At 70.3% G+C, this 115343-nt stretch carries 88 protein-coding genes, 2 pseudogenes and 1 riboswitch (2 of these 91 cut by a window edge); of the genes and pseudogenes, 59 read left to right on the top strand and 31 right to left on the bottom strand.

Features of this window, described 5'->3' with window-relative positions; all coding sequences use genetic code 11:
• A protein-coding gene (locus OG266_RS13115; RefSeq protein WP_266475078.1) for a GNAT family N-acetyltransferase crosses the window boundary here: on the bottom strand, nt 1-59 show its start. Its footprint begins 574 nt before the window's first position; only the first 59 of its 633 coding nucleotides appear in the window; the start codon lies at nt 57-59; the stop codon falls past the left edge of the window.
• Nucleotides 60-116: 57 nt separating this feature from the next.
• Here OG266_RS13115 and OG266_RS13110 point away from each other — a divergent pair.
• Both OG266_RS13110 and OG266_RS13105 read left to right on the top strand, forming a co-directional pair.
• Nucleotides 117-1063: pseudogene (locus tag OG266_RS13110) on the top strand (MerR family transcriptional regulator).
• 49 nt (nt 1064-1112) lie between these two features.
• Entirely contained in the window at nt 1113-1325 is a 213-nt protein-coding gene (locus tag OG266_RS13105; protein ID WP_371552769.1) for an EF-hand domain-containing protein, read from the top strand.
• A gap of 48 nt (nt 1326-1373) precedes the next feature.
• On the opposite strand, the gene OG266_RS13100 is transcribed toward OG266_RS13105, so the two are convergent.
• Nucleotides 1374-2318, bottom strand: coding sequence for an AraC family transcriptional regulator (locus OG266_RS13100; protein ID WP_371545720.1), 945 nt, complete (start codon nt 2316-2318; stop codon nt 1374-1376).
• Between the two features lie 99 nt (nt 2319-2417).
• Between OG266_RS13100 and OG266_RS13095 the strand changes: the two genes are divergently transcribed.
• The 4 genes and pseudogenes from OG266_RS13095 to OG266_RS13080 all read left to right on the top strand — a co-directional run bounded on the left by OG266_RS13095 (nt 2418) and on the right by OG266_RS13080 (nt 10647).
• On the top strand, nt 2418-3413 hold the full coding sequence (locus tag OG266_RS13095; protein WP_371545719.1) for a zinc-dependent alcohol dehydrogenase family protein: 996 nt from the start codon (nt 2418-2420) through the stop codon (nt 3411-3413).
• Nucleotides 3414-3511: 98 nt separating this feature from the next.
• A pseudogene (locus OG266_RS13090) lies at nt 3512-4173 on the top strand (NADPH-dependent F420 reductase).
• A 176-nt stretch (nt 4174-4349) separates the two neighbouring features.
• On the top strand, nt 4350-5420 hold the full coding sequence (locus OG266_RS13085; protein ID WP_371545718.1) for a hypothetical protein: 1071 nt from the start codon (nt 4350-4352) through the stop codon (nt 5418-5420).
• A 40-nt stretch (nt 5421-5460) separates the two neighbouring features.
• Nucleotides 5461-10647: an NB-ARC domain-containing protein gene (locus OG266_RS13080; protein WP_371545716.1), complete on the top strand. Its 5187-nt coding sequence runs from the start codon at nt 5461-5463 to the stop codon at nt 10645-10647.
• 48 nt (nt 10648-10695) lie between these two features.
• Here the strand turns inward: OG266_RS13080 and OG266_RS13075 are convergent, their stop codons facing one another.
• Nucleotides 10696-11253 (bottom strand): glycoside hydrolase family 25 protein, encoded by a 558-nt coding sequence (locus tag OG266_RS13075; protein WP_266474846.1) that lies wholly within the window; start codon nt 11251-11253, stop codon nt 10696-10698.
• 218 nt (nt 11254-11471) lie between these two features.
• Between OG266_RS13075 and OG266_RS13070 the strand changes: the two genes are divergently transcribed.
• Entirely contained in the window at nt 11472-11924 is a 453-nt protein-coding gene (locus OG266_RS13070) for a hypothetical protein (protein WP_329545369.1), read from the top strand.
• Between the two features lie 10 nt (nt 11925-11934).
• Entirely contained in the window at nt 11935-14085 is a 2151-nt protein-coding gene (locus OG266_RS13065; RefSeq protein WP_371545713.1) for a CHAT domain-containing protein, read from the top strand.
• On the opposite strand, the gene OG266_RS13060 is transcribed toward OG266_RS13065, so the two are convergent.
• The 14 genes from OG266_RS13060 to gcvT all read right to left on the bottom strand — a co-directional run bounded on the left by OG266_RS13060 (nt 14057) and on the right by gcvT (nt 36840).
• Nucleotides 14057-14545: a tetratricopeptide repeat protein gene (locus OG266_RS13060; RefSeq protein ID WP_371545711.1), complete on the bottom strand. Its 489-nt coding sequence runs from the start codon at nt 14543-14545 to the stop codon at nt 14057-14059. The two genes, OG266_RS13065 and OG266_RS13060, sit on opposite strands and share 29 nt — an antisense overlap.
• The gene (locus OG266_RS13055) at nt 14542-17187 is read right to left on the bottom strand and encodes an Hsp70 family protein (protein ID WP_371545709.1); all 2646 of its coding nucleotides are present in this window, start codon (nt 17185-17187) and stop codon (nt 14542-14544) included. The genes OG266_RS13060 and OG266_RS13055 overlap by 4 nt, the downstream gene beginning before the upstream one ends.
• The gene (locus OG266_RS13050) at nt 17184-17681 is read right to left on the bottom strand and encodes a hypothetical protein (protein ID WP_371545706.1); all 498 of its coding nucleotides are present in this window, start codon (nt 17679-17681) and stop codon (nt 17184-17186) included. The genes OG266_RS13055 and OG266_RS13050 overlap by 4 nt, the downstream gene beginning before the upstream one ends.
• A 241-nt stretch (nt 17682-17922) precedes the next feature.
• Nucleotides 17923-18366 (bottom strand): hypothetical protein, encoded by a 444-nt coding sequence (locus OG266_RS13045; protein WP_371545703.1) that lies wholly within the window; start codon nt 18364-18366, stop codon nt 17923-17925.
• 16 nt (nt 18367-18382) lie between these two features.
• Nucleotides 18383-22726, bottom strand: a complete 4344-nt coding sequence (locus OG266_RS13040) for a hypothetical protein (RefSeq protein ID WP_371545701.1) — start codon at nt 22724-22726, stop codon at nt 18383-18385.
• Nucleotides 22727-22736: 10 nt separating this feature from the next.
• Nucleotides 22737-24026 (bottom strand): serine/threonine-protein kinase, encoded by a 1290-nt coding sequence (locus tag OG266_RS13035; RefSeq protein WP_371545698.1) that lies wholly within the window; start codon nt 24024-24026, stop codon nt 22737-22739.
• Nucleotides 24019-26862: an AAA family ATPase gene (locus OG266_RS13030; protein WP_371545696.1), complete on the bottom strand. Its 2844-nt coding sequence runs from the start codon at nt 26860-26862 to the stop codon at nt 24019-24021. The genes OG266_RS13035 and OG266_RS13030 overlap by 8 nt, the downstream gene beginning before the upstream one ends.
• 224 nt (nt 26863-27086) lie before the next feature.
• Nucleotides 27087-28298 carry a transglycosylase family protein gene (locus tag OG266_RS13025; protein WP_371545693.1) on the bottom strand — a complete coding sequence of 404 codons (1212 nt, stop codon included), beginning with the start codon at nt 28296-28298 and terminating at the stop codon, nt 27087-27089.
• A gap of 156 nt (nt 28299-28454) precedes the next feature.
• A complete protein-coding gene (locus OG266_RS13020; protein ID WP_371545691.1) occupies nt 28455-29906 on the bottom strand; it encodes a hypothetical protein in 1452 nt (483 codons plus the stop codon).
• Nucleotides 29907-29970: 64 nt separating this feature from the next.
• On the bottom strand, nt 29971-32034 hold the full coding sequence (locus OG266_RS13015) for a DUF1906 domain-containing protein (protein ID WP_371545688.1): 2064 nt from the start codon (nt 32032-32034) through the stop codon (nt 29971-29973).
• A gap of 380 nt (nt 32035-32414) precedes the next feature.
• Nucleotides 32415-33782 carry an L-serine ammonia-lyase gene (locus tag OG266_RS13010; protein WP_371545684.1) on the bottom strand — a complete coding sequence of 456 codons (1368 nt, stop codon included), beginning with the start codon at nt 33780-33782 and terminating at the stop codon, nt 32415-32417.
• A 148-nt stretch (nt 33783-33930) separates the two neighbouring features.
• Nucleotides 33931-35205, bottom strand: coding sequence for a serine hydroxymethyltransferase (gene glyA, locus OG266_RS13005; RefSeq protein WP_371545681.1), 1275 nt, complete (start codon nt 35203-35205; stop codon nt 33931-33933).
• 15 nt (nt 35206-35220) lie between these two features.
• Nucleotides 35221-35598 (bottom strand): glycine cleavage system protein GcvH, encoded by a 378-nt coding sequence (gcvH, locus tag OG266_RS13000; protein WP_326720536.1) that lies wholly within the window; start codon nt 35596-35598, stop codon nt 35221-35223.
• A 123-nt stretch (nt 35599-35721) separates the two neighbouring features.
• Nucleotides 35722-36840, bottom strand: a complete 1119-nt coding sequence (gene gcvT / locus OG266_RS12995; protein WP_371545678.1) for a glycine cleavage system aminomethyltransferase GcvT — start codon at nt 36838-36840, stop codon at nt 35722-35724.
• Nucleotides 36841-36987: 147 nt separating this feature from the next.
• Nucleotides 36988-37089: riboswitch (glycine riboswitch) on the bottom strand.
• Between the two features lie 168 nt (nt 37090-37257).
• Between gcvT and OG266_RS12990 the strand changes: the two genes are divergently transcribed.
• From OG266_RS12990 to OG266_RS12935, 12 genes are all read left to right on the top strand, one after another.
• Entirely contained in the window at nt 37258-37932 is a 675-nt protein-coding gene (locus OG266_RS12990) for an AAA family ATPase (protein ID WP_266475074.1), read from the top strand.
• Nucleotides 37933-38070: 138 nt separating this feature from the next.
• On the top strand, nt 38071-38874 hold the full coding sequence (locus tag OG266_RS12985; protein ID WP_371545675.1) for an enhanced serine sensitivity protein SseB: 804 nt from the start codon (nt 38071-38073) through the stop codon (nt 38872-38874).
• 186 nt (nt 38875-39060) lie between these two features.
• Complete coding sequence (locus OG266_RS12980; protein ID WP_266474820.1) at nt 39061-39861, top strand: enhanced serine sensitivity protein SseB C-terminal domain-containing protein; 801 nt, start codon at nt 39061-39063, stop codon at nt 39859-39861.
• Between the two features lie 449 nt (nt 39862-40310).
• Nucleotides 40311-41309 (top strand): ABC transporter permease, encoded by a 999-nt coding sequence (locus OG266_RS12975; RefSeq protein WP_266474819.1) that lies wholly within the window; start codon nt 40311-40313, stop codon nt 41307-41309.
• Nucleotides 41310-41364: 55 nt separating this feature from the next.
• On the top strand, nt 41365-43116 hold the full coding sequence (locus OG266_RS12970; protein WP_266474816.1) for an ABC transporter substrate-binding protein: 1752 nt from the start codon (nt 41365-41367) through the stop codon (nt 43114-43116).
• A gap of 69 nt (nt 43117-43185) precedes the next feature.
• Nucleotides 43186-44193: an ABC transporter permease gene (locus tag OG266_RS12965; protein WP_266474814.1), complete on the top strand. Its 1008-nt coding sequence runs from the start codon at nt 43186-43188 to the stop codon at nt 44191-44193.
• Entirely contained in the window at nt 44190-45287 is a 1098-nt protein-coding gene (locus tag OG266_RS12960; protein ID WP_266474812.1) for an ABC transporter ATP-binding protein, read from the top strand. Before OG266_RS12965 ends, OG266_RS12960 begins: the two co-directional genes overlap by 4 nt.
• Nucleotides 45284-46570, top strand: coding sequence for an ABC transporter ATP-binding protein (locus OG266_RS12955; RefSeq protein ID WP_371545671.1), 1287 nt, complete (start codon nt 45284-45286; stop codon nt 46568-46570). Before OG266_RS12960 ends, OG266_RS12955 begins: the two co-directional genes overlap by 4 nt.
• Nucleotides 46571-46649: 79 nt before the next feature.
• Nucleotides 46650-47315 carry a trimeric intracellular cation channel family protein gene (locus OG266_RS12950; protein WP_266474810.1) on the top strand — a complete coding sequence of 222 codons (666 nt, stop codon included), beginning with the start codon at nt 46650-46652 and terminating at the stop codon, nt 47313-47315.
• A gap of 74 nt (nt 47316-47389) precedes the next feature.
• Nucleotides 47390-48250, top strand: a complete 861-nt coding sequence (locus OG266_RS12945; protein ID WP_329545354.1) for a thioesterase family protein — start codon at nt 47390-47392, stop codon at nt 48248-48250.
• A gap of 71 nt (nt 48251-48321) precedes the next feature.
• A complete protein-coding gene (locus OG266_RS12940) occupies nt 48322-49305 on the top strand; it encodes a helix-turn-helix transcriptional regulator (RefSeq protein WP_371552767.1) in 984 nt (327 codons plus the stop codon).
• Between the two features lie 125 nt (nt 49306-49430).
• Nucleotides 49431-49784, top strand: coding sequence for a hypothetical protein (locus OG266_RS12935; RefSeq protein ID WP_329545352.1), 354 nt, complete (start codon nt 49431-49433; stop codon nt 49782-49784).
• A 74-nt stretch (nt 49785-49858) separates the two neighbouring features.
• Here the strand turns inward: OG266_RS12935 and OG266_RS12930 are convergent, their stop codons facing one another.
• A complete protein-coding gene (locus OG266_RS12930; protein WP_371545668.1) occupies nt 49859-50485 on the bottom strand; it encodes a TetR family transcriptional regulator in 627 nt (208 codons plus the stop codon).
• Nucleotides 50486-50671: 186 nt separating this feature from the next.
• Between OG266_RS12930 and OG266_RS12925 the strand changes: the two genes are divergently transcribed.
• The 3 genes from OG266_RS12925 (at nt 50672) to OG266_RS12915 (ending at nt 52470) form a co-directional block, all read left to right on the top strand.
• Nucleotides 50672-50839, top strand: coding sequence for a hypothetical protein (locus OG266_RS12925; protein WP_326720523.1), 168 nt, complete (start codon nt 50672-50674; stop codon nt 50837-50839).
• A 47-nt stretch (nt 50840-50886) separates the two neighbouring features.
• The gene (locus OG266_RS12920) at nt 50887-51207 is read left to right on the top strand and encodes a DUF4190 domain-containing protein (protein ID WP_371545666.1); all 321 of its coding nucleotides are present in this window, start codon (nt 50887-50889) and stop codon (nt 51205-51207) included.
• 93 nt (nt 51208-51300) lie between these two features.
• Nucleotides 51301-52470 carry a cysteine desulfurase family protein gene (locus OG266_RS12915; RefSeq protein WP_371545664.1) on the top strand — a complete coding sequence of 390 codons (1170 nt, stop codon included), beginning with the start codon at nt 51301-51303 and terminating at the stop codon, nt 52468-52470.
• Between the two features lie 20 nt (nt 52471-52490).
• Here OG266_RS12915 and OG266_RS12910 read toward each other — a convergent pair whose 3' ends face one another.
• Nucleotides 52491-53216 (bottom strand): N-acetylmuramoyl-L-alanine amidase, encoded by a 726-nt coding sequence (locus OG266_RS12910; RefSeq protein ID WP_371545661.1) that lies wholly within the window; start codon nt 53214-53216, stop codon nt 52491-52493.
• A gap of 60 nt (nt 53217-53276) precedes the next feature.
• On the opposite strand from OG266_RS12910, the gene mnmA reads away from it, so the two are divergent.
• Entirely contained in the window at nt 53277-54404 is a 1128-nt protein-coding gene (gene mnmA / locus OG266_RS12905) for a tRNA 2-thiouridine(34) synthase MnmA (protein WP_371545659.1), read from the top strand.
• A gap of 13 nt (nt 54405-54417) precedes the next feature.
• On the opposite strand, the gene OG266_RS12900 is transcribed toward mnmA, so the two are convergent.
• Nucleotides 54418-54741, bottom strand: a complete 324-nt coding sequence (locus tag OG266_RS12900) for a DUF427 domain-containing protein (protein ID WP_371545656.1) — start codon at nt 54739-54741, stop codon at nt 54418-54420.
• A 50-nt stretch (nt 54742-54791) separates the two neighbouring features.
• On the opposite strand from OG266_RS12900, the gene OG266_RS12895 reads away from it, so the two are divergent.
• The 15 genes from OG266_RS12895 (at nt 54792) to OG266_RS12825 (ending at nt 73360) form a co-directional block, all read left to right on the top strand.
• Complete coding sequence (locus OG266_RS12895; RefSeq protein WP_266474793.1) at nt 54792-55331, top strand: TIGR00730 family Rossman fold protein; 540 nt, start codon at nt 54792-54794, stop codon at nt 55329-55331.
• A gap of 16 nt (nt 55332-55347) precedes the next feature.
• On the top strand, nt 55348-56037 hold the full coding sequence (locus OG266_RS12890) for an SDR family oxidoreductase (RefSeq protein ID WP_326720517.1): 690 nt from the start codon (nt 55348-55350) through the stop codon (nt 56035-56037).
• Between the two features lie 31 nt (nt 56038-56068).
• Nucleotides 56069-57076: a methionine synthase gene (locus tag OG266_RS12885; protein WP_371545653.1), complete on the top strand. Its 1008-nt coding sequence runs from the start codon at nt 56069-56071 to the stop codon at nt 57074-57076.
• A gap of 15 nt (nt 57077-57091) precedes the next feature.
• On the top strand, nt 57092-59296 hold the full coding sequence (ligA, locus tag OG266_RS12880) for an NAD-dependent DNA ligase LigA (protein WP_371545651.1): 2205 nt from the start codon (nt 57092-57094) through the stop codon (nt 59294-59296).
• 261 nt (nt 59297-59557) lie between these two features.
• Nucleotides 59558-61780 carry a putative bifunctional diguanylate cyclase/phosphodiesterase gene (locus OG266_RS12875; protein ID WP_371545650.1) on the top strand — a complete coding sequence of 741 codons (2223 nt, stop codon included), beginning with the start codon at nt 59558-59560 and terminating at the stop codon, nt 61778-61780.
• Nucleotides 61781-62155: 375 nt separating this feature from the next.
• Nucleotides 62156-62452, top strand: a complete 297-nt coding sequence (gene gatC, locus OG266_RS12870) for an Asp-tRNA(Asn)/Glu-tRNA(Gln) amidotransferase subunit GatC (RefSeq protein ID WP_015036350.1) — start codon at nt 62156-62158, stop codon at nt 62450-62452.
• Nucleotides 62453-62457: 5 nt separating this feature from the next.
• The gene (gatA, locus tag OG266_RS12865) at nt 62458-63963 is read left to right on the top strand and encodes an Asp-tRNA(Asn)/Glu-tRNA(Gln) amidotransferase subunit GatA (RefSeq protein WP_371545644.1); all 1506 of its coding nucleotides are present in this window, start codon (nt 62458-62460) and stop codon (nt 63961-63963) included.
• A complete protein-coding gene (locus OG266_RS12860) occupies nt 63960-64202 on the top strand; it encodes a hypothetical protein (RefSeq protein ID WP_266474783.1) in 243 nt (80 codons plus the stop codon). The genes gatA and OG266_RS12860 overlap by 4 nt, the downstream gene beginning before the upstream one ends.
• 16 nt (nt 64203-64218) lie before the next feature.
• A complete protein-coding gene (gene gatB, locus OG266_RS12855; protein WP_329545343.1) occupies nt 64219-65736 on the top strand; it encodes an Asp-tRNA(Asn)/Glu-tRNA(Gln) amidotransferase subunit GatB in 1518 nt (505 codons plus the stop codon).
• Between the two features lie 281 nt (nt 65737-66017).
• A complete protein-coding gene (locus OG266_RS12850) occupies nt 66018-68261 on the top strand; it encodes an MMPL family transporter (protein WP_371545641.1) in 2244 nt (747 codons plus the stop codon).
• Nucleotides 68239-68805, top strand: coding sequence for a GNAT family N-acetyltransferase (locus OG266_RS12845; RefSeq protein WP_371545638.1), 567 nt, complete (start codon nt 68239-68241; stop codon nt 68803-68805). Before OG266_RS12850 ends, OG266_RS12845 begins: the two co-directional genes overlap by 23 nt.
• Before the next feature lie 64 nt (nt 68806-68869).
• Nucleotides 68870-69472 (top strand): hypothetical protein, encoded by a 603-nt coding sequence (locus OG266_RS12840; protein WP_371545635.1) that lies wholly within the window; start codon nt 68870-68872, stop codon nt 69470-69472.
• Nucleotides 69473-69675: 203 nt separating this feature from the next.
• Nucleotides 69676-69873, top strand: a complete 198-nt coding sequence (locus OG266_RS12835; RefSeq protein ID WP_329545340.1) for a hypothetical protein — start codon at nt 69676-69678, stop codon at nt 69871-69873.
• Between the two features lie 104 nt (nt 69874-69977).
• Entirely contained in the window at nt 69978-73031 is a 3054-nt protein-coding gene (locus OG266_RS12830; protein ID WP_371552765.1) for an AAA family ATPase, read from the top strand.
• Nucleotides 73032-73069: 38 nt separating this feature from the next.
• Nucleotides 73070-73360: a DUF6191 domain-containing protein gene (locus tag OG266_RS12825; RefSeq protein ID WP_371545632.1), complete on the top strand. Its 291-nt coding sequence runs from the start codon at nt 73070-73072 to the stop codon at nt 73358-73360.
• Nucleotides 73361-73411: 51 nt separating this feature from the next.
• Here OG266_RS12825 and OG266_RS12820 read toward each other — a convergent pair whose 3' ends face one another.
• Complete coding sequence (locus OG266_RS12820; protein ID WP_371545629.1) at nt 73412-74596, bottom strand: sorbosone dehydrogenase family protein; 1185 nt, start codon at nt 74594-74596, stop codon at nt 73412-73414.
• A 150-nt stretch (nt 74597-74746) separates the two neighbouring features.
• Nucleotides 74747-75754: an aldo/keto reductase gene (locus OG266_RS12815; RefSeq protein WP_371545626.1), complete on the bottom strand. Its 1008-nt coding sequence runs from the start codon at nt 75752-75754 to the stop codon at nt 74747-74749.
• A gap of 75 nt (nt 75755-75829) precedes the next feature.
• Here OG266_RS12815 and OG266_RS12810 point away from each other — a divergent pair, with 75 nt between their 5' ends.
• From OG266_RS12810 to serA, 6 genes are all read left to right on the top strand, one after another.
• Nucleotides 75830-76771, top strand: a complete 942-nt coding sequence (locus OG266_RS12810) for a 2-hydroxyacid dehydrogenase (protein ID WP_371545623.1) — start codon at nt 75830-75832, stop codon at nt 76769-76771.
• 454 nt (nt 76772-77225) lie between these two features.
• Complete coding sequence (locus tag OG266_RS12805) at nt 77226-80189, top strand: putative bifunctional diguanylate cyclase/phosphodiesterase (protein ID WP_371545621.1); 2964 nt, start codon at nt 77226-77228, stop codon at nt 80187-80189.
• A 228-nt stretch (nt 80190-80417) separates the two neighbouring features.
• Nucleotides 80418-82274, top strand: coding sequence for an acetolactate synthase large subunit (locus OG266_RS12800; protein ID WP_326720501.1), 1857 nt, complete (start codon nt 80418-80420; stop codon nt 82272-82274).
• 20 nt (nt 82275-82294) lie between these two features.
• On the top strand, nt 82295-82822 hold the full coding sequence (ilvN, locus tag OG266_RS12795; protein ID WP_266474764.1) for an acetolactate synthase small subunit: 528 nt from the start codon (nt 82295-82297) through the stop codon (nt 82820-82822).
• A 115-nt stretch (nt 82823-82937) separates the two neighbouring features.
• Nucleotides 82938-83939 carry a ketol-acid reductoisomerase gene (gene ilvC / locus OG266_RS12790; RefSeq protein ID WP_266474762.1) on the top strand — a complete coding sequence of 334 codons (1002 nt, stop codon included), beginning with the start codon at nt 82938-82940 and terminating at the stop codon, nt 83937-83939.
• A 313-nt stretch (nt 83940-84252) separates the two neighbouring features.
• Nucleotides 84253-85851, top strand: coding sequence for a phosphoglycerate dehydrogenase (gene serA, locus OG266_RS12785; protein ID WP_266474761.1), 1599 nt, complete (start codon nt 84253-84255; stop codon nt 85849-85851).
• A gap of 69 nt (nt 85852-85920) precedes the next feature.
• Here serA and OG266_RS12780 read toward each other — a convergent pair whose 3' ends face one another.
• A complete protein-coding gene (locus tag OG266_RS12780; protein ID WP_371545616.1) occupies nt 85921-88896 on the bottom strand; it encodes an AAA family ATPase in 2976 nt (991 codons plus the stop codon).
• A gap of 332 nt (nt 88897-89228) precedes the next feature.
• Nucleotides 89229-90785, bottom strand: a complete 1557-nt coding sequence (locus tag OG266_RS12775) for an MFS transporter (RefSeq protein WP_371545614.1) — start codon at nt 90783-90785, stop codon at nt 89229-89231.
• A gap of 97 nt (nt 90786-90882) precedes the next feature.
• Here OG266_RS12775 and OG266_RS12770 point away from each other — a divergent pair, with 97 nt between their 5' ends.
• Nucleotides 90883-91473, top strand: coding sequence for a TetR/AcrR family transcriptional regulator (locus OG266_RS12770; protein WP_266474759.1), 591 nt, complete (start codon nt 90883-90885; stop codon nt 91471-91473).
• A gap of 15 nt (nt 91474-91488) precedes the next feature.
• On the opposite strand, the gene OG266_RS12765 is transcribed toward OG266_RS12770, so the two are convergent.
• Both OG266_RS12765 and OG266_RS12760 read right to left on the bottom strand, forming a co-directional pair.
• Complete coding sequence (locus OG266_RS12765; RefSeq protein ID WP_371545612.1) at nt 91489-92451, bottom strand: aldo/keto reductase; 963 nt, start codon at nt 92449-92451, stop codon at nt 91489-91491.
• A gap of 59 nt (nt 92452-92510) precedes the next feature.
• Complete coding sequence (locus OG266_RS12760) at nt 92511-92834, bottom strand: L-rhamnose mutarotase (RefSeq protein ID WP_371545610.1); 324 nt, start codon at nt 92832-92834, stop codon at nt 92511-92513.
• A gap of 253 nt (nt 92835-93087) precedes the next feature.
• Between OG266_RS12760 and OG266_RS12755 the strand changes: the two genes are divergently transcribed.
• The 6 genes from OG266_RS12755 (at nt 93088) to OG266_RS12730 (ending at nt 101915) form a co-directional block, all read left to right on the top strand.
• On the top strand, nt 93088-93936 hold the full coding sequence (locus OG266_RS12755) for a FadR/GntR family transcriptional regulator (protein WP_371545607.1): 849 nt from the start codon (nt 93088-93090) through the stop codon (nt 93934-93936).
• Between the two features lie 114 nt (nt 93937-94050).
• A complete protein-coding gene (locus OG266_RS12750) occupies nt 94051-97422 on the top strand; it encodes a discoidin domain-containing protein (RefSeq protein WP_371545605.1) in 3372 nt (1123 codons plus the stop codon).
• Between the two features lie 51 nt (nt 97423-97473).
• Nucleotides 97474-98571: an enolase C-terminal domain-like protein gene (locus tag OG266_RS12745; RefSeq protein WP_266474754.1), complete on the top strand. Its 1098-nt coding sequence runs from the start codon at nt 97474-97476 to the stop codon at nt 98569-98571.
• 94 nt (nt 98572-98665) lie between these two features.
• Nucleotides 98666-100042, top strand: a complete 1377-nt coding sequence (locus OG266_RS12740; protein ID WP_371545601.1) for an ABC transporter substrate-binding protein — start codon at nt 98666-98668, stop codon at nt 100040-100042.
• Complete coding sequence (locus OG266_RS12735; protein ID WP_266474751.1) at nt 100039-100971, top strand: carbohydrate ABC transporter permease; 933 nt, start codon at nt 100039-100041, stop codon at nt 100969-100971. The genes OG266_RS12740 and OG266_RS12735 overlap by 4 nt, the downstream gene beginning before the upstream one ends.
• Nucleotides 100968-101915, top strand: coding sequence for a carbohydrate ABC transporter permease (locus OG266_RS12730; RefSeq protein WP_371545598.1), 948 nt, complete (start codon nt 100968-100970; stop codon nt 101913-101915). The genes OG266_RS12735 and OG266_RS12730 overlap by 4 nt, the downstream gene beginning before the upstream one ends.
• Before the next feature lie 34 nt (nt 101916-101949).
• Here OG266_RS12730 and OG266_RS12725 read toward each other — a convergent pair whose 3' ends face one another.
• On the bottom strand, nt 101950-102480 hold the full coding sequence (locus tag OG266_RS12725) for a hypothetical protein (RefSeq protein WP_329545324.1): 531 nt from the start codon (nt 102478-102480) through the stop codon (nt 101950-101952).
• Nucleotides 102481-102556: 76 nt separating this feature from the next.
• Nucleotides 102557-103756 carry a PucR family transcriptional regulator gene (locus OG266_RS12720; RefSeq protein WP_371545595.1) on the bottom strand — a complete coding sequence of 400 codons (1200 nt, stop codon included), beginning with the start codon at nt 103754-103756 and terminating at the stop codon, nt 102557-102559.
• Nucleotides 103757-103920: 164 nt separating this feature from the next.
• Here OG266_RS12720 and OG266_RS12715 point away from each other — a divergent pair, with 164 nt between their 5' ends.
• From OG266_RS12715 to OG266_RS12705, 3 genes are all read left to right on the top strand, one after another.
• The gene (locus OG266_RS12715; protein ID WP_371545592.1) at nt 103921-104847 is read left to right on the top strand and encodes a proline dehydrogenase family protein; all 927 of its coding nucleotides are present in this window, start codon (nt 103921-103923) and stop codon (nt 104845-104847) included.
• A gap of 30 nt (nt 104848-104877) precedes the next feature.
• Entirely contained in the window at nt 104878-106509 is a 1632-nt protein-coding gene (gene pruA / locus OG266_RS12710; RefSeq protein ID WP_371545589.1) for an L-glutamate gamma-semialdehyde dehydrogenase, read from the top strand.
• A gap of 90 nt (nt 106510-106599) precedes the next feature.
• Nucleotides 106600-107136 (top strand): GNAT family N-acetyltransferase, encoded by a 537-nt coding sequence (locus tag OG266_RS12705; RefSeq protein ID WP_371545586.1) that lies wholly within the window; start codon nt 106600-106602, stop codon nt 107134-107136.
• A gap of 7 nt (nt 107137-107143) precedes the next feature.
• On the opposite strand, the gene OG266_RS12700 is transcribed toward OG266_RS12705, so the two are convergent.
• Entirely contained in the window at nt 107144-108139 is a 996-nt protein-coding gene (locus OG266_RS12700; RefSeq protein WP_371545583.1) for an NADP-dependent oxidoreductase, read from the bottom strand.
• A gap of 101 nt (nt 108140-108240) precedes the next feature.
• Here OG266_RS12700 and OG266_RS12695 point away from each other — a divergent pair, with 101 nt between their 5' ends.
• Nucleotides 108241-109140: a LysR family transcriptional regulator gene (locus OG266_RS12695; RefSeq protein ID WP_371545579.1), complete on the top strand. Its 900-nt coding sequence runs from the start codon at nt 108241-108243 to the stop codon at nt 109138-109140.
• Between the two features lie 273 nt (nt 109141-109413).
• The gene (locus OG266_RS12690) at nt 109414-109557 is read left to right on the top strand and encodes a hypothetical protein (RefSeq protein WP_266474720.1); all 144 of its coding nucleotides are present in this window, start codon (nt 109414-109416) and stop codon (nt 109555-109557) included.
• Between the two features lie 128 nt (nt 109558-109685).
• Here OG266_RS12690 and OG266_RS12685 read toward each other — a convergent pair whose 3' ends face one another.
• Complete coding sequence (locus OG266_RS12685) at nt 109686-111245, bottom strand: purple acid phosphatase family protein (protein WP_371552763.1); 1560 nt, start codon at nt 111243-111245, stop codon at nt 109686-109688.
• A 165-nt stretch (nt 111246-111410) separates the two neighbouring features.
• Here OG266_RS12685 and OG266_RS12680 point away from each other — a divergent pair, with 165 nt between their 5' ends.
• Together OG266_RS12680 and OG266_RS12675 are read left to right on the top strand one after the other, a co-directional pair.
• A complete protein-coding gene (locus OG266_RS12680; protein WP_266474718.1) occupies nt 111411-112454 on the top strand; it encodes a 3-isopropylmalate dehydrogenase in 1044 nt (347 codons plus the stop codon).
• Nucleotides 112455-112718: 264 nt separating this feature from the next.
• Nucleotides 112719-113807 carry a branched-chain amino acid aminotransferase gene (locus OG266_RS12675; RefSeq protein ID WP_371545576.1) on the top strand — a complete coding sequence of 363 codons (1089 nt, stop codon included), beginning with the start codon at nt 112719-112721 and terminating at the stop codon, nt 113805-113807.
• A gap of 144 nt (nt 113808-113951) precedes the next feature.
• Here the strand turns inward: OG266_RS12675 and OG266_RS12670 are convergent, their stop codons facing one another.
• Nucleotides 113952-115343: the 3' portion of a cytosine permease gene (locus tag OG266_RS12670; protein WP_371545573.1), read on the bottom strand. 42 nt of this gene lie beyond the right edge of the window; only the last 1392 of its 1434 coding nucleotides appear in the window; its start codon lies beyond the right edge, outside the window; it ends in the stop codon at nt 113952-113954.

The following is a 115343-nucleotide window of genomic DNA, read 5'->3' as shown; positions in this document are numbered from 1 at the left end:
TCCGCAGGCGGGAGGACACCGCGCCCCGCAGCTTCGAGAATGTCCCGAAGAGTCTCCACCACCGTGCTCCCGCGCTCCTTGAGTCTCCACCCACTGGAAGGCCCACACTCGCAGACATGATCGACGACGGCACCGAACTTTTCACCATCGGAGAGCTGGCCAGGGCCACCGGACTGACCGTGCGCACCATCCGGTACTGGTCGGACGAGGGCGTCCTCACCCCGGTGACCCGCTCCGCCGGCGGCTACCGCCTCTACGACGCCGAGTCCGTCGCCCGCCTGGAACTGATCCACACCCTGCGCGAGCTGGGCCTCGGCCTGGACGACGTACGCAAGGTGCTGGCGGGCGAGACGACGGTCGCGGAGGTCGCGGCGGCGCACGTGGCGGCGCTGGACGCGCAGATCCTCCCCCAGTGCCTTAAGGGCCTGGGAGGTGCCCCCAGCTGAAGGTGACCCGTGCGGTGCTGTCGACCGTGGCGCGACGCGGTTCGACCGCAGAGGAGATGACACTCATGAACAAGCTGGCGCGGCTGTCGGCAGCCGAGCGGAAGCGGATCATGGAGGAGTTCGTGGACGAGCTGTTCCACGGGCTCGACTATGTGGACCCGGGCATCGAGGAGCGGATGCGTTCCATCTCGGTGGGCCTGCCGGACGATCCGACCCCCGAGCAGGTGGACGCCTGGGTGGAGCTGGCCGAGATGGTCCAGGACCCGGAGTTCCGGGCGCAGATGCGGAACGTCTTCGACTTCAACTCGGCGGACTACAACCGCGGTGCCGCCGCCGGGCGGGCCACGTGGTTCCCCATGCGCCTGCTCCAGCTGGGGGCGGACGCCCGCAAGCGGGGAATCGCCCCCGAGTCGCCGGAGGCGGAGGCGATCGTGCGGGAGGTACTGGGGGGCGGCGACCTGACCGTCGTACTCGAACGCATGGAGTCGGCGTCCAACGACCGGCTCGCCCGGTACCGGGAGTTGCTGTCCACGCTGAAGGGCGGGAGCCCTGCCGGCGCGCACCGTGAGGAGTTCGCCTGGGTGGTCGCCGCACTGCGTGCTCGGGTGGCCGGTTAATCTGACCTCCGTATACATGGCAGGAATGCACTACGAAGGGGCGGATCCGGTGGCGGACATCGAGGAAGCACGCAAGGCGTTCGAGCGGATCGACACGGACGGGGACGGGTTCATCACGCCCGCCGAGTTCAAGACCGCCCTCGCCCAGGGCGGGGACTGGAACGTCACCGAGTCGGTCGCGGAGGCCCTGATCGCCAACCGCGACCTCAACGGTGACAAGCTCCTGGCGTTCGACGAGTTCTGGGCCCACCTCAGCAAGTGAGCCGAGCGGAGAGGGGCGCCCACCGGTGATCCGGTGGGCGCCCCTCGGTCATGGGGTGTGCGTGGTGCCCTGGGAGGTCCCCTTGCGGTACTGCCCCGGCGCCACCCCGTACTCCCTCTTGAAGGCCTTGGCGAAGGCGAACTCCGAGGTGTAGCCGGTGCGTTGGGCTATCAGGCGGAGCGGCATGTCGTCGGCTCGAAGGAGGCGGCCCGCGGTGGTCATGCGCCACCAGGTGAGGTAGGTGAGCGGGGGCTCGCCCACCAGGGTGGCGAAGCGGCGTGCGAAGGCGGCGCGGGAGAGGCCGCCGCGGGTGCCGAGCTCCTCGACCGTCCAGGGGTGGGACGGGTCGCCGTGAATGGCACGCAGGGCCCCCGCGACACCGGGGTCGGCGAGGGCCGCGGACCAGCCCGTCGGATGACCCTGCCCATGGCGCTCGCGCTGCCACCAGGCGCGCAGGATGTACAGCAGCAGCGTGTCGAGGAGCGACGTCACGATGGTGTCGGAGCCCGGCTGCGGCTCCTCCAGCTCCACGCCGAGAAGCTCGACCGCCGCCCGCAGCGAGCGGTGCGCGCCGACCCGGGCAGGGAGGTGGACCACCTCGGGCAGCTCCGTGAGCAGGGGGTGGGCGCGGGCCCGGTCCAACCAGTACGCGCCGCACAGCAGCACCGTGGGCGTTGCCTTCGACGACCCCTGTACGGGCGGGAGTTCGGGCCAGGTGGTGCCCGGATCCAGTCGTACCTCCTCCAGAGGTACGTCGACGGCGCTGGCCAGCGCGTGCCCGCGGCCGTGGGCGAGGAACACCACGTCACCCGGGCCCAGCGCCACCGGGTCGCCGTCCGAGGGGATCAGCCACGCCGACCCCTGGAGCACCACGTGGAAACCCGCCCCGGCCGAGGCCTCGAAACGTATGCCCCAGGGCGCGTACTTGTCCTGGCGCGCGGAGTGCGGGCGCCCGGTGCGCATCGCCGCGATGGCGTCGCTGAGTACGTCCATGCCCGTACGGTAGCGCGGTCTTCCGGGCGAGACGTTCGGACATGAAAGGGAGACCGGCAGGCATGGATCGTCGACCGGCCGCCTCATAGCGTCGCCCGTATGACATCAACCACCGCACGTACGGTGCTCTTTCACGAACTCGGCGGCCCGGACGTCCTGAAGACCGAGGACGTCGAGATTCCCGCGCCGGGCCCCGGTCAAGTCCGCGTGCACGTCGAGGCGTTGGGCCTCAATCGTGCCGAGGCCCTTTTCCGTGCAGGGACCTACTACTACCAGCCGACCCTTCCCGCCTCCCGCAACGGCTACGAGGCGGCGGGCACGGTCGAGTCGGTCGGCGAAGGGGTGACCGCCTTCGCCCCCGGCGACCTCGTGATGGCGGCGGGCAACTTCGAACTGAGCGCTCACGGGGTCTACGGCGAACTGGTGCTGCTGGACGAGAGTTCCGTCGTACCCCGGCCCGCCGGCGTCGACGCGGTCACCGCGGCGGCCTCCTGGGTCACGTACTCGACCTCGTACGGCGCCCTGGTCCGGACTGCCGGCATGGCGCCCGGCGACCAGGTGCTGATCACGGGCGCGTCCAGCGGAGTCGGCACCGCGGCCCTCCAGGTGGCCCGCCGCTCCGGCGCGGTCCCGATCGCCACCACCCGCACCGAGGCCAAGCGGCAGCGCCTCCTCGACCTGGGCGCGGAGCACGTCATCGTCACCGAGCAGGAGGACGTGGTGAAGGAGGCCAAGCGGCTGACCGGCGGGCGGGGCGTCGACATCGTCTTCGACGCGATCGGCGGCCCCGGCTTCCGCGCGCTGGGCGACGCCGCCGTACCGGGCGGCACGCTGGTCCTCTACGGCTTTCTCGACCGGCGCCCCGCCGAGCTGTCCTGGAACTGGCCCCTGACCGTCCACGGCTACGCCAACCCGGACGTCACCAGGAGCGCCGAGGGCCGCCACCGCGCCTCGCACTACCTCAACTCGGGCCTGACCGACGGCACCCTGCGTCCGGTCGTCGCCGAGGTCTTCGACGGCCTCGACCGCATCGGGGACGCCCACCGCCTGATGGAGAGGAACACGCACACCGGCAAGATCGTGGTGAGGCCCTGACGCGAGCCACCCGTCCGCCGTACGCGAGCGGAATAGCGGTTCCGGATCCGGGGTTGATGATCCACATCAGGAGCATCAACCCCAGAGGGGTCTGTCTCATGAAGATCGGCATCATCGGCGCGGGCAACATCGGCGGCAACCTCACCCGGCGCCTCACCGCCCTCGGCCACGACGTCTCCGTGGCGAACTCGCGCGGCCCGGAGACCCTCGCCGCCCTGGTCGAGGAGACCGGGGCGACACCCGCCAAGGTCGAGGACGCAGCGCGCGGCGCGGAGGTCGTCGTGGTCACGGTCCCCCTGAAGGCGGTGCCGAACCTGCCCTCCGGGCTGCTCGACGAGGCGGCGGACGGGGCCGTCGTCATCGACACAGGCAACTACTACCCCCAGCAGCGCGACGGCAGGATCGCCGCCATCGAGGACGACGGCCTCACCGAGAGCCGCTGGACCGCCCAGCAGATCGGCCACACCGTCATCAAGGCCTTCAACGGCACCTACGCCCAGGACATCCTGGACCGCCCCCGACCGGAGGGCGCCCCCGACGCGTCGCCCTCCCGGTCGCCGGCGACGACGAGGCCGCCAAGCGCGTCGTCCGCGCCCTCATCGACGAACTCGGCTTCGACACCGTGGACGCCGGCGGCCTCGACGACTCCTGGCGCCAGCAGCCCGGCACCCCCGTGTACGGCCTCGCGGAGGGCACCGCCGCGGTGACGAAGGCACTCGCCGAGGCGCCTCGGGAGCGCCCGGCAGACCACCGCGCCTGATTCCTGACTCCGCCTGAGCGCCCGCCGGACATGCGGCTCGTTCGCCGCGGGCCGGTGGCGGCTGGTCACGCCCACGCGGCGGAGCCGCATATGTCACAGCCCCGCGCCCCTGGCCCGAGCCCGGTTCAGTGGCGGAACCCGGGGCGCGGGACGCCCGCGCGTGCCAAAGTGGCGGCGTGGGACAAAAGTTGGGAATCACCGAGCCTGCGCCGGACATCGCGGTTTTCACCGCGCTCCCTGTCGAGAGGCAGGCGCTGCTGGACGCGCTGGGGCCCTCTGTCCGGTACCGCTGGCAGGGACAGGACCTGAACGTCTGCGACGTCGACGGGACCCGCGTTCTGGTTCTTCCGCCGTCGGGCATGGGAAACGTCGGCATCGCCGCGCTCGCGACGCGGGCCATCGGTGTGTGGAATCCCGCCCAGCTCCTGCTGGTGGGCATCGCCGGAGGTGTCCGCGGGGCCGGTGACGACCTTCGTCTGGGTGACGTGCTGGTCCCGGATCAGGTCGTCGGCTACGAACTCTCGAAGCTGACCGTCGAGGGGCCGAAGCCGCGGTACGAGACCTACCGGCCCGACTACGGGCTCCTGTCGATGGCCGGATCGGTGGAGCCCGCGGAATGGCTCCTTTCCGGGACCGCGCCTGCCGGCGTCGACCCGCTGCCGACGACGAGCAGGGGGCCCAAGGCTCACTTCGGTCCGGTCCTCAGCGGCGAGAAGGTCATCGCGGACGACCACACCGTCGACGGGCTGCGGACGGCGTGGCCCAAGGCCCTGGGGGTCGAGATGGAGAGCCTCGGCGTCGCCCTCGCCGCCTACCGTGGCGGGCCGGGGTTCCTCATGGTGAAGGCGGTCTGCGACTTCGCCGACAGCGAGAAGAACGACGACTGGCACGACTACGCCGCTGCTGCCGCCGCCCGCTTCTCGGTCGCCGTGCTGCGCCGCTACGCGGGGGAGCACGGCGCGACAGCGGGTGCGGAACGTCCACAAGCCGTTCCCCTGGACGCGCCGGACAGCTTTCCCGGTGCGGTGAAGGTGCAGTTCTGCCGAGGGCTCGTGGACGACTGGGAGGAACTCGCCGACTACTTCGGGATCCCGCTCCACACGAAGCGCCGCTTCCAGACCGGCAACGAGCCGCGTGGAGTCTGGGAATGGCTGGAGGTACGGCACAAGCTGCCCCTTCTGCCGCAGGCCCTCCAGGAGGTCCACCCCGACCTCCCGAAATTCTTCGGTCCGGGAGCGCACACATGAGCCGCGTTGGCCGACGCCCCGTCCTTGGCAGGTGAACCAGGTGCCGGAGAATGACGGCGACCTCGGGTGGGCCAAGGTCCAGTTCTGCCGTCGGTTGGGGGAGGACTGGCATGACCTCGCCGATCTGCTGGGCATCCCCTCGTACACCCAGGACGGTTTTCCCCAGGGCGAGAAGGCGAGGCGGATCTGGGCGTGGCTGGAGGACACGGGCCGGCTCGGCGAACTGCCGGAGAAACTGACACGCATCGGGCGCGCGGACCTCGCCGGCCTTCTGCACGGCCACGCCCAGCTACTCACGAACACCCCCTCGCCCAGCCCGTACACGAACGTTCCAGGACTGCCCTCCCACTATGTGGAGCGCACCGATGTGATCACCGCGCTGGAGGCCTCGCTACTCGCCTCCACGCCTGCGTCCGGTGCCCGCATCGTCACCCTCACCGGCATGGCGGGGGTGGGGAAGTCGGTGACCGCACGTGCCGTCGCCAGGACACCGGGCGTCGTCGGCCACTTCATCGACGGGGTGGTCTGGCTCGACCTGGGGAAGAAGCCCGACATCCAGACCCGCCAGAACGAGCTCATCGAGGCGCTCGGCGGCAAGGTCGGCGTCTCGGCGGACCAGCAGCAGGCCAACGCCCGCATCAACTACCTGTTGCGCGACAAGTCCCTGCTCCTGGTGCTCGACGACGTATGGACACCGGAGGACCTCAGGGCGTTCGAGATCCATCACCCCACCGTCACCGTCCTGGTGACCACCCGCGACCGCGAACTGCTGCAGACGGATGTCGAGGAACAGACGCTGGACGTCCTGGAGGAGTCGGCGGCGCTCGCCCTCTTCTCGCGGCATCTGGGCGTCGAGGTGCAGGAGTTGACGGCGGACGAGCTCGGCATCGTGCGCGAGTGTGCGGGACTGCCGCTGGCCCTGGCTGTGGCCGGCGGCTTCATCAGGGGGCGGAACCGGTGGCGGGCCCCGAGCCTCCTGGAGCGGCTGCGGGACGGCGAGCTGGAGTTCGGCGCACGGTTGCGTGACTATCCGTATCCCAGCCTGCTCAAGGCGCTGGACGCCAGCACCAAGGAACTGAGCCCCGACGAACTCGACTGCTACCTGAGCCTCGCGGTGTTCAAGCACGCCGGCACCGTGCCCTGCGCGGCGCTGTCACAGTTCTGGAGCACGAGGAACCTCAGCGAGTACGAGGTTCAGGACATGCTCGTGCTTCTGGACCGCAGATCGCTGCTGACGCTGGACGCGGACAGCGAACGTGTGACCGTGCACGCCCTCCTGTACGACTACATCGCCCTGAGCATCGAGCCGGCCGACCTGCGCGACAGGCACCGCGCCCTGGCGGACAGCTACCTCGGCCTCTGGGGCGGGCTCGACAACAACCTCTCCGGGCTGCGGCCCGCACCGGATCTGGACCAGGGGCAGCGCTACGGCATCGCTCACCTCGTATTCCATCTGAAGGAGGGGGGCCGCGCCGACGAGATGCACCGTCTGCTCGCGCTCGATGCCGCGCGCGGTGCGGCCGATGACGGCGGCGCCAACGTCTGGTACACGGTGCGCAGCACGATGCACCAGGACAAGGGCTACCTCAAGGACGTCCGGGAGGCCTGGGACGCCGCCGCCGAGAGCCGTGCGACGCGTCAGGACGCCGCACAGGGGGAGTCGGCGGCGCTCTGCCTGCAGTACGCGCTCATCACCGCTTCGCTGAGCAGCATCGCCGCCAAATTCTCGCCGTGGCTGCTGTTCCGGCTCGCGAGCACCGGTGCCTGGCCCGTCGACCGGTCCATGCACCAGGCCCTGAGAATCCCCGACGCGACGAGCAGGGCCGAGGCCCTCACCCTCCTGCTGCCGCACCTGGCCGAGGCGGACGTCGACAGCGTGATCACCGAGGTGCTCACCGGGCTTCCGAACATCAACAAGGCCCGGTGGGCCCCGCTGCTCGGCACGCTCGCCGACCGGCTGACTCCCGAACACATCCGGACGGTGCTGGACGCGCTTCCGAAGATCAGACCGTCCGCCAACATCTTCGCCGATGTGGTGCAGGCACTTCTCCCGGCGCTCACCGAGCCGTTGGCGCGGCAAGCCCTCCAGTCCGGCACCTCCGTCCCGTTCGGACCCTACCGAGCCAGGGCACGAGCCGCCCTCGCGCAGTTTCTGCCCGCCGGCGAACGCCGGGCCGTCCTGCTCGACGCCCTGTGCGACACCGCGTACGGAGGGCTTCCGGCAGCGCCGCTCAGAAATGAGGTCAGGGCCAAGATCACCGAAGCACTCCCCGGGAACATGGACGACGAGGAGATCCTCGACGTCCTGCGCCGCCGGTCCCCCGACGTGCGGCCCACCCTGCGGATCGCCCTGGCCTGTGCCGTGCTGCCCCTGCTCGGAGAGGCCAGTCACCGGGTCGTACGGGACGACGCACTTGCCCTGGCCACCGACCTGCACATGCCCTTCGAACGCTCCCTGAGCCTGTCGGCGCTCGCCGCCGCGACCGGGGGAGCCGACCGGGACACTCTGGTCGGGACCGCCCGCCAAGCGGCCCTCGACGTGCCCAAACCGGAGTTCAAGGCCTACGCGTTGGCCGCCGCCGCGATCACCGGCCGCGACTCCGCGGCTTTCCGTGAGGCCCTGGAGGCATCGATCGCGTCCGCGCGGCGGGCGGGAGACGTGCAGCCCCGAGCGTTCCGTCTCCTGTGCCCGCACCTTCCGGACGAACTGCTCGACCGGGCGGTCGACGCGGCGTGGTTGGTGAGATACCAGGCGGGAACGGCTGTCTGGGCACTTCTGCACAGGCTCGGGGAGGAGCAGCTCCGTCGGTTCCTGCGTCACGCCCGCAGAGTTCCCTGGGTGACTCCCTCGATTCCGTACCTCTTGCCGCTGGTCTACCCCTTCCTCCCCGCGGCCCTGATGCCCGAGGCGCTGTCGGTCGTCGAGTCCAGCGAGTCCTCGGCGGACCGGTGCAAGATGCTCCAGAGGATCGCCCCGCACATGGACGCGGCAACCGCGCAGGCGGCGCTGGAGCTGGTGCGCGAGGCGGAGGACCGGTCCCAGCGCTACCGCGCCGTCGCCGCGCTGGCCGCCCGAGTTCCTCCCGCCGACCGGCACCGGCTGATGGAGGAGACCGTCGCCGACATCCTGGCCGCCGGCACGGAGAAGGAGCTGACGGCGCGGATCGACGCCGTCAGCGAACACCTGGACAAGGACCAGCTGTTGGCGGTCACCGCCCTGAGCGGAACACTCGCCGACGTACACCTGGCCCTGTCCTCGCTCACCACCCTCATGCCGTTCGGGATCGCCGGACGGCGTGCGTCCCTCCTCGCGTCGGCGACCGAACTGGTACCTCGAATCAGCAGTCCTGCCCTGCGTATCCGATGCCTCGTGGACCTCTCCTTCGTGCTGCCGCCCACGCAGCGTGACCCTCTGCTGTCCGATGCCCTGACGGCTCTCGAGCAGGTCCGGTCGTCCGGCGAGCGGCTCGCGCTCGTTCTCACCATCGTGTCCGCGACCTCACCCACCACCAGACCGCGGGCGCTGAGTTCCGCGCTGACCGCGCTCGCCTCGGTGGGGGAGCCGCGACTGCGCGCCGAGGCCGCGGCCGCGCTGCTCGCACTCATCCGGCGCACGCCGGGTCCGGAACCGACGGAGACGATCGCGGCCCTGGAGACACACGCCGAGGTGAACGCGACCGCGGCCCCGGACCCGGAGCGCTCCGCCGCGGCGCTGCTCAAGATCACGGGTTCGCCCAAGCGGAAGCTGGCGTTCGCCATGGCGGCGACCGACGAGGAACGCAGGGCCGGGGCGCTGGCCGACGTCGCCGCCGCGCTGTCCCCGGCGCTCGTTCCGGAAGCGGCGGCAGGAGCCCGCCATCTCGAGGACCGCGCGCTGCGGGCGCAGACGCTGCACGCGATGGCCGACAGCGTGCGGGGGCCGCAGCGCAACGCGCTGCTGGCCGAGGCGTACGAGAACCGTCTGTCGCTCCAGGACCGCAGCTCGCACATCCGCGTCGCGGCGAACTTCCTGCCGCTCGCACCCGCCCGTGTACAACTGCCGACCAGCTACTCCCTGCTGCAGAGCGCCGAGGCCCTCGAGGACGCCCTGGGAAAGTGCCGGGCCGTCACCGCCCTCGCGAACGTGGTGCCGCCGCCGTTGACCGGATTCGTCCTGCACACGGCCCGTCGGATCGCCGTCACCTCCATGCGGGTGCACGCGGTCGCCGCGGTCTGCCCGCGGCTGCCGTCCCGGGTGGCGAGCCGCGCCGCCGTCGAGACGGTGACCGCCGCCGCGGAGCGGGAGGACCCCCTGACAGCGGCTCAGGCGCTGGCGAAGCTGTCCTTCGTCCTGGAGGAGGCCGAACGCGGCCGTATCGGCCGCCGGATTCTCGACGCCGCCCTGGGACTCGAGAGCGACAGGCTCAAGGTGGCGTCCTGCGCCCAACTGGCTGAGGTGGATTCGCCGTCCTTGGCGGAATCGCTGGTCAAGGAGGCCAAGAAGTTCGATCATGCGAGCAGGGCCCTGGTTCTGGCCCGGCTCAGAGGCCAAGTCGGCCCCGTGGAACGGGCGTTCGCCCTGGCGCACGTCAAAGACATCGCCAACCCGAGGGAACGGGCGCTCGCGGTCAGACGCCTGATTCCCGACACGCAGGACGTTGACCACGTCCTGGAGATCATCGAAGGGCTCAGCGAACAGCATCACCTTCAGGGTGTACTGCTGGCTGAACTGGCGCCGGGCCGTGCCCCCGCGGTACAGGCCAGGATCATGGATGCGGCGATGCGGATCGTCCGGCCCGGGCCGAGAGTGACCACGGTCATGGCGGTGGCGCCGCTCCTGCACGACGAGGCCGAACTGCTGGAGTTGCAGGGCCGTCTCCTGGTCACCTGCAAGGGGATCAAGAAGCGCGCGGAACGTACCCTCTCACTTGCGGCGCTGGCCGCCCACGCACGACCCGAGGGTCGGGCCGAGCTGCTCGCCGAGGTGCTGGTCGAGTGTCTGACGCTCGACAACGCGCGCAATCGGGCCGACCACGTCGTGCAGGCCGGCCGGACGCTGGCGGACCTGCCGGACGAGGACAGAACCGTGCTGCTGGACAGCGCCCTGCGGAGGGCAACCGACAAGGGCCGCTCGGCAATTGTGTCCTGCCTGCCTCTGCTGGTCCCCTTGATGCTGTCCGAAGGCGGGGACGCCACCGTGCCGCGCAGCGCACGGGCGGTGGCTGACGCCTTCCGGTGGTGGGCGTAGCCCCGCGGCGGCTCCGGTCGGAACCGGCCACCTCGTCGCGTGGGTCGGTCAGGCGCCCTCGGCCCACGAACGCAACGCGGCCTTGGTGGCGAAGTCCCCCACGTTCTTGTCCAGGGGCTCGTCCGTGTACTGGTGGAAGCGCCACTTGGCCTTGATGCGGGGCTTGCCCGCCGTGACGTAGTCGGCGATCCACAGGCCGTCCCCTGCGTACGAGGTGGTGTCGACGTTGAGCCAGTAGTTCCGGTTCGTGTAGAGCACGACCCGGTGGTCCGGCCGGAGTTCCTTCACCTTGCGGATGAAGCGGTCCTTCTCCGCGTTGCTCGCATGGGTGCCGTCGCCGGTCGTCTCCCAGTCGACGGCGAGCAAGTCGCCTGCTTTCTCAGGGGCCTTGCCGACGAAGTACTCGGCCTGGGCCGTGATGTTGCCGGGCCACAGGAAGTGGTAGAAGCCGACGACGCATCCGCTGTCGCGGGCCGTCTTCACCTGGGCGGTGAGCTTGGGATTGATGTACGAACGGCCCTCCGTCGCCTTGATGAAGACGAAGGAGACGCCGTCCGTGTCGTAGGCGGACGACTGGTAGGCGCTGACGTCGATGCCTCGCAGCATGAGGGGGGCCTCCGGGCTGTGGGGGAGTGGAGGGGCTGATCTTCAGCCTTCCCCATGGGCGGGCCCTCATCCCTGCTCGCGCCGGTTTGCGGAAGGGCCGGTTCCGCGACGGAACCCCGAGTCGGGTTCGGGCTCCCCGCACGGGACGCATGTGGCCGAAGAACTCCCGTGCAACGACCATGCGCCATAGGGTTGTAGGCAGAAGATGGAGGTCGTACGTGGTGGAGCGGAAGCCCGACGGACGGTTCGCATGCGAACTGGTCATCAACGGGGATGTGCGAGCGGATGCGCCCGCCGCTCTGGGCCGGAAACTGTTCGAGGAGGGGGCGGCCTCGGAGGTTGTCCCGGTCTACGTCGCACAGCCCGCTCCCGGACGGCGCGCGGGCGATCTCGTCGAGGTGGCCACCCTCGTGGTGACCTCGGCCGGAACCCTGGTCGCGGTCATCGACACGATCCGGGGCTGGCTGACCGGGCAGCGCAACTCCCCCTCAGGGAGCGCCACTTCAGGAAGCGCATCCTCGGGGAACGGCACGGGCGCGGCGGGCGGAACCGGTGGCGTCACCTCGATCACGGTGATCATGGGGGACGACCGGGTGGAGATCATCCAGCCTTCCACCGCCGCCGAGGAGCGGCTCGTCGAGGCCTTCGTGCGGCGGCACAGCCCGTCATGAGCGAGCCGTCATGATCGAGCCGGCCACGCTGAACGTCCGGGTCACCGCACAGGGCATGACCGCTCGCTACGAATACGACCTGCGGGTCGGCAGCACCGTCGGCGAGAGTCCTCCACTCGAAATGGAGTACACGGTCGAGGTCGACCCGGAACTGGTGAAGGGCTGCCGCGCCCGGATCGACGCGGCCCTGACCAAGGCGGCCGACGCTCAATCGGTCCCGGAACCCGGTCTGGTCAAGGAGTTGGCCAGGTGGGGCAAGCTGCTCTACGACCAGCTGTTCCCTCGGGTGCAGGGCAACGCGGCCGAGCTGGTGACCCGGCTGCACGCGTCGACCGGCCCCGTCCTGGTGCGTACGAACGAGCAGGAGGTCCCGTGGGAACTGCTGCACGACGGCAGGGACTTCCTCGGCCTCAGGCACGACCTCGGTCGCCGGATGGTGGGCAAACGCCCCGTCGTCGGCGGGCGCAGCATCAGTCGGGTGGGCCGCGCGCTCATCGTGGGCGACACCATCGGCGATCTTCCCTCCGCCCGCGAGGAGGTCGCGAAGGTCGCGGCGTGGCTGGGCGGCCGTGGTATCGAGTGCAAGGTGCTCCTTGGACACGAGGCCACCGTGCTCGACGTCGTCACCGAACTGGCCTCGGACGAGACGCCGTACGACCTCTTCCACTTCTGCGGTCATGTGGCGACCGGCGACGGCACGACCGGGCTGATGATGCACGGTCGTCAACTGCTCGGCGCGGTCGCCCTGCAGACCCTCTCGTCGTGCGGTGCGCCACCGGTGGCCTTCATCAACGGCTGCGCCTCCGCCGGTGGCGGCGAAGTGGCCAGCATGTGCATGTCCTTCATGTCCCTGGGCGCGAAGACGGTCGTCGGCACCCGCACCGAGGTGGCCGACGAGGGCGCCTGGCAGTTCGCCGCCGAGTTCTACGGACGGCTGCTCGCGGGCGAGCCGGCCGGTGCCGGGGTCCGGGCGGCCCGCGCCGCGCTCCGTGAACGGCCGGACGCCGCCTGGGCGTCCTTCATCCTGTACGGCGACCCGGCCGTGGGCATCACCAAGGACGAGACGACGGAGAGCCCCCAACTCCCCGAACCGCACGACGAAGACATGATGATCGCTCTCGCCCCCGACGCGCGGCAGCTGATGCAGCGGGTGTACGAGTCCGCCGCCGACCGCGGCGGGGTCGCCTCCGTCGATCTGCTGCAAGGGCTGCTCGGCGAGGAGGACATCCGGCAGCGGATCGAGGGCAGCATCGGGGCGGACGCGATGGAAGCCCTCGACCAGGTGATCGACCAGGTCCTGAGGCCCCCCTCGCGTGCGGACGGCGACTCCGCTGCGGACGGCGACTCCGGTACGGACGGCGACGGTTCCAGTACGGGTACGGGACTCGGCGGGGTCCTCTCCGACACCGTCAACCGCGTGTTCACGGAAGCGGCCACCCGCGTCGCCGCCGACGGCAGGAGCACCATCACCACGGCCGACATCACCGCGGCCTTCGTCGCCGTGGGCGGCGGCGTCTCCGCCCGGCTGCTGGAACTGTGCGGGGTTCCGCTCGCCCGGCTGCTGCCGGACGAGAGCTCCCTCGACCCGAGCTCCCTCGACCCGAGCTCCCTCGATCCGAGCTCCCTCGATCCGAGCTCCCTAGACCCGAGCTCCCTCGACCCGATCACCCCCGTTCAGGACACCTTGGAGGACGACTCCCCGGCCCTGCCCCGTGACCCAGCGCCGCTGAACGGCGACGAGCGGCTGCCGATGGACGACTTGAGCCGCAGCGCCGTGGGTATCGTGCGGCTCGCGAACCTGCTGGCCGACGGACGCGGCGAGGTGATCAGCACCTACACGCTCCTGCTCGCCTTCGGCGCGATGGGTAGCGAGGTGCTGCGCCGCGGTATGCACGAGCAGGGGGCGACCGGGGAGCGAGCCTTCCGGCAGCTCTCCGGAATGCTCACCCCCCGGCGCCGTGATCTGTCCCCCCGTGTCCACGACGTACTGGACCAGGCCCGCCGACGCAGCGCCGCCGGGCGTACGTCCTCCGGTCGCGTCGGCGAGGCCGCCATCCTCCTCGCCCTTCTGGAGGACGAGGAGTCGTCGGCGCGTGAGCTGATGCGGAAACTCGGGATCGACCCCGAACAGCTCATCCAGGCCCTGGGGCGGGCTCACTGACTTCGCCGGGCCCGCTGATCCCACTCGGTTCGGCGGGCTCTGCGGACTGTGAGGGCACTGCGGGCAATGCGGGCTCTGAGGACTCCGCGGGCTTTGCGGGCTCCGAGGGTTCTGCGAGCTGCGCCAGCCCCCAAGTCGCCTTCGGGTCGCCCGGTCTGCGGCCAAGGACCTCCGTCCACTGACGGTGTGCCTCGGAGCGGTCACCGAGCCGCAGGCCGGCCAGGGCCAGCGCGTTGCGCGCCTCGGTGTCGCCGGGGCACCAGTGCACCACCGCGGCGAAACAGTCCCGTGCGGCCGCGAGGCGGCCCTCACGTGCCGCGGCGAGCCCCTGGTTGAACAGGTACGCGGGATAGGTGTGCAGGCGCGCGTAGCCGGACAGCGGCGTACGGCAGCCCGCGCAGACCTCCGCCCCGTACGCGTTCTCCTCGCGGCACAGGACCACCGGGCAGCGGACGCTCATCGCCGCGGCCCTCGGTTGAGTGCCTCGGGGAGCACACCGCCGCCCGGTTCGTTGCGCGAACCGGGCGTGATGATGCTCTTCACCTGGATCAGGCGCTGGCGTTCCTGCGCGGCCTCCTGCTGGACCCGGTTCGGGTCCTGGGCGATGAGGGACTGCAGGCCGGCGAGCCGCTGCCCGATGTCCTCGACGTCCTGCCGGTGCTGGGCCGTGGCGGTGCGGGAGGCCTGGACCAGCCTGCGCACCTCGGCGAGCATCTCCAGGGCGCTCTGCAGCCGGGACGCGGCCACATCGGCCGGGGCGACCGGCTCGTTCTCCTGCTGGTGCCGGTACGCCACCGTCCGGAGGTGGTCGAAGATGTGCTGCAGCTGGGTGATGACCTCCGAGTACGACCGCTGGTCACCGGCGCTCAGTGCCCGCTCGCCCTGCTCCCGCTGGACCTCGACGGCCGCGGCGATCTCCCGTTCGTCGTGCGGGGCTTCGGTCTTTGCGCTGATCGTGGCCACGTACCGGTTGAGCTGGCCGCAGTCCTTCACGAGTTCCTCGAAGTCCGCCCTGGGCGGCTGCAGGGCCCCGTCCTCCGGCTTGCCGACGGAGTCGGCGATCGCCTGCATCTGCTCGAACTCGTGACCTGCGACCGCCTTTTCGCCGCGTGCGAGGGCGTCGGTGAAGGCCGTGTGCGCCATCTCCATCTTGGCCTTCTTCACGCTCTTCTCGCCCGCCGGCAGGAACTCGACGCCCTGCTCGAAGGCGCGCATCAGGTCGGCGACCTGCTCCTCGCTGGGCAGTTCGGCCTCCGGCGGCACCTCGACGAGTGCCTCGAAGGGGTGGTCGCCGATGGAGCCGCGCACGGTGATGAGCGAGTGCACGTCCATCTCCACGTCGACGTCGATGACCGTGCCCCTGGGGGTGGAGGACGGCACCGGCACGGTGATGACCTGGATCTGGCGGGCCTGCTGGTACAGCCGGAACTCCACCGTGTCGGTGTCACCGGGGTGGCTGAAGTCGTAGCGCTCCTTGAACGGCAGCGACCGCAGTGCGGGGATCAGCTCCTCGCGCTCCGTACGCCCCTCGCGGGACACCTCCAGCAGGATCGGCTTGGCGTTGATCGCCGCGCGGACCGGGTTGCCCACCGGCTTGGCCCCGGCTTCCCGGTCGTGGACGACCGCGCGTCCGACCGTCGCCAGCAACTCCCCGTCGGCGTCCAGCACTTCGATGGTGAGCAGGCTCTGCGCGTCCGGCTGTACGGGAATGCGGGTGAACGCGAAGCTGCCGCCCGGCTTGAGCTGTGCCTCGTCCTCGTACTCCTCGGTGCTGAGCCGCACCGAGCCGCCGGTGAGATCGAGATCGGGGTCGAGCGCCTCGACCGTTCCGCCGACCACGGTGCGGTCCGCGGCCGTGACCACGGTGCCGCGGAAGCCCACCCGGACCGTCCGCTCCTCGTTCAGGATGTCCAGGCCGCCCACCGCCGAGGCACGCACGGCGGCGCCCAGCGCGACGACCGTGTCCACCTGCTCGTACACCGGCTCGGTGCACTTGGCCCGGGGGCCGTCGGGGGCGGGGGACCCGGGGGCGGGCGAGCAGAGCCGGCTGCGCACCATCTCCCGGACGAGCGGCAGGTGGGTGGACCCGCCGGCCAGGATGATCTGGTCCACGTCGGCCAGGGTGACCCCGGCCTCCCTGGTCGCCTGGTCGAGCGCCTCGTCGCAGTACTGGAAGGTGCGCTCCAGCAGGGGCCGGGCGATCTTCTCCAGCTGGGCGCGCTCCATCACGGTGTCGATGACGACCCGCTGCCCCTCCTTGTCGGTCAGCCCACCGGAGTCGCGGAGCATGAACTCCTCGCTGTTCGACAAGCCCTTCTTCACGGACTCCGCGAGGGACTTCAGCCGCCGGAACCGCAGCCGGTCCTCCGCGTCGTTCTCCAGGTCCAGGTCCATCGCCCAGTCGTCGCCCTGGATCAGCTGCTGGAGGTGGCGGGCGAGCGCTGTGTCGATGTCGTCCCCGCCGAGCATCGTGTTGCCGCTGATGCCGAGCACCCTGAAGTCGGCCGCCTTGCAGCGCACCACGCTCACGTCGAAGGTGCCGCCGCCGAGGTCGTAGACCAGGAAGGTGCCGTCCCGGGTGCCTGTCCGCCAGCAGTAGTAGCTCGCGGCGGCCGTCGGCTCGTGCAGCAGGTCCACCACCCGCAGACCGGCGGCCTCCGCCGCCTTGCGGGTGGCGTCGATCTGCGGCTGGTCGAAGTACGCGGGTACGGTCACGACGGCCCGGTCCACCACCCAGGTCACGTCCGGGGTGTCGAACTCCGCGACGTCCTCCTCGATCTGCCGCTTCATCTCCCGCAGGATCTCGGCCGAGATCTCGACGGGGGTGCGCTCCTCGCCCGCCAAGGTCACCGTCCTGCGGGATCCCATGAGGCGTTTGACGGAGGTGATCGGCTCCGGCTCGCTGCCCACCCTCGCGAACGCCTTGCGCCCGACGACCAGTTCGCCGTTGCCCGGGTTGCGCCACACGCAGCTCGGCGTCGTGCGGGCGTTCATGCCGCCCTTGTGGATCACGATGTCGGTGTCGGTCGGATTCATCACCGCCACCGCGCTGTTGGTGGTCCCCAGGTCGATCCCGACGGCCTTGCTCACGTACTGCGTCATGCGTCGTTCTCCGTTCCGGCGCTCAACGGGGCGCCCATGATCACTTGTCCGAGCCGTACGACCGTGCCGCGGTCGAGGACGATCGGCTCCAGGGTCTCCGCCACCACCTCGGCGGTGAACTCGGGCCCGTAGCGCCATCCGGCGATGTCGACCTCGTCCGCGACCGACTCGTAGGGCTTGCCGGTGGGGTCCTGGGTGGTGATGTCCATCGCGTGCAGCGGTTCGAGCACCTGTTTTCTGGCCACGTGCAGACGGCGGCCCAGTGACTTGGCGCCCGAAGCCTCCAGCGGGCCGGCCGCCTCACGCAGCAGACCGTCCAACCGGGCGACGTGGACGGCGAGTTCGGTGAGGATCTTGCGCGCCGCCGCCGACTCCTTCTGCACCCTGTTGCGCTCGCTCTGCAGGTCGGCCCAGTACCGCTGGAGCAGGGCGGCCATCTCACGGCCCGGACTGACGGGGTCCGGCTGCTCGGGCCCGCCAAGACCTTCCGGCAACGGGCGCTCCTCGAACGCGTCCCAGTCGGAGACGGTCGCGGACTGGACGGTCCCGTCCCCGGTCCCGTCCCCGGCCTCAGCGGAGAGCGGGTCAGCGGCAGCCGGGTCAGCGGAAGTCGAGTCAGCGGCAGCCGGGTCAGCGGAAGTCGAGTCAGCCGTGGTCGGGTCGGCCGAAGTCGGGTCAGCCGAAGTCGAGTCTGCCGAAGTCGAGTCAGCCGAAGCCGAGTCGACAGGAGTGGAATCAGCCGAAGAGGACATCACGTACCTCCAGCGGCGACCGCTCAAGACGCAGCGGCACCGGCGCGTTGTCCAGGGCGGGCCGGATGTCGACGGTGGGCGGGGTCAGCATCCCGTCCAGCAGCCGCCGGGCCACGGCGGCGAGGTCGAAGTCAGTCGCCTGCGGCGCCTCCGCCCGCCCTCCCGCCGCGTCGAACGCGGCGGGAGGGCGCCCGTACTGCCTGGCGAAGTCCTCCCACCGCTCGCCGCGGTAGTCCGCACCCGGTGCCTCAAGGAGTACATGCAGCTCCCGGGTCTCCGGGAGGCCCATCAACTCGTCCTTGGCCCACTCGGCGAGCTCACCCGCGTCCTGCGCCCCGGTCACGGCGAGTTCCCGGAAGCGCTCTGCCACCTCCTCGTCGCTCGCCGACACGGGAAGTCCGAGGACATGGAAGGGATTGGGCTTCATAGGTCTCCTTTCACGGTCAAGTGCGGTAGCGGTCGTAGAGGGTGCGGGCCGCGTCGGAGGAAGGGTCGAGGCTCATGGCCCGGGTGGCACACGCGAGGGCTTCGGGGCGATTTCCGGAACCGAAGTGACTCAGGCCCTGGTAGACGAGGGCCACCGAACGGTTCTGGTCGTTGTCGGCCACTTCGTACGCCTGCTTCGCCGCGGCCAACGCCGCCGGATAGCGCGCCGCGTCGATGAGCTGTCTGACCGATGCCAGGGCGTCCTCGAACCTTGTGCGGGCGAGCAGTTGGGGAGCGCTGGCGTTGCCGGGATCCCACTTCAGCGCCGTCTCGTACGCCACGACGGCGGTGCGGTTGTTCTGCGCGACGTACAGTCCCCAGTCCACGAAATGCGCGCCGAGCGCGCTGTTGGCCGGGAGATACCCCTGGCCCGGGGTGCAGAGCGGGGCGAGCGCGTCGGCGAACTTGCGCGCTCTGCCGACCACCTTCCGCATTTCCTCGGTCTCGCGCATTTGGTAGAGGCAGGTCTGCAGCCCGTTGTACCAGTCGAGCCCGGTCTGCAGCAGACGGGGCAGTGGAACGCCGAGACCGATCAGCGGTTCCAGCCTGCGGATGCCGGATTCGTAGTCCTTGTCGATCCCCTCGGACAGTCGCGCGATGGCGGCCGGGTCCCTGACCGCCTTCTCCGCGGTCTGGATGACCTCGGCGCACCAGTCGTCGGTGACCGAACCGGCGAGGGCGGAGATCTCGGCCCAGCGCCCCGCGTCGACCGCCACGGTCCACGGGATGCCGTAGCCCCGCAGGAGCTCGCGGACGGCGGACTCGCCCTGACGGGCGGCGTCCAGCACCTTCAGATGCAGCCGGGCGGTGTCCCGCTCACCCGCCTGGAGGGCCTCGGCACCGAGCTTGCGGTGCATGCCGAACAGCTCCTGGCACACGGTGCCGCGCAGCCGGGTCTCCGCCTCGGGCCCGACGGGCGCCTCGCCGTGCTGCTCCCAGAATCCTTCCGAGGCCAGCAGAAGGGTCCACAGCACGGTCGCACGGGCGAGGTACCGGCCCGCTCGCGCAGTGGGTGCGGGCGCACCGAGTGCCATCCCCCGGTACAGCAGGGCCAGGGTGTGGTGGAGCCCGACGTCGTACTCCAGGGTGTGCAGGCAGTCCGCCCAGCTCTGTTCGACCCGGCCGGCCGCGTCGGCCCCCAGGGCGCGGTGCAGCCCGGGGTGGGCCTCGACGGCTGCCTCCAGGGCCGCGTAACGGCCGGGGCGCTCCCAGGGGACCTGCTCCTGCTCGGCTTCGGGGAAGAGGTGGCCAAGGAGGCGGCCGATGTGGACGTCGAGTTCCAGGCCGCGCGCGAGCGATTCGGCTCCGCCGCGGGACGGGACGCGTTTCAGCTTGGGGCCCGCCGCCGGTTGCAGGTCGGCGGCCTGGCGCAGCAGCTTCGCGCTCCGCAGCGGATCCTCCGCGTTGCGGGCGGTCACGGCCTTGTAGCAGAGCAGCCGGGCGTACTGCGCGGGCACGGGGCCGGAGTCGCGCTCCTCCGGGTCCGCCTCGTAGTACGCGAGCATCCACTGCTCCTCCGCCAGTTCGTACTCCCCGATGGCGGTCGCGCAGCCCGCCAGGATCACCGGGTCGAATCCGGACCCGCCATTGCTGATCAGCCGCTTGACGAGGACGGCCAGCGGGTGGCCCCGGCCGGAACGGGGTTTGGCACCACCGGACTTGCCCGACTTGCCGCTGCCGCCGGGCTTGCCGGTGGTGGCCGAAAGGAGCGCGGGCAGCAGCTTGTTGATGTCGGTGACGGTGGCCAGATCGCAGTCGGCCGCGGCTGCGGAGAGCAGGCCCAGGCACCGGTTCGGATCGCTCTCGACGAGCCCCGCCGCATGGATGACCCGGAGCAGGGCGGCCCGCTCCCCGGCCCCGTCGGGCGGGGGCGTCGCGGGCGGACGGCCGTCCAGCACGTCGGCGAGCAGGGCGCACACGGCGCTGTCCGCGGGTGCGGCCCTCAACTGCCGTACGGCGGCGGCCCGGTCGCCCCGCGAGAGGTCACCGGCGGCGGAGGCCAGCGCCAGCACCGGCGGCACGGTGCCCGACGGTCGCGCTGCCTCGACCGGTGGACGTCCGGCGGCCGGCAGGGCCATCGCGGCGGCCGTGATCCGACCGGCCAGCGCCTGCACTTCGGGCGAGGCGTGCCGGTCCGCCAGATCCCGCACCAGCAGGGCGAGGGCGTTCCGGCGGCCGGGGTCCTGACTGAGCATGCCCGCACGGGTGAGCGCGGCGGCCAGCGCGGTCACGGCCGGCGGGTGCGGCTCGTCGGCCTCCTCGACCAGGGCCATCAGCCGCCCGAACAGCCCCAGGCCGGCGGCTTCCGGGTGCTCGGCCAGCAGCGCCAGGCCCAGGACCCATTCCGCCCAGGGGTGTTGCCGTACGGAGGGCGGCGTCCCGTCGTCCGGCGCAGGGGCGGTCCCGTAAGCGACCGTCCGGGCGGCCAGCAGCAGTTCGGCCGCGTCCGGGGGCAGGGCGTCCGGCCCGGCGGCGAGGGCTCTGCCGAGATCCCTGGCCGCCCGCCGCGCGTGGTACGGGGCGTCGTCGGGGTCCAGGGTCGAACCCTCCCCGGCCAGTTGGTGCAGCCAGACCGCGCCCAACACGTATGGCACCTGCGGCAGCTGACGGTCCTTCAACTGCTCCAGCAGGTCCGCGATCGCCTCGTCCGCCCCGCCCCCGGCCGCCTCGGCCCACGCCCTCAGCAGCTCCGCCTTCGCGCCGGTCCGCCCGGCGAGCAGCCGGTACGCCCGGGCCGGACGCCGCTCCTCCAGGTGGTGCGCCGCCAACACCAGCGCCGCCCGCTCGTGCCCGAGCGCCAGGGCCGCTTCGAGCAGCCGCCGTCCCTCCTGCGGCTCCTCGCGCAGCGCCAGCAGCCCCGACCACAACAGCCGGTCGGCCCGCGGCAGCCGCCGGTACAGCGGCTCCCTCAGCAGCTCCGCCATGTCCGCCGTCCCCGCCGCCCGGCCGTACGCCTCGCCCAGTGCCGTACGCAACGCCTCCAGCCGCTCCGGTGGGCCACCGCCACCCTCGGGCATCCCGAGCGCGGTCCGGTCCGGGGTGCCGGGCGGCCGGCCGCCTCCCCCCAGCTCGCCGCGGACCTCGGCGATCCGCTCGTAGCCGGGCGGGACGGCCGCTGCCGCGTGCGCCGCGTCGGTGCTGGGCACCGCGTCCGGCTCGGCGTCCAGCAGCAGGCAGGCGAGAGCCCAGTCGTCCGGGCCCTGGGTCATCGCGCCGGTGAGCGCCCGGAGCCCGGCGCGGTCGCCGGACAGCAGCTGCGCCCAGGCGGCGTGGTAACGCCACTGCGGGAGGGAGGAGTCGCCCGACGCCAGGGGTACGAGGAGATCGCGGGCCCGCGTGGCGTCACCGTCCAGCAGATGCAGGCGGCCGAGGGCGTAGGCGAGCCAGGGGCCCGCCTCGCGGGTCAGGTCGAGTGCGACAAGGCGGCCTGCGGACGGGGGAGGTGTGTCGGTGTCGGAGTCGAACCAGGCCAGCACGAGGCAGAGTTCGGCCGTCGCGGCGACGTTGGGGGCGGATTTGTGGGCGGTGGTCAACGCCCACTCCGGGATGCTCGCGGCCCGACCGTCGCGTACGTACGCGAGCAGGAGTCCGAGGAGGGCGGTCTCGTCGCGGGGGTCCGCCGCGCAGGCGGCGAGGAAGCAGTCCCGGGCCGTGTCGAGTTCCGCGGTGACCAGCAACCGGTAGAGCCCGGCCGCGCGGTCGGCCCCCGGCAGCCCGGCCGCCGCCAGCGCGAACGCCTGCCGCAGCTGTGCCGGGTCCGAGGAGAAGTCCACCCGCAGCACATCGGTGGCGAGCTCGACGACCGCCGGGGGCCGCGGACCCGACCGGCCCAGCAGGTCCGCGTAGACCTTGAGGCGGGCGTCGTCACGCTCGCCGGAGCGGGCCAGGTCGTCCGCCAGTGAGGCCCTGGCCTGGTCCTGGACCGACTCCGCCCAGTACAGCCGGGTCAGCAGTTCGTTGGCCTGCCGGCCCTCGCCGCGCCCGGAGCGCGCCGTGGCCAGCGGCCGGACCGCCTGGTCGAGCGGGAGGGCACCGGCCTCCGCGACGAGCCCGCCGATCCTCTCCAGCGCTTCGAAGTCGGGCTCGGTGAGCAACGGCCGGAACGGCTGACCGACGACGGACCGTAAGAACTCGGTCCACATCTCGGCCGCCGCGTCGGGGCGCTTCTCCAGCCGCACGCGGACTTCGCGCAGCCGCTCCAGGGCGCTGTGCGGGTCGGGGTCTTCGAGCGCCGCCTTCCACTGCCTGCGCAGCCGCCCCGAAGGACTGAGGAGGTCGCCGAAGGATGATGGCGGACTCATGCCGCTGTGCTCACCCCCTGTCCCTCTCGCGCCGCAGGAGATCCTCGAAGTGCGTTGCCTGATAGACGTTCCCGGCCCGCCGGTAGGCGTCCGCCGCACGCGACAGCAGGGCGCAGCGTTCCTTCCGGGTCCGCAGCACGGCGCTGTTGCGCACCAGCTGCCAGGCTTCGGCGAGCCGCCGCGCGGAGTCGGCAGGGTCGCCCTGTGCGTCGAGCAGGCGGGCGAGTTCGTTCAGCAGGGCCAGCCTGACCGCGGGCGGGAGCTTCTCCGAGGGGGAGTCCAGGCAGGTGCGCAGGGTGTGGCACGCGGCGGCCGGATCGCCGTCGGCGGCCTGCTTGCGGGCCTGCTCGAGGGCGCTTTCGCCGGGCGGCGGGCGATGGGCACCGGCCTCGGCCACGGCCAGCGCGTCCAGGAGCTCCGCCGCGCTGCGGAAGCGCCTCGCGGGGTCGAACTCCAGGCAGCGCAGGACGACGGCGTCGGTCTCACGCGTCACGGTGTTGTTGAGCCGGGACGGCGGGGCCACCGCGCGGCCCACCTTCTTCTGCTGGTACAGCCAGTCGCCGTGCAGCGTGTCGGGCATGCCGGGCGGCGGTATGAGGTGCTCGTAGGGGAGCCGGCCGGTCAGCCCCTCGTACATCAGCACCCCGAGCGAGTACAGGTCGGAGGCGGGCACGCTCTGGCCCTGGGAGGTCTCGGGAGCCATGTACGTGAGCGTGCCGGCGACTCCGGGGACGGTTCCGGACTCCAGCAGCCTGGCGGCGAGGCCGAAGTCGATCAGCCGTACGGTCAGGTCCGAGCCCAGCAGGACATTGTCCGGCTTGAGGTCCCGGTGCAGCAACGGCTGGTCCAGGGCGTGCAGTCCACGCAGCGCCACACAGATCTGCCGCGCCCAGTTGAACAGCAGCTTGGCGGGGACCGTCTTCAGGGTCGCGAACTGGGCGGCGAGCGTGGTGCCCTGGACGAACTCCATCACCAGGAACGCCCGGCCGCCTGCGTCGTGGGCCAGCCCCCCGTCGTACACATGGACGAGGTGGCGACGCGCCTCGGAATCGGTCATCCCGTCCATCGCCTCGGCCAGCCGCAGGATGTCGGCGAACTTCTCCTGGGCGTCCTCCTCGGTCATCCCCGCGTCCCGGGAGATCTTGCAGGCGACCCGCCGGACGGGGCGGCCGAGGATGCGCTGCTCGCTGAGGAAGACCGCGCCGAAGGCACCGCCGCCGATCCATTTGGTGAGCAGATAGCGGTCGTTGATCACCCGGCCCTCGAACGACCGAAGGTCGGTCCCGGCTCCGTCACTCATGGCCTGGTCCCGCCTCCGCCGCCGGGGTGAAGCGGACGTCCGTCCGTGCTCCGCCGCCGGGTCCGACGGGGCGGAAGTCGAGTTCGATGCGGGCGCACTGCCTGAACTCCTCCTCCCGGCGCTCCTGTTCGAGGAGGATGGGATTCTCGATCAGGTCCGAAAGGATCTTCGCGATGATGCGGCCGCCCTCCTTGCCGCCCGACTTCTCGTTCATCAGATGCCCGCGATCGGCGGCATAGAGGATCAACGATTCGGGGACGATGAGTTCCTTCTCCCGTTTGTCCAGCCAGAATTCGCGCTGCCGGCCGACGAGTTTGCGGCAGATGCCGGTCATCGCGTCCAGGTCCAGCGGGCGGAACACGATGATCCGGCGGATACGCGCCACGAACTCGGGAGTGAAGACAGGGCCGCCCCGCACGTGGTTCCCGATCTGCGGCAATGCTTCCTTCACGCCGGCGACGATCTCCTCGTCGGACCGGCCCTCCCGGGTCATCCGGGAAATGATCTCCTGGCCCGCGTTGCTGGTGAGGATGAAGATCGCCCGGTCGCCATGGGCCTTGACGCCTCGCTGGTCGACGATCCAGCCCTCGTCGAAGAGGTTGAGGAAGGGCCGCCAGACCTCGGGGTGCGCCTTCTCCGCCTCGTCGAGCAGGAAGACGCAGTACGGGTCCGCGTTCAGCTCGTTGATGAGACGGCCGCCGCGCTCGAAGCCGATGTATCCCGGCGGGGAGCCGATGATGCCCGACACGCTGTGCGGCTCGGAGAAGTTCTCCATGGGGTAGGTCTGCAGGCGCTTGGACGAGGAGTAGAAACTCGCGACGGTCTTCGCCAGTTCCGTCTTGCCCGTGCCGGTCAGCCCGGCGAAGAGCATCACCGAGGCGGGCCCGCTGCTCGCCCCGGCCAGGCCCGACTTGATGCGCCGCAGCTCGCTCGCGACGACCTCGACCGCTTCCTGCTGGCCGAAGACCGAGCCGCCCAGCGCCTGTTCGTAGTCGGTCCGCTCACCGCCCGTGCCTGCGATCTGCCCGGCGGGCACGCCCGACACCTCCGCGATGACCCGCACCACGTCCTCGGTGTCCACCACGGCCCGGGTGTCGCCGAGTTGCGTACGGCGGTAGTCCAGGTCCTCGCAGGCCCGGCGGAGCACCTTGACGGCGGCGAGCGGCAGCCGCTGGTTGAGGATGTAGTCCCCGGACATCACCACCGCCCGGTCGACGGCACGGTCCTCCACCTCGGTCCTGAACTCCGCCTCCAGCGCGTCCGCCGCCTGACGGACCATGTCCCGCGCGGAGGCACGGTCCGGCTCGGTCATGTCGATACGGGTGGTGAGTTCCCGCAGGGCGTGGTCGGTGGCCAGCAGATCGTCGTACTCCTGGCCGGACAGCACCCCGATGAGGTGGATCCGGCGCTCCTTCAGCGCGCTGCGCAGGGCCGGTACGTGATCGGTGCCGCCGGGGCCGCGGAGCATGGCCCCGAGCCCGTCCAGGCACACGATGAGATCGGTGCGCCCGGCCACGTGGGCGATGATCCTGGCGAGTTTGGCGCCGCTCTCGATGTCCGGTACGTCACGGCAGTCGACGTGCAGCAGGCGCTTGCGGCGCAGGAAGAGCAGCTCTCCGGCCGCCGCGCGCCTGGCCAGTTCGCGCACCAGGGTGGTGGTGCCGACCCCGGTGGGCCCGGTGATCAGCACATGGTTGTCGGTCGTACGGTGCAGGGCCCGGCCCAGCGCGTCGAAGTAGCGCTCCAGATGCCGGGCGGGTGTGATCCCCTGGGTCCGCGCCAGCCAGGTGAGGTCCTCGGCGGGGGGTAATTCCGGCGGTAGGCGGAAGGAGACCTCGCGTGGTCCCGTGGTGCGTGCCTCCCTGACGGCCTGGGCGAGCAGCTCGCGCATGCGGGCGAGGTCCACCCGGAGTGGCTCGGCCTCGAACACCGACGCCAGCCTCGGCGGTGGATCCTCCAGCAAGGCGTCGAGCAGATGCGGTGTGTCGACCAGCTCGGCGCCCCAGACCACGGCTGCCCGCTGGGCCCGGCGGAGCAGGGCGAGCAGTGGCTCGCCCAGGCCGTCACGGTGCAGCGGCGGCGCGTCCTTGCCGTGCTGTGACAGCCGGAAGGCGCCGCTGAGCATTTCCGCGACCTTTGCCAGGCCCAGTTGGGGCGGGATCTGGAGCCGGACGAGCCGCTCGGTGAGCCCCTCCGTCTCGCCGAGCAGGGCGAGGAAGCAGTGCGGTGGCAGCAGGCGGTCGTACCCCAGCTCACCCGCGCGCTCCGCCGCCTGCTCCAGAACCGCCCAGGCGTCCGCCGAGAACTCCTCGGAGCGCAGCCGCCCGGTGTCGTCGAGGAGGGCGGGAGGCGGCTCGGTGCTGACGCGCACCTGGTCCCGCAGGGTCCGCGCGGCGGCCGCGGTGTCGAGAATCCGCAGGAACTGCCGGTCACCGGGGTCGGGATGGTCCAGCACGGAGGCGATGAGCAGTTCGAGGCAGACCGGGCGAAGCCGGTCCTCGTCCTGGGCGAACTCCGCGGCGAAGCCGTCGAGGGCGGTCAGCGTCTCCGGTGTGAACCGCTCACGCCGTCCGTCGAAGTCGAAGTCCTGCCCGTCCTGGCTCCCCGGGTTGTACACCGCGATGGTTTCCAGCAGATGCCGCGGCTGGGCGCCTTCGGCGAGCGTGAGCGCGAGGACCGACAGAACCCCCTGGTCGCCGGAGTCGATCGCGGCGTAGAGGATGTCACTCGGCCGAACTGTCCCCGAGCAGCGCTGAGTTGCCGCCGAGAGAATGTCGATCGCTCGTTCGTCCAGAAGTGTGTGCGGAGTGAAGATCCCCTCCGAAAACAGCGACAAAACGACGGCACCCCCGTACCCGTTTCCGGCACACCATGGTCGCGGACAATACCGGAGCCGACGGCGCTTTCCCCATTGCCCTCATAATTTCACAGGGGTACGACACCGCCTGCCGTCAATGGCCACATCGACAAGATCCACAGGTGCCCGACAGGGCTCGCCCCACGGTCCCGCTCCGCAGCCCGCGGGGCACCGCTGTCGCACGGGTGCCCCGCGGTGCCGTGTCAGGCGTTGGTGCCGACGTGCAGGGTGCCGTCGGGTGTCGAAGTGGCGTAAGTGCCGAAGATGGCGCCGTTGTTGTCGACGAGGCTGCTGACGCTCCAGTTGCCGGTGGTGCCCTTGCGGACCCGGTCCCAGACGTCGCCGTTGACGACGGCTTCGACGTGGAGGTCGCCGTTGGGCAGACCGGCGGAGGAGATCTGCGTGACGGCTCCGCCCGCGTCGATCCGGCTGCTGCCGCCCCAGGTGCCGTTGGCGGCGCGGGTGCGGTCCCACACCTCGCCGTTGACGAGGGCCTGCACATGCAGTGTGCCGTTGGGCAGGGCGCCGGCCGCGACGTCCTTGATGGCGCCGCCTGCGTCGATGCGCGAACTGGCGCTCCAGGTGCCGTTGGTGGCCCGCGTACGGTCCCAGATCTCGCCGTTCACCAGGGCCTGTACGTGCAGGGTGCCGTCGGGCAGTGCGGCCGAGGCGACATCGGTGACCGCTCCGCCTGCGTCGATGCGGGAACTGGCGCTCCAGGTGCCGTTGGTGGCGCGAGTACGGTCCCAGATCTCGCCGTTGACGAGGGCCTGTACGTGCAGGGTGCCGTCGGGCAGTGCGGCCGAGGCGACATCGGTGACGGCGCCGCCCGCGTCGATCCTGGTGGCGTTGCCCCAGGTGCCGTTGGTGGCACGGGTACGGTCCCAGATCTCGCCGCCGACCAGGGTCTGGACGTGCACCGTGCCGCTCGGCAGCCCGGCCGCCGCGACCTGATTAATGGCCTGATTGTCGTCTATCAGCGTCGCGTTCGTGGCCCAGGGGCCGCCGTCCGGACGGGACCGGTCCCACACGCGGCCCTGCGGGACGGTGACCGGCGGATAGGGGTCCGCGTGGTCGCTGCCGAGCCCGGCCTGCGGCCCGCACGCCGGCCAGGCGCCCTCGCCCTGCCCGGCGAGCACCTTCTCGCCGATCAGGATCTGCTCCTTCTTGGTGGCCTGGTTCGGATAGACCGCGTAGGTGTCGCCGCCGTACGCGTTCCAGGTGCTGAGGCTGAACTGCAGCCCGCCGTAGTAGCCGTTGCCGGTGTCGATGCTCCAGTCGCCGCCGCTCTCGCACTCGGCGACCTTGTCCCAGGTCGCGACCGAAGCGGCCTGTGCCGGACTCGGCAGCGCAGTGGTCAGGGCCAGGGCGGCCGCGGACACCAGGAGGGCGGCGGTGAGTCTGCGGATGTACAAGAAGGCCTCCGGGGAGATGAAGGGAAAAAGGGCAGGCGAAACCCCGGTGCCCGGACGGTGCCGGGCACCGGGGTGGTGGTTCGGACGACCTGCGGATGCTTCAAGCCCGCCGTGAATGGCTCAGGCGCCTTGCCGCACCCGGGAGTTGACGAACCGTCAGGCGTTGGTGCCGACGTGGAGGGTGCCGTTCGGCGTGGCGGTCGCGTAGGTGCCGAAGATGGCGCCGTTGTTGTCGACCAGGCTGCTGACGCTCCAGTTGCCGGTGGTGCCCTTGCGGACCCGGTCCCAGACGTCGCCGTTGACGACGGCCTCGACGTGGATGTCACCGTTGGGCAGACCCGCGGCGGAGAGCTGCTTCACGGCGCCGCCCGCGTCGATCTTCGTGCTGGCTCCCCAGGTGCCGGCCTCGGAGCGCGCGCGGTCCCAGATCTCACCGTTCACCAGCGCCAGCACGTGCAGAGTGCCGTCCGGCCCCGCGGCCGAGGAGAGGTCCGTGATGGCACCGCCCGCGTCGATGCGGGAACTGCCGCCCCAGGTACCGGCGGCGGAGCGGGTGCGGTTCCAGATCTCGCCGTTCACGACCGCCTGCACGTGCAGCGTCCCGTCGGCCAGCGCGCTGGACGCGATGTCCGTGATGGCGCCGCCCGCGTCGATCTTCGTGGAGTTGCTCCAGGTGCCGTTGGTGGCCCGCGTACGGTCCCAGATCTCGCCGTTCACCAGGGCCTGCACATGCAGGGTGCCGTCGGGCAGCGCGGCGGCCGCGACATCGCTGATGTTGCCGTTGGCGTCGATCCTCGCCGAGTTGCCCCAGGTGCCCGAGGCGGACCGGGCACGGTCCCAGATCTCACCGTTGACCAGCGCCTGGACGTGCGTCGTGCCGTTGGGGAGACCGGCCGCGGAGACGGCGTTGACGGCGCCGCCCGCGTCGATCAGGGTGGCCGTGGAGTCCCACGGGCCGCCGTCAGGACGCGAACGGTCCCAGACCCGCCCGGCGGGACGGCTCGTCTCACCGACGATGCTCTTCAGTCGCGCGGGCTTGAAGGTCCCGTATCCCGCGAAGTACGGGTAGGGGATCGGACGGTAGTGGACGCCGGAACTGGTGAACTCGTAGCCCATGTACTGCGTGTGGGAGGAGTCCGTCCACGACGAGAAGATGGCCACATGGCCGCTGTTGCCGGTGTCGTCGTTGAGCAGGACATCACCCGCGAGCAGGCTTTCCTTGGTGCTCCACTCCGCCACGCCCTCCGGGATGAACGTGTTGGTGGTGAGCGACGAGCCCAGGTTCCAGGCCATCGAGACATAGCCGGAGCAGTCGGTGCGCCAACCCTGGTAGTAGCCGCCCTGGTTGTAGTCCAGGCCTATCCCGACCCACGACTTGGCCCGGCTGATGACCTCGGTACGGGTGATGGCCGGGGAGGCCACGGCCGCGGCCATCGCGCCGGACGTGCTGCCGGCCGCGGGCGTGACCGGGCCCTGCCCGCTGCTGCCGTGGTCGGAGTCCGCGGCGGCGGAAACGCCTGCCGCGCCGGCGGTCTGGACGGTGCCCAGGAGGCAGGCCGTCACGACGGCCAAGCCGACGGCGGCGAGTCTGCCGCGGGTTTTGAGCATGCTGAAGGACACAGTTCTCCTACGGGTGTCGGTGAACGAAGTGAGGTGAAGTGACGGACGCCGGTCAGGCGTTGGTGCCGACGTGGAGAGTGCCGTCGGGTGTGGCTGTGGCATAGGTGCCGAAGATGGCGCCGTTGTCGTCCACCAGGCTGCTGACGCTCCAGTTGCCGGTGGTGCCCTTGCGGACCCGGTCCCAGACGTCGCCGTTGACGACGGCCTCGACGTGGAGGTCGCCGTTGGGCAGACCGGCGGAGGAGATCTGCGTGACGGCCCCGCCCGCGTCGATCTTCGTACTGTTGCCCCACGTGCCGCCCTCGGAGCGGGTGCGGTCCCAGACCTCGCCGTTGACGAGCGCCTGCACATGCAGGGACCCGTCGGGCAGCGCGGCCGACGCGAGGTCCTTGATGCCGCCATTGCCGTCGATCATGGAGCTGGCGCCCCAGGTGCCCGTGGCGGAGCGGGTGCGGTCCCAGATCTCGCCGTTCACCAGGGCCTGTACGTGCAGGGTCCCATCGGGCAGCGCGGCCGAGGCGACGTCCGTGACGGCTCCGCCCGCGTCGATCTTCGTGCTGTTGCCCCACGTGCCGTTGGCGGCCCGCGTACGGTCCCAGATCTCGCCGTTCACGACGGCCTGCACATGCAGGGTCCCGTCGGGCAGCGCGGCGCCGGCGACGTCGGTGATGGCGCCCTGGCCGTCGATCATGGAGCTGGCGCCCCAGGTGCCGGTGGCGGAGCGGGTGCGGTCCCAGATCTCGCCGTTGACCAGGGCCTGGACGTGCATCGTGCCGTTGGGGAGACCGGCCGCGGCGACCGCGTTGACGGCTCCGCCCTCGTCGATCAGGTCCGCGGTCCCGTCCCACGGGCCGCCGTCCGGACGCGAACGGTCCCACACCCGCCCGTGCGGAGTGGCGGTGTCCGTGGAGATCTGGACGTCCAGGTAGTCCTGGTCGATGTTGATCGTCGTACCGCCCCAGGTCTCGTTGTGGCCGCCCGAGTACTGGTGGATCCGCTGGTGGTTGCTCCAGCGGGAGCTGGGCACGACCGGATCGGCGGTGTCCGCGACCCCGTTCCACAGTGCGTCGAAGATGACGTCCGGCATTGTGTAGCCGCTGTAGTTGTCGACCAGGTCCTTGATGCCGGAACTGCTGCTGCTGTAGATCCCGGAGTGGTAACCCCGGGCGTGGAGCTGCTCGGTCCAGGCCGACTCGAAGGACAGCACCCTGGAGGTGTACGACGAGGAGTACGCCTCCATGTCGTAGTACAGCGTTGACCCGGGCCCGAATCCGAGCGCGGTCGCGTTGCTGATGGCGTCGTTCGCGGCGCTGATGCCCTGACTCGCGGGCGAGGTGATGCCGGAGGCCTGCGTGCCGACGTAGATCGGCACGAACCGCCAGCCGTCGTCGGCCTGTTGCTGCACCCAGCTCGCCGTCAGGTTCGGCTGACTGCAGGCACGCTGCGAGCCGCCGATGTAGATGCCGACCGCGCTGTACGGCGAACTCGCCTGCCAGCTGCTCATGGCCCCGGACGAGGGAGCGGCACAGGTGTCGAAGCCCTTGCCGGTGTAGTTGGTTGCGGTCGCGGGCAGGGCGGCCGCGGTGGCCGCCGCCGCGAGGAGCCCCGGGGACTCCTGCGGCTCCTGGACGCGGGGCGCCGCCGTCGGGATGTCGGCGCCGGTCAGGATGGAGCGGACGAGCGTCGGGTTCGTGTCGTACGTGGCGGTGATGCTCACGTCGGCCGACTTGGCGCGGTACTCGCGCTCCTCGGGCCTGGCCAAGGTGCCCCGCCGGTCCGCCGGGTTGGCCGCGGGCTCGACCAGCAGGGCCTCGGTGCGTCCCACCGCGTGGCTGGGGCAGTCCTGGTCGGCGGCCGGCTGCCCGAGGTACACCGCGTGCCGGTCGAACCGCACGCAGGCCGTCGGATTCTCGGCGAGGTCCACGACCTGCCAGGAGCTCGGTACCGTGAACCGGTGCCCCTGGTACACGAGTTGCTTCGCCGCGGGCTGCTCCTCCGCCTGAGCGGGAGCGCCGCCGAGCGCGGCGAGACCGAGAGTCAGAAGTACGGTGGCCGCGGTCGCTCTTCGGGATCTCCTGCGCCCGGGGCCCTTGTTGTTCCTCGTACGTAATCGCATGCGTGTCCCTACCTCTTGACGGATCCGGATGTCAGCGGGGGAGAACGATTCGAGCAGCGCCGACCGAGGAACGAAGAAGAGCGCGCGTCAAAAAGTGCGCGCCGGACGTCCTTCGGTGAAATGGAATGGCGCTACGAGCGCGGCCGTGCCGGGGCACGGCGTCGCGAGCGAACCATGAGCATGGGAAGACGCATCCCCCCAGTGCGTCGTCGAGTCCATCCAGGCGGCCCACCGGTCAGCGTGGTTCCGCTGGAACTGCCTGATCACCATAGAAGGGGCTGCTGGGGATGTCGTTCCCCATGGGTCCACAGAGACTTGACGTTGCGTCTACTCCGCACCGGACCGCGAAACAGAGGAAACCAGAGGCCGGGCCCGCGCCCTCAGCACTCGATGATGTTGACCGCCAGCCCGCCCCGCGCAGTCTCCTTGTACTTGACGCTCATGTCCGCGCCCGTCTCCTTCATGGTCTTGATGACCTTGTCGAGGGAGACCTTGTGGGAGCCGTCGCCGCGCATGGCCATCTTCGCGGCCGTGACGGCCTTCACGGCAGCCATGCCGTTGCGCTCGATGCAGGGGATCTGGACGAGGCCGCCGACCGGGTCGCAGGTGAGGCCGAGGTTGTGTTCCATGCCGATCTCGGCGGCGTTCTCGACCTGTTCGGGGCTGCCGCCGAGGACCTCGGCGAAGGCGCCGGCGGCCATCGAGCAGGCCGAGCCGACCTCGCCCTGGCAGCCGACCTCGGCGCCGGAGATGGAGGCGTTCTCCTTGAAGAGCATGCCGATGGCGCCCGCGGCGAGCAGGAAGCGTACGACCCCGTCCTCGTCGGCGCCCGGCACGAAGTTGATGTAGTAGTGCAGGACGGCCGGGATGATGCCGGCGGCGCCGTTCGTCGGGGCGGTGACCACCCGGCCGCCGGCCGCGTTCTCCTCGTTCACCGCCATCGCGTACAGAGTGATCCACTCCATCGCGTGGGCCAACGGGTCGCCCTCGGCGCGGAGTTGGCGCGCGGACATGGCGGCGCGGCGGCGGACCTTGAGGCCGCCGGGCAGGATGCCCTCGCGGGACATGCCGCGCGACGTGCATGCCTGCATGACGCGCCAGATCGCGAGGAGGCCCTCGCGGATCTCCTCTTCCGTCCGCCAGGCGCGTTCGTTCTCCAGCATCAGCGCGGAGATCGACAGGCCCGTCTCGCGGGTCAGCCGCAGCAGCTCGTCGCCCGTACGGAAGGGGTACTTGAGGACCGTGTCGTCCAGCTTGATGCGGTCCTCGCCCACCGCGTCGTCGTCGACCACGAAGCCGCCGCCGACCGAGTAGTACGTCTTCTCGAGGACCAGCTCGCCGGAGGAGTCGTACGCGAAGACCGTCATGCCGTTCGCGTGGTACGGCAGCGTCTTGCGGCGGTGCAGGATCAGGTCGTCGGAGAAGGAGAAGTCGATCTCGTGCTCGCCGAGCAGCTTGATGCGGCCCGCCGACTTGATCTCCTCGACCCGGGCGTCGGCCCCTTCCACATCCACCGTCCGCGGCGAGGCGCCCTCGAGGCCGAGCAGCACCGCCTTGGGGGTGCCGTGCCCGTGCCCGGTCGCGCCCAGCGAGCCGTACAGCTCGGCGCGTATCGACGCCACCGACTCCAGCAGCTCCTCATTGCGCAGCCGCCGGGCGAACATGCGTGCCGCGCGCATCGGGCCGACCGTGTGGGAGCTGGACGGGCCGATGCCGATCGAGAACAGGTCGAAGACCGAGATGGCCACGGGGAACTCCTCAAAACAGGCAAAACAGGGGTGGTGCATGGGGCGGGCGCCGCACACGGCTGAGTTCCAGTGTGCGCGGCGCCCCGAAGAATCGTACGTTCCGTGCGAATCCAATGAGGAAACGCAGAAAGCGCGCGAAGCGTACGAACTACTTCAGGCCGGGGTACAGCGGGTGCTTGTCGGCCAGAGCGGACACCCGGGCCTTCAGCGAGTCCGCGTCGTACGACGGCTTCAGCGTCTCCGCGATGATGTCCGCGACCTCGGTGAAGTCCTCGGTCGTGAAGCCGCGGGTCGCCAGGGCCGGCGTACCGATGCGGAGACCCGAGGTCACCATCGGCGGGCGCGGGTCGTTCGGAATGGCGTTGCGGTTGACCGTGATGCCGACCCCGTGGAGGCGGTCCTCGGCCTGCTGCCCGTCCAGCTCGGAGTTGCGCAGGTCGACCAGGACGAGGTGCACGTCCGTACCGCCGGAGAGCACCGAGACGCCGACCTGGGTCACGTCGTCCTGGACAAGGCGCTCCGCCAGGATCCGCGCACCGTCGAGGGTCCGCTGCTGGCGCTCCTTGAAGTCGTCCGTCGCGGCGACCTTGAAGGAGACGGCCTTGGCGGCGATCACATGCTCCAGCGGACCGCCCTGCTGACCCGGGAAGACCGCCGAGTTGATCTTCTTGGCGAGCTCGGCCGTGGACAGGATCACGCCACCGCGCGGACCGCCCAGCGTCTTGTGGGTGGTGGTCGTGACGACATGGGCGTGCGGTACGGGGTTCGGGTGCAGGCCCGCCGCCACCAGACCGGCGAAGTGCGCCATGTCGACCATCAGGTACGCGCCGACCTCGTCCGCGATCCGGCGGAACTCGGCGAAGTCCAGCTGACGCGGGTACGCCGACCAGCCGGCCACGATCAGCTTCGGCTTCGACTCCTTGGCGAGCTTCTCGACCTCGGCCATGTCGACCTGGCCGGTGGCGTCGTCCACGTGGTACGCGACCACGTTGTAGAGCTTGCCGGAGAAGTTGATCTTCATGCCGTGGGTCAGGTGCCCGCCGTGCGCGAGGTTCAGACCCATGATCGTGTCGCCGGGCTTGATCAGCGCGAACATCGCGGCCGCGTTGGCCTGGGCACCCGAGTGGGGCTGCACGTTGGCGTGCTCGGCACCGAAGAGCGCCTTCACGCGGTCGATGGCGATCTGCTCGACGACGTCGACGTGCTCACAGCCGCCGTAGTAGCGGCGGCCGGGGTAGCCCTCGGCGTACTTGTTGGTCAGGACCGAGCCCTGGGCCTCCATGACGGCGACCGGAGCGAAGTTCTCCGAGGCGATCATCTCGAGGGTGGACTGCTGGCGGTGCAGTTCGGCGTCGACGGCGGCGGCGACGTCCGGGTCGAGCTCGTGCAGGGGTGTGTTGAGAAGCGACTTGGATTCAGACATAGGGGCTACGACTCCTCAGCCGGCGGTGAAAGCGGTGTACTCGTCGGCGGAGAGCAGGTCGTCCGGCTCGTCCGCGATGCGCACCTTGAACAGCCAGCCGCCCTCGAAGGGGGCCGAGTTCACCAGGGCCGGGTCGTCCACCACGTCCTGGTTGAACTCCACGACCTCGCCGGTGACCGGCGCGTACAGGTCGCTCACCGACTTGGTCGACTCCAGCTCACCGCAGGACTCACCCGCGGTGACCGTGGCACCGACCTCCGGAAGCTGGGCGTAGACGACATCGCCGAGCGCGTTGGCCGCGAACTCGGTGATGCCGACCGTCGAGACGCCGTCCTCGGCGACCGACAGCCACTCGTGCTCCTTGCTGTAGCGCAGCTGCTGGGGGTTGCTCATGGCCTGAATTCTCCTGTACGCGGGGGAGTGCTGATGACGGGGGGAGGGGTGATGAGCAGGGCGGATGTGCCCGGTGTCACGACTGGTGACCGTGGAGCCCGAAGCCCGGCTTTCGGGTCAGTCTCACTTCTGGCGCTTGTAGAACGGCAGCGCCACGACCTCGTACGGCTCGTGGCTGCCCCGGATGTCCACACCGACTCCGGCGCTGCCCGGAGCGGAGTGCGCGGCGTCGACGTACGCCATCGCGATCGGCTTGCCCAGCGTCGGGGACGGGGCGCCCGACGTGACCTCGCCGACCACCTTGCCTTCGGCGACCACGGAGTAGCCGGCGCGCGGCACGCGACGGCCCTCGGCGATCAGGCCGACGAGCACCCGCGGGGGGTTCTCGAGCGCACGCTCGGCGGCCTCGGAGAGCGCCTCGCGCCCCACGAAGTCGCCCTCCTTCTCGAACTTCACGACCCGGCCGAGGCCGGCGTCGAAGGGGGTGAGCGAGGTGCTCAGTTCATGCCCGTACAGCGGCATGCCCGCCTCCAGGCGCAGGGTGTCCCGGCAGGACAGACCACACGGGATGAGCCCGGCCGGGGCGCCCGCCTCGGTCAGCGCCTGCCACACCTTCTCGGCGTCGCCGGGGGAGACGAAGAGCTCGAAGCCGTCCTCACCGGTGTAGCCGGTGCGGGCGATGAGAGCCGGGACGCCCGCGACCGTGCCGGGCAGACCGGCGTAGTACTTCAGGCCGTCGAGGTCGGCGTCGGTGAGGGACTTGAGGATGCCGGGCGACTCGGGACCCTGTACGGCGATCAGCGCGTACGCGTCACGGTCGTCGCGCACGACGGCGTCGAAGTCCGCCGCTCGCTCCACGAGCGCGTCCAGCACCACCTGGGCGTTGGAGGCGTTGGCGACGACCATGTATTCGGTCTCGGCCAGCCGGTAGACGATCAGGTCGTCGAGGATGCCGCCGTCCGTCCGGCAGATCATGGTGTAGCGGGCGCGGCCGACGCCCACCGAGGCGATGTTGCCGACCAGCGCGTAGTTGAGGAGCGCGGCGGCCTGGGGCCCGGTGACCGTGATCTCGCCCATGTGGGAGAGGTCGAAGAGGCCGGCCTTCGTACGGACGGCGAGATGCTCGTCGCGTTCGGAGCCGTAACGAAGGGGCATGTCCCAGCCCGCGAAGTCGGTCATCGTCGCGCCGAGCGAGCGATGCAGGGCATCGAGCGCGGTGTGACGGGGTGCGTTGCTGCTCATCGGTGGGGCTCCCAAGGCATGACGGCGAGGTCGTTCCTCCCCATCTGTCATCGGAACCTGAGAGGTTCATCACGACCCCGCGAAACGGTGGTCATGATTTGCACCTTGGGTGGAGCCACTGGTCAGCGGCCCGCTTTTCAGATGTGCCTCGCCCGCGCGGTACGGGGCCTGAGAGATTCAAGGGAGGGACTTGCTCCTTCGGCGCCCAGGGTCACGTGACATGACCTGGGACTCTCCCGCGCGGATTCAAGCGGCCGGTATGCAGTTGGCGGGCACATCATTGCACGCGCCGTCCGATACTGGCAGTCCGCATCTGTAACCGCCTTGTGGCAGACCGATTACGGAAACAGGAAGCACCGCGCATTACCTTCTCTTTACACTCGGCGGGGATGGGACTCCAGACCCATGGGGAGGACGATCACGGTGAACAGGACCACGGCGTACGCGACGACCGCAGGCCTCGCGCTGCCCAAGCAGCCCGGCGCTCCGGCCCGGGAGGCGTGCGACCCGTTCCCGACGGCGGTCGTCCGCGACCTCAGGGACCGCGCGGGACACAGCCCGCACGGTCTGCACTTCGGCACCTCCGACGTCGTCGTGGTCACCGGACTCCCCGGCAGCGGCAAGTCGACCCTGATGCGCCGCGCGGTCTCGGGCCCGCGCATCGACTCGCAGGACACCCGCGACCGCTGGGACGGACACGTGTCCCGCTGGCTTCCGTACGCGGTCTACCGCCCGCTCGTCCGCCTCGCGCACTACACGGGGCTGCACCGCGCACTGCGCTCCGGCGCCGGAGTGGTCGTACACGACTGCGGCACCCAGGCCTGGGTGCGCCGCTGGCTCGCCCGCGAGGCGCGCCGCCGGGGCGGCACCCTGCACCTGCTGCTGCTCGACGTCACACCGGGCACGGCCCTCGACGGCCAGCGCGAGCGCGGCCGCGGCGTCTCGCGGTACGCGTTCTCGCGCCACCGCGGCGCGGTCACCCGGCTGCTGCGCTCCGTCGAGAAGGGGGACCTGCCGGAGGGCTGCGGCTCGGCGGTGCTCATCGACCGGGACGCGGCCGACGTACTGCGCCGGATCGACTTCGGAGGCTGAGAGCGGCCGAGAGTGGCCGAGCGCGATCGAGCGCGGCCGGGGGCGGCGAGAGCGGCCGGGATGCCGTACAAGCGCACTAACCTTGCCAGCCGGAACACCGGAACACCGGAACAGTGGTTCACAGCAGGCGGTAGACAGATGGACTTCCCAGCCTTCCCCGAATTCCCTGGCCTCCCGACGCAGGCGTACCCCCATCCGCACGGCGGATGGCCGGGCAACGAACTGGAGGAGGTGCTCGCCGCGTCCCTCGGCGTGCCCGCGGGCCCCTCCTCGGGTGCCCGCATCGTCGAGGTCCTCGGCCGCAGCTTCGTCTGGGTCCCGCTGCCGAACGGCGGCGGCCCGAACAGCGGTCCGCTCGACCTGCCCACGCTGGAGATCGCCGGTCAGGCGTACGTCCCTGTCTTCAGCTCCGAGGAGCAGTTCCGCCAGGTCACCGGCGGGCACATGTCGTACACGATCGCGCCCGCCGTCGAGTTCGCCCGCGGGCTGCCCCCGCAGATCGGCATCGCGGTGAACCCGGACGGTGTGGTCGGCGTACCGCTGCCGCCCCCCGCGGTCGCCGAGCTGTGCCGTGCCGGGCGTACGCCTCTCGACGGATCCGCGAGCGGCGGCCGGGTGCGGCTCTTCGAGCCCGACTGGCAGGACGACCCGGTGGACTTCCTGTCCGCGGCCTCCGCCGAGTTCGCCGGGACCGGCGTCGTGCTGACCGCCCGTCGCTGCCTGGCCAGCATCGAGGGCGGCGCCCCCGTGATGTTCATCGGCGTCGAACTCTCCCTCTGGGAGGGCGAGGCCCGCACCCTCCCCCTGGACGCCCTGGGCCGCGCGCTCGGCCGGGTCCCGGCCCCGTGGCCGGTGAACCTGGTCCTCCTGGACGTGGCCCAGGACCCGGTCTGCGACTGGCTGCGCCAGAGGGTGCGGCCCTTCTACCAACACGGCCACTGAAGGCGCCCCGACAGGGGCGCGGGGAACGGCGCGAGCAACCACAACGGGCCCGCGGCCACAGAACGACAGCAAGTCCCGAGCTCTCACACGGCTTTCCCAGCGGAGCGTCCACGTCGCTGTCAGGGTCGCCGCTTAAGCTGGTTTCATAACGTCGGTCGAGGTGTTGTACACGAAGGGGCTGTAAAGGTGAGCGCTGGCACAGCCGCGGCTGGGCAGGTCGAGCACATGCTGCGCCAGGTGACGCCCGGGCGTTACGACGCCTACGAGGCGCTCCTGCGCGCGCTCGCGGCCCCGTCGGCAGGCCAGGTCTGGATGCTGCTCTGGCACGGCCAGTCCGGCTCCCCGGACGCGCAGTACGGGAACATGGAGGTGGACGGCTTCGGGTACGCGCCCTGTGTCACCTCCGCCCAGGAGCTCTCGGCCAGTGGCTGGAACCGCAGTTACGAAGTCGTCGACGGCCTCGACGTGGCCCGCACCCTGTACCCCGACCAGTTCGGCCTCTGGCTGAACCCGCACGCTCCCGGCGGCGGCGTCGGCATCCCCTGGCTCGACCTGCGGCGTATCGCCACGGGCCTGGAGCGCCAGCCCGCGGGTCCGCTCAGGCTCTCCGAACCGGGCATCGAGATCCCGCAGTTCTACGCCCTGCTCACGCAGAACGCGCACCGCACGTCCGCCGTGCGCTCGCTGCGCCGCGCCTGGGTGCAGCCCGCGCTCGGGGCGCCCTATCTGGCCATCGGCCTCGATGTGTACGACACCTCGCCGCCCGCCGTCGACTCGGTGCGGGCGATGATGCAGCAGTCCATCGGCGCCGTGCCGGACGGGCTGCCCGTCTCGACCGTCGCGATGTCCGACGAGTACGACCCGGTGGCGATGTGGCTGCGGTCGAACGCGCGGCCCTTCTACGACCGTGAGGCGCACGCGGCCCCGGCACAGGCGCAGGCCCCGGTGGCGGGTGGCTACGGCTACCCGCAGTCCCGGTCATACTGATCTCCACACCATCATCACGACCTGGTCTCCGCCCCGCCGCGCCCTGATTCTGTCCGTCGCAACGTCGCGTCTGACCTGCGTATCAGGAGATGTAAGGGCTGCATGTCCCCTTTGAGGCTGACACTGGCCGAAAGGGCCCTGCATGGCCGCTTCCACCCCAACTGCCCCCTGTCCGCCGGGCGTTACCCGCTGTTCGGATAACGGAATCCCCTTAACCGCATCACGGTTGCGCATACTTTCTCCATCAGACCTGGCACGTGATCGTGGCGGCCATGAAGACTCCCGTGTCAGACATGGGGTCATCGATCCTGTGAGCGAGTGCAAGTCGTCGGATCAGCCCGGGATTCCAGGCCGCATCATCTGCGGCCGCTCCCGGCATGCAAGTGAACCAAGCCGCAGACAGCGGCAGGCGTAGGCCGGTCACCACCGGTCAGAGGGGTCGGGTCATTGTGACCGCACCGATCGAGACCACCGGGTCGGAAACGGAAGCACAGCCGGAAGCTGTGCTGGCCGGAGTCGACAAGGGGCAGATCGAGGGCCGTTCCCTGGGGCAGATCGCCTGGACGCGCTTCAAGCGCGACAAGGTGGCGGTCGCCGGCGGTGTCATCGTGGTGCTGCTCATCCTGCTGGCGGCGCTCTCGCGCCCTATCCAGGCGGTGCTCGGCCTCGACCCGAACGCCTTCAACCAGGATCTGATCGATCCCAACACCTCGCTGCCCCTGGGCGACTTCGGCGGGATGAGCTGGGCGCACCCGCTCGGTGTGGAGCCGAAGTTCGGGCGCGACATCGCGACCCGCATCCTCGAAGGCTCCTGGGTCTCGCTGGTCGTCGCGTTCGGGGCGACGATCCTCTCGAACGTGATCGGCACGGTCCTGGGTGTGGTCGCCGGGTACTACGGCGGGCGGGTCGACACGATCATCAGCCGCCTGATGGACACCTTCCTCGCCTTTCCCCTCCTGCTCTTCGCGATCGCCATCTCCGCCACGCTGCAGGGCGGCGCGTTCGGCCTGGAAGGGCTGCCGCTCCACATCAGCGTGCTGATCTTCATCATCGGCTTCTTCAACTGGCCCTACCTGGGACGCATCGTCCGAGGCCAGACCCTGGCCCTGCGGGAGCGCGAGTTCGTCGACGCCTCCCGGGGGATGGGCGCGAAGGGGCCGTACATCCTCTTCCGGGAGCTGCTCCCCAACCTGGTCGGCCCGATCATCGTCTACTCGACGCTGCTCATCCCGACCAACATCCTGTTCGAGGCCAGCCTGAGCTTCCTGGGCGTCGGTATCCAGCCCCCGCAGGCGTCCTGGGGCGGGATGATCAGTGAGGCGGTCACCTACTACCAGGTCGATCCGCAGTTCCTGATCGTGCCCGGCCTCGCGATCTTCGTCACCGTGCTGGCGTTCAACCTGCTCGGCGACGGTCTCCGCGACGCTCTCGACCCGCGCAGCCGCTGACATGGGCCGCGCCGAGAGTCCATCAAGTTTCCAACAATGGAGGAAGCAGACCATCATGCGAAGGTCAGCGCTGGCCGCGGTTGCGGCCATCGGCTCTGTGAGCCTGCTACTTGCGGGTTGCAGCAAAGCCGATGACAACGAGAACAATGACGGAACGAAGTCGGCCGGCGCCAACGCGGCGACCAAGGACGTCGTCAACGCCTCCACCCAGAAGGGCGGGACGGTCACTTACGAGTACTCCGACGTCCCGGACTCCTTCGACCCGGGCAACACGTACTACGCGTACATGTACAACTTCAGCCGGCTGTACGCCCGCCCGCTGATGACCTTCAAGCCCGCTGCGGGCGACAAGGGCAACGAGCTGGTCCCGGACCTCGCCGCGAGCGCGGGTGTACCGAGCGACGGCGGCAAGACCTGGACGTACAAGCTGCGTTCGGGCCTGAAGTACCAGGACGGCACGGCGATCACGTCGAAGGACGTGAAGTACGCCGTGGAGCGCTCCAACTTCGCGCGTGACGTGCTCTCCCTCGGCCCGAACTACTTCCAGCAGTTCCTCGAGGGCGGCGACAAGTACAAGGGTCCCTACAAGGACAAGAGCGCCGAGGGTCTGTCGTCGATCGAGACGCCGGACGACACCACGGTCGTCTTCAAGCTCAACCGCGCCTTCCAGGAGTTCGACTACCTGGTCGCCACGCCGCAGACGGCTCCGGTCCCGCAGGCCAAGGACACCGGCGTCGACTACGTCAAGAACATCGTGTCCTCGGGCTCGTACAAGTTCGAGAGCTACGAGGATGGCAAGCAGGCCGTCCTCGTCCGCAACGAGAACTGGGACGCGTCGACCGACCCGCTGCGCAAGCAGTACCCGGACAAGATCGTCGTCAAGCTGAAGGTCAACGCCGAGACGATCGACCAGGACGTCTTGGCCGGTAACGCCATAGACCTGGGCGGTACGGGTGTCCAGGCCGCGACGCAGGCGAAGGTCGTCAACTCCGCCGACCTGAAGGCCAACACCGACAACACCTACGGTGGCCGTCTCGTCTACATGGCGATCAACACCAAGCTCGCGCCGTTCGACAACGTCGCCTGCCGCAAGGCCGTCGAGTACGCGATCGACAAGGTCTCGGTGCAGACCGCCGAGGGCGGCCCGATCCGCGGTGACATCGCCACCACCGTCCTCCCGCCGGACATCCCGGGCTACGAGAAGTCGGACATCTACGCCTCCGCCGGCAACAAGGGCGACGTGGCCAAGGCCAAGGAGCAGCTGACGGCCTGCGGCAAGACGTCGATCACCACGAACATCTCCGCGCGCAGCGACCGCCCGGCGGAGATCGACGCGGCCACCGCGATCATCAACTCGCTGAAGGCCGCCGGGATCAACGCCAGCCTGAAGCAGTACCCGTCGGGCAAGTACTTCACCGACAACGCGGGTGTCCCCGAGTTCGACAAGAAGAACAACATCGGTCTGATGATGATGCAGTGGGGTTCCGACTGGCCGTCCGGCTACGGCTTCCTGCAGCAGATCCTGCACGGTGACGCGATCGGCGCGTCCGGCAACACCAACCTGTCGCAGTTCGACAACGCCGACGTCAACACCACGCTGGAGAAGGCGATCGGCACGGAGGACAAGGCGACGCGTGACGCCATGTACACCGAGGTCGACAAGAAGACCATGGAAGAGGCGGCCCTCGTTCCGCTGACCTACTTCAAGGTCCTGCTGTACCGCCCGGCCGGCTTCACCAACCTGGTGTCCACGGCGGCCTTCAGCGGTCAGTACGACTACCTCAACATCGGTACGACCAAGAAGTAGCCCCGGAAGGCAGGTGAAGGCATTGGTGCCCGCGGGCTTCGCGGCCCGCGGGCACCAGCGCCGATCCCCGTGATCTCGTACATCCTCCGCCGGATGGCCGCGGCAGTGATCCTGCTGCTGGTCGTCACCGCGGTCACCTTCGCCATCTTCTTCGTACTGCCGCGGTTCGCCGGTCAGACCGCCGACTCGCTGGCCCAGCAGTACATCGGGAAGAGCCCGACGGCGGCCGACATCGCCGCGGTCAAGCAAAACCTCGGACTGGACCAGCCCCTCTATCTCCAGTTCTGGCACTTCATCAAGGGGATCGTGGTCGGATCCACCTATGACCTCGGCCCCACCACGGCGCACTGCGACGCGCCCTGCTTCGGCTACTCCTTCAAGACCCACCAGGCGGTCTGGCCGGAGCTGACCTCCCGCATTCCGGTGACGGCCTCGCTCGCCGCCGGTGCCGCCGTGCTCTGGCTGGTGTCCGGTGTCACGGCCGGTGTGGTCTCCGCGCTCAAGCCGCGCTCGTTCCTCGACCGCACCTTCATGGGCATCGCCCTCGCCGGTGTCTCGCTGCCCATGTTCTTCACGGGCAACCTGGCGCTGCTGCTCTTCACCTTCCAGTGGCCGATCTTCGGCCAGACGTACGTCCCGTTCACCGAGAATCCCGCGGAGTGGGCCAACACCCTCTTCCCCGCGTGGTGCTCGCTCGCACTCCTCTACTCCGCCATCTACGCGCGGCTCACCCGCTCGGGCATGCTGGAGACGATGAACGAGGACTACATCCGTACGGCCCGCGCCAAGGGCCTGCGTGAGAGCAAGGTCGTGGTGCGGCACGGGCTGCGGGCCGCGCTGACGCCGATCATCACCATCTTCGGCATGGACCTCGGTCTGCTGCTCGGCGGAGCCGTGATCACCGAGTACGTGTTCTCGCTGCCCGGCATCGGCCAGTACGCGGTACAGGGCATCACCGACAACGACCTGCCCAAGATCCTCGGTGTCACCCTGGTCGCCGCCCTCTTCGTCGTGATCGCAAATCTTCTGGTGGACCTGCTCTACGCGGCCGCCGACCCTCGGGTGAGGCTCTCGTGACCGAACTGTCCAAGACCGGCGCCGCGGTAGGCGAACCCGTCACCGCGCGCTCGGACGCACCGAGCGCCTTCCTCGAAGTACGCGACCTCAAGGTGCACTTCCCGACCGACGACGGCGTGGTCAAGTCCGTCGACGGGCTCAGCTTCTCGCTGGAGAAGGGCAAGACCCTCTCCATCGTGGGCGAGTCGGGATCCGGGAAGTCCGTCACCTCGCTGGCGATCATGGGCCTGCACCGGCTGGGCGCGGGCGGCAAGCACGTCCGGATGTCCGGCGAGATCTGGCTCGACGGCCAGGAACTGGTGAGCGCCGACCCGGACGAGGTGCGCAAGCTCCGCGGCCGCGAGATGGCGATGATCTTCCAGGACCCGCTCTCGGCGATGCACCCGTACTACACGATCGGTAACCAGATCGTGGAGGCGTACCGCGTCCACCACAAGGTCGACAAGAAGACCGCACGCAGGCGGGCCATCGAGATGCTCGACCGGGTCGGCATCCCCGAACCCGGCAAGCGCGTCGACAGCTACCCGCACGAGTTCTCCGGCGGTATGCGCCAGCGCGCGATGATCGCCATGGCGCTCGTCAACAACCCCGAACTGCTCATCGCGGACGAGCCGACGACCGCCCTGGACGTGACCGTCCAGGCGCAGATCCTCGACCTCATCCGCGATCTGCAGAAGGAGTTCGGCTCCGCCGTCGTCCTCATCACCCACGACCTGGGTGTGGTCGCCGAGATCGCCGACGACGTCCTGGTGATGTACGGCGGCCGGTGCGCGGAGCGCGGTCCGGTCGACACGATCTTCGAGCGGCCGCAGCACCCCTACACCTGGGGCCTGCTGGGCTCGATGCCGCGCATCGACCGGGAGACGTCCGAGCGGCTCATCCCCGTCAAGGGCCAGCCGCCGAGCCTCATCAACGTCCCCTCGGGCTGCGCCTTCCACCCGCGCTGCCCGTACGCGGATCTCCCCAAGGGCGATGTCACCCGTACCGTGCGCCCCGAACTGCAACTGGTCGGCAGCGGGCACTACTCCGCCTGCCATCTCTCGCAGGAGGACCGTACGCGGATCTGGACCGAAGAGATTGCGCCGAAGCTGTGAGTGAGACGAAGAAGAGCGACGCCACCGAAGCGGCGGTGATCCCGCAGCAGGCAACGGCCCCCGACGACCGCGAGGTGCTGCTCAGGGTCCAGGGGCTGAAGAAGCACTTCCCCATCCGGAAGGGCGTCCTCCAGCGCCAGGTCGCGGCCGTCAAGGCGGTCGACGGCATCGACTTCGAGGTGCGCAAGGGCGAGACGCTGGGCGTGGTCGGCGAGTCCGGCTGCGGCAAGTCGACCATGGGCCGGGTCATCACCCGCCTCCAGGACCCGACCGGCGGCACCATCGAGTTCGAGGGCCAGGACATCACCCGGCTCGGCGCGGGGAAGATGCGCCCGCTGCGCCGGGACATCCAGATGATCTTCCAGGACCCGTACGGTTCGCTGAACCCGCGGCACACCATCGGCTCGATCGTCTCGGCGCCCTTCCGGCTCCAGGGCGTCGAGCCCGAGGGCGGTGTGAAGAAGGAGGTCCAGCGCCTTCTCGAGCTGGTGGGCCTGAGCCCCGAGCACTTCAACCGCTACCCGCACGAGTTCTCCGGCGGCCAGCGTCAGCGCATCGGCATCGCCCGCGCGCTCGCCCTGAAGCCGAAGCTGGTCGTGGCGGACGAGCCGGTCTCCGCGCTCGACGTGTCGATCCAGGCGCAGGTCGTGAACCTGATGGACGACCTACAGTCCGAACTGGGCCTGACGTACGTGATCATCGCGCACGACCTCTCCGTCGTACGCCATGTCTCGGACCGCATCGCGGTGATGTACCTCGGCAAGATCGTCGAACTCGCCGACCGCACCTCGCTGTACGAGGCGCCGATGCACCCGTACACCAAGGCCCTGATGTCCGCGGTGCCGGTCCCGGACCCCAAGCGCCGGGGCGCCAAGAGCGACCGCATCCTGCTCAAGGGCGACGTGCCCTCGCCGATCTCGCCGCCCAGCGGCTGCCGCTTCCACACCCGCTGCTGGAAGGCCACGGCGATCTGCAAGACGGCCGAGCCGCCGCTCATCGAGCTGAAGCCCGGCCAGCAGGTGGCCTGCCACCACCCGGAGAACGCGGAGGATCAGGCGCCGCAGGACACGGTGCTGCTGTCGGCGGCGAAGGTTGCCCTGGAGACGGTCGAGCTGGTGCCCGCGGTGGATGCGGCCGAGGTGTCGGGGGAGGCTCCGGCCGAGGTTTCGGTCGAGGTCGAGGCCGAGGCCGTCGCCGATGAGGCTGAGGCTCCGGCTGAGGCCGCGGCTTCGGAAGAGGCCTCCAAGGACGTCCCCGCCGAGGATGCTCCGTCGAAGGAGTAGTCACCGGGGAGCCGGGCCGAACGACCAGCGACGGGAGAGCGCATGCGCGCTCTCCCGTCGGCGTAGGTAAAAATGTCGGGTGCTCCAGGAACTGTTCACCCCCTCCGTCCAGCATGTCCTCGACCTCGTGGGGATCTTCGTCTTCGCGATCTCCGGCGCCCTGCTGGCCGTCCGCAAGAACTTCGACGTCTTCGGCATCGCCGTACTCGCCGAGGTCACGGCGTTGGGCGGAGGGCTGTTCCGCGACGTGGTCATCGGGGCCGTACCCCCGGCCGCGTTCACCGACCTCGGCTACTTCAGCACCCCGCTGCTCGCCGCCCTGCTCGTCTTCTTCCTCCACCCGGAGGTGGAGCGGACCCAGGTCGCGGTCAACGTCTTCGACGCGGCCGGACTCGGCCTCTTCTGCGTCGCCGGCACGATGAAGGCGTACGAGTACGGGCTCGGCCTGACCCAGTCGGCGGCCCTCGGCCTCGCCACCGCGGTCGGCGGCGGTGTGCTGCGCGACGTCCTCGCCAACGAGGTGCCCTCACTGCTGCGCTGGGACCGCGACCTGTATGCGGTGCCGGCGATGGTCGGCGCCGCGATGGTCGTCGTGTGCATCCGCTATGACATGCTCACCACGTTCACCAGCGGGCTGGCGGTCGTCACGGCCTTCGTGCTGAGGCTGCTCGCGATGCGGTTCCACTGGCGGGCACCGCGCGCCTGGCACCGCCGCTCGACGGCGACGGAACCGGAGACGCCGTGAACGTTTCAACGGACTTCATGTGCCCGAAACAGTAAAAGCTACCGCTTAGTAATTTCCTGTTGTACCGTTCAGGCATGTCAGAAGCAGCTTCGATAGGGGCCCTGCGGGCCACGATCGGCGACAGCGAGTTCGACCGCGACACGGCGGTCACCCTGCGCGAACCCGGCGTCTACGACATCGATCTGTCCGCCGGGTGGACGATCATCAGCGCGGTCAACGGCGGCTATCTCCTCGCCGTCCTGGGCCGCGCCCTCGCGGACGCCCTGCCGCACACCGACCCGTTCACGATCTCCGCGCACTACCTGACCGCCTCCCAGCCGGGACCGGCGGTCGTCCGCACGGACGTCGTACGCACCGGCCGGACCCTCTCCACCGGCCAGGCGTCCCTCTTCCAGTACGACGACGAGGGCCGCGAGGTCGAACGGATCCGCGTCCTCGCCTCGTACGGCGATCTCGACGCCCTCCCCGAGGACGTCCGTACGACGGCGAAACCGCCCGCGCTCCCGCCCGTGGACCAGTGCTTCGGCCCCCAGGACGCGCCCGCTCCGGTGCCCGGCAGCTCGGCGATCGCCGACCGGCTGATGCTCAAGCTCGACCCGGCGACCCTGGGCTGGGCCCTCGGATCACCCTCCGGGAAGGGCGAGATGAGGGCCTGGCTCGGTCTCGCCGACGGCCGCGACGCGGACCCCTTCTCGCTGCTCCTCGCGGTCGACGCGCTCCCGCCGACCGCCTTCGAACTCGGCCTGTCCGGCTGGGTGCCGACCGTAGAACTGACGGTGCACGTCCGCGCCCGCCCGGCGCCCGGCCCGCTCCGGGTGTCGATCACCACCCGCAACCTCGCCGGCGGCTTCCTGGAGGAGGACGCGGAGGTGTGGGACAGCGAGGACCGGCTGGTAGCGCAGTCCCGGCAGCTCGCGCGGGTGCGGATCGGCTGAACGCCCGGCTGTCCGGGTGGATCGCCGACCGCGCGCGGTCGGCGATCCAGTCGTACGCGATCCTGGGGCCTGTGAAGTCCGACCGGCTGCTCTCGATCCTGCTGCTGCTCCAGACCCGCGGCCGCGTTCCCGCACGTGAACTCGCCGACCGGCTCGAGGTGTCGGTGCGCACCATCTACCGGGACGTGGAGGCGCTGTCCGCCTCAGGCGTCCCGGTGTACGCCGAGCGCGGGCGGATCGGCGGCATCGAACTGCTCGCCGGATTCCGTACGGACGTCACGGGGCTGACCGCGGACGAGTCCCGCGCGCTGTTCATCCTGGCCGCCCAGGGCGCGCACGCCGCGCTCGGTCTGGACGCGGCGCTTGGCTCCGCACTGCGCAAGGTGATGGCCGCGCTGCCCGCCCCGCACCGGCCGGCCGCCGAGGCCACAAGCCGTCGCGTCCTGGTCGACGCCACGCGCTGGAAGGGCGGGCCCCAACCGGCCGTCGATCTGGACGTGTTGCAGGACGCCGTCTTCGCCGACCGCCGGCTGCGGCTGCGCTACCGGCACAGCGGCGCCGCCGAACCGAGCACCTACACCGTCGACCCCTACGGGCTCGTCTCCAAGGCGGGCGTCTGGTACCTGGTCGCCGACCGGCGCGGCAGACCGCGGCTGTTCCGGGTCGACCGGGTGCGCTCGGCCACGCAACTGCCCGATCCGGTACGGCGGCGGCCGGGCGTCGAACTCGTCGACGCCTGGGAGGTGTTGCGGCGCCGCGTGGAGGAGCGGCCCGGCGGTCTCGATGTCACAGTTCGGGTACAGCGCTCCCGCCTCGACCTGTTCCTCCGCCTCAACGCCGCCTCGCTCACGGCCCTGCCGGAGGACGACGGCGAGAGCGCGTGGGTGACCGCTCACCTGTCGTACGGCTTCATCCGCGAAGCACGCACGTTACTGGCCTTCGGGGAGGCCGTGGAGGTGCTCACACCGCCTGAGGTACGGGAGGAACTGGCCGGTACAGCGGCTGCCATCTGCGCGTTGTACGAGGGTGAACGCGTCCCCCGCCGGAGGCGGTGATCCACAGCTAGCCACAGCTTCGGCACAGCGCGGCCCTACCTGCGTCTGGTGCTCTTGCCCCCACTCATCCCGTACTCATCCGGCATTCATAAACCGGGCCCGGGACTTGACTGGGAGTAAGACTCATGAACCGTCGCGTACGACTCGTCCCCGCCGTCGCACTGCTCGCACTCGCGCCGCTGCTCGCGGCCTGTGGCTCTGGCGACTCGTCGTCCTCCGACAGCGGCAGCACCGGGCAGACCGAATGCGCCCGGCCGTCGGGAATGCCGAGCGGAGGCCCGTCCGGGCGGCCCAGCGATGCCGCGGGGTCGGCCAGGCCCTCCGGTGCTCCCTCCGGTGCTCCTTCCGGGATGCCCTCGGGTGCGGCCGGCTCGGGCAGGCCGTCCGGTATGCCGAGCGGTGGGGCCGGCGGCGGTGGCTGTGGCGGCTTCGGTGGTGGTCAGGGGGGCCAGGGCGGTCAGGCGCAGCAGGCGGGCTGACTGTTCCCGCTGCTTTCGCTCGAAGGCCGGCGGCGGACGGCTTTGTGGGGTGACGTGCTCGGTGAACGAGGGCGTCACCCCAGCCAGTTGCGGCGGCCGATGCTGATGAGCCGCATCTGGCGGCTCGCGACGCGGGCCACCCGGTCCTGCTCCTCCTCGGAGGCCTCCAGGGCCTCCAGGAAGAGCGAGGCCGTCATCAGCATCTGGTCGACGTACAGGCCCGCGAGCATCAGCAGGTCGTCGTCGCTCCACCCTTGCGACTCGGGCTGTTTGGCCAGCTCGTCCTTCACTTCCTCCGCGAACCGGGCCAGTTGCTCGCGGATCTCCTCCCGCACCGGCTGGACTCCGCTGTGCCGCTCGCGCGCGATGAAGCGGACGTGCGCGGGGTGGGTCGCCACGTGATGGGCGATCAGATCGATGGCGCGTGTGATGCGTTCGTCGCTGTCCCCGGCCGCGGACACGGTGTCCCCGATCATCGGGTGCAGACTGCCCAGCGCCTCCTCGACGAGGGCCACACCGAGATCCGCCGTCGAGCGGAAGTGCCGGTAGAAGGCGGTCGGAGCGACACCGACGGCACGGGTGACCTCACGCAGACCCAGGCTGCTCAGGCTCTGCTCCTCCAGCAGCCCCAACGCCGCGTCCAGGAGGGCCTGTCGGGTCTTCTGCTTCTGGGCCTGTCGGATGCCGAGGGTGTGACTCATGCCATGCAGTTAACAACTGTTCTCTGTAATTGGAAAGCCGGGAGACACGCTAGACTCTAGAGTCAGTGAACAAGTGTTACTACAACCGTTCACTGAGTCGTCAAGTCCCGGAAACACAACGGGTCTCACCGTCGAGACCCGGACCGGTTCCTGGACCGGACTTCGAGACTTCACGAGAGGCATCCCATGCTCTTCCTCGTCGCCGCCCTCCTGCTGATGGGTGTCGTGATGGGCTCCGTGGCCCACGCGCCGCTGCCCGTCAGCCTCGTCGCCGCCGTCGTCATCGGCATCTGGCTGGCCGTCTTCGCGGTACGCGAGCGGCACGCCCGCCGACGCCAGACCTCCACCAACTGACCGCGCCACACCTCCACCAACTCAACTGTTGGGAGCGGACTCACACCATGGAACTCACCGAACACACCGCACGTACCGAACTCACCGCACGTACTGAGGGCGCCGAGCGCACGCCCGCGCCGACCCGCAGGACCGCCGGGCGGGACGCCGACGGCATGGCCGTCGCCTCCTTCATCCTCGGCCTCCTCGGCCTCCTGGTCCTCAACATCCTCCTGGGCCCCACGGCCATCGTCCTCGCCTGTGCCGCCCTCTACCGCGGCACGGCCCGCAAGGGTCGCGCGTTCCTTGGCCTCGGCCTGGGCATCGCGGACCTGGTCGTGCTCGTGACACTCATGCAGTTCGACAGCACGGTGTCCTGGAGCTTCTAGGGTGCGACATGCCCCGGGTGACGGCCAGGGCGAGGCCCACCCCCGGGTGGGGGCCGAGGCAGTGGAGGAAGGGCCCGTAGAATCGGGCCCACCATGGCTTACCTCGACCACGCCGCGACCACCCCGATGCTCCCTGAGGCGGTAGAGGCACTGACCGCCCAGCTCAGCGTCACGGGCAACGCCTCCTCCCTCCACGCCGCCGGCCGCCGAGCCAGGCGTACCGTCGAGGAAGCCCGCGAAACCCTGGCGGATGCCCTCGCCGCACGCCCCAGCGAGGTGGTCTTCACCTCCGGCGGCACCGAGGCCGACAACCTCGCGGTGAAGGGCCTGTACTGGGCCCGCCGCGACGCCGACCCCGCCCGCACCCGCATCCTCGCGAGCCCCGTCGAACACCACGCCGTCCTCGACGCCGTCCACTGGCTCGGTGAACACGAGGGCGCCACCGTCGAGTACCTCCCGGTGGACCCCTACGGCCGTGTCCACCCGGACGCCCTGCGCGAGGCCATCGCCCGCAACCCCGACGACGTCGCCGTCGCCACCGTGATGTGGGCCAACAACGAGATCGGCACCGTGATGCCGGTCCGCGAACTGGCCGACGCCGCCGCGGAGTTCGGCATCCCGCTGCACGCCGACGCCGTACAGGCCTTCGGCCAGGTCCCCGTCGACTTCGGCGCCTCGGGCCTCGCCGCCATGACCGTCTCGGGCCACAAGATCGGCGGCCCGTACGGCATCGGCGCGCTGCTCCTGGGCCGCGAGTACAGCCCCGTGCCCGTCCTGCACGGCGGTGGCCAGGAACGCCATGTCCGCTCCGGCACGCTCGACGTGCCCGCGATCGCGTCGTTCGCCGTCGCCGGGCGGCTCGCCGCCGAGCAGCGCGAGTGGTTCGCCCGGGAGATCGGCGGCCTGCGCGACGAACTGGTCGAGGCCGTGCGCAAGGCCGTGCCCGACGCGATCCTCGGCGGCGACCCGGCCGACGGGGGGCGGCTGCCGGCCAACGCGCACTTCACGTTCCCCGGCTGCGAAGGCGACTCCCTGCTCCTCCTCCTGGACGCGCAGGGCATCGAGTGCTCCACCGGCTCCGCGTGCACTGCGGGTGTGGCCCAGCCCAGCCATGTCCTCCTCGCCACCGGCACCGACCCCGACCTGGCCCGCGGCACCCTCCGCTTCTCCCTCGGCCACACCTCCACGGAGGCGGACGTCGAGGCGGTGGCCCGCGCGATCGGACCGGCGGTGGAACGGGCGCGTACGGCGGGACTCAGCTAGCGGGACCCGGCCGACGGGACTCAGGCGGCGGGGGTCCCGGCCGCCTGAGTCTGCTTCTGGGCGGACAGTGCCTGCCGTACGAGCGGTATGTACCGGTCCCAGTCCCAGTGCGGCCCCGGGTCCGTGTGATCGGTTCCCGGCACCTCCACGTGCCCGATGATGTGCTCACGGTCGACGGGGATGTCGTACCGCACGCATATCCGGGCCGTCAGCCGCGCCGAGGCCTCGTACATCGCGTCCGTGAAATCCTGCGGACGGTCCACGAAGCCCTCGTGCTCGATGCCGACGCTCCGTTCGTTGAACTGCCGGTTCCCCGCGTGGTACGCCACGTCCAGCTCGCGGATCATCTGGGTGATGTGACCGTCCTTGCGGACGATGTAGTGCGCGGCCGCGCCGTGACCCGGGTCCTGGAAGACCTTCACCGCGCTGTCGAAGCTGCCCTGGGTGACATGGATGATCACCCGGTCTATCCCGTAGTCGTCGGGCCGGTCCGCCCGCCGCCAGTTCGCCGACGACGCGGCCACCCACTGGGCGCCCGTGAAGTCGACCTCGCCCTCCTTGCGCGGCTTCTCCACGCTCGGCAGCCGCCACCACAGGCGCGAGAGCTCGTCCCGCGCCAGCACGACACTGCCCACGGCGGCCGCCGCACCGCCGATGAGCAGCGCCCGGCGTCCGACCCGCCGGTCGCCGTCCTTGGCCCTGCGGCCCTTCGCCCGGGCCTTCGCGTCCGCCTTTTTCTCCCCCATGCGATCTTCAACGGATACTCGCGGGCTTCGGTTCCCAGGGCCCCGTACCCTGGAGGGGTTATGACTGAGACCTCGCAGCGCCCCCGTACCCTTCGCGTACTCGCCGCCATGTCGGGTGGAGTGGACTCCGCCGTAGCCGCCGCCCGCGCGGCGGAAGCCGGCCACGACGTGACGGGCGTGCACCTCGCGCTCTCCGCCAACCCGCAATCGTTCCGCACCGGCGCGCGTGGCTGTTGCACCATCGAGGACTCGCGCGACGCCCGTCGCGCGGCCGACGTCATCGGCATCCCCTTCTACGTGTGGGACCTCGCCGAGCGCTTCCGCGAGGACGTGGTCGAGGACTTCGTCGCCGAGTACGAGGCGGGGCGCACCCCGAACCCGTGCCTGCGCTGCAACGAGAAGATCAAGTTCGCCGCGCTGCTCGACAAGGCGCTCGCGCTCGGCTTCGACGCGGTCTGCACGGGCCACTATGCGCAGGTGATCGTCCGCGAGGACGGCACGCGCGAGCTGCACCGCGCCTCCGACATGGCCAAGGACCAGTCGTACGTCCTCGGTGTGCTCGACGACCGCCAGCTCGCGCACGCCCTGTTCCCGCTCGGCGACACGGTCACCACGAAGGACGAGATCCGCGCGGAGGCCGAGCGCCGCGGCCTCGCCGTCGCCAAGAAGCCGGACTCCCACGACATCTGCTTCATCGCCGACGGCGACACCCAGGGCTTCCTGGCGAACCGTCTCGGCAAGGCCGAGGGCGACATCGTCGACGAGTCCGGCGCCAAGCTGGGCACCCACGAGGGCGCGTACGGCTACACGATCGGCCAGCGCAAGGGGCTCCGCATCGGCACCCCGGCCGCCGACGGCAAGCCGCGCTACGTCCTGGACATCTCCCCGGTCGACAACACGGTCACGGTCGGCCCGGCGGCTGCCCTGGACGTCAACGGCCTGACCGCGATCAAGCCCCGCTGGTGCGGCACGGCCCCCTCCGGCCCCGGCACCTACACCGCCCAACTCCGCGCCCACGGCGGCGAGACGACGGTCACGGCGGAGCTCGTCGACGGCACCCTCGAGGTCAGCTTCACCGAGCCGGTCCGCGGTGTCGCCCCCGGCCAGGCGGTCGTGTTGTACGACGGCACGCGCGTGGTGGGCTCCGCGACGATCGCGACGACCACGCGCGCGACGGCGTCGGTCTAGGGGCGCCTGCGGGTCACACCACTTCCACTTCGTAGAAGCACAGGTGGTCCTTGATCTGGGTGACTTCGGCCTTGGGGTCGGGGTACGCCCAGACGAGGTCGGCCGCGTCGGGGAGTGACCAGTAGGACGCGGTGCCCTTGAACGGGCAGTACGTGTGGGTCGCGGAAGCCGCCAGGAGATCGAGACGGACGTCCTCGGGGGGTAGGTAGTAGCGCACGGGACAGCCGGTCTCGCGCAGCAACAGGGGGCGGTCGCTCTCCGCCAGGACCTGGTCGCCGTGCACGGCGCGTACCCGCTCCGTGCCTTGCTCGATGGTGATCGTGTGTCCTTCAGCCATACCTGGACAGCACCGGCGGGCCCGGAGTTCTTCCCCCGTACCGTGGACGCATGAATATCTGCGTCTTCCTCTCCGCCGCCGACCTCGACGACCGCTACACGCGCCCCGCGCGGGAGTTCGCGGAACTGCTCGGCAAAGGCGGTCACACCCTGGTGTGGGGCGGTTCGGACGTCGGTCTCATGAAGGTGGTCGCCGACGGTGTGCAGGAGGCGGGCGGACGTCTGTTGGGCGTCTCGGTGGACTTCCTGGCGGCCAAGGTCCGTCCGAACGCCGACGAGATGGTCATCGCGGGTGACCTCGCCGAGCGCAAGGCACTGCTCCTGGAGAAGGCCGACGCGGTGGTGGTCATGGTCGGGGGAACGGGGACGCTCGACGAGGCGACCGAGATCCTGGAGCTGAAGAAGCACGGGAAGACGCGGAAGCCGGTGGTGCTGCTCAACACGGCGGGCTTCTACGACGGCCTGAAGGAGCAGTTCCGGCGCATGGAGGACGAGGGTTTCCTGCCGCTTCCGCTCACTGAGCTGGTGTTCTTCGCGGAGGAGCCGGTGGGCGCCCTGGCCTACCTCGAGGAGAGCCGGGGCCAGCAGTGATGCGAGCATGGCGGGCATGGCTACACATGTGATCACCGGGGCGGGCTCCGGCATCGGCGCGGCGGTCGCCCGCCGCCTCCACGCGCGCGGGGACGACATCGTGCTGCACGCGCGCGACGCGGGCCGCGCGAAGGAGCTCGCCGCGGCGTACCCGGGAGCGATGACGCTCGTCGGCGACCTCGCGGACCCGGACAAGCTCTCCTGGGCGTTCTCGCACCAGACGCTGCCCGACCGGATCGACTCACTCCTGCACATCGCGGGCGTGGTCGACCTCGGTCCGGTCGGCGAGCTGACCCCCAAGTCCTGGCGCCACCAGCTCAACGTCAACCTGATCGCCCCCGCCGAGCTGACCCGCCACTTCCTGCCCCAACTCCGCGTCGCCCAGGGCCACGTGCTGTTCGTCAACTCGGGCGCCGGCCTCAACGCCCACGCCGACTGGTCCGCGTACGCAGCCTCCAAGCACGGCCTGAAGGCCCTCGCGGACTCCCTGCGCCACGAGGAGCACGGCAACGGTGTCCGCGTCACCTCCGTGTACCCCGGCCGCACGGCCAGCCCCATGCAGGCCAAGGTCCACCAGCAGGAGGGCAAGGAGTACGACGCGTCGAAGTGGATCGACCCCGAGTCCGTCGCCACGACGATCCTCATGGCCCTCGACCTGCCGCGCGACGCGGAGGTCAACGACTTGACGGTGCGACCGGGCCGCTGACCTCCCGAGAACCATTCCGTACGCTGCCGGAGTGAGCGAAAACAGCAAGTTCAGGTTCGGTTCCGCGACAGGGGTCGGGTCAATGCCGGGCGAGGATGCCCGGGAGGCGGCCAAGATGGTCGTCGGGTCCTTCGAGGACTTCCCCCATCTGCCCGAGCTGCCCGCGCGGGGGCCCGGCGCGGACATGATCGGGCGGACCGCCGGGATGCTCGTCGAGCTGTTCGCGCGTGTGGAGCCCAGCGGATGGCGGCTCGGGGACCGGCCGGGGCGGGACACCCGGAGGGCGAGGTCGTGGCTGGGGGAGGACCTCGACGCGATCGAGGAGTTCACTCAGGGGTACGAGGGGCCGCTGAAGGTGCAGGCGGTGGGCCCCTGGACGCTGGCCGCCGCGCTGGAGTTGAGGAACGGCGAGGTGGCGCTGTCCGACCTCGGGGCCTGCCGGGATCTCGCCGGTTCGCTCGCCGAGGGGCTGCGCGTCCACCTCGAAGAGGTCCAGCGGCGCGTTCCGGGAGCACAGCTGGTCCTCCAGCTCGACGAGCCGTCCCTCATCGCCGTACTGCGCGGGCACGTGAGGAGCGCGAGCGGCTACCGGACCCACCGGGCCGTCGACCGGCAGCTGATCGAGGCCACCCTGCGGGACGTCATCGGGGTTCACAGCGGCGGGCCGGTCGTGGTGCACTCGTGCGCGCCCGACGTGCCGTTCGCACTCCTGCGCAGAACGGGCGTCGCGGCGGTCTCCTTCGACTTCTCGCTCCTCACCGAGCGTGACGACGATGTGATCGGGGAAGCAGTGGAAGGCGGGACCCGGCTCTTCGCCGGTGTCGTCCCCGGTGTGGACGGTCCATTGTCAGACCCTGCCGGTAGCGTCATGGGTGTCAGGACGCTGTGGCGCAGGCTGGGGCTGCATCCGGGGCTTCTCGCGGAGGCGGTCACCATCACTCCGTCGTGCGGGCTGGCGGGGGCTTCCCCCGACCATGCGCGCAAGGCACTCGCCCACTGCGTCCGGGCGGCGAGATCCCTCGCGGACAACCCTGAGTAACGGGAGGACAACACGGTGGCCGGCGAAAAGCACGCAGAGCCCACATCGGTACCCGCCGAGGCGCGGGAGAAGCACGCGCTGCTCTCCGAGCAGATCGAGGAGCACCGCTTCCGGTACTACGTGAAGGACCAACCGGTCGTCAGCGACGCGGAGTTCGACAAGCTCCTGCGCTCCCTCGAGGCCATCGAGGACGAGTATCCCGAGCTGCGCACTCCCGACTCCCCGACCCAGAAGGTCTCGGGCGCGTACGAGACCGAGTTCACGTCCGTCCAGCACCGCGAACGCATGCTCTCGCTCGACAACGCCTTCGACGACCTGGAGCTCGCGGCCTGGGCGGAGCGCGTCGCGAGAGACGTGGGTACCTCCGACTACCACCTCCTGTGCGAGCTGAAGGTCGACGGCCTCGCGGTCAACCTCACGTACGAGCACGGTCGCCTCACGCGCGCGGCGACCCGCGGCGACGGCCGCACGGGCGAGGACATCACGCCCAACGTCCGCACGATCGCGGAGATCCCGGACCGTCTCAAGGGCGACCGCGTCCCGGACCTCGTGGAGATCCGCGGCGAGGTCTACTTCCCGATGGAGAAGTTCGAGGAGCTCAACGCCCGCCTGGTGGAGGGCGGCGACAAGCCCTTCGCCAATCCCCGCAACGCGGCGGCGGGTTCCCTGCGCCAGAAGGACCCCCGCGTCACCGCGAGCCGTCCGCTGCACATGGTCGTCCATGGCATCGGCGCCCGCGAGGGCTTCGACATCGATCGCCTCTCCCAGGCGTACGACCTGCTGCGTGAGTGGGGCCTGCCGACCACCCAGTACGCCAAGGTGGTCGACGACCTCGACGGCGTACGGGAGTTCATCGCGTACTACGGGGAGAACCGCCACTCCGTGGAACACGAGATCGACGGGGTGGTCGTCAAGCTCGACGAAATCCGCCTCCAGGGCCGCCTGGGCTCCACGGCCCGTGCCCCGCGCTGGGCGATCGCCTGGAAGTACGCGCCGGAGGAGGTCAACACCAAGCTGATCAACATCCGGGTGGGTGTGGGCCGCACGGGCCGCGTCACGCCGTACGCGCAGGTCGAACCCGTCACGGTGGCCGGCTCCGAGGTCGAGTTCGCGACCCTGCACAACCAGGATGTGGTGAAGGCCAAGGGCGTCCTCATCGGGGACACGGTCGTGCTGCGCAAGGCCGGTGACGTCATCCCGGAGATCCTCGGGCCGGTGACCGATCTGCGCGACGGCAGCGAGCGGGAGTTCGTGATGCCCGCGGAGTGCCCCGAGTGCGGTACGCCGCTGCGGCCCATGAAGGAGGGCGACATCGACCTGCGGTGCCCGAACGCCCGCACCTGCCCGGCCCAGTTGCGCGAGCGCCTCTTCTACCTGGCGGGCCGCAAGGCGCTGGACATCGAGCACTTCGGGTACGTCGCCGCCGCGGCGCTCACCAAGCCGCTGGAGCCGGCCGAGCCACCGCTCGTGGACGAGGGCGACCTCTTCGACCTCACCATCGAGCGACTGCTGCCCATCAAGGCGTACGTCCTCGACCAGGACAGCGGACTGCCCAAGCGCGACCCGAAGACGGGCGAGGAGAAGATCGCCACGGTCTTCGCCAACCAGCAGGGCGAGCCGAAGAAGAACGCGATCGCCATGCTGGACACCATCGCGGCGGCCAAGGAGCGTCCGCTCGCCCGCATTCTGACGGGGCTGTCGATCCGTCATGTCGGGCCGGTCGCGGCCGAGGCGCTGGCCCGCGAGTTCCGCTCGATCGACCGGATCGAGGCGGCCACCGAGGAGGAGCTCGCCGCCACCGAGGGCGTCGGCGCCATCATCGCCGCCTCGCTCAAGCAGTGGTTCACGGAGGACTGGCACCGCGAGATCATCCGCAAGTGGAAGGCCGCTGGAGTCCGCCTGGAGGAAGAGGGTTCCGGAGAGGACGAAGGGCCCCGTCCGCTCGAAGGGCTCACCGTTGTCGTCACCGGAACGCTCGAACACCACACGCGGGATGGCGCGAAAGAGGCCCTGCAGAGCCGGGGAGCGAAAGTGACCGGTTCTGTTTCGAAGAAGACATCTTTCGTCGTAGTGGGAGACAATCCCGGTTCCAAGTACGACAAGGCCATGCAGCTGAAGGTTCCGGTTCTGAACGAGGACGGCTTCGCTGTCCTGCTCGAACAGGGACCGGAGGCGGCAGCGGAAGTCGCGCTTCCGGTGGAGCTTCCGACCGAGGATTAGCGGTTGAAGGCCACCCGTTCGGCGCATATCAGATGCATACGGGTGGCCGGGTCGCATTCGGGCAACCGTGGACGACCGCTGCCCGTGGAAGCCTTCTGCGGCCTACTGTTGAGGTGTGCGCCTGCCGTGCCCAGCTGCGGTTGGGGCAACCCCTGCTCCTCGGGAGTGCGGGGAATGGTTTTCAGACGCGGCGTCCGTGGCCAGTTGTCTTCGGGCTCGGGTCGCGTGGCGTGGGCACCGCCGGCTGTGAGAGGGACGGGAATGGAACCGACCGAGAGCGCCGCCCCTGACTCACGGCTGCGCCTGCGCCGGATGGCCGGCGCATGGCTTGGGGCAGGCCGGGGGACGGCGCGGACCGCGGAGCGCCCCGGCGCCGCGCCCCGCACGGTCGGTGGCGGTGTGGGTGTCGGCGGTCTCGGCCCCGGCCCCGGCATGGCGGGCCACGAGCCCGAACGGCCCATATCCTGGCCCGCGCTGCCCGCGGCGGTCGTCGCGACAGCCGGGTTCGTCCTCGGCGCCGGTTTCTACCGGGCGTTCAGCGGGGACCACGCACTCTTCCCCTCCGGCGCCGTCGGCTGGTCGCTCGCCCTGCTGACCGGCGTCATCGTCGGCCATCTGGTCGCCCTCGGCCGTTCCCGCTGGTGGGGCGGCACGGGCTCCGGCGCCGCGCTCACCCTCGCGGTCCTGCTGCTGTACGGCTGGGTGCCCGCCGGAATGGTCAGCCTGACCGTCGTCGTCCTGGTCGGTATCGCGCGCCGCAACCGCTGGCGCCAGGGCATACTGCACGGCGCGGTGGACATCCTCGGCATCGGTGCGGGGGCCCTGGTCCTGGCCGCGTGGGGACGGTTCCCGTCCGTCGAGACGCCCTGGAATCCCGAGACCTGGACCGTCTCTGCGGTACCCGAGGTGGTGCTGGTCGCCACCGCCTATCTCGCCGCCACCCGCACTCTGCTCTGGTACGTCCATGCGCCGCGCACCGGCGGTCTGCCGACCGTCGCCCGCACGGCCCTGGTCAGACAGGGGCTCGTCGCGGTGGCGCTGCTCGGTATCACGCCACTGATCTGCGTGGTCGCGACCGCGCAGCCGATGCTGCTGCCGCTCTTCTCGATCCCGCTGATCGCTCTCGACTCCACGCTGTGGATAGCCCGCGCACGGGCCGAGGAGCAACTGCGCGATCCGCTGACCGGGCTGCCCAACCGGCAGTGGCTGCTTGAACGTACGTGGACGGCTCTGGACGATGCCGAACGCATCGGTGCGCGTTCCGCCCTGATGCTGATCGACCTGGACCGTTTCCGTTCGGTGAATGACACGTTGGGGCATCTCGCAGGGGACCGGCTGCTCCTTCAGATAGCCGATCGGCTGCGGCTCAACCTGCCGCGCGGGGCGGAGGCCGCGCGGCTGGGCGGCGACGAGTTCGCCGTGTTACTGCCGATCGCCGACTCCACGACATCGGCCACGCGCGTCGCCCGCAATCTGGTCGCCGCGCTCGGTTCGTCGCTCGATCTCGACGGGCTCTCGCTCGTCCTGGAGGCCAGCGCCGGGCTCGCCGTCTTCCCCGACCACGCGCTCGACGCCGAGGGCCTGCTCCGGCGGGCGGACGTCGCGATGTACCAGGCGAAGCGGGACCGGACGGGTGTGGAGGTGTACGAGTCCAAGCGGGACTCGAACACCCCGGACCGGCTGGGGCTGCTCGGGGATCTGCGCAGGGCACTGGACGCCGGTGACGTCGAGCTGCACTACCAGCCCAAGGTCCGCTTCGACGGGCAGGTGGCCGGACTCGAGGCGCTCGTACGGTGGGTGCACCCCGAGCGGGGGAGGGTGGCGCCGGACGAGTTCATCGCCATAGCCGAGTCCTCCGGGCTGATGCCGCACCTCACCGAGTACGTCCTGGAGACGGCACTCGCGCAGGTCGCGCGGTGGCGGGCACAGGGGCTGCACGTGCCGGTCGCGGTGAACGTCTCGCCGCGCGACGTCCACACCCCCGGGTTCGCCGGGTCGGTTGCCGCGCGGCTCGCCCGGCACGGGGTTCCCGCCGGGTCGCTCCAGCTGGAGATAACGGAGCATGTGCTCCTCGAGGATCCGCAGCGGGCCGCGGACACCCTGGCCGGGCTGACCGGACACGGCGTGAAGATGTCCCTCGACGACTTCGGTACGGGGTACTCCTCGCTCGTCCATCTGCGCAGGCTGCCGGTCAGCGAGCTGAAGATCGACCGTTCCTTCGTCGCGAAGCTCGCCGTGGACAACGAGGACGCGGAGATCGTGCGCTGCACCATCGACCTCGCGCACTCGCTCGGGCTGCTCGTCGTCGCCGAGGGCGTCGAGGACGACGAGACGTGGGAGCGGTTGCGCGACCTCGGGTGCGATGCCGTGCAGGGGTGGCTGGTCGCAGCGGCGATGCCTCCGGAGGACACCACGGCGTGGCTGCTGGCCCGGGGGTCGCGGGGGTGGCAGCGGCCGCGGGCCGCGTTGCCGGCCGCGGAGTAGCCCCCTGCGGGCCGGTGGGGGTGCCGCTTGGTTCTCCCGCCCGCGCACCGCTCGTGACGGTCACTCGAAAAGTGGACCTCTGCCGTGGGGGTTGAGCACCATCGGCGCTCGCCCCTAGGGGAGCGGGACTGCCAGGGGCGCGGGGAACTGCGCGCCCAGCCACAGCCGCCCCGCACCTTGGGAACGATGGCGCGCCCCCCGGACGGCGGGCCGCCGACGGCGCGGAACCCCCACAGGAGAGCCCCACTTGTCGAGTGAGGGTCACGGGCGGGCGCGGGTGGGCAAGGGCCCCCGAAAGAACCCGGGCGCAGGCACCACCCCCCGCCCCATAGGATTGGCCCCAAACCACACACACTCACCCCAGAGGAACGCCGCATGCCTGGCATCACGCGCGAGGAGGTCGCCCACCTCGCACGGCTGGCGCGTCTGGAGCTGAAGGGCGAAGAGCTCGACCACTTCGCCGGCCAGCTCGACGACATCATCGGCGCGGTCGCCCGCGTCAGCGAGGTCGCCGACCAAGACGTACCGCCGACCTCTCACCCGCTGCCGCTGACGAACGTCATGCGCGCGGACGAGGTCCGTCCGTCGCTCACCCCCGAGCAGGCGCTCTCCGGCGCCCCGGCCCAGGAGCAGCAGCGTTTCAAGGTGCCGCAGATCCTGGGGGAGGACTAATCACCATGACGGACACCAACGTCAACATCATCAGGCTGACGGCAGCGGAGATCGCCGCCAAGGTCGCTTCCGGCGAGCTCACCGCCGTCGAGGTCACCGAGGCGCACCTCGCCCGGATCGAGGCCGTCGACGAGAAGGTGCACGCCTTCCTCCACGTGGACCGGGAAGGCGCTCTCGCGCAGGCCCGCGCCGTGGACCAGAAGCGGGCCGACGGCGAGAAGCTCGGCCCGCTGGCCGGCGTCCCGCTCGCGCTCAAGGACATCTTCACCACCGAGGGGATCCCGACCACCGTCGGTTCGAAGATCCTCGAAGGCTGGATCCCGCCGTACGACGCGACCGTCACCAAGAAGCTGAAGGCCGCCGACGTCGTCATCCTCGGCAAGACCAACATGGACGAGTTCGCCATGGGGTCCAGCACCGAGAACAGCGCGTACGGGCCGACCGGCAACCCCTGGGACCTGTCCAGGATCCCCGGCGGCTCGGGCGGCGGGTCGAGCGCCGCGCTCGCCTCCTTCCAGGCCCCGCTCGCCATCGGCACGGACACCGGCGGCTCCATCCGCCAGCCCGCGGCCGTCACCGGCACGGTCGGCGTCAAGCCCACGTACGGCGGCGTCTCCCGCTACGGCATGGTGGCGTTCTCGTCCTCCCTCGACCAGGGCGGCCCCTGCGCCCGTACGGTCCTGGACGCGGCCCTCCTCCACGAGGTCATCGCCGGGCACGACCCGCTCGACTCGACCTCCATCGACGCCCCGGTCCCGCCGGTCGTCGAGGCCGCCCGCAACGGCTCGGTCGCCGGGATGCGCGTCGGCGTCGTCAAGCAGTTCGCCGGCGAGGGCTACCAGGCCGGAGTCGTCCAGCGCTTCAACGAGTCCGTCGCCCTCCTGAAGGAACTGGGCGCCGAGATCGTCGAGCTGGACTGCCCGTCCTTCGACCTGGCGCTCTCCGCGTACTACCTGATCGCGCCGTCCGAGTGTTCCTCGAACCTCGCCCGCTTCGACGCCATGCGCTACGGCCTGCGCGTCGGCGACGACGGCACGCACTCCGCGGAGGAGGTCACCGCCCTCACCCGTGAGGCGGGCTTCGGCGACGAGGTCAAGCGCCGCATCATGCTCGGCACGTACGCCCTGTCCAGCGGTTACTACGACGCGTACTACGGCAGCGCCCAGAAGGTCCGTACGCTCATCACGCGCGACTTCGAGAAGGCCTTCGAGCAGGTCGACGTGATCGTGTCGCCCACGACGCCGACCACCGCCTTCCCGATCGGCGAGCGTGCCGACGACCCGATGGCGATGTACCTCGCGGACCTCTGCACCATCCCGACCAACCTGGCGGGCAACGCCGCCATGTCGCTGCCCTGCGGTCTCGCGCCGGAGGACGGCCTGCCGGTCGGCCTGCAGATCATCGCCCCCGCGATGAAGGACGAGCGGCTGTACAAGGTCGGCGCCGCCGTCGAGGCCGCCTTCGTGGAAAGGTGGGGCCACCCGCTGATCGAGGAGGCACCGTCGCTGTGAGCAACGCACTGTCGAAGGCCAAGGGCTTCAAGAAGTCCAAGTCCGGTACGTACCTGTCCATCGCGACCACCGCGTTCGGGGCCGTCAGCGTCGCCAAGCAGGCCAAGAAGGCCCGCTCCGAGAACGACACGCTGCGGCTGATCGACGCGGCCGTGTCCGCCGCCGCCATCGTCACCGGCCTCGCCATCCTCTACCGGGAGCTCAAGCGCCTGGGCGACGACGACGTCCTGCTGGGCTGAGAGGGAAGTTTTCACCGTGACCACCACGACCGACGAACTGGTGTCGTACGAGGACGCCCTGGCGACGTACGACCCCGTCATGGGCCTCGAAGTCCATGTCGAACTCGGCACCAAGACCAAGATGTTCTGCGGGTGTTCCACCGAGCTGGGCGCCGAGCCCAACTCGCAGACCTGCCCGACCTGCCTCGGCATGCCCGGCGCGCTCCCGGTCGTCAACGCGATCGGCATCGAGTCCGCCATCAAGATCGGCCTCGCGCTGCACTGCGAGATCGCCGAGTGGTGCCGCTTCGCCCGGAAGAACTACTTCTATCCGGACATGCCGAAGAACTTCCAGACCTCCCAGTACGACGAGCCGATCGCCTTCAACGGCTATCTGGACGTCCAGCTGGAGGACGGCGAGGTCTTCCGCGTGGAGATCGAGCGCGCCCACATGGAGGAGGACACCGGTAAGTCGCTGCACGTCGGCGGCGCCACCGGCCGTATCCACGGCGCCTCGCACTCGCTCCTCGACTACAACCGCGCGGGCATCCCGCTCATCGAGATCGTCACCAAGCCGATCGAGGGTGCGGGCGAGCGCGCTCCCGAGGTCGCCAAGGCGTACGTCGCCGAGCTGCGCGAGCTCATCAAGGCGCTCGATGTCTCCGAGGCCCGCATGGAGCAGGGTCAGATGCGCTGCGACGTGAACCTGTCGCTGCGCCCGCACGGCCGGGAGAAGTTCGGCACGCGGAGCGAGACGAAGAACGTCAACTCGCTGCGCTCCGTGGAGCGTGCGGCCCGCTTCGAGATCCAGCGGCACGCCGCGGTCCTCAACGCCGGCGGCACGATCATCCAGGAGACCCGCCACTTCCACGAGGACACCGGGTCCACGACCTCGGGCCGCGTGAAGGAGGAGGCCGAGGACTACCGGTACTTCCCGGAGCCCGACCTCGTCCCCATCGCCCCGTCCCGTGAGTGGGTCGAGGAGCTGCGCGCCGGTCTGCCCGAGCAGCCGCTGGCCCGCCGCAACCGGCTGCGCGAGGAGTGGGGCGTCGGCGCCCACGACATGCAGTCGATGCTCAACGCCGGTGCCATCGACCTGATCGTCGCCACCATCGAGGAGGGCGCCGACTCGGCGTCCGCCCGCAAGTGGTGGATGGGCGAACTGGCCCGCAGCGCCAACGAGTCGGGCAAGGCCCTGGAGGACCTGCCGATCACGTCGGCGCAGGTCGCCCGCGTCACCGCTCTGGTGGCCGAGGGCTCGCTCAACGACAAGCTGGCCCGCCAGGTCATCGAAGGCGTCCTCGCGGGAGAAGGCACCCCGGACGAGGTCGTCGAGAAGCGCGGTCTGAAGGTCGTCTCCGACGAGGGCGCGCTCACCGCCGCCGTCGACGAGGCCATCGCTGGCAACCCGGGCATCGCCGACAAGATCCGCGGCGGCAAGGTCCAGGCCGCTGGCGCCCTGGTCGGCGCGGTCATGAAGGCCACCCGCGGCCAGGCCGACGCGGCCCGCGTCAAGGAACTGATCCTGGAGAAGCTGGGCGTCAGCGAGGGCTGAGGTCCCGCGTTTTCTCAGGCCCTAGGGGGATGCATCGGAATCGATGCATCCCCCTAGGCATGTCATCAGGGATGACAGAGTCCCCGGGAATGTCCTGTGAGTTGGGTCGCACTCTTGTGAGTAAGCCCACGAATGCGATAAACGATCACTTTCGGCTGTAAGAGTGACTGGGTATTGCTCATGTGTTCTTTGCGGGCTGTTCACTTCTATAGAGGCTGTCAACGTCCTATAGCGGCTGTTCCAGGTCAAAGATCCTCGTATCGCCCCCAGGGAGCACGTCTGTGGCAGCCCTCGCGCGCTGGTGTGTCCAACGCCGCCTCGTCGTCGTTCTGCTGTGGCTCCTCGCGCTCGGCGGTGTCACCGCCGCCGCGGCCGTCATGGGCACCGCCTACTCGAACGACTACGAAGCACCCGGCACCGAGTCGGGACGCGCCACCCAGCTCCTGCGGGAGGGCTTCCCCGGCCTCGGCGGCGACAGCGACACCGTCGTCTGGCACACCACCGCCACCACCGTGCGCTCCGCCGACGTCCAGCAGACGATGACCCGCGCCCTGGACAGCATCGCCGGCCTGCCCGGGGTGGCCTCGGTCGTCAGCCCGTACGAGGGGCAGGACTCGGGCCGGATCAGCGCCGACGGACGTACGGCCTACGCCACGGTCACCTTCGACGACCAGGCCGGGAACATCGACAAGGGCGAGGCGGGTGCCGTCGTCAGCGCGGCCAAGGCCGCCGAGGCCAAGGGGCTCCAGGTGGAGCTGGGCGGCGGCGCCATAGGGCTCACGGAGTCCTCGGGCGGGCATGTCGCCGAGCTCGTCGGCGTGATCGTCGCCGCCGTGGTCCTCTTCCTCGCCTTCGGCTCGCTCGCCGCCTCCCTGCTGCCCATTGCCACGGCCCTGGTCGGCGTCGGGACCGCGTACGCCGGCATCGCGCTCCTCGGGCACCTCATGACCGTCGCCGACTTCGCGCCCATGCTCGGCATACTGATCGGGCTCGGCGTCGGCATCGACTACGCGCTGTTCATCGTGACCCGGCACCGGCGCGGCCTGAAACGCGGGCTCACGGTCGCCGAGGCCGCGCGGAACGCCGTCGCCACCACAGGCCGCGCGGTCGTCTTCGCCGGCGCCACCGTCTGCATCGCCCTGCTCGGCATGCTCATCCTGCGGCTCGGCTTCCTCAACGGCGTCGCGATCGCCGCCTCCCTGACCGTGATCCTCACCGTCGCGGCCTCCGTGACCCTGCTCCCGGCACTGCTCTCCTACATCGGTCCACGCGCGTTGAGCCGCCGTGAGCGGCGCCGGCTGTACGAGCACGGGCCCCAGCCGGAGATCCCCACCGGGCTCGCCGCCCGCTGGTCGGCCTTCGTGGAGCGGCACCCCAAGCTGCTCGGCTCCGTCGCCCTGGTGGTGATGGCGCTGCTCGCCCTGCCCACGTTCTCGCTCCACCTGGGCACCTCGGACCAGGGCAACGATCCGAAGCAGGCGACCACGCGACAGGCGTACGACCTGCTGGCGGACGGCTTCGGGCCCGGCGTGAACGGGCCCCTGACCCTCGTCACCAAGGTCGACGGCGCCGAGGACACGCTCGCGCTCGACAACCTGGACGCCACACTCCGGGAGACCGAGGGTGTCGCGTCGGTGACCCCGGTGACGTACAACACCGGTGGCGACACCGCGTACCTCACGCTCGTCCCGGAATCCGCGCCGCAGTCGGAGCGGACCAGCGCCCTCGTCGACCGGCTGCGCACCGAGGTACTGCCGCGCGCCGAGGCGGACAACTCGCTCGACGTGCAGGTCGGCGGTGTCACGGCGAGCTACGACGATTTCGCGGACGTCATCGTCGGCAAACTGCCCCTCTTCGTGGGCGTCGTCATAGGCCTCGGCTGCGCCCTGCTGCTGCTTGCCTTCCGCTCGATCGGCATCCCCCTGAAGGCCGCCGTGATGAACATCGCCGCCGTGGCCGCCGCCTTCGGAGTCGTCGTCGCGATCTTCCAGTGGGGCTGGGGGAGTGAGCTGCTCGGCCTCGGCCGCGCGGGCCCGATCGAACCCTTCCTGCCGGTGATCATGGTGTCGGTGCTTTTCGGGCTCTCCATGGACTACCAGGTCTTCCTGGTCAGCCGGATGTACGAGGAGTGGCTGGAAACCGGCGACAACCGGCGCGCCGTCCGGGTCGGCCTCGCCGAGACCAGCCGGGTGATCAACTCCGCCGCCGTCATCATGATCTCGGTCTTCCTCGCCTTCGTGCTCAGCGGCGACCGCGTCATCGCGATGTTCGGCATCGCCCTCGCCGCGGCCGTCGCCCTGGACGCCTTCGTCCTGCGGACGCTCCTGGTGCCCGCCCTCATGCACCTGCTCGGCGGCGCCAACTGGTGGCTGCCCCGCTGGCTCGACCGGTGCCTGCCGCACATCAGCATCGAACCTCCCGAGTGCCGCGCCGCCCATGAGAGGCTGGCCGCTGCGACGGACGCCGAGGTGGCGGACGTACTGGAGAAGGAGCGGCGGCAGGATGTACGCGATATCCCTGGGTGACGACGGAGCGGAACTGCGGCCCCTGGAGCCCTGGCACGCCGAGGAGTTCCTGGCTCACATGGAGCGGGGTCGCGAGTTCATCGGCCGTCATGTCTCGCTGCCCGACGCGGTGACGGACCTCACCTCGACGCGGGCCTTCCTCCAGGCATACGCGGACAAGCGCGCCGCCGACAGTGGCTTCCTGTACGGGATCTGGCTGGAGGGGAAGCTCGTCGGCGGGCTGCTCTTCAGGATCTTCGACACCGCGCAGGGGAACTGCGAGGCCGGGTGCTGGCTGGAACCGGCGGCGGCCGGGCGCGGACTCGTCACCCGAGGGACGCGGATCATCATCGACTGGGCGGTCGAGGAGCGCGGCATGCACCGTGTGGAGTGGATCGCCCCGTCCGCGAACGAACCGAGCCTGAACGTGGCGCGGCGCCTGGGCATGACGCGGGACGGCGTACTGCGCGAAAGCTACCTGTACCGGGGCGTACGGAGCGACATGGAGGTCTGGTCGGTGCTCGCGCCCGAGTGGCGGGCCACGCGCGCGCGTGGTGGACGATAACGATCCGCTTCCTTTGCCACGAACATTAAGAGACCTCTCAGACAGGATCCGTACGGTGCGAGATATGGGAACCAAGACTGTTGACGAAGCCGGGGTCGAGACCGGCACAGAGGCCAAGAGCGACGACGAGGCCGTGGACCTCACCAAGGACGACGTCACCAAGGCCGACGAGGCCGTGGAGACCGACGGGGAAGCCGCGGCCGGCACCCCCGACGAGGACGAGTACGACGAGGACGAGCTCTCCGAGGCGGTCGCTGCCAAGGCCCCCTCAGGTGTCGGCCTGGGCGCCGCCGCAGTGGTCTCTGCCGCACTGGGTCTCGTCTCGCTGACCGGCGGCTGGCTCGGTACCGTCGCCCAGGCGCGCGACTCGCTGTACGGCCAGCTGGAGACCGCGTCGACCGCGACCGTCTCCACTCAGATCGAGCAGGTCTACGGCAACTCGTGGAACGCCAACGCGCTGGTCGCGGGCATCTTCGCGCTGGTCGCCCTGCTCGTCGGCGTCTTCGTGCTGGTCCGGCCCGCGTTCGGGAACCCCGACCGCGTGGTGCAGGCCACCTGGGTCAAGTCCGTCGCCTGGGCGGGTGTCTCGCTCGCGATCATCGGCCTGCTCCTCGCCGTGCTCAAGTACACCGACATCCTCCTGTCCATGCCGACCGTGAGCAGCTGAGCACTCGCTTCCTGAGCCACCCGGGTTTTCCGGAGCTTTCCTGAGGGGCCTTAGGCCCGCCCTACGTCACGTACGGCGGACCTAAGGCCCTTCGTGCGCTCAAGATGCGGAACTCTCCCGATGTGGCGCACCCCCCTTGGAGACGAAGGTTGAGGCATCGCAACAAGCGAAGCCCGAAACCCACTCTTCACGAGGGATACGAGATGTCCGAGTACGAGCTCTACCAGATCCGTTCCGCACAGCTGATCCGCGAGGCCCAGAACCACCGACTGGTACGGGAGGCCCTCCGCGGTCGCCGTGCCGCCCGCCGCGCCGCCCTGCGTGAGTCCGCGCAGAACGACACGGAGGGGCAGGGCCATAGCCGCCGCCACGGACGGCATCGGTTCACCCGCGCCGCGTGAACGCCGCCGGGCCCCGGGAGGACGGCCGTACAGGGGTCGGCCGTCCCTCCGGATCCCTGATGGCCTTCCCAATAACCGGTGCCGCACTGTCGGACCCCTGTGCGATGCTCGGGCCTGTGGAAACCAGGTCCGTCAGCCCGGTGTTCGTAGGACGCGCCGACGAACTCGGCGTGCTGCACGACGCGCTCGCCCGCGCTGCCGCGGGCGAGCCGCAGGCATTGCTGCTCGGAGGCGAGGCGGGCGTCGGAAAGACCCGCCTGATCGAGGAGTTCGCCACCGCGGCCGGACGCGAGGGCGCGGTCGTCGTGTGCGGCGGCTGCGTCGAGATCGGCGCCGACGGACTGCCCTTCGCGCCCTTCTCCACGGCCCTGCGCGCCCTGCGCCGACTGCTCCCGGACGAACTCGCCGCCGCTGCCGCCGGACAGGAGGAAGAACTGGCCCGGCTGCTGCCCGAACTGGGCGACGCCGGACAGGGACGGCGGTACGAAGAGGAGGGCATGGCCCGCCTGTTCGAGCTCACCGCCCGCCTCCTGGAACGCGTCGCCGCGGACCGCACGGTCGTCGTCGCCCTCGAAGACCTGCACTGGGCCGACGCCTCCACCCGCCACCTCCTCGCCTACCTCTTCCGCACGCTGCGCAGCGGCCGCCTCGTCGTCGTCGCCACCTACCGCGCCGACGACATCCACCGCCGCCACCCGCTGCGGCCCCTGCTGGCCGAGCTGGACCGGCTGCGCACGGTCCGCCGTATCGAACTCGGCCGCTTCAGCCGCGCGGAAGTCTGCTGCCAGATCGCCGGGATCCTCGCCCACGAACCCGACCCGGCCCAGGTCGACGACATCTTCGAACGTTCCGACGGCAACGCGTTCTTCGTCGAGGAACTCGCCGTCGCCTCCCACCAGGGCTGTCGCACCGGGCTCACCGACTCCCTCCGCGACCTGCTCCTGGTACGCGTCGAAGGGCTGCCCGAGAGCGCCCAGCGCGTCGCCAGGATCGTCGCCGAGGGCGGCTCCACCGTCGAGTACCCGCTGCTCGCCGCCGTGGCAGGGCTCGCCGAGGACGACCTCATCGAGGCGCTGCGGGCCGCCGTCGGCGCCAACATCCTGCTCGCCTCACCCGGCGGCGACGGCTACCGCTTCCGCCACTCCCTGGTCCGCGAGGCCGTCAGCGACGACCTGCTGCCCGGCGAGCGCTCCCGCTTCAACCGCCGCTACGCCGAAGCCCTGGAAGCCGACCCGACGCTCGTACCGGCCGACGAGCGCCTCACCCGGCTGGCCAGCTACTGGTACCACGCCCATGACGCCGCAAAGGCCCTCCCCGCCGTCCTCGACGCCTCCGTCGAGGCCCGCTGCCGGCACGCCCACTCCGAGCAACTGCGGCTCCTGGAGCGGGCGATGGAGCTGTGGGACGTCGCCCCCGACGCCGTACGGGACGAACTGCGCCCCGTCGACTACGTGGAGGTCTATCCGCCCTGCGGCTGCGACCCGGCGACAGCGCCCTTGCGCTATCTCGACCTGATGGCCGAGGCCGCCGTCGCAGGCCGGCTGTGCGGGGAGCGCGAGCGGGCCCTGAAGATCACCAAGCGGGCGCTGCACCTCCTGGAGGACGAGGGCGATCCGCTGCGCGCCGCCTGGTTCTGGATCCAGCGCTCCCGCCTGGTGCAGTCGCAGGCTCGCGGCGACGGCTGGAAGGAACTCGCCACCGCCCAGGACCTGGTACGCGGCCTGCCGCCGTCGGAGGTGCACGCCGAGGTGCTGGCCGCCGTCGCCGCCTGGTGCATGCTGCACGAACCGGGCCCCGGAGCCCTCTCGGCCGCCGAGCGCGCCGTGCAGTACGCGCGCATGGTCGGCGCCCGCGACATCGAGCTCAACGCCCGCCTCGTACTCGGCGGTCTCATGGTCGACGCGGGTGACGTCGAGGCGGGGCTCGCGGAGATGTACGAGGTCAAGGAGCGAGTGAACCGGCGGGGCTCCTCCCTCGTCCTGGGGCGCGTGCACATCAACCTGCCCTCGCATCTGGAGTCGCTCGGCCGCTCCCGCGAGGCGGTCTCCGTCCTGCGGGAGGGCGCCGAACTGGCCCGGACGAAAGGCCTGTTGGACACTGAGGCCTACGTCTGGGGCAACCTCTCGGAGTCGCTGGACTCACTCGGCCAGTGGGACGAGGCCGTCGAGGCCGCGGGGAACGCGCTGCGCATCGGGCTCAGTGGCAAGGCTTCCGGCCTCGGCGCCATCCGTCTGACGTTTCTCGCGCTCGCCCGCGGAGACCTCGCCGAGGCCGGGCGCCAACTGGCCGCCGCCCGCGCCAACTTCGGCACCCACGACCCCATGCCGCAGCACTCCCTGCCGCTGCTGTGCAGCACGATCGGCATCGCCGCCTCGGAGAGCCGCCTCCTCGACGCCCGCACCGCACTGGAGGAGGCCCTCCGCGCGGGCTTCCCGCCCGGCACCCAGCGCTACGGCTGGCCGCTGCTGCTCGCCGCCGCCACCGCGGAGGCCGACGCCCATGGCCTGCCCCTCGCCGCACCGGGCCGCCCCGAGACGGTGGAACACATCCGCTCCGCCGCCAAGTCCCTGGCCACCGGCGCGCCCCTCTGGCTCGCGTACGAGGAGTGGGTGCGCGCCGAACTCCGCCGAGCCGAGGGAGTGACCGACCCGCACGACTGGTCCGAGGTGGTCACCGCCTTCGAACCCGTGGAGCGCCCCTACGACCTCGCCCGCGTCCGCCATCGCCTCGCCGAGGCCCTGCTGTCCTCGGGCACGGACGACGACGACCGCGCCCGCGCCACGGAACTCCTCAGGCTGGCCCGAGCCGCCGCCGACCACCTGGGCGCCCGCCCCCTCGCCGAAGCCGTCGCACTGCTCGCCCAGCGGGCCCGCCTCGCCCTGGGCCGCGCCCCCGAGCCGTCCGCCCTGGCCCCCGTCGACCCGGCGGTCGCCCTCGGCCTCACCAGCCGCGAACGCGATGTCCTCCGCCTCGTCGCCGCCGGCCGCAGCAACCGCCAGATCGCCGAGGAACTCTTCATCTCCCCGAAGACGGCCAGCGTCCATGTGTCGAACATCCTCGCCAAGCTGGGCGTCTCCGGCCGGGGCGAGGCGGCGGCCATGGCCCACCGGCTGCGGTTGTTCCCGCCCGAGACCCCCACCGCACAAGCCGTGGGCTGAGGTTTACGCTGTAGAGGACCCGGGCCGAGGGAGGCGCCGTGTTCAACATGTTCGAGGAGCTCTTCGCACCAGGCCGCAAGCACACCAACGACGAACGCAAGCGACTGGAACTGTCCCGGGTGGACCTGAACGACGGCGACCCCGGCCGCGGCCCCATAGACCTGTCCTCGGGCAAGGTGGTCGTACGACCACCGGATCCCGGACGGACGACTCCTCCGAGCCCGGCCGCGGAAGCGGAGACCCAGACCGAGGCGGAGCCTCAGACTGAGACCGAGGCGGAGCCCCAGGCCGAGGCCGAGACCAAGGCCGAGAAGCCCGGCGGGGACTGAGAAGCGCAGACGGGGACTGCGTCGCGCACTACGCCACCGCCGGCTCCAGGATCACGTCACCTCCAGCTCAAGAATCCTGTCGTCCCCCGCTCCGGGGCTGCCCCGCCCGTCCGTCTCGCTCGTCACCAGCCACAGCTTGTCGCCGCCCGCCGACACCACCGTGCGCAGGCGGCCGTAGTCACCCTCCAGGAACGCCTGGGGTTCGGCGGAGGCCTTCGTGCCGTCCAGGGGGATGCGCCACAGGCGTTGGCCCTTGAGGCCCGCCATCCATATGGAGCCCTCCGCGTAGGCGATGCCGCTCGGGGAGGCGTCGTCCGTGGGCCACTGGGCGATCGGGTTCAGATACTTGGAGTCGTCGCTCTCGCCCTCGACCACCGGCCAGCCGTAGTTCCCGCCCGGCTTGATCTGGTTCAGCTCGTCCCAGGTGTCCTGGCCGAACTCGGCCGCCCACAGGCGCTGCTTGTCGTCCCAGGCGAGGCCCTGGACATTGCGATGCCCGTACGAGTAGACGACCGAGTCGCCGAACGGATTGCCCGGCGCCGGCTCGCCCTCCGGCGTCATCCGCAGGATCTTGCCGCCCAGCGACTTCGTGTCCTGGGCCAGACCCGTCTGCCCCGTCTCACCCGCGCCCGCGTACAGCATCTTGTCCGGGCCGAACGCGATCCGGCCGCCGTTGTGGATGTACCCCTTGGGGATGCCCTTGAAGATCGTGTCCGGCGAGCCCAACTGCTCCCCGGACGGCTTGCTCTCGTCGTACAGCATGCGGACGATGCGGTTGTCCGACACCGTGGTGAAGTACGCGTAGACGAAATGGTCCGAGGCATAGTCGGGGGAGAGCGCGATCCCGAGGAGGCCGCCCTCTCCCTCCGGGGCCACCCCGGGCACCTCGCCCAGCTCCGTCTTCTTGCCTGTCTCCTTGTCGACCCGCGTGATCGTCCCCTCGTCGCGCGAGGACACCAGCAGGTCGTCCTCGGGCAGTGGTGCCAGGCCCCAGGGGGAGTCGAGGTCCTCGGTGACGGTGCGCACGACCTTCACCGTGCCCTTGGCCGGTGGTGGCTCCTCGGTGGACTGCTCGGAAGGCGAGGCCCCGGGCTCAGTACTCCCGCCACCGGTGCTGCTGCTCGGCGACGTGCTCCCACCGCCCGCCGCCCCTCCGTCGTCGGAGGAACAGCCGGCCGTCACCAGAAGCGCGGCCGCGGCCAACACGGCCGTCACCACTCGTCGTTGCACGATCATGGGGTCCCTTCGACGCGGCGGTCCTACTGTTCATACACCGCTCGCGTCCCACGAGTTCCCGATCACGGAGACGTATATCCAGCCCCGTGCTCCCGGGCACCTACTCACGGCACATACTCCTGCTCACGGCACGTACCCCGCGAACGCGCCCTACTCCCAGGATCCCTGCGCCCCCGGCAGTCCCGCCACCTCCGCCAGATCCTCCGCCGACAGCTCCAGCCCCGCCGCCCCCGCGTTCTCCGCGACCCACCGCTCCTGCTTGGCCCCCGGCACCGGCACCACGTGCCGCCCCTGCGCCAGCACCCACGCCAGCGCCACCTGCGCCGGGGTGACAGCGTTCTCGTCGGACCCGTGCCGCCGGGCGACGCGGCGCAGGCCGACGACGATCGGCTGGTTCGAGGCCATCATCTCGGCGGTGAAACGGGGATGCCGGGCGCGTACGTCGTCGGGCTCAAAGCCCTCGCCCGGGGTCAGCGTGCCGGTCAGGAAGCCGTTGCCGAGGGGCATCGCCGCCAGGAAGCCCACCCCGCGCGCCGCACACCAGGGCAGCAGCGCGTCCAGCGCCTCCGTGGACCACACCGACAGCTCGGCCTCCACGGCGCTCACGGGGAAGACCTGCTGCACCCGCTCCAGCTGGCGGATCGTTCCGTCGTGCAGCCGTGCCCCCGAGCGGCGGGCGGAGCGGGCGCCCACCGCGCACAGCCCGAGCGAGCGCACCTTGCCGGCCGTCACCAGCTCCGCCATCGCACCCCAGGTCTCCTCGACGGGAACCTCCGGGTCCACGCGGTGCAACTGGTAGAGGTCGATCACGTCCGTCTGCAGTCGGCGCAGCGAAGCGTCGCACGCCCGCTTCACATAGCCGGGGCGGCCGTTGGCCACGATGTGCTGCTCACCCACCAGCAGGCCGACCTTGGTCGACACGAAGGCCTCGCGGCGCCGCTCCTTCAGTACCCGCCCCACCAGCAGCTCGTTGGTGAAGGGGCCGTACATGTCGGCCGTGTCGAGCAGTGTCGTACCCCGGTCGAGTGCCGCGTGCACGGCGCGGAGCGACTCCTCACCGCGCTGCCGGGAACCGGTGTACGCCCAGTTCATCGGCATGCACCCGAGCCCGACCGCTCCCACTTCGAGCGCCGCCGCCCCGATCGTCCTGCGCTCCACCTGGCCGCAACCCTCCCTCTCCGGCTCCCCAACCTAACCTCTGCGCGTCCAAGCGCCTGACATAGCCTCGTGAGCATGACTTCCGACGTATGGCTACCCTTTCGCGCCGACGACATCGACGGGCTTCCCGAAAGCCTCAACTACCGCTACTGGAATGGTGACCTGGAGTTTCCCGCAGATCCGGCCGACTGCGAGTTCTATGTCGTGCCCTATATGCAGCCGCCCGCCGTCTCGCAGCGGCCGATGCCCGAAATGACCTCGGTGCGGGTCGTGCAGACGCTCTCCGCCGGTGTCGACCACGTCCTGCCGAGCATGGAAGTCCTGCGCCCCGGTGTGCAGTTGTGCAACGCGCGCGGGGTGCACGAGGCGAGCACCGGCGAGCTCGCCCTCGCGCTGATCCTCGCCTCGCTCAGGGGCATCCCCGGATTCGTGCGAGCGCAGGACAAGGGGGAGTGGGGCTCGGGGTTCCACCCGGCACTGGCCGACAAGTCCGTACTCATCGTGGGGTACGGGTCGATCGGGTCCGCCATCGAGGACCGGCTCACTCCCTTCGAGCTCGCGCGGGTGGCGCGCGTCGCGCGCTCCGCGCGCACCACGGAGCGCGGGCCCGTGCATCCGCTCACCGAACTGCCCGCCCTGCTGCCCGAGGCCGACATCGTCGTCCTGTCCGCGCCCCTCAACGACACCACCCGTGGCCTGGTGAACGCCGACTTCCTCTCCCACATGAAGGACGGCGCCCTCCTGGTGAACGTCGCCCGCGGCCCCGTCGTCGACACCAAGGCGCTCCTCGCCGAGCTGGAGAGCGGCCGCATCACCGCGGCCCTCGACGTCACCGACCCCGAACCGCTGCCCCAGGGGCACCCGTTGTGGCAGGCGCCGGGCGTGCTCATCAGCCCCCATGTCGGCGGCCCCACGTCCGCGTTCCTGCCGCGCGCCAAGCGGCTCCTGGTCGCGCAGTTGAACCGCTTCGTGAACCGGGAGCCGCTGCGGAACGTGGTCCTTACGACAGGCGCGTAGGTCACTTCACGACGGGCGCGCAGGTCGCTTCAAGACGGGCGCGCGGGCCACCTCCCGTTCGCTCCCCGTCCGCTTTTGACACCCTCCGCAGTTCTTCGAATGCGGGCAGTGCCGACAAACTCCCTGGTCGTCACGGAGCGTAGAGGAACTATGTCCCTGAGTGACGAGACTGGTGTATCGTCCCGACAGGGGCTGCGCCGCGCACCGTTCGGCGCCGGGGATGGATTTTCAGACTGCGAGGGGGGCGACGGGCGATGCACGGCCTATGGACCAACGATCCGACGCGGCAGGGCCGCCGACGACGACCCTGGCGCGCGGCCACGCGGAGACGCGGGCAATGCGGCCACAGTGGCCACGGCGGTCATCACCACCGCAGGCACAACGGCCGCCGAAGGCATGGACACCCGGCGCACGCGGACCAGCGGGACCCCGGCGCGCGGACCGGGTGGGCCCGGTGAGCTCCCCCGGAGCGCTGCTGACCCGTCGGCCGGCGCTCGGTGGCGGGACGGGCCTGTTCTCGCAACTCGTACTGGCCCTGGTGTGCGCGGGATACGCCCTCGGTTCCGCGCTCGGCTGGGGCTCCGTGACCCTCGGCCTCGTCATGGGCGACTTCGGGCTGAGCGCCGCAGCGGGTATCGCGGCGGTCTCCTGTTTCCGCTACGCCCACAGTCGCCGCAGCCGCTTTCGACCCGCATGGCTGCTGTTCGCGCTCTCCTCCACCATGGCCTGCCTGGGCAACGCCGTCTGGGGGTGGTACGAGGTGGTTCTCGACCGCCCCGTGCCCAGCCCCAGCTACGCCGACCTGTTCTTCCTCTGCTTCGCGCCGCCCGCCATCGTGGGTCTGCTCGTGCTCGCCAAGAGGCCCGTGACCAAGGCGGGTTGGGTCTGCCTTGCGCTCGACTCGTGGTTAATCGGTGGCTCTTTGCTCACGCTGTCCTGGAGCCTCGCGCTCGCCCAGGCGGCGAAGTTCGACGGGCCGAGCGTCGCGCACACCGCGCTGTCACTGGCGTATCCGCTGCTGGACATCGCGCTGGTCAGCATGGTGCTGGCGCTGCACTTCCGGCGCTCGTCGGTGAACCGCTCCGCGGTGAACACCGCGATCGGCGCGCTCGCCCTGACCGTGATGTGCGACGCCCTGTTCACCTCGCCCCTGCTGCACAACGACTACCGCTCCGGGCAGCTCCTCGACGCCGGCTGGTTCGCCGGCTCGCTGCTCCTCGCGTACGCCCCCTGGGTCGGCCCCCGGCACGGTCAGCCGGACACCGGCCGGTACGACACGGACGGGCACGCGCGCGTGGTGCACGAGCACATCCCGGGGCGGCGGCAGGAGGGGCAGCCGAGGCACCCGGGAGGACAGGTGCACGTACCCCTCCACGGCGGAGGCCACAGTCGATATCCGGCCACCCGCCCCATCGCTGGATCGCTGGCCGCGCTCACGCCCTATCTGGCCGCCGCCGTCTGCACGCTGGGGATCCTCTACAACGTTCTGAACGGCCGCAATGTCGACCGGGTGGTGCTCATCACCGCCGGCCTGGTCGTGCTCGCCCTCGTCGTCCGCCAGGGCATCATGCTCCTCGACAACATCACCCTCACCCAGGAACTGGCCCAGAAGGAGAACCACTTCCGCTCCCTGGTGCAGGGCTCAAGCGACGTCATCATGATCGCAGCCCCGAACGGCATTCTGAGATACGTCAGTCCGGCCGCCGCGGGAGTCTACGGACGGGACGCCGAGGACCTCGTCGGCTCCGAACTCGCCTCGCTCATCCACCCCGAGGACCTCGGCTGCGTGGTCCACGAAGTGCGCCGCTTCCTGGCCGCCAGCCACACCGAGGAGCCCACGACCCGCATCGAGTGCCGCTTCAGGTCCGGCGACGGCGGCTGGCTGAACGTGGAGTCCACCGTCAACCGCCACCACGGCGGCCTCATCTTCAACAGCCGTGACGTGACCGAACGGGTGCGTCTGCAGGCGCAGTTACAGCACAATGCCGAGCACGACCCGCTGACCGACCTGCCCAACCGCGCGCTGTTCACCCGGCGCGTCCAGCAGGCGCTTTCCGGCCGCCGCTCCTCGGACCGCGGCACCGCCGTTCTCTTCATCGACCTGGACGGCTTCAAGGCCGTGAACGACACGATCGGGCACCAGGCCGGCGACGAGCTGCTCGTCCAGGCCGCCCGCAGACTCCAGGACTCCGTGCGGCAGGGCGACACCGCGGCCCGGCTCGGCGGCGACGAGTTCGCGGCGCTCATCGTCGGCGACGGCACCCGCGACCGCACGGCGCGCGAACACCAGATCCTCGAACTCGCCGACCGCCTGAGGCTCACGCTCTCGCAGCCGTACGCCATCGACGGCAACGATGTCCGGGTCGCCGCGTCCATCGGCGTCGGCTTCGCCGAACCCGGCCTGGGCGCCGGTGAGTTGCTGCGCAACGCCGACCTCGCCATGTACCGGGCCAAGGCGACGGGCAAGGGCCGCGTCGAGCTGTACGCGCCCCAGATGCAGCAGGACGTCGTACGCAAGGCGGAGCTGGCGACGAGGCTGCGCTCCGCGCTGCAGGACGGTGAGTTCACGCTGCTGCACCAGCCCGTGGTCTCGCTCGACAACGGCCGGATCGCGACGGTCACCGCCCAGGCCCGCTGGCGCTCCTCGCAGGGCGTGCTCTTCACGCCCGCAGAGTTCCTGCGCGTCGCCGAGGACAGCGACCGCACCGCCGAGCTGAGCCGCTGGATGCTCGAAGAGGCCATCGAGCAGGCCGCCGCGCGTGCCGCCACCGGAATCACGGCGCCCGTCGCGGTCCGGATGAACGCCCGGCGCCTGCTGGACCGCTCCGGGCCCCTCGGCTCGGTGGAGGCCCTGCTGACCCGGCACGGGCTCCCCTCCGGCGCCCTGATCATCGAGCTGTCCGAAACCGACCCCCGGGTCTCCCTGGACGAACTGGAGCGCCGGCTGAACGCGCTGCGGCGGCTCGGCGTCCGGATCGCCCTGGACGGCTTCGGCAGCGGCTATGCCGCCATCACGGCGCTCAGAAGGCTCCCCATAGATGTGCTGAAACTCGACAGGGACCTCGTCGAGGGTGTCGTCGAGTCCGCGCGGCTGCACAAGATCACCAGTGGGCTGCTGCGTATCGCCACCGACCTCGGGCTGCAGTCCGTGGCCGAGGGCGTGGACCTTCCGGAGCAGGTCATCGCCCTGCGCGCGATGGGCTGCACCCATGGACAGGGCATGGCGTTCTCCGCGCCGCTGGACGAGTACCGGCTGCGCAGAGCGCTGTCCATGGGCCACTACCCCGTGCCCCACGGGCCCGTCGAGCCCGCGTTCGCGGGCGGCGGCGCTGGGGTGTACACCGGTGGTGTGCCTGCTGTCTATGGAGGCGGTACGGTCCTCCGCTCACATAATGAGACTCCCGTCCCACCCACTTGACAGTCGGTGCGTGCCGGGGGGAGGGTCAATGCCATGCGCACCCGAATTCTCGTACTTGGAAAGCGCGTCGGCTGAACTGGGACCCACCGGATCGACAGAACCGGAATCCCCAGTGAACGCACCGGCGCGCTCCCCTCGCTTGCCTCACGGCACGAGGGGTTTTTTGTTGCACAGGCACCAGTCGTACACCGCACAAACTTCGCAAAAACCCTCAGCATCGAGAAGAGAATGCCGATGACCGAGCAGGCCACCGGGGCCCACCATCCGCAGCCGCGGCCCCGATCCGGAGGACAGCAGTCCGCGCCCGAGCAGGTGACGGGTGCGAAGTCCCTCATCCGTTCTCTTGAGGAAGTCGGGGCCGACACGGTATTCGGCATTCCCGGCGGCGCGATCCTTCCGGCCTACGACCCGCTGATGGACTCCCAGCGCGTGCGGCACGTGCTCGTCCGTCACGAGCAGGGCGCGGGTCACGCGGCCACCGGTTACGCGCAGGCCACCGGCAAGGTCGGCGTCTGCATGGCGACCAGCGGCCCCGGCGCCACCAACCTGGTGACCCCGATCGCCGACGCGCACATGGACTCGGTGCCGCTCGTGGCGATCACCGGGCAGGTCGCGTCCAAGGCGATCGGCACGGACGCCTTCCAGGAGGCGGACATCGTCGGCATCACCATGCCGATCACCAAGCACAACTTCCTGGTGACCCGCGCCGAGGACATCCCGCGGACGATCGCGGAGGCCTTCCACATCGCCTCCACCGGCCGCCCCGGACCCGTCCTCGTCGACATCGCCAAGGACGCACTCCAGGCGCAGACCACCTTCCAGTGGCCGCCCACCCAGGACCTGCCCGGCTACCGCCCGGTGACCAAGCCGCACGCCAAGCAGATCCGCGAGGCCGCCAAGCTGATCACCGCCGCGAAGCGGCCCGTCCTCTACGTCGGCGGCGGCGTCCTCAAGGCCAATGCCACCGCCGAGCTGAAGGTCCTCGCAGAACTCACCGGAGCGCCCGTCACCACCACACTGATGGCGCTCGGCGCATTCCCCGACAGCCACCCGCTGCACGTGGGAATGCCGGGCATGCACGGTGCGGTCACCGCCGTCACCGCGCTGCAGAAGGCCGACCTGATCGTCGCCCTCGGAGCCCGCTTCGACGACCGCGTCACCGGCAAGCTGGACAGCTTCGCCCCGTACGCCAAGATCGTCCACGCCGATATCGACCCCGCGGAGATCGGCAAGAACCGCGCCGCCGACGTGCCGATCGTCGGTGACGCCCGCGAGGTCCTCGCCGACCTGATCCAGGCCGTGCAGAAGGAGCACAGCGAGGGCCACACCGGCGACTACAGCGCCTGGTGGAAGGACCTCAACCGCTGGCGCGAGACGTACCCGCTCGGCTACGAGCAGCCCGACAACGGGTCGCTCGCCCCGCAGCAGGTCATCGAGCGCATCGGCCAACTCGCCCCGGAGGGCACGATCTTCGCGGCGGGCGTCGGCCAGCACCAGATGTGGGCCGCGCACTACGTCCAGTACGAGAAGCCCGCGACCTGGCTGAACTCCGGTGGCGCCGGAACGATGGGCTACGCGGTCCCGGCCGCGATGGGCGCCAAGGCCGGCCGGCCGGACCGTACGGTCTGGGCGATCGACGGCGACGGCTGCTTCCAGATGACCAATCAGGAGCTCACCACCTGCGCCCTGAACAACATCCCGATCAAGGTCGCCATCATCAACAACGGCGCCCTCGGGATGGTCCGCCAGTGGCAGACCCTCTTCTACAACCAGCGCTACTCCAACACAGTGCTGCACTCGGGCCCCGAGGCGAGCGGCAAGGAGCCGAGCGCCGGCACCCGCGTCCCCGACTTCGTGAAGCTGTCGGAGGCCATGGGCTGTTACGCGATCCGCTGCGAGTCCCCGGACGACCTCGACAAGTGCATCGAAGAGGCGAACTCGATCAACGACCGCCCGGTCGTGGTCGACTTCATCGTCCACGAGGACGCCATGGTGTGGCCGATGGTCGCGGCCGGCACCTCCAACGACGAGGTCATGTTCGCCCGGGACGTCCGCCCCGACTTCGGCGACAACGAAGACGACTGAGAGAGAGCCGAGTCAGACCCATGAGCAAGCACACCCTCTCCGTCCTCGTCGAGAACAAGCCCGGTGTCCTCGCCCGGATCACCGCCCTGTTCTCCCGGCGCGGCTTCAACATCGACTCGCTCGCCGTCGGCGTCACCGAGCACCCCGAGATCTCGCGCATCACCATCGTGGTGAACGTGATCGAGGCGCTGCCGCTCGAGCAGGTCACCAAGCAGCTCAACAAGCTCGTCAACGTTCTGAAGATCGTCGAGCTGGAGCCCGGCTCCGCGGTTCAGCGCGAACTCGTTCTGGTGAAGGTGCGCGCCGACAACGAGACGCGCTCCCAGGTCGTCGAGATCGTCCAGCTGTTCCGCGCCAAGACGGTCGACGTCTCCCCGGAGGCCGTCACCATCGAGGCCACCGGCGGCAGCGACAAGCTGGAGGCCATGCTCAAGATGCTGGAGCCGTTCGGCATCAAGGAGCTCGTCCAGTCCGGCACGATCGCGATCGGCCGCGGCGCGCGCTCGATCACCGACCGGTCGCTGCGCGCGCTCGACCGATCTGCCTGAGGCTTGAAACGGGCGGTCGGCGATCGTCGACCGCCCGTATGCCGAGACCCGAAAACTTCCCTTCCCCCGCCCGCCGTACGGTGGGACGCAACACCGCACACCAAGGAGAACCCCAGTGGCCGAGCTGTTCTACGACGACGACGCCGACCTGTCCATCATCCAGGGCCGCAAGGTCGCGGTCATCGGCTACGGCAGCCAGGGCCACGCCCACGCGCTGTCGCTGCGCGACTCGGGTGTCGACGTCCGCGTCGGTCTGCACGAGGGCTCCAAGTCCAAGGCCAAGGCCGAGGAGCAGGGCCTGCGCGTGGTGACTCCGGCCGAGGCCGCCGCCGAGGCCGACGTCATCATGATCCTGGTGCCGGACCCGATCCAGGCGCAGGTCTACGAGGAGTCCATCAAGGACAACCTCAAGGAGGGCGACGCGCTGTTCTTCGGCCACGGCCTGAACATCCGCTTCGACTTCATCAAGCCGCCGGCCGGCATCGACGTCTGCATGGTCGCCCCGAAGGGCCCGGGCCACCTGGTCCGCCGCCAGTACGAGGAGGGCCGCGGCGTTCCGTGTATCGCGGCCGTCGAGCAGGACGCCACCGGCAAGGCCTTCCCGCTGACGCTGTCGTACGCGAAGGGCATCGGCGGCACCCGCGCCGGCGTCATCAAGACGACCTTCACCGAGGAGACCGAGACCGACCTGTTCGGTGAGCAGGCCGTCCTCTGCGGTGGCACCGCGGCGCTGGTCAAGGCGGGCTTCGAGACGCTGACCGAGGCCGGCTACCAGCCGGAGATCGCGTACTTCGAGTGCCTCCACGAGCTGAAGCTCATCGTCGACCTCATGTACGAGGGCGGCCTGGAGAAGATGCGCTGGTCCGTCTCCGAGACCGCGGAGTGGGGCGACTACGTCACCGGCCCGCGCATCATCACGGACGCCACCAAGGCCGAGATGAAGAAGGTCCTCGCCGAGATCCAGGACGGCACCTTCGCCCGTGAGTGGATGGCCGAGTACCACGGCGGTCTGAAGAAGTACAACGAGTACAAGACCCAGGACGAGAAGTCCCTCCTGGAGACCACCGGCAAGGAGCTCCGCAAGCTCATGTCGTGGGTCGACGCCGACGAGGCGTAAGCCGTACGTCCAAGGGGTCGGAGCAGTCTGCTCCGGCCCCTTCGGCGAACCACCGGTAACGCTTGGAAACCGGCGTTGTCCATCCCGTCCAGCCACGGACGGGTGATCCTTCCGCAGAGGCGTAAGGCGGCCCGTTCGGCGCCACTACACTGCTGCACATCATTAACGCGTCAGGCCCACAGCGTCGTGCGTCTTCCACGCGGCTAGCTAAGCGACACCGGGGAAATGCAGGTGCGTTCCCAAGGCCGTTTACCACCCTCCACCGCATGCGGCCGTCGGGACGGCCGTCCGCATTGGACCTGTGAGGACTCACGTGAGCACTGCGTCATCCAAGCCCGTCGTACTCATCGCTGAAGAGCTGTCGCCCGCGACCGTCGACGCCCTGGGCCCCGACTTCGAGATCCGGCACTGCAACGGCGCGGACCGCGCCGAGCTGCTGCCCGCGATCGCCGATGTCGACGCGATCCTGATCCGCTCGGCCACCAAGGTCGACGCCGAGGCCGTCGCGGCCGCGAAGAAGCTGAAGGTCGTCGCACGAGCCGGCGTCGGCCTGGACAACGTGGACGTGTCCGCCGCCACCAAGGCCGGCGTGATGGTCGTCAACGCCCCCACCTCGAACATCGTGACCGCCGCCGAGCTCGCCTGCGGTCTGCTTCTCGCCACCGCACGCCACATTCCGCAGGCCAACACGGCGCTGAAGAACGGCGAGTGGAAGCGCAGCAAGTACACCGGCGTCGAGCTCGCCGAGAAGACCCTCGGTGTCGTCGGCCTCGGCCGTATCGGCGCGCTGGTCGCGCAGCGCATGTCGGCGTTCGGGATGAAGGTCGTCGCGTACGACCCCTACATCCAGCCCGCGCGGGCCGCGCAGATGGGCGTGAAGGTCCTTTCCCTCGACGAGCTGCTCGAGGTCTCGGACTTCATCACCGTGCACCTTCCCAAGACGCCTGAGACCCTCGGTCTCATCGGCGACGAGGCGCTGCACAAGGTCAAGCCGTCGGTCCGGATCGTCAACGCCGCGCGTGGCGGGATCGTCGACGAGGAGGCGCTGTACTCGGCGCTCAAGGAAGGCCGCGTCGCCGGCGCCGGCCTCGACGTGTACTCGAAGGAGCCCTGCACGGACTCCCCGCTCTTCGAGCTCGACGAGGTCGTCTGCACCCCGCACCTCGGCGCATCCACGGACGAGGCGCAGGAGAAGGCCGGTGTCTCCGTCGCCCGCTCGGTGCGCCTCGCGCTCGCCGGTGAGCTGGTCCCGGACGCGGTGAACGTCCAGGGCGGCGTCATCGCCGAGGACGTCAAGCCGGGCCTGCCGCTCGCCGAGAACCTCGGTCGCATCTTCACCGCGCTCGCGGGCGAGGTCGCGGTCCGTCTCGACGTCGAGGTGTACGGCGAGATCACCCAGCACGACGTCAAGGTGCTCGAACTCAGCGCTCTGAAGGGTGTGTTCGAGGACGTCGTCGACGAGACCGTCTCGTACGTCAACGCCCCGCTGTTCGCGCAGGAGCGTGGCGTCGAGGTCCGGCTGACCACCAGCTCGGAGTCCCCGGACCACCGCAATGTCGTCACCGTGCGCGGCACGCTCAGCGACGGCCAGGAGGTCTCGGTGTCCGGCACGCTCGCGGGCCCCAAGCACCTGCAGAAGATCGTCGCCGTCGGTGAGTACGACGTGGACCTGGCGCTCGCCGACCACATGGTCGTGCTCGGCTACGAGGACCGTCCCGGCGTAGTCGGCACCGTCGGCCGGATCTTCGGCGAGGCGGGCATCAACATCGCCGGTATGCAGGTCGCGCGTGCGGCCGCCGGTGGCGAGGCCCTCGCGGTCCTCACCGTCGACGACACGGTCCCGCAGAACGTCCTCACGGAGGTGGCCGACGAGATCGGCGCGACGTCGGCACGGTCGGTCAACCTCGTCTGAGGTCGGTCGCACAGGACATTTGAGGGCCGGGTCACCTTCGGGTGGCCCGGCCCTTCGTCGTACGACGTACTACGTGGCGGTCGTCTCCGGCACGATCAGGCCCTCCCGATACGCGATCGCCACCGCCTCCGTGCGGCCGGCCGCGCCCAGTTTGGCGAGGATGTTCGAGACATGGACGCTCGCCGTCTTGCCGCTGATGAAGAGCTCCTCGCCGATCTGGCGGTTGGTGCGGCCCAGGGCGAGGAGGCGTAGGACGTCGCTCTCGCGGGCTGTCAGTACGGCGATGCGGTCGGCGGCGGACGGTGATTCGGCGAGGCGGCCGCGCCGGATGAGCGTGTCGAGGTCTTCGCGCAGCGGTACGGCACCGAGTCGGACGGCCGCGTCGCGGGCCGCGCGAGCGTGCTCGGCGGCCTCCTCGCGGCGGTCCGCCGACAGCAGCGCCTCGGCGAGGCGCCGCTCGCAGCGGGCCAGTTCGTACGGGTCGCCGTACCCGAACGCGGCGACGGCCTTCTCCCACGCCGTGACGTCGGGACCGGAGTGCGCGCGCAGCCACTCCGCCTCGGCGCGGGCCAGCCAGGCCAGCCCCTCGGGCCCCTGTTCGGTGCCGTCCTCACCCTTGGCGGCCGTGCTCCTGGCCACCTCCACCAGCTCGGTGGCGGTGTCAGTCCAGCGGCGGGCCCCCGCCTCGTCGCCGGTGAGACGCCGCTCGACGGCTGCGTCCGCGACCGCGGACAGGGCCAGCGCGGCGAGCCGCACACCGATGTCGGGCCGCCCGGAACCTGAGCCGTCGGCGAGCCTGACGAGGTTGGCGCGCACGCACTCGACGGCGCCCTCGGCGTCGCCCCGCAGGGCCGCGTCATCGGTCAGCACGATGCCCGCGACGAGGGTGGCCATCCAGTCGAACGGCCCGTCGAGGAGGGCGCGGGCACGGTCGGCGGCGTGCTCCTCGCCCCGGGCCACGGCGACGTACAGCGCGGGACCGATCGCGAACCCGCCCGCCGCGGGCAGCCGTTCGGCGTCGGCGGCGGCCGCTCGGGCGCACTCGTCCCAGCGGCCCAGGGTGTAGAGGACCAGCGACTGGAGGTAGCGCAGCTCCAGGGCGTACGGCGCGGAGACGAGCCCGGAGCGGTTCGCGCGCTCCAGTCCCTCGGAGAGCCAGGTGAGGCACTCGTCCAGGTCCCCGGACTCGTAGCAGCCGATGGCGAGGTTGAAGTGCGCGCGCATCTCGATCGTGACGTGCCCCGCGGTCCGGGCGAGGTCCCGCGCCAGGCGAAGCCGGGCGCGGCCCTCGGGGGTGCGCCGGTTGTGTCCTTCCAGGCCGACCATGGAGATGATCAAGTCGGCCTGCGCGTCGGGCACTTGCAGCTCCTCGGCGATGTGCAGCGCCTGGCGGCCGACGCGCTCGGCGTCCTCGTCATGCCCCATGTACCGCGCCGCCATGACGTGGGTGGCCGCGGCCCACACCCAGGTGCGCGACGGTGGCTCGGCGGGGATCATGGCGAGCGCCTCGCTGCTGTACGTGAACGCGGCCTTCAGGCTGTCGACGCGCATCAGGTTGCCCGCGAGGGTGTAGCGGACACGGGCGGCGAGTTCGGAATCTGCGTCCGATCCGGCTCTGGCGAGGGCGGAGCGGGTGAGGGAGACCGCCCGGTGCGTCTCGCCGGCGTGTGCCGCGGCCGCGGAGGCGCGCAGGGTGAGGGTCACCGGGTCGGCACCGTCCTCGGGGCGGGCGGCGGGGTCCACCGCGGGCCACAGTTCGAGCGCGGTCTCCAGATGGCGCAGTTCCTCGGCGGGGGCGCCGACCCGCTGGGCGTGGTCGGCGGCCTCAAGCGAGGCCGTGAGTGCGTCGGCGAGGTCGTGGCTCTCCCGCGAGTGATGGGCGCGCTCTGCTGCGCTCTTGGCCGAATGGCCGTGCCCGGCAAGGAGTTTGGCGAACGTACGGTGCAGCCGGACCCGCTCCCCGGGCAGCAGATCGGCGTACACCGCCTCGCGGGTCAGCGCGTGCCGGAAGGAGTACGTGGCGTCCTCACCGGGGACCAGGAGTTGCCGGCCGACGGCCTCGCGCAGCGCCGACTCCAGCTCGTCCTCCGGCAGTTGTACGGCGTCACGCAGCAGGTCGTGCTCGACGCGGCGCCCGGCGACGGCTGCCGTGCGCAGTACCTGCTGTGCGGTGTCCGACAGTTGCTCGATGCGGATGAGGAGTACGTCGGCCAGCCCGCTCGGCATGGCGCCGGACGCCGGGCCGGTGTCGCCGGGGAGTGTGTCGGCGGTGGCGGCGAGCAGCTCTTCCGCGTAGAAGGCGTTGCCCTCGGCGCGGTCGACGATACGGCGGACGGTCGTGTCGGACACGGCGCCCGTGCGCAACCCCCGTACGAGCCGGGCCACCTCCGCGTCGGCCATCGGGCGCAGTTCCAGCCGGTCGACGGCGGGCAGTCGGACCAGCTCGGCGAGCAGGGGGCGCAGGGGGTGGCGGCGGTGCAGGTCGTCCGCGCGGTACGAGGCGAAGATCGCCAGGGGGTGCGGCGGGGTGCCGGAGGCCGGGCTCTGGAGGAGGCCGCGGCTGAGGAGGAAGCGCAGCAGGTCGCGGGAGGACTGGTCCGCCCAGTGGAGGTCTTCGAGGACCAGGAGGAGCGGGGTGATGTCGGCGACGTCGGAGAGCAGGGAGGCCATGCCCTCGAAGAGGCGGAGGCGGTTTCCGGTGTCCGGGGTGCTGTCGCTGGTGCCCAGCAGGGGGTTTACCGCGGGGTGTGCGGCGAGGGCGGTGGTGAACCGGTCGTCCGCGGCGAGTACGCCGAGGATCTCTGTGAACGGGAGGTATGGGAGGCCTACGTCGCCCAGGTCCACGCAGTGGCCGGTGAGGACCGTCATGCCGGTGGTTGCGGCGTGGGTGGCGGCTTCCGTCAGCGTGCGGGTTTTGCCGACGCCTGCGTCGCCCGCCACCAGTACCGCGTGGGGGTCGCCCTCCTTGGCGCGGGTCAGCACGCTTGTGAGCCGGGCGAGTTCGTCTGCCCGGCCGATGAACGGCGTACCGAATGTCTGTGCCACGAGGACCATCCTGGCACGGGCCACTGACATGGGGCCGTCGACTTTTTTCGCCCCCTCCGCCCCTACCCGTCCCGTTCCTGGGGGCTGCCGCCCCCAGACCCCCGCATCGCGCTGACGCGCTCGTCCTCAAACGCCGGACGGGCTGAAAGATCTCTCCCCGGCCGGGACTGAAAGATCTGCCGCGGGGGCGAAAGATTTCAGTCCCGGCCGGGGAAAGATTCAGCCCTCCGGCGTTTGAGGAGCGGGGTCTGGGGCGGAGCCCCAGGGGCAAGGGACGGGTAGGGGCGGAGGGGGCGAAAAAGCCCACCCCCAGCCCCCGCCCGCCCCCCCCGTCACACCAGTGACGTCTCGCACTCCGCCGTCTCGGCCTCCCGTACCCGCACCTTCCGCAGCGTCGCCGCAGCCAGCGCCGCCGCCCCGAGCAGCAGGACCGCGCCCGCGATCGCGGCACCCTGCATGCCGCTGGTGAACGCCTCCCGGGCGGCGACCGTCAGGGCCTGGCCGGCGTCGCCCGGCAGTTGCTGGGCGACCGCCAGTGCGCCGCCGAGGGTCTCGTGGGCCGCGGCCGGTGCGTCCGAGGGGACCTCGTTGCGGTAGACCGCGGTGCCGATGGAGCCCAGGACGGCCATGCCCAGGGCGCCGCCGAACTCCGTGCCCGTTTCCAGGAGGGAGGAGGCGGCGCCCGCGTTGCCGACGGGGACGGTGCCCAGGGCGAGGTCCATCATCTGGGACATCACGGTGACGATTCCGGAGGCGAGTACGCCGGCGCCGACGAGCACCAGCCACATCGAGTCGGTCCCGGCGAGGGCCAGCAGACCATAGCCGCACGCGGCGACGACGAAGCCCGCGGTGACGACGTACGCACGGTTGACGCCCTTCTGCACGAGCTGGGTGGTGACCGGCGCCGCGACGCCGATGAGTACGGAGGGGAGCAGCGCCCAGAGCGCGGCCTCCAACGCGCTCTTGCCGAGCACCGACTGGATGTACTGGGTCGTGAAGTACGCCGAACCCATCATCCCGAACGCCGAGATGAGGTTGAGGACGACCGCGGGTGTGAATCCGTGGCCGCGGAACAGGGCGGGCGAGATCAGCGGGGACTTCGCGGTGCGCTGGCGCTGTACGAAGAGGTAGGCGAAGAAGAGGCCGACGGTGACCGAGAGGACGTACTCGGGGTGCCAGCCCTCGGCCGTGAGCTCCTTCAGGCCGAAGATCACGGGCAGCACGGCGGCCATCGAGAGCGGCACGCTGAGGAGGTCGAAGCGGCCGGGCTCGGGGTTCCTGGACTCAGGGAGCAGGATCGGGCCGAGTACCAGCAGCAGCGCCATCGCGGGCAGGTTGACCAGGAAGACCGAGCCCCACCAGAAGTACTCGACGAGTACGCCGCTCATCACCGAACCGAGGGCGACGCCCCCGGTCATGACGCCGGACCACAGGCCGACCGCCTTCGCGCGCTGCCCGGCGTCCGTGAACATCGTGCGGACCAGCGCCATCGTCGACGGCATCAGCGTCGCGCCGCCGATGCCGAGCACCGCGCGGGCCGCGATCAGGGTCTCGGCGCTGTTGGCATAGGCGGCGACCAGCGAGGCCGTGCCGAAGGCGGCGGCGCCGAAGAGGAGGAGCTTGCGGCTGCCGATGCGGTCGCCGAGCGAGCCCATCGTCATCAGGAGGCCCGCGAGCACGAACGCGTAGATGTCGAAGATCCAGAGTTGCTGGGTGCCGCTCGGCTCCAGGTCCGCGCTGATCGAGGGGATCGCGAAGTAGAGGACGGAGACGTCCATGGAGACCAGGAGCAGCGGAAGCATCAGGACGCCGAGGGCGGTCCATTCGCGGCGGCCCGCACGGGCGGCGGGCGTGTTCGTCGAGCTCGTCGGGTTCTGCTGGTTCGTCATGACAGGGACTGTACGAGCGTCTTAAACGCTTGTCTAGTACGAATGTGTAAGACGTAGGTATGGGACGGTTGTCTGGATCGGGAGTACGCTGTCGCCCATGGGACACCGTGAGGATCTGCTCGAAGGCGCCAAGCGCTGCCTGCTGGAGAAGGGGTTCGTGCGTACGACGGCGCGCGACATCGTGAAGGAGTCGGGGACGAACCTCGCCTCGATCGGCTACCACTACGGATCGAAGGACAAGCTCCTCGCGGACGCGTACGTCTCCCTGGTGGAGGACCTGTCCGGTGCCTTCGACCCCGGCGCGGGCGTCAGCAAGGGTGCCGCGCCGGGCTCTCTCGAGCGGTTCCAGGAGGTCTGGTCGAACATCATCCACACGATGCGGGCGCCCGGCTCGCTGTGGCACCTCAGCATGGAGATCGTGGTCATGGGTGACAAACTCCCCGAGGTCCGCGACCACTTGGCGCGGGCGCAGCGCGAGGCCGGCCGCGGGATCATCCCGCTGCTCATGGGGGGCCGTGAGGAGGACGTCACCGACGACGACATCGACTCGGTCGGAATGTTCTACAACACCCTGATGACCGGGCTCATCGCCCAGTGGACCTTCGACCCCGCGACGGCGCCGGACGCCGACCAGCTGACCGAGGGGCTGCGCCGCGTCATGGAGGCGGCGGCGCGGCACGCGGACTGAGCCGCTGTCTCGTGTTCAGCCGGTGACGGCGGCGAGGTCCCGCCACGCGGCCTCGGGCAGGTCGCCGGCGACCCAGTGTGCGGCGGAGGTGACCTCGGCGGGGGAGCGGAAGCCCGCCACCACGGCGGCTACGACGGGGTCCCGGAGAGGGAAGCGGACGGCTGCGTGGGGGAGGACCGTGCCGTGCCGGGCGCAGACCTCCGCGAGGCGCCGGGCGCGGAGCAGCATCGCTTCGGGGGCGGGGCCGTAGTCGAAGAAGGCGTCGTCGGGCGGGCGGGGCCTGCTGAGCAGACCGGAGTTGAACGGTGCCGCGGCGACCACCGAGACGCCTCGCCCGGCACACGCGTCAAGGAGCGGGCGGGCGGTGCGGTCGGCCAGCGTCCAACGGCCCGCCACCATCACGGCGTCCACATCCGCTTCGGCGACGACCCGCAGCAGGGGCGCTACGGCGTTCATGCCGACGCCGATCGCGCCGATGACGCCTTGGTCGCGCAGGGCCGCCAGTGCGGGGAGCGCCTCGGTGACGGCGGCGTCCAAGTGGGCGTCGGGGTCATGGACGTACACGATGTCCACCCGGTTGAGGCCCAGCCGGGTCAGGCTGCCCTCCAGGCTCCGGAGTACGCCGTCGCGTGAATAGTCGGGGCGGCGGACCAGGGTGTCCGGTACGGCGAAGCCCCCCGCGGCCAGGTCGGAGCCGGTGGGTGCGGGGTGGGGTTCCAGCAGGCGGCCGACCTTGGTGGAGACGGTGAACTCCGCCCGCGGCCGGTGGGCGAGGGCCGCGCCGAGCCGGCGTTCGGACAGGCCGAGGCCGTAGTGCGGGGCGGTGTCGTAGTAGCGCACGCCGGCGTCCCAGGCGGCATCGACCGTGGCCAGCGCCTGGTTCTCGTCGAGCGGGGTGTAGAGGTTGCCGATGGGGGCGGCGCCGAAGCCCAGCGGGCTGACGCGGACCTTCGTACGGCCGAGTCGGCGGTCGGTCATGCGGGGATGTCCGTCTCGTAGCTCTCGGTGCTCTCCGTGCTCTCCGTCGAGCAGTGCTCTCAGTCGAGGTGGAAGACCTCCTCGGCGGGGGCCCACAACTGCCCCTCGTCCGCGCTGTCCAGGGGCTGCTGGCACGGGTCGGTCAGCGTCCACCACTCCCGGGTGACCGGGTCGGCGGCGATCAGTGCGGTGTCGGCGGCGTAGTCCGTCCCCGTGTATTCCAGGTAGCTGAACAGCAGGCCGTCCCGGACGAAGATCGAGTAGTTGCCGATGTTGGCCCGCTTGAGGGCCGCGAGCACGCCCGGCCAGGCGGCGGCGTGCAGGGCCCGGTACTCCGACTCTTTCTCGGGCCGCAGTCGGACCACGGCGGCGAAGCGCTGCATTTTGCTCCAGAGGTCAGAGGTCAGAGGGTGTACGGGGCAAGGATCTGCTTCATCCGGCATGTAGGACCTTAAGGATCTGATTCCTTGTACGCAATAGTTCCGACGAGATGCACCAATTGGCATGCTAAGTAAGGGTTTTAGAAGCGGATTGAGCAATCTTGTGTCCCACTCTTCTCAACGCGTAACACCGGTGTCATAGTTGCCCCCACCGATGAACCTGATTAATCCGAGTGTGTACGAGGGGGACAACGCAGTGGGAGCTCCAACGCAGGTGCCCGGCGAGGGGAATGACGACGCGTCAGGCCGCTACCGGCCCGGTTACGAACTGGTCGCCGAGCAGCTGCTCAACTACATTGCCGAGCAGAACCTGCGGTCCGGGGACCGGCTGCCCACCGAACAGGGCCTGGCCGAGATCCTGGGCGCCACCCGCAACGTCACCCGCGAGGCGGTGAAGGTCCTGGCCGCCATCGGCCGGCTCAGCGTGCGGCGCGGCGCGGGAATCTTCGTCGCCGACTCGGCCGGCGGGCTGGTGGACGACCACCTCTCGCATTTCCGGCCGACGAGCATGGAAGACGTCCTGATGCTCCTGGACTACCGGACGGTGATCGAGTCGGAGACGGCGCGCCGTGCCGCCTCCCTCGCCACACCGATCGAGGTCCGGACCATCCGGGAGTGCGCCGAGAAGTCGATGGTGGCGGCGAGGGCGGCCGACGGTTACGGCTTCGCCGAGGCCGACACCGCGTTCCACGACGCGGTGGGTGCCGCCTCGCACAACGTGTTCCTGAGGTCGAGCGTCGCCGGCGTACGGCGCCTGGCGTCACAGTCCGATGTCCTGCTGTTCCACGGTGACGCACCCGGGTCGCTGGTGGTCGCGGCGGAACAGCACATCGCCATTGCCGAGGCGGTCGCCGCGGGGGAGGCCGATCTCGCAGCGGAGCTGATGGTGGCGCACATCGCCACCACCCAGAGTCAGTTCGAACGAAAGATCCGCGACAGGCTGTTCAACCTGGACAGCCGCGGCGCCTCCGGTACGCCGGCGCAGCCGCCGAGGAGTACCGGTGCCACGGATGAACCGCGGTCCCCGAAGTCCTCCGCGTCGTAAACACCTGCGTCACGCCGTCACGGCTCGTGAACCAGGCGCACGCCCTCACAGGCACCCCGCCCTCACGAGCCACCCAACGCCGGAGGAACCCGGAGGACGACCGGGTCTCCCCAGATGCCACTTCATTCAGGCGATTGGATTTCCGTGTCTGCACCGTCTGCCCCGAGTTCAGCAGCTGCACCGAGTTCACCATCGGCACCGAGTTCACCATCCCCTCGTGAACGCATACCCGTGCCGCTCCGCAGAGCGCTGGTAGCCGCAGTGTCCCTGGCCGTGGCCACGGCGCCGCTGGCCGCCGCGCCGGCCCAGGCCGCCTCGCCGAAGGGCCTGAACGTCTATGTCTCGCCGACCGGCAGGAACTCCGGATCCGGCACCTCCGCGCATCCGTTCAAGACGCTGGAATACGCGCGGGACTACGTCCGTGAGGCCAAGAAGAAGGTCTCCGGCGATGTCCACGTACTGCTGAAGTCCGGTACCTACCAGCTGAGCCGCACCTTCAGTCTCACCGCCCAGGACTCGGGCAAGGACGGGTCCCGGATCATCTATGAGGCCGCCCCCGGCGCGAACCCGGTGATCAGCGGAGGCAAGCAGATCACCGGCTGGACCCCGGCCGACTCCACGGGCAAGGTCTACAAGGCCAAGGTGGGCGACCTCGACACCCGCCAGCTGTACGTGAACGGGGAGTTGGCGACCCGGGCGCGCAGCACGAAGGACCCGGCCGGCTTCAGTAAGACATCCACCGGCTACACCTTCACCGACAGTGCCATCAGCGCGTATAAGCAGCCCAAGGACCTTGAGGTCGTGAGCAGTTGGGGCTGGAAGCTCCAGCGTTGCGGTGTGGAGTCGATCTCCGGCAACACGATGACGATGGAGCAGCCCTGCTGGCACAACGCCCACCTGCAGCAGGGTCAGGAGATCCAGAACCCCACCTGGCTGGAGAACGCCCGCGAGCTGCTCGACACCCCGGGTGAGTGGTACCTCGACGGGAGCAAGGGCGAGGTCTACTACATGCCCAAGGAGGGCCAGAAGCTGTCCACCGCGACCGTCACGGTTCCGGTCGTGCAGGACCTGGTCGACCTGAACGGCACCAGGGACAAGCCCGTCACCGACGTGTCCTTCGAGGGCATCACCTTCTCCTACTCCACCTGGCTCGCCCCCAGTTCGCCCGACGGCCTCATCGAGGGCCAGGCCGGCTTCCGGATGGTCGGCGAGGGCAACCCCGACTTCGACTCCACCCGGCTGAACTGGCAGAAGACGCCCGGCGCGGTCAACGTGAGCTACGGCCACGACGTCAGCTTCGAGGGCAACACCTTCACCCACCTCGGCGCGGTCGGGCTCAACCTCAACACCGGTACGCAGGGCACGGAGATCACGGGCAACGTGTTCCGTCAGATCGCCGCCACCGGCATCCAGATCGGCGGTGTCGAGGCGGGCGACGCGCATCCCAGTGACGACCGGGACATCACCAAGGACACCACGGTCGACAACAACGTTGTCACCAAGGCCGCCGACCAGTACAACGGCTCCGTCGGCATCCTCGCCGGGTACACCGCCAACACGCTGATCACCCACAACAAGGTCTACGACCTGCCCTACACCGGCATCTCGGTGGGCTGGGGCTGGGGTCTGACCGACGCGGGCGGCAACTCCGCCTACCCGAACAACGCGGGTGTTCCGGTCTGGGACACCCCGACCACCAGCCAGGACACCCGCGTCACCGACAACGAGATCAGCGACATCATGAAGTCGCAGGCCGACGGCGGAGCCGTCTACACCCTCAGCAACAACCCGGGCGGCACGGTCTCCGGCAACTACATCCACGGCGTCCCGGCACCGGCGTACGGAGCCGTCTACCACGACGAGGGCAGCCGGCACTGGGAGAACACCGGCAACGCCATGTGCGACATCTCCTTCCAGTGGCTGCTGATGAACCACGCGGAGGAGAACACCGCCACCGCCAACTACACCAGCAACCCCGCCTACAGCGTCCAGTACCTGAGCAAGAACAACGACGTCAGCGGCAACGTCACCGTCGACTCCTGCGCCCAGCTCCCGGCCTCCATCGTGAACAATGCCGGTCTCCAGCCGGCCTACCGCCACCTCGACCCGGGCCCGGTGGTCACCGACACCCAGGCGCCCACCGCACCCGGTACCCCGGCTGCGACCACCGACTTCCCGACGGTCGCGGACCTCAACTGGGCCGCGTCCACCGACAACACGGGCGTCACCGGCTACTCCGTGCACCGCGACGGCAAGCTCGTCAGCGCCACCGGCAAGACCTCGGTGCGGCTCTCCGGTCTGACCGCGGGCCAGACCTACACCTTCACGATCACCGCCCGAGACGCGGCCGGCAACGAGTCGGGTCCGAGCGCCGAACTGAAGGTCACCATGCCCTCCGGCAGCGACCTGGCGCTGAAGCAGCCGGTCACCGCCTCCTCCGAGTCGGAGGAGAACTTCCCCGAGAAGGCGGTGGACGGCGATCTGTCGACCCGCTGGGCACAGGGCCTGGGGCTCCCCGACCCGTCCTGGATCCAGGTGGACCTGGGTGCCTCGTACGACGTGAACGGTGCGATCACCACCTTCGAGAAGAACAGCGGTTACAAGTACCGCGTCGAGGTGTCGCCGGACGAGGTCCACTGGCAGACGCTGGAGGACCACACCTCCGCCAACACCACCGCGTCGACCAACTACTCCCACACCGACGAGCCGGTCACCGGCCGCTTCGTGCGACTGACGGTCACCGGGACCAGCGGCAACGGCGGAAGCGTCTACGACTTCCAGGTGTACGGCGAGGCCACCGCGCCCAGTTCCGACCACACGGCGCCCACCGCCCCCGGACAGCCCGACGTCACGCCGCTGCTGCCCAGCGTGGTGGACCTCAGCTGGCCGGCCGCGACCGATGACACCGGTGTGACCAGCTACGTCGTCCACCAGGACGGCAAGCGGATCGCCGTCACCGGGGACACCACCCTGCGGGTCTCCGGCCTGACCCCGGAGAAGGAGTACTCCTTCACCGTCGTGGCCCGTGACGCCGTACTCAATGCCTCGGAGCCGAGTGAGGCGGCCGTCTTCACCACTCCGGCCGACAACAACCTGGCGCTGAACAAGCCGGTCACCGCGTCCTCGCAGTCGGAGCAGAACTTCCCCGAGAAGGCGGTGGACGGTGACCTGACCACCCGCTGGGCGCAGGGTCTCGGCCTGCCCGACCCGTCCTGGATCCAGGTGGACCTGGGCAAGGACACCAGCGTCTCCGGCGTGGTCACCACCTTCGAGCTGCCCCGCGGCTACAAGTACCGCCTGGAGTACTCGACCGACGGCACGACCTGGTCGACGCTCGACGACCACACCGCCGAGAACACCGTCTCGTCGGCCAACCACTCACTCCCCGACGAGCCCGTCACCGCCCGCTACCTGCGGCTGACGGTCACCGGATCCAGCTACAACGGCGGCTCGATCTACGAGATGCAGGTGTACGGCGAGTTCTGACCGCACGCCTCAACCCGGGCCGGCCCGCTCACACAGGAAACGAAAGCCACGATGAAGATCACCCATGTCGAAGTACACCGGATCGATGTTCCGGCGGCCGCCCCGCCCTTCAAATGGCGGGACGGACTGAGCGGAAGCGCTCCGGTGGGCGACGGCGCGGTCCTGCACATCGGCACCGACGAGGGAGCCGAAGGGGTGGCCCTGTTCGCCCGGCCGGGAGCCTTCATCACCCTGCGGGACCTGGTGGACCGGGTCCTGCGTGACGAACTCCTCGGAGCCGACCCGTTCCAGCGGGAATGGCTGTGGCACCGGGTGTGGGAGCTGGACCGTATCCACGAACTCCCGCTCCCCACCCTGGGTCTGGTCGACACCGCGCTGTGGGACCTGGCAGGGCGCTACCACGGCGAGCCGGTCTGGCGGCTGCTCGGCGGATTCCGGGAGGCGATCCCGGCGTACGCCTCCACCTCGACGTTCTCCAGCATCGCGGAGTTCCTCGACGTGGCGGACCAGTGCCTGGAGCTGGGCTACGCCGGCATCAAGCTGCACGCCTGGGGCGACGCCCGACGTGACGCCGAACTCTGCCTGGCGCTGCGCGACCACGTCGGTCCGGCGGTCCCCCTCATGTACGACGGGTCGGCCGGGTTCGACCTGCCGGACGCGATCCGCCTGGGGCGGGCGCTCTCGGAAGCCGACTACCTCTGGTACGAGGAGCCGATGCGCGAGTTCAGCATCTCCGCGTACCAGGCGCTGGCGGCGGCCGTGGACATCCCGCTCCTTGTGGCCGAGACCTCCGACGGAGCCCATATGAACTCCGCGGACTTCATCAAGTCCGGTGCCGCCACCTTCGGTGTGCGGGCCGGCACCACCCTCCGGGGCGGTATCACCGGCGCCATGCGCACGGCACACCTCGCCGACGCCTACCGGCTGCGGGCCGAGGTGCACGGTTCGGACATCCCGAACCACCACCTGTGCATGGCCATCTCCAACACCACCTACTACGAGTCCCTGGTGACCGCGACGAAGGTCGTCCGCGAGCGCCATGTGGACGCACAGGGCCTGGTGCACGCCCCCACGGGGCCCGGCATAGCCCTCCCGCTCGACTTCGGCTACGGCCCCGAACTGCTGCCGTTCGTCGAGCAGCCGCGCTGACCGGACGGTGGCGGTCCGCCCGGACCGTCACCGCGACCGGCGCCCCCATCAGGCGCATCACCCGTCCCACGCAGGAAACCAGAAAGGCAAGACAATGTGGTCTTCCGGAACTCCGAGAGCGCGCAGCATGGTGCGCATCGCGGCCGCCGCGCTCTCCCTGGCCACGGCAGCGACACTGGCCGGCTGCGCCAGCGCCGACACCTCCACCGGCTCCTCGCCTTCCGCTTCGGCGTTCAAGCCCGGCACGCAGAAGGCGGGTTCGCAGATCACGGTGTGGGCCGACTCGACCCGGCTGCCGTCGGTGGAGGCGTACCAGAAGGCGAACCCGGACGTGAAGATGGACATCGTCACGTACGACGGAGGCGCCGACGGCTCCACCTATCTCCAGTCCAAGGTGCAGCTCTTCGACCGGACCGGCAGCGGCTGGCCCGACGTGGTGTTCGGCTCACCCACCGACGTGACCTGGGCCTCCGAGCCCACGACGTCCGGTGCGCAGCCGTTCGCGGCGCCCCTGGATTCCAGCCTCGTACCGAAGAGCACGCTCGACGGCTTCGCCAAGGGCTCCCTCACGCCCTGCGAGTTCGACGGCCACACCTACTGCCTGCGCAACGACATCGCGCAGGTCGTCCTCTGGTACAACAAGGACCTCATGGACAAGTGGGGTTACGAGGTCCCCACCACCTGGGAGCAGTACGAGGCCCTCGGCAAGCAGGTCGCGAAGGACCACCCCGGCTACCTCGTCGGCTCGGTCGGCGACACCAACTCCCATGAGTCGTACTTCTGGTCGGGCCAGTGCCCGGCGTTCCAGCTGACGAAGCCGGACACCCTGCGCACCGACCTCCAGGACCCGAACTGCACGAAGATGGCCGGTCTCCTCGACGGGCTGATCGACGCCAAGGCCGTCACCACCAAGGGCTTCTTCAGCCAGGGCTTCGCCAAGGACAGCGGCAGCAAGGTCCTGATGGCGTACGGCCCCTCCTGGTACGGCCAGTATCTGTTCAAGACCGCGTTCGAGACCCCGGCCAAGCAGATCGCCGCGGCGCCCCCGCTGAAGTGGGACGGCGCGACCACGACCGCGACCGGCAACGTCGGCGGCGGCGTGTGGATGGTGTCCTCGCACAGCGCCAACCTCAAGGCGTCCACGGACCTGGTCACCTGGCTGACCACCTCCGACGAGAACCAGGCGGCCGCGCCCACCTACCCGGCCTACACCAAGGCCGCCGAAGCGTGGCTGGCCAACCCGGTCAACAGCGACTACTTCGCCAACGACGTGAGCGGGCCCTTCAAGGAGGCCGCGGGCGAGGTGTGGACCGGCTGGTCGAACACCAGGTTCTCGGACGCCACCGCCTGGTCGAGCGTCGTCCTGCCGGAGCTGACCGCGGGCAAGAGCCTCACCTCGACCCTGGAGGCCTGGCAGAAGGAGATCGGCAACGAGGCGAAGGCCGAGGGATACCAGGTGGTCAACCAATGACCTTGCTGGAGACCGAGCGCGCAGCCGTCTCCGCCCTCCGCCGCGGCACCGGGCCGCGGCGGAGGGGCCCCGGCCCCGCGGGCTACCTCTTCGTCGCCGGCTACGCGATCCTGCTGCTCGCCTTCGGGGTCTTCCCGACCGGCTACTCGTTCTACCTGGCGCTCACCAACGACCAGGGCCAGTTCACCGGGCTCAACCAGTTCGTGAAGGTCGCCCAGGACTACCGCTTCGTCCCGGCCTTCACGCACATGCTGGTCTACCTGGTGATGTGGCTGGTGGTCCTCGTCGTCCTGGTGGTGCTGGTCGCGGTGGTGCTGCGCAGCAGGGTGCGGCCGGGTACGTCGGCGCTCTTCCGCTTCCTGTACTACATTCCCGGCGCCCTGGCCGGAGTCGCCAGCGTCCTGGTGTGGCTGTTCATGCTGGACCCGGACGTCAGCCCGGTGTCCTGGCTGCTCAACAGCATGGGCATGCACAGCTTCGCGGCCGTGCTCACGCCCGGCAACCTGCCGCTGATCCTCATGCTGATCGCCTTCTGGACCGGCGCCGGCGGCTGGATGGTCGTGATGTACGGGGCGCTCAACAACATCCCCGACGAGGTGCTGGAAGCCGCCCGCATGGACGGCGCGGGGCCCTGGCGCACCGCCTGGCACATCCAGATCCCGATGATCCGGCAGTGGATCGTCTACATGACGATCATGGCGTTCGCGACCGGCACCCAGCTGTTCGTCGAGCCTCAGCTGCTCCAGACCGCCAGCCTCGGCCGGGTGAGCCCCACCTGGTCGCCCAACCAACTGGCCTACGTCTACGCCTTCCAGCAGGGCGACTTCAACGGCGCCGCCGCCATCTCCGTCTTCCTGCTGGCGCTCGGACTCGTGGCCGCCGGACTGCTGGTCGCCCGCTCGAACCTGTTCAAGTTGGATGAGAAATGACGCAATCCACGCTCTCCTCGACAACGACGACGGCGGCGGCGACCGGGACGACTGCGGCGGCGGGCCGGCGTCCTCAGCCCTCCCGGGTCGTCTCCTTCCTGATCGTGGGCCTCCTGCTCGCCCTGCTCCTTGTGTTCTTCGTGCTGCCGGTGATCTGGCTGCTGCTCGCGCCGTCGAAGACCGCCGGACAGGTGGTGCAGGACAACCCGCTCTCCTTCGGGTCGTTCCAGCAGATCGGCGCCGCCTGGCAGCATCTGTTCGCCTTCCAGGACGGCGCGATGGTCACCTGGCTGCGCAACTCGGCGGTCTACTCGGGGGGTTCGCTGATCCTGACGCTGGCCGTCAGCATTCCCGCCGGTTACGCCCTTGCCCTGACGAACTTCCGGGGACGCAAGACGCTGCTGACCATCACCCTGGTCACGATGATCATGCCGCAGGCCACCCTGGTGCTGCCGATCTTCCTGGAGCTCAACAAGTTCCAGCTGATCGGCACCGTCTGGTCGGTGATCCTGCCCTTCTCCTTCTATCCGTTCGGCGTGTACCTGGTCTACATCTACTTCGGCAGCAGCCTGCCCAGGGACCTGCTGTCGGCCGCGCGGATCGACGGCTGCAACGAATGGCAGCTCTTCACCCGCATCGCGCTGCCGCTGGCGAAGCCGGTGGTCGGACTGGTCGCGTTCTTCAGCTTCGTGGGCAACTGGAACAACTTCTTCCTGCCCTACCTCGTCCTGCCGAAGAGCGAGCAGTTCCCGATCCAGGTGGGCCTGAACCAACTCCTCACCTCCACCCCGTCGTTCAACCCGGTGGCGGGCGCCGGTCTGAACATCACCATCCCGGAACTGGCCCTGGCGATCGTCGTCGCCATCCTGCCCGTCCTGGTCCTCTTCCTCTTCTCACAGCGCACGCTGGTCTCCGGGATGCTCGCCGGCGCGACCAAGGAATGAGCGCCTCCTCGCTCCGATTTCGAGCCGGGGCAGGTCAGCGTCCCCGCCCCTGGGGGAACTGCCCGAGGTGAACCGCGCGGTGGACGACCACCGCCAGGTCCCGCATGTCCTGCGTGAAGGCGTCGACGCGGATCCGGCGTCCGCTGTGCAGCCGGATCTCGCACGTGGAGCCCATGCCGCGCGCATCGGCGAGCGGCCGGCCGTCACCGCCGGCGGTGCTCACCTGCGCGACGTCCTCCCAGGGGATCACCGTGGCAGTGCCCGCCACCCGGTGGGTGAACCCCCGCTCATGGATGTCGAAGCACTGCTCCCGGGTCCGGAACGCCTGCACCAGACGCCAGATCCCCAGGCCCCACCCCGTCAGGCCGACCCCGAGCAGCAGCCCCGCCACCCCCGGGGCCCCCTCGGTGGTGCCCACCGACGCGATCGCCACCGGCACCCCGAAGGCGGTGCCCACCGCCCCGACCGACAGCCAGATACCCGCCTGTCGCAGGCGCCGCGCACCATCGGTACGGTGCTCCCGCACGAATCTCCCGAGCTGCTTGGCCGCCTCCGTACGCCTCATTGGACCCCCTCCAATGTCGTGGACATCCCAAACTATGCCCGCCTTCACCGGTGGGGAAGCTGCGGATCCCGGAGCCTCAGAGCCGCGCCCCCTTGAGCGCCATGTGCAGCAACAGCCGGTCCTCGCCGTCGTCCAGGTCGAGGCCCGTGAGCTGTTCGACGCGGGACAGGCGGTAGTAGAGCGTCTGCCGGTGGATGCCCAACTCCGCCGCCGTGCGCCCGGCTTGGCCCGCGCAGTCGAGGAACACCTCTGCGGTGCGCGCGAGTTCGCGGTGGGCCGGGGACAGCAGGGTGCGTACGACGGGATCGTGGGCCGCGTCCGGGGGAAGCGACGTCAGCAGCCGGAAGGGCCCGATCGACGACCACTCGGCGACCGGGCCGAGGCGGGGCTCGGCCAGCACGGCACGCGCGGCGGCGGACGCCTCCTGCCAGGCGGCCCCCAGTTCGGCGAGACCGGTACGGGCCCCGGCGACACCGGCCGCCGCCTTCCCCTCCGCCTCCCGCGCGAACCGCGCGGCCGCCGTCAGCGCCGGAGTGAGCACCTCCGGCGACCGGAGCCGTACGAGGAGGGCGAGGCTCTGCCCGGTCGTACCCCACGGCACCGTGCACAGCGCGGTCGCCCCCGGCACCGTACGGACGGAAGGGGCGTCGTCCGGGTCGGCCGAGGGCCAGGGGGCCACGCACACCACCGTGTGCAGGCCGTCGCCACGTGGTCCGAGGGCCGTACGCAGCTCGGCGACGGCCATGTCGCGCTGCCAGCCGCGTTCGGCGGTGAGGACGGCGCGCAGCTCGCGGGTGAGGTCGGCGCCGGCCTGGGCCTCGTCGGCGAGCAGGGCGCCGATGCGGGCGGCGACCTCCATGGCCGAGGACAGCTGTGCGTCGGAGGGGCCGGGATCGTCGTCGAGCAGCCAGACGTAACCCCGGACGACGCCCCGATGGCGTACGGGGAGACAGATCCGCCCCCGGTACACCCCCGCCTCCGGGGTGCGCGGAATACGGACCGGGGCGGTGGCCCGGGTGATGCCGAAGCCCTCGAACCAGGTGCGGACCGTCGTGGTGGAGCGGCGCGTGAGGATCGAGCGGGTGCGCACGGGGTCGAGGGCGGAGGGGTCGAGCTCGCCCTCGCTGTCGTACGCGGCGAAGGCGATCAGCTCGAAGTCCCGGTTCTCCAGGGTCGCGGGCATGCCCAGGAGTGCCGAGATCTCGTCGACGAGCTCTTGGTAGTCACCCACGTTTTTGAAAGGCGCATCCGACGTCACTCGGGCATTCTCCCGCATTTCCGCGAGGCCCTCATACATTTGTCTGAGATCCAGGGCACGGATGCGTGACAGCTGTCGATGGCACAGGATCGGAGAGATCCTTAGGTTTCACGGTGGTTCTCCGTGCCGTACCCGAATCGTCGGGATTCGGCCTCCTACTGGCTTTGTTGTGGAGGTGCCCCGTGCTGGGTCCCGTGATTCTCGCCGCGTCGCGCAGCGACAGGATGCGCCGCTTTGTGTCGGCGGCGCCCGGCACCAAGCAGGTCGTCGCCCGCTTCATCGCAGGCGAGTCCGTCGACCAGGTCATCCCGGTCGTCCAGGACGCCGTGGCCAAGGGTCTCGAAGTCACCCTCGACGTCGTCGGCGAGGACATCACCACCCGCGAGCAGGCGTACGCCGCCCGGGACGCCTACCTGGAGCTCATCGAGCACCTCGAGGCGCTGGACCTCGGCACCACGGCCGAGATGTCCATCAAGCTGTCGATGTTCGGCCAGGCACTGGACGGCGGCCACGAGCTGGCCCTCGCCAATGTCCGCCCGGTCGTCGAGGCCGCCGCCGCCATCGGCACCACCGTCACGCTGGACGCCGAGGACCACACCACCCTCGACTCGATGTTCGCCATCCACGAGGAGCTCCGGAAGGACTTCCCGCAGACGGGCTGCGTCATCCAGGCCTACCTGTTCCGCACCGAGGCCGACGCCCGCCGCCTCGCCGCGAGCGGCAGCCGCGTACGACTCGTGAAGGGCGCGTACAAGGAGCCCGCCGAGGTCGCCTACCAGCAGAAGGCCGAGGTCGACAAGGCGTACGTCCGCGTCCTGCGCATCCTGATGGAGGGCGACGGGTACCCGATGATCGGGTCCCACGACCCGCGCCTCATCTCCATCGCCCAGGAGCTGGCCCGCAAGGCCGGGCGCAAGCTCGACGAGTACGAGTTCCAGATGCTGTACGGCATCCGCGGCGAGGAGCACCTGCGGCTCGCCGCCGAGGGCCACCGCATGCGCGTGTACACCGCGTACGGCACCGACTGGTACGGCTACTTCATGCGCCGCCTCGCGGAGAAGCCGGCCAACCTCCTCTTCTTCGCACGCTCGATCCTCACCAAGGGCTGACCCACCGCTCAGTTAAGGAGTCACGGAATCATGGACGCTGTAACCCAGGTCCCCACCCCCGTCAACGAGCCGGTGCACGGCTACGCCCCCGGTTCGCCCGAGCGTGCCCGTCTCGAGGCCAAGCTCAAGGAGCTGGCCGAGAACCCGGTCGACCTTCCGATGACCATCGGCGGCGAGAAGCGCCTGGGCGGCGGCGAGGCCTTCCAGGTCGTGCAGCCGCACAACCACAAGGCCGTGCTCGGCACCGGGCGCAACGCCACGCAGGCCGACGCGCAGGACGCGGTCGACGCGGCGCTCGCCGCCGCCCCGGCCTGGCGCGCGATGTCCTTCGACGACCGCGCCGCGATCATCCTGCGCGCCGCCGAGCTGCTGTCCGGCCCCTGGCGCGAGACCCTCGCCGCCTCCACCATGCTCGGCCAGTCCAAGACCGCCCAGCAGGCCGAGATCGACTGTCCCTGCGAGCTGGTCGACTTCTGGCGCTTCAACGTCAAGTACGCCCGTGACCTGCTCGCCGAGCAGCCCCCGGCGAACTCCCCGGGCGTCTGGAACCGCCTCGACCACCGCCCGCTCGAAGGCTTCGTCTACGCGATCACGCCGTTCAACTTCTCGGCGATCGCCGGCAACCTGCCCACCGCGCCCGCGCTGATGGGCAATGTCGTCGTCTGGAAGCCGTCGCCGACCCAGACCCACTCCGCCGTGCTGCTGATGCAGCTCCTGGAGGAGGCCGGTCTCCCCAAGGGCGTCATCAACCTCGTCACCGGTGACGGCATCGCGGTCTCTGAGGTCGCCCTCAACCACCGCGACCTCGCCGGCATCCACTTCACCGGCTCCACGAAGACCTTCCAGCACCTGTGGAAGACGGTGGGCGAGAACATCGCGAACTACCGCACCTACCCGCGTCTGGTCGGCGAGACGGGCGGCAAGGACTTCCTGGTCGCGCACCCGTCGGCGGACCGCGCGGTGCTCAAGACCGCGCTGACCCGCGGTGCCTTCGAGTACCAGGGCCAGAAGTGCTCCGCGACCTCCCGCGCCTACATCCCGGCCTCCATCTGGAACTCCGGCTTCAAGGAGGAGTTCGCGGCCGAGGTCGACTACCTGACCATGGGTGACGTCACCGACCTGGCGAACTTCGTCGGCGCGGTCATCGACGAGCGCGCCTTCGCCAAGAACAAGGCGGCCATCGACCGCGCCAAGTCGGACCCGTCCTGCACGATCGTCGCGGGCGGCTCCTACGACGACTCGGTCGGCTACTTCGTGCGCCCGACGGTCGTCGAGTGCTCGGACCCGGAGAACGAGGTCTTCAAGACCGAGTACTTCGGCCCGTTCCTGGGCGTGTACGTCTACGAGGACGACAAGTACGAGGAGATGCTGACCCAGATGGAGTCGGCCTCCGACTACGCGCTCACCGGCGCGGTCGTCTCCAACGACCGCGCGGCGGCGGCCTACACGATGGAGAAGCTCCGCTACGCGGCCGGCAACTTCTACATCAACGACAAGTCGACCGGCGCCGTCGTCGGCCAGCAGCCCTTCGGCGGCGGCCGCGCCTCCGGCACCAACGACAAGGCCGGCGCCCCGCAGAACCTCCAGCGCTGGACCCTGACCCGCGCCATCAAGGAGACGCTGGTCGCGCCGACCGACTACACGTACCCGCACATGGGCTGACCTCCTGCGTCCTGAGGTTCTTGGGCCGGACAGCTGCCGACAACGGCGGCTGTCCGGCCCACGTGTGTGAGCGCTGGGAATACTGAGCCCATGACCACCCGACTGCGCACCGCCCACACGGCGGACCTCACCCCCGCCGAACTCGGTGCCGTACGCGCGCTCCTGGACGAGGCCTTCGAAGGGAACTTCAGTGACGAGGACTGGGATCACGGCCTCGGCGGCATCCACGCGCTCGTGCGGGACGAGCGGGGTCTCGCCGCGCACGGCTCCGTGATCCAGCGCCGGGTGCTGCACCGGGGGCGCTCGCTGCGGGTCGGGTACGTGGAGGCCGTGGGGGTACGGGCCGATGTTCGCCGTACGGGTCTCGGCGCCCGGGTGATGGCGGAGCTGGAGCGGGTGGTCGACGGGGCGTACGGGCTCGGTGCGCTGTCCGCGAGCGACGAGGGGGTGGCTCTGTACGCCGCTCGCGGCTGGCAGCGCTGGCCCGGTCGCATCTGCGCCCTCGGTCCTGACGGTGTCGTCCACCTGCCCGACGAGGAGGGCTCGACCTTCGTACGACCCGTCGCCGCCGGCCTCGATCCCGCGCACGAGCTGGTCTTCGACTGGCGGGACGGAGAAGTGCTCTGACGGTCCGTCATGCGGCAGCGCGCACGATCATCTTCCCGGTGTTGCCGCCCCGCAGCATCGACAGGAACGCGTCCACGATCCGCTCGAAGCCGTCGACGACGGTCTCGTCGGGCGTGAGCCGGCCGCTGCGCAGCTGCGGTACGGCGAACTCGTACAACTCCTGCTGTACGTCCGTGTAGTCGCGCACCAGGAAGCCTTCGATGCGCAGGCTCTTCTCGACGACGTCGGCGTGGTTGAAGGGGACGGGCGGCGCGACCGGGGTGTTGTACTGGCTGATCGTGCCGACGCGTACCACCCGGCCGCGTTCGCGCAGCGCGCCGATCGCCGCGCCGAGGTGGTCGCCGCCGACGTTGTCGACGAACACGTCGATGCCGTCCGGGGCGGCCTTGGCCAGGAGGTCGGCCACGGGGCCCGAGCGGTAGTCGAACGCCTCGTCGTAGCCGACCTGTTCCTTCAGATACGCCGCCTTCGCCGCCGTGCCCGCGCTGCCCACGAGCCGTCCGGCGCCCAGCAGTCGCGCGAACCGTGCGGTGGCCGTGCCGACCCCGCCCGCGGCCCCGGAGACGAACAGGTCCTCGCCCTCCCGGAGTCGGGCGATCCGGGTGAGACCGACGTACGCGGTCAGGCCCGTGCCGCCGAGGACGCTCAGGTGCGCGGAGAGCGGTACCCCGTCGAAGTGCGGGAGGCGTCTGGTCTCTTCGGGGCCGACCACGGAGTGGGTGCGCCAGCCGCGCCGGTGGAAGACGATCTCGCCCTCGGGGAGCGCCGGGTCCCGGGAGTCGATCACGCGGCCGAGAGTGCGGCCCTCCAGCGGGGAGTTGAGCTCGAAGTCGGCGTCCATCATCTCGCGGTGGTAGGGGTCGACGGACCAGTACAGGTTCTCGACGAGGGCTGTGCCGGGCGTGGGCTCGGGGACGGGTGACTCGGCGAAACGGAAGTGCTCCGGGGTGGGGAAACCGGTCGGGCGGGCGGTCTGCTGGACGGTGAGCGCGATGTCGTTCATGAAGGGGACCGTAAGGAGGAATGCGGCCACCGGGCAGAGGGTTGCGCTCATGGAACGGCCGCATCCATGAGCCGTACTCATAGCGGCAGGTGGGACCCCTGATGAGCAGCGAAGACCTTGCCCCGCAGGAACTGCGGACCCTCGTGGCCATCGCCCGTGAGGGCGGCTTCTCGGCGGCCGCCGGCACGCTAGGCACGACGCAGTCCGCGGTCTCGCACGCGGTGCGCGGCATCGAACGCAAGGTGGGCGTCGTGCTCTTCGAACGCGGGCGGCACGGGGCGCGCCCCACCGCCGCGGGGGAGCGGGCCGTGGCGCACGCGCGGCGGGTACTGCGGATGCTGGACGCGCTGGCGGCGGAGGCGCGGGGCGCGGGCGCCGGGCCCGGTGGCGCCGACACCGTCGCCGGGCCGCTGCGCATCGCCGCCTTCCGCAGTGCGGCACTGCACCTGCTGCCGGCCGCCCTCGAGCGGCTGACGGCCCGGCATCCCGGGATCGAGCCGACCGTGCGGGTGGTACGGGAAGTGGGGCCGGGCACGGCGGGGGAGGTGGCCGCGGGTCGGGCGGACATCGGGATCGCCACGCTCGGCACGGGTACCCCCGTACCGCCGGAGCTGATCGGCGACGTACTCATCGAGGAGCCGTACGCCCTGGTGCACCCGGCCGGTCATCCGGACCCGCGCTCGCTCCCGCTGGTCGACTGGACCGAGAACTGCTCCTCCTACACCCGGACCTGGTGGGCCGCCCAGGACTGGATCCCGTGCGCGACGGTCCACGCCGAGGACGACGGAGCAGTGCTCTCGATGGTGAGCAGTGGTCTCGGAATGGCGATCATGCCCGCGCTCTCGCTCACGAGTGCACCGCTCACAACCGAGATCACCGATCTCGGTCCGGAGCGCCCGACGCGTTCGGTCGGGTACGTCACCACGCCGGAACTCGCCACGACGGTCGCCGTTCGCGCGCTGATCAGGGAGCTGCGGGGGTCCCGTCCTCGGGGGGCGTGACCGCGGCCGGACGGTTTTCCCAGGTCAGAGCGGTGTGACCCAATCCGCCGTCTCAGATAGTAGGAAGTCCGAGTAATTGTGGAGACAGATGCCCGGTCCTCGCCTAGCTTGGTAGGAGCCGAACGTCTCGCTCGACCAAGCGAATGGCGGTCGTGAGCCGGAGCCCTTGGCAGGCAACCCCTGCGGCACCGCGCTCCCCGCCTCTTCCGGCGTCTCGAAACCCCTCACCGCACTTCCGGCTGCTCGCATCCGGAGGCAAGGAGTCGATTCATCATGGCCGAGACGACCGTCCGCCGAGTCCGTCGTGTTTCCCGTACGAGCGCGTCCCGTACGAGCGACTCAGACCGCAAGAACGCCGCCGCCGCCCTCCAGCGTGCCCTCGACCGCAGGGACAACGGCGGCGAGACGGGCCACTGAGGCCCGCACTCATACCGGGAGCCGCGCCCGCACGGGGTGCGGTGCGGGGCCTGTGTCCCGCGCCGTACCCCGGAGTGCGCCCCCGTGCCGTACCCCGGAGTGCGCCCCCGTGCCGTACCCCGGAGTGCTCAGACCCCGCGCCGCACCTCGAAGTAGTCGATGCGCCTGCCGCTCTGCGCCAGCGCCGACACCTTGAGCCGGGGCGTCGCACCCGCCTCCGCCTCCACCGAGAGGAAGGAGTAGCCGGTGTACCGCACGCGCGACCACTCCACGGTCTCGGGCCGCTGGTCCTTGGACTTCGTCCAGTGGAAGGTGTCCACCGACTCGCGGTCGGCGACCTTCCCCTCGTAGCTGTCCTCGACCCCGACGGGGAAGCTGTAGAGGCTCTTGCCCGCCCCGCCCGCCGTGACGTACACGGTCCCGTCCCGCGTCGGATCGGTCGACGCGCCGACCGGCACCCGCCTGCCCACCCTGCCGCCCTTGATGGCGTCGGTCCGCTCGTACACGTGGTTGTGCCCGTTGATCACCAGGTCCACCTGGTGCTTGGTGAACAGCGGCAGCCAGGCGTCCCGCACACCCCCGTCCGAGGCGTGCGAGGACGTCGAGTACGTGCAGTGGTGGAAGAAGACCACGACGAAGTCGACGCTCTTGCGCAGTTCACCGAGCCGCCTGTCCAGCCAGGCCGTCTGCCTGCCGTCGGTGTAGCCCTTGTTGGCGGGGATCTCGTACGAGACGTCGTTCGCGTCCAGCGCGACGATGCCGACATTGCCGTACGTGAAGGAGTAGGCGCCCGGCGCGTTCCGTGCGTCGAAGCCGTTGTCGGGGAGCGTCCAGCGCGCCGACTGGCCGCCGTATCCGTTCGGCGAGTACCAGGCCTCCATGTCGTGGTTGCCGGTCGTCACCATCCACGGCACCGACTTCGCCACCGACTCGGTCTGCTTGAGGAACAGGTCCCAGGCGCCGGGGTCGTAGGAGTCCGACTTCTGGCCCTGGCCGTTGACGTCCGCGTAGCAGATGTCGCCCGCGTGCAGATGGAAGGCCGGGCTGCGGCCGAGGATCAGCTTGTCGTTGGCGAGCGCGTCGGGGGTGACGCCCTGGTCGCCGAAGGCCGTGAACACGAACTTCCCGGGGCTGGTGGCGGGCGCCGTGCGGAACGAGCCGACCGTGCCGCGGTGCTCCCTGGCCGCCGGGTCGAACCCCTCGTGACCCACTCCGTAGTAGTACGTCGTGCCGGGGCGCAGCCCGTCGAGCGCCGCGTGCAGGTAGTACTGGTCGAGCGCGAGCCGTACCCCGGTCAGTCCCGGTGTGTGCAGGTCGCGGAGATCGGCGTCGATCTTCCGGCTCAGGTCCCAGGGTGACGGTCCCACGCGGATGTACGGCTTCCTGACCGCGAGCGGCACCTGCCAGGAAATCCGCATCTGGGTCTTCGGGTCCGCGCCGAAAGCGAGGTGGCGGCCGAAGGGCTTGATGGCGGAACCGTGCACAAGGCCGGTGGCGGTGGTCGAGGGGCTCCTGCTGTCCGACGTGGTGCCCGACGCGCAGCCGGCCAGCAGCCCGCCGCCCGCCAGCGCGCCCGCCGTCACCAGCGCGCGGCGCCGCGTGAGCTTCGTCCGCAGGTACTCGTGCTGCTCCGCCATGCTCATGCGGCGCGCGAGCCGCGGCGGAATGCCGAAGTCGGGAAGGTCCAGGTCGGGGGCCACGCGAGGGTCCATGCTGGTGAATTTCCCAGCAAGCCCCAACACCCGCCATACGTACGGGTGAACGGAGGCCGAAGGGTCGGTGCGCCACAGACGTCGACGTCCGTATGGCGGACACCCGGTGTCATCCCATGGGACGAGGAGTACGGTGCCGCTATGTCTCGCAGCATCAATCTCGCAGTGATTCCCGGTGACGGCATCGGCCAGGAGGTCGTGGCCCAGGGACTCAAGGTCCTCTCCGCCGTCCTTCCTCAGGATGTGAAGCTGGAGACGAAGGAGTTCGACTTCGGCGCCAAGCGGTACCACGCGACCGGTGAGACGCTCACCGACGCGGACGCCGAGGCGCTCAAGCAGCACGACGCGATCCTGCTCGGTGCGATCGGCGACCCGTCGGTCCCCTCCGGCGTCCTGGAGCGCGGGTTCCTGCTGAAGCTCCGCTTCCTCTTCGACCACCACGTCAACCTGCGGCCGAGCAAGCTGCTGCCGGGTGTCGAGACTCCCCTCAAGGGTGAGCCCGCCATCGACTTCGTCGTGGTCCGCGAGGGCACCGAGGGCCCGTACACCGGTAACGGCGGCACCATCCGCAAGGGCACCCCGCACGAGGTCGCCACCGAGGTCTCCGTGAACACGGCGTTCGGTGTCGAGCGCGTCGTCCGTGACGCCTTCGCCCGCGCCCAGGCCCGCCCGCGCAAGAAGCTGACGCTGGTCCACAAGAACAACGTGCTGACCTTCGCGGGCCACCTCTGGACGAACATCTTCAACAAGGTGGCCGAGGAGTTCCCCGAGGTCACCACCGACTATATCCACGTGGACGCGGCGACGATCTACCTCGTCACCGACCCCGCCCGCTTCGATGTGATCGTCACCGACAACCTCTTCGGCGACATCATCACCGACCTCGCCGCGGCCGTCTCCGGCGGCATCGGCGTCGCCGCCTCGGGCAACATCAACCCGAGCGGCGAGTTCCCCTCGATGTTCGAGCCCGTGCACGGCTCGGCGCCCGACATCGCGGGCCAGGGCAAGGCCGACCCCAGCGCCACGGTCCTCTCCGTCGCCCTCCTGCTGCGCCACCTCGGCTACGAGACCGAGGCCGCCCGCATCGAGGACGCGGTCGCCACCGACCTCGCCGAGCGCGTGGGCAAGCCCGCCCGCTCCACCGAGGAAATCGGCGACGCGCTCGCCGTACGAGTAGCCGGCTGACCCCGCCGCGCACTTACGTTTCGTAGCAGCCGCCGGGTCGCATCCGCACCCGGCGGCTTTCCCTATGCCCTCGCCGGGTGCCACCATCTACCCCTGGGCAATCCCATGGGCCGCATTCACACCATTTCGTCCACGGCTCCGGACACGCGATAATCGAACGCGGAGCCGCGGAATGAGGGAATGCTCGGACGTCCTAGCACTGGCCACTGGCAGTACTGGCGTGAGCGCGGCCCGTCACACACAACCGGTGAAGGACAACCACTCATGACGACGCCCACGATCGAGCTCAAGCCCTCTTCGCAGCCCCGCTCGGATGCGGAGCGCGAGGCGATCCTCGCCAGCCCCGGGTTCGGCCGCCACTTCACCGACCACATGGTGACCATCAAGTGGACCGAGGGTCGCGGCTGGCACGACGGCCAGCTCGTTCCGTACGGACCGCTCTCCCTGGACCCGGCGAACATGACCCTGCACTACGCGCAGGAGATCTTCGAGGGCCTCAAGGCGTACCGGCAGGCGGACGGCTCCGTCGCCACCTTCCGCCCCGACATGAACGCCAAGCGCTTCCAGGCCTCGGCCCGCCGACTCGGCATGCCGGAGCTGCCTGTCGAGACGTTCATCGAGGCCTGCGACGTCCTCGTCCAGCAGGACAGGGCATGGGTCCCGGCGCACGGCGGTGAGGAGTCCCTCTACCTCCGCCCGTTCATGATCGCGACCGAGGTCGGCCTGGGCGTGAAGCCCGCCAACGAGTACCTCTTCCTCGTCATCGCGTCCCCCGCGGGCGCGTACTTCCCGGGCGGCGTGCAGCCCGTGTCGATCTGGCTCTCCGAGGACCACGTGCGCGCCGTCCCCGGCGGCATGGGCGACGCCAAGACCGGCGGCAACTACGCCGCCTCCCTGCTGCCCCAGGCCGAGGCCGCCGCCAAGGGCTGCGCCCAGGTCGCCTACCTCGACGCGGTCGAGCACAAGTGGGTCGAGGAACTCGGCGGCATGAACCTGTACTTCGTGTACGGCAACAAGATCGTCACCCCGGCGCTCACCGGCTCCCTGCTCGCCGGTGTCACCCGCGACTCGCTACTCACCGTCGCCCGCGACCTGGGCTACGAGTCCGAAGAGGGCCGCATCTCCATCGACCAGTGGCAGCGCGACTCCGAGAACGGCACCCTCACCGAGGTCTTCGCCTGCGGAACCGCCGCCGTCATCACCCCCGTCGGCACGGTCAAGCGCACCAGCGGCGAGTGGCAGCAGTCGGGCGGCGAACCCGGCGAGGTCACACTGCGACTGCGCGAGGCACTCCTCGACATCCAGCGCGGAGTCAGCGAGGACAAGCACGGCTGGATGCACCCGCTGGGCTGACGGTGTCCTGAACCCCGCCCCCCTTCAACGGGGGCGGGGAGGGGAGCGCCCCAAAGCGGAGCGCCCCAAAGGGGCGCGGGGAACTGCGCGACCAGCCACAACGGCCCCGCAGACGAAACACCGCAACCCCAGCGGGAGCTCAGCTCAGCGCCCGCTCTCGGCGCGAGCCAGTTCCTGCCCGGCCGCCACCGGATGTGGCGCCCCCTTCGGCGACAGCACCAGGTACACAAGACCCCCGACAACCCCCGACAGCAGGAAGCTGCAGTCCACCCCGCCGGTCAGCGAAAGCAGCGGCCCCTCGTAAGAGGGAAGCGACACCGCCAGCAGCCCGACGAACGCGCCCAGCGCCCACGCGACCACGGCCGGCACGTTCCAGCCGCCCCGGTACCAGTAGATCCCGCCCCGCGAACGCCGATTGAAGACCTGGAGCGCGTCCGGATCGTAGACCCCACGGCAGCGCGCGAACCCGATGAGGGTGACGACGGCCCACGGCGTCCCGATGGCGGTCAGCAGCAGCACGAAGGAGGTCATCGCGTCCTGCGCACTGGACGCGTAATGACCGACGAAGACGCAGACCGTGGCGACGACGGCAACCGAGAGGGTGGCCTGCGCGCGAGAGGCGCGCGGCAGAATCGCGTCGAGGTCGAGCCCCATCGAGTAGAGCATCAGACCCGCGTTGCCGACCGAGCCCGCGGTGGCGGCGAGCAGCAGCGGGACCAGGTACCAGGTGGGGGAGGCGGAGACCAGCGGCCCCGCGTAGTCGAGGGCCGCGCGGGCCGCGTACGCCGTGAAGGTGCCGAAGAGCTGAGGGACCAGCAGACCGACGGTCAGGCCAAGCCAGGTGGCGTGCAGGACCTTGCGGGAGGAGTGGCGGGCCGGGGAGATGTAGCGCGTGTAGTCGCCGAGGAGGGTGATGAACGCGATCGGGCCGGACAGGCCCGCCGCCACCGCCGCGAGCAGCCAGGTCGGCCAGAAGGAGCCGAGCAGATAGCCGCCGGCCTCCGGGAGCGGGGCGGTGGTGAAGTGCGGGGCGTACGCGATCACGCCCACGACCAGCAGCGCCGTCATGCCGATCGCCAGGACGCGGGACATGGCGAGCAGCACGCGGTAGCCGTACACCGCGCCCGCCACCGTCGCCGTGGCGAGCAGCCCGTAGATCACGCCGTACGAGATGCCGTTGACCGGCAGTCCGAACAGCCGGTTCAGTACGCCCACCATCACATCGCCGCCGATCCAGACGGTCAGCGCGGTGTAGCCGAGGGCGAGCAGCAGGCCGACGACCGAGCCGACCAGCCGTCCGCGCACGCCGAACTGGGCGCCGGAGGAGGTGGAGAGGTTCGTCGCCGTGCGCAGGGACACCAGGGCGAGCGGAGCCGTGATCGCCGTGCCGGCCACCGTGCCCGCCACGATCGAGGTGACCGAGGCCCACCAGCCGAGCCCGAAGGACGCCGGCAGCCAGCCGAAGATGATCACGCCGAGGCAGAGATTGGAGCCGAGCAGGATCGACACGAGGTCACGGGGCCCGCTGGTGCGTTC

The organism is Streptomyces sp. NBC_00554, from assembly GCF_041431135.1.
GTDB lineage: Bacteria > Actinomycetota > Actinomycetes > Streptomycetales > Streptomycetaceae > Streptomyces.
This window is presented reverse-complemented; position numbering and strand designations above follow the sequence as displayed.

What these genes read in the sequence shown, in the direction of transcription:
- OG266_RS13100 (WP_371545720.1), bottom strand. Translation starts at nt 2,318, where the DNA reads ATGGACGTACTCAGCGACGCCATCGCGGCGATGCGCACCGGGCGCCCG.
- OG266_RS13095 (WP_371545719.1), top strand. Translation starts at nt 2,418, where the DNA reads ATGACATCAACCACCGCACGTACGGTGCTCTTTCACGAACTCGGCGGC.
- OG266_RS13075 (WP_266474846.1), bottom strand. Translation starts at nt 11,253, where the DNA reads ATGCTGCGAGGCATCGACGTCAGCGCCTACCAGTCGTCCGCCTACGAC.
- OG266_RS13065 (WP_371545713.1), top strand. Translation starts at nt 11,935, where the DNA reads ATGATCGAGCCGGCCACGCTGAACGTCCGGGTCACCGCACAGGGCATG.
- OG266_RS13060 (WP_371545711.1), bottom strand. Translation starts at nt 14,545, where the DNA reads ATGAGCGTCCGCTGCCCGGTGGTCCTGTGCCGCGAGGAGAACGCGTAC.
- OG266_RS13055 (WP_371545709.1), bottom strand. Translation starts at nt 17,187, where the DNA reads ATGACGCAGTACGTGAGCAAGGCCGTCGGGATCGACCTGGGGACCACC.
- OG266_RS13045 (WP_371545703.1), bottom strand. Translation starts at nt 18,366, where the DNA reads ATGAAGCCCAATCCCTTCCATGTCCTCGGACTTCCCGTGTCGGCGAGC.
- OG266_RS13040 (WP_371545701.1), bottom strand. Translation starts at nt 22,726, where the DNA reads ATGAGTCCGCCATCATCCTTCGGCGACCTCCTCAGTCCTTCGGGGCGG.
- OG266_RS13035 (WP_371545698.1), bottom strand. Translation starts at nt 24,026, where the DNA reads ATGAGTGACGGAGCCGGGACCGACCTTCGGTCGTTCGAGGGCCGGGTG.
- OG266_RS13020 (WP_371545691.1), bottom strand. Translation starts at nt 29,906, where the DNA reads ATGCTCAAAACCCGCGGCAGACTCGCCGCCGTCGGCTTGGCCGTCGTG.
- OG266_RS13015 (WP_371545688.1), bottom strand. Translation starts at nt 32,034, where the DNA reads ATGCGATTACGTACGAGGAACAACAAGGGCCCCGGGCGCAGGAGATCC.
- glyA (WP_371545681.1), bottom strand. Translation starts at nt 35,205, where the DNA reads ATGTCTGAATCCAAGTCGCTTCTCAACACACCCCTGCACGAGCTCGAC.
- gcvH (WP_326720536.1), bottom strand. Translation starts at nt 35,598, where the DNA reads ATGAGCAACCCCCAGCAGCTGCGCTACAGCAAGGAGCACGAGTGGCTG.
- gcvT (WP_371545678.1), bottom strand. Translation starts at nt 36,840, where the DNA reads ATGAGCAGCAACGCACCCCGTCACACCGCGCTCGATGCCCTGCATCGC.
- OG266_RS12985 (WP_371545675.1), top strand. Translation starts at nt 38,071, where the DNA reads ATGGACTTCCCAGCCTTCCCCGAATTCCCTGGCCTCCCGACGCAGGCG.
- OG266_RS12970 (WP_266474816.1), top strand. Translation starts at nt 41,365, where the DNA reads ATGCGAAGGTCAGCGCTGGCCGCGGTTGCGGCCATCGGCTCTGTGAGC.
- OG266_RS12945 (WP_329545354.1), top strand. Translation starts at nt 47,390, where the DNA reads ATGTCAGAAGCAGCTTCGATAGGGGCCCTGCGGGCCACGATCGGCGAC.
- OG266_RS12935 (WP_329545352.1), top strand. Translation starts at nt 49,431, where the DNA reads ATGAACCGTCGCGTACGACTCGTCCCCGCCGTCGCACTGCTCGCACTC.
- OG266_RS12930 (WP_371545668.1), bottom strand. Translation starts at nt 50,485, where the DNA reads ATGAGTCACACCCTCGGCATCCGACAGGCCCAGAAGCAGAAGACCCGA.
- OG266_RS12925 (WP_326720523.1), top strand. Translation starts at nt 50,672, where the DNA reads ATGCTCTTCCTCGTCGCCGCCCTCCTGCTGATGGGTGTCGTGATGGGC.
- OG266_RS12920 (WP_371545666.1), top strand. Translation starts at nt 50,887, where the DNA reads ATGGAACTCACCGAACACACCGCACGTACCGAACTCACCGCACGTACT.
- OG266_RS12915 (WP_371545664.1), top strand. Translation starts at nt 51,301, where the DNA reads ATGGCTTACCTCGACCACGCCGCGACCACCCCGATGCTCCCTGAGGCG.
- OG266_RS12910 (WP_371545661.1), bottom strand. Translation starts at nt 53,216, where the DNA reads ATGGGGGAGAAAAAGGCGGACGCGAAGGCCCGGGCGAAGGGCCGCAGG.
- mnmA (WP_371545659.1), top strand. Translation starts at nt 53,277, where the DNA reads ATGACTGAGACCTCGCAGCGCCCCCGTACCCTTCGCGTACTCGCCGCC.
- OG266_RS12900 (WP_371545656.1), bottom strand. Translation starts at nt 54,741, where the DNA reads ATGGCTGAAGGACACACGATCACCATCGAGCAAGGCACGGAGCGGGTA.
- OG266_RS12895 (WP_266474793.1), top strand. Translation starts at nt 54,792, where the DNA reads ATGAATATCTGCGTCTTCCTCTCCGCCGCCGACCTCGACGACCGCTAC.
- OG266_RS12890 (WP_326720517.1), top strand. Translation starts at nt 55,348, where the DNA reads ATGGCTACACATGTGATCACCGGGGCGGGCTCCGGCATCGGCGCGGCG.
- OG266_RS12875 (WP_371545650.1), top strand. Translation starts at nt 59,558, where the DNA reads ATGGAACCGACCGAGAGCGCCGCCCCTGACTCACGGCTGCGCCTGCGC.
- gatC (WP_015036350.1), top strand. Translation starts at nt 62,156, where the DNA reads ATGCCTGGCATCACGCGCGAGGAGGTCGCCCACCTCGCACGGCTGGCG.
- gatA (WP_371545644.1), top strand. Translation starts at nt 62,458, where the DNA reads ATGACGGACACCAACGTCAACATCATCAGGCTGACGGCAGCGGAGATC.
- OG266_RS12845 (WP_371545638.1), top strand. Translation starts at nt 68,239, where the DNA reads ATGTACGCGATATCCCTGGGTGACGACGGAGCGGAACTGCGGCCCCTG.
- OG266_RS12840 (WP_371545635.1), top strand. Translation starts at nt 68,870, where the DNA reads ATGGGAACCAAGACTGTTGACGAAGCCGGGGTCGAGACCGGCACAGAG.
- OG266_RS12835 (WP_329545340.1), top strand. Translation starts at nt 69,676, where the DNA reads ATGTCCGAGTACGAGCTCTACCAGATCCGTTCCGCACAGCTGATCCGC.
- OG266_RS12830 (WP_371552765.1), top strand. Translation starts at nt 69,978, where the DNA reads ATGCTCGGGCCTGTGGAAACCAGGTCCGTCAGCCCGGTGTTCGTAGGA.
- OG266_RS12820 (WP_371545629.1), bottom strand. Translation starts at nt 74,596, where the DNA reads ATGATCGTGCAACGACGAGTGGTGACGGCCGTGTTGGCCGCGGCCGCG.
- OG266_RS12810 (WP_371545623.1), top strand. Translation starts at nt 75,830, where the DNA reads ATGACTTCCGACGTATGGCTACCCTTTCGCGCCGACGACATCGACGGG.
- OG266_RS12800 (WP_326720501.1), top strand. Translation starts at nt 80,418, where the DNA reads ATGCCGATGACCGAGCAGGCCACCGGGGCCCACCATCCGCAGCCGCGG.
- ilvN (WP_266474764.1), top strand. Translation starts at nt 82,295, where the DNA reads ATGAGCAAGCACACCCTCTCCGTCCTCGTCGAGAACAAGCCCGGTGTC.
- OG266_RS12775 (WP_371545614.1), bottom strand. Translation starts at nt 90,785, where the DNA reads ATGACGAACCAGCAGAACCCGACGAGCTCGACGAACACGCCCGCCGCC.
- OG266_RS12770 (WP_266474759.1), top strand. Translation starts at nt 90,883, where the DNA reads ATGGGACACCGTGAGGATCTGCTCGAAGGCGCCAAGCGCTGCCTGCTG.
- OG266_RS12765 (WP_371545612.1), bottom strand. Translation starts at nt 92,451, where the DNA reads ATGACCGACCGCCGACTCGGCCGTACGAAGGTCCGCGTCAGCCCGCTG.
- OG266_RS12760 (WP_371545610.1), bottom strand. Translation starts at nt 92,834, where the DNA reads ATGCAGCGCTTCGCCGCCGTGGTCCGACTGCGGCCCGAGAAAGAGTCG.
- OG266_RS12750 (WP_371545605.1), top strand. Translation starts at nt 94,051, where the DNA reads ATGCCACTTCATTCAGGCGATTGGATTTCCGTGTCTGCACCGTCTGCC.
- OG266_RS12745 (WP_266474754.1), top strand. Translation starts at nt 97,474, where the DNA reads ATGAAGATCACCCATGTCGAAGTACACCGGATCGATGTTCCGGCGGCC.
- OG266_RS12740 (WP_371545601.1), top strand. Translation starts at nt 98,666, where the DNA reads ATGTGGTCTTCCGGAACTCCGAGAGCGCGCAGCATGGTGCGCATCGCG.
- OG266_RS12735 (WP_266474751.1), top strand. Translation starts at nt 100,039, where the DNA reads ATGACCTTGCTGGAGACCGAGCGCGCAGCCGTCTCCGCCCTCCGCCGC.
- OG266_RS12730 (WP_371545598.1), top strand. Translation starts at nt 100,968, where the DNA reads ATGACGCAATCCACGCTCTCCTCGACAACGACGACGGCGGCGGCGACC.
- OG266_RS12725 (WP_329545324.1), bottom strand. Translation starts at nt 102,480, where the DNA reads ATGAGGCGTACGGAGGCGGCCAAGCAGCTCGGGAGATTCGTGCGGGAG.
- OG266_RS12720 (WP_371545595.1), bottom strand. Translation starts at nt 103,756, where the DNA reads ATGCGGGAGAATGCCCGAGTGACGTCGGATGCGCCTTTCAAAAACGTG.
- pruA (WP_371545589.1), top strand. Translation starts at nt 104,878, where the DNA reads ATGGACGCTGTAACCCAGGTCCCCACCCCCGTCAACGAGCCGGTGCAC.
- OG266_RS12705 (WP_371545586.1), top strand. Translation starts at nt 106,600, where the DNA reads ATGACCACCCGACTGCGCACCGCCCACACGGCGGACCTCACCCCCGCC.
- OG266_RS12700 (WP_371545583.1), bottom strand. Translation starts at nt 108,139, where the DNA reads ATGAACGACATCGCGCTCACCGTCCAGCAGACCGCCCGCCCGACCGGT.
- OG266_RS12695 (WP_371545579.1), top strand. Translation starts at nt 108,241, where the DNA reads ATGAGCAGCGAAGACCTTGCCCCGCAGGAACTGCGGACCCTCGTGGCC.
- OG266_RS12690 (WP_266474720.1), top strand. Translation starts at nt 109,414, where the DNA reads ATGGCCGAGACGACCGTCCGCCGAGTCCGTCGTGTTTCCCGTACGAGC.
- OG266_RS12680 (WP_266474718.1), top strand. Translation starts at nt 111,411, where the DNA reads ATGTCTCGCAGCATCAATCTCGCAGTGATTCCCGGTGACGGCATCGGC.
- OG266_RS12675 (WP_371545576.1), top strand. Translation starts at nt 112,719, where the DNA reads ATGACGACGCCCACGATCGAGCTCAAGCCCTCTTCGCAGCCCCGCTCG.